This is a genomic window from Mycobacterium bulgaricum, from assembly GCF_041287165.2.
GTDB classification, from domain to species: Bacteria; Actinomycetota; Actinomycetes; order Mycobacteriales; family Mycobacteriaceae; genus Mycobacterium; species Mycobacterium bulgaricum.
The window spans coordinates 395,726-509,245 of sequence record NZ_JBGGKV020000001.1; the positions used below are offsets into that span (position 1 = coordinate 395,726).

Consider the following 113,520-nt stretch of genomic DNA (forward strand, 5'->3'; position numbering starts at 1 on the left):
GGCGATGACGGCGGGCCCGAGCCGGGGCAGCACCTCGCGGGAGAGCAGCAGCCAGCAGACCGCGGCGCAGATCAGGTCGGGCAGCCGAATCCAGATGCTGGCGGTGCTCACCTGGCTCATCAGCGCCAGCAGGTTGTAGTACCAGCCGAACGGGTCCTCCGGGCTGCCGAACCAGCGGAAGTAGTTCGACATGTAGCCCGCATGGTCGGCGACCCGCGCCATCTGCAGGATGTAGCCGTCGTCGGAGGAGTTGGCGCCGATCACGTACCAGATCGCGAACCCGCCGAGCACCGTCACGTCGACAGCGGTGAGGGTGCGCCAGCGGGTCGGGATCAGCCGGTGCATCCGTCTGCCGTCGAGCCGGTCGAGGCGCCACAGCGCGAGCAGCGCGATGACGGTGCACACGATCGAGAGCAGGATCGCGGCGAGCTTGAGCGGCGTCGGATGCGTGGTGAAGCGGGTGTCGATGTCGGCGGAGAACGTCAGGCCCGGCGGGGCGGGGCCGGTGAGGTCGGTGAAGACGCCGACGATCGCGGGCCGCAGGTTCGGGTCGGCATAGCCGGTGCGCTGCGGTGACCCGTCGTCCTGGGTCAGCCCGACGAACTCGGCGTACGTGCCGTCGTGGTTCGACGTGATGTCGATCCGTTCGCAACCGGCGGCCCGGTCGCGCTCGACGCTGGCGACCACGACATTGCGCACGATGACGTCGACCCGCTCGTCCGAGACGGTCACCAGCATCGCGTTGAGCGCGGCATCGCGGCCCTGCTCGGGGGCGGTCCCCAGGATCAGTCCGCCGTCTGCGGGCATGTCGCGGACCACGCTGCACGGGATCGATGCCTCGAGGCTGACCGGGGCCTGCGAGATCAGCGGCGCGGTGACATTCGCGAACTGCCCGTTCTGCGGCCAGTTGAGTGTCGCGGTGGTCTGGGTGACCGGCAGCAGCGGGACGGCGACCGCGGCCACGAAGCCGAGCAGGCCCGCGATCATGGCGACCAGACGCGCAACCTTCACGTCGTTCACGGCTCCGGCCGTCTTGCCGTTCACGGCTCCGGCCGTCTTGCCGTTCACGGCTCCGGCCGTCTTGCCGTTCACGGCAGCGCCCTGATCGGTCCGCCGCGACTCCAGCCGAACACTCGTGTCGACCCTTCCTCGATCACCGCGTCGGGTGCCTCGTCAGCGGGCACGACGCGCAGATAGCGCTCCAGAGATCCCCAGTCCCGGTACCAGTCGCCGTCCAGGTAGGTGGGGATGGACTCGGTGCGCAGCAGCGACTGGATGAACAGGAACGGCCCGCCGTCCTCGGCGGCCTGCCACTGGTTCGACGACACGACGATCTGCTTGAAGTTCGGCATGATCCGGTAGCGCGGAAGTTCGGCCACCCCGAGGTGTTCGCGGAAGGGGCGCTGGCACGGGAAGTTCGCAGCGGTCGCGATGTCCATCAGCACCGGGGTCTCACGGCCGAGGTACTCGCTGGCTGTCTGCAGCACGGGGACCCGCGGCGGGGTGAACCCGAACCACTGGTCCTCGGACAAATTGGGGTCGTCGGCGACGATGCGGGCCACGTTGGCCTCCGGCGGCGCGGTGGACAGCGGGAAGCGCAGATTGCGCCAGGCTTTCTGGTTGAAGATGTCGATCGGGTCGACCTCGTTGAGCTCCTGATACGACCCGTCGGGTCGGTGCACGCCCCACTGCAGTTTCAGCGACTGGCCGTAGTTGAACGAGCCGTCCTCGTTGTACCACCAGATCGCGCCTGCCGCGGCGACGCTGACGAGCGGGCGGTCGGGGGTCCGGGGCGGCAGTTGGTACCAGGCCGACGTCGCCTTCGCGGCGATGGTGTTCTCGTCCCAGCTGCCCATCACGGGGGTGGTCTTCGGGTCGAGGCCGAAGGGCAGGAACACCCGTGACCCGTTGACCCCTTCGGGTCCGTAGCCGCCGCCGGTGCCCGCCGCGTAGCCGACGCCGATGTTCGGTTTGTCGACCGGACCGTCGGAGTTCACGGTGCCCGGATTGGCGGCGACCGGTTCGGCGGGCTCGAGGGTGTCGCTGACGCCGTTGGGGGTGAAGCCGACGGGGTCCTCACCGCCGAGCGGTCCGTACTCGCCGAACCGCTGCCCCGGGACGGGTTGCAGCATGCCGGCGTTGGTGTCGGCCTCGACCAGCACGTCGTCGGCCATGGCGCAACTGTCACCCGAAAAACCGGAGCGCAGCGCGGCGATGTTGCCGGAGCCGGTGGTGTAGACGGGATAGCGCCCGGCGGTGGCCTTGAGCATCGACCCCAGCTCGAGCACGACCATGATGACCGCGACGACGAGCAGCGGGGTGGACGCCAGTGCCCGGTGGCGGCCGGTGTCGGCGACCTGCGTGTGTCCGGCGTAGTCCATGCGGAAGTGCAGCCAGCCGGCCAGCAGGCCGCACGCGATGGCCAGCACCAGGAAGATCGTCGTGACGGGATAGCCGACGAGCACGGGCTGCTTGTCGAACCAGGGCACGCCGTAGTTGCCGGTGTAGAACCAGCCGTTGATCCCCGAGGTCGCCCATGCCAGCACGAACAGCAGCGCCGTCACGTACAGGGCGAGGTTGCGCCTGCTGTGCAGGCCGACGCGCGCGAACGCGAACGCGGTGACCGCGCCGAGCGCTCCGGCCAGGCCCGCGAACGCGCCGAATTGCACCGCCCATTTGGTCGGGGTGAGCGTCAGCAGCAGCAGGCCGATCGCGGTGGCGCCGACGAGACGCCACACCGGCCCGTTGACGGCACCCGGAACACTGCCGCGGCGCAGCAGCACCGCGATCACGCCGAACAGGCAGAGCATCAGGATCAGGACGGAGAAGCGCCGGGTGAGGGAGCCGTCGACGCTGTCTTCGACGGTGAGGTAGTAGTACCTCAGGAACTCCTGATACCAGGGCACGGTCGGGCCGACGACGTACTTGATGCGGACCGACTCGGCGACGGTGGCCAGGGTCTGGTCGCGGAACACGACGACGAAGATCAGCGACGCGGCTGCCGCGAACGGTGCGAGCGCCGACAGCAGTCCGTCGGCGGCACGCCGGACGGAGACGATGTGGGTGACCCCGCGCGCCCCGACGAGCAGCGGTGCCACGGCGACCAGTCCCTGCGGGGCCAGCGTCACGGAGAAGACGGCGACGACGATCGCCACCGCGTACGGCCACAACCGGCGCGTCGCCAGCGTCCGTTCGGTGAGCATCCACACCGCGACCACGCCGAACGCGATCAACGGCTCGGGCCGCAGCCCGTTGTTGAACGGCAGCCACGCGGCGAGGAACACCGCGCCCGCGGTCAGCACGGTGACACGGTTGACCGACAGCCGCCTGCCGAGCCGGGGCAGCATGCAGCGGGACAAAATCAGCCAGGTCGCGATCGCGGCGGCCGTGGCAGGCAGCCGCAACCACGCGCTCGCGGTGCTGATCGACGCCAGGTGCGCGAGCACGCTCTGGTACCAGTCGAACGGCGCCTCGGAGGCCCCGAAATACCGGTAGTAGTTGGTGATGTAGCCCGCCTCGCCGGAGACGCGGGCGATCGTGGTGTTGTAGCCGTCGTCGGACGACTGCGCGCCGACGATGTGCCAGACGAGCAGGCTGCCGACCACGGCGGCGTCGGTGAGCCAGGTCCACAGTCCGACCCGGCGGCGGCCCCGACGTTCGCGCGGGACGCGCCGTCCGGAGACGCGGTCGAGCATCGCGAGCGCGACGAGGGACGCGACGACGCAGAGCACGCCGAGCACCATCACCGCCGTCTTCAGCAGGGTCGGCGTCGTGATGAACCGGGTGTCGATGTCGATGCGGGCGTTCAGCCCGGCGCCTGGTGGGACCTCGAGCTCGGTGAACACGCCGGACACCTGAGGGCGTTTGTCGGGCGGGAGGGTGCCGGTGGCGCCGGGGATGCCGACGAAGTCGGCACCGACCGCGCCGACGTTGGCCCAGACCCGCAGTTCGGAGCAGGCGCCGGAGGCCACCGCCTCGCGAGGTGCGACCGCGGCGACGGTGTCGCGGAACGCGACGTAGACGACGTCGGCGTTGGCACGCACGAAGAGCCCGTTGCGTCCGACGTCGATGCCGCCGGGCGGGTTGGTGGAGAACACCAGGCCGCCGTCCTCAGGCAGCGTCGCGATGGCCGAGCACGGGATCGTGACGTCGAGGGAACGCGGTGCGCCCGAGACCAGAGGGGCGGTGATGTCGCTGACGAATCCGTCGGCGTCGGCCGATTGTGGCCACATGATCGCCGCGGTGGACTGCTTCACCGGCAGCAGCGGTGCGAGCCCGCACAGCACCAGCCCGGCGAGCCCCGCGATGACGGCGACGAGGCGGGCGGACGGGGCAGGCACGAGGCTCGATGGTAGGCGACGTTCCTATGGCGCCGGTTCCGGCGTGCCGCGCTCAGCTCAAGCGAAGTGGCGCAGGACTCCACAGCCCGCTGCGCTCTGCCGTCCCGAGATCCAGCCGCGCAGGCTCGGCGTTCGAATAGAACGGCACGAGCTGTTGCAGCGCACCCCAGTCGCGGAACCAGTCGTCCTTGAGATAGGTGGGGACGGTGACCGCGCGCAGCAGCAGCTCGGTGATGCCGAGCGGGCCGCCGCCCAGGTAGTCCATGACCGGCGAGTTGGCCTCGGCGCCGAAGCGGTCGGGCAGGATCCGCCACTTCGGCACCTCGATGACGCCGTTCTGGTGGTTGAACGGACGCTGGCACGGGAAGGCCAGGCCGACGAGCCAGTCCAACAGCACCGGGTCGGTCGAGCCGACGACGTCCTGGAGCGTGCGCAGTTCGGGGATGCGCGGCGGTGTGACGGCGATCCAGTGGTCGGGGCTGAGGTCGTCGTCGCTGGCGACGAGCCGGATCTGGGTGGCGTCGGACGGGATCGAGGACAGCGGCGCGCGCAGGTTGCGCCACGCGGGTGCGGCGCCGACGTCGCCGAATCCGATGCTGCCCGCGGGTTCTCCGTCGGCGCCGGCCCACTGCACGACGACCTCACCCGCGTCGAACCGTCCGGCGGCCGCGACGACTAGCAGCGAGTCCGACCGGTCCTGCTCACTCCAGCCCGCGGGCAGCTGGTACCAGGCCGAGCGCAGAGACGCGGGTTGTTGCGTGCCGCTGCGCCAGCTGCCCATCACGGGCGTGCGGGCCGGGTCGAGGCCGTACGGGAGACGGGCGCGGGAACCGTTGACGCCCGCCGCGGACGTCGTTCCGCCCTCGGTGCCCGCCTCGGTGCCGGTGACGACGCCGCTGTCGCTGTCGGCGAAGTTGCCCGCCCCGGGCTCTTCGCTGACCGGGTCGGGCGACACGTCCGAGGGAATCCCGTTGGGGCTGAACCCTTCTGCGGTGACGTCGCCGAGAGCGTCGCCGACGGGGACGCTGCCCGCGGGGGACAGCAGCCCGGCGTTGACGTCCTGTTCGACCAGGACGTCCTCGGCCATCCCGCACGTCTTGCCGGTGAGTGCCTGCAGGTTGGACCGGCCGACGGTCCACGCCGGGTACTGGCCGACCATCGCCGCGGTCAGCGATACGACTTCGAACATCACCAGGGCCCAGGTCGCAATGGCCAACGGCGCCTGGGTGATTCGCTTCCACCGCGGTGGGTTCCCCGGCGGCGGCGGCTTGTCGCGCCCGGTGAAGTGGAGCCAGGCGGCCACCAGCAGCGCGACCATCGACAGCCCGAGCAGCACAGTGGTGAAACCGAACTTCCACTCCGGGAATGCATTCGACCACGGGACACCGAAGTTGGAGACGTACCACCATCCGTTGACGGTGGCGAACGACAGCGCCGTCACGAACAGGACGGCGGCGGCGAACACCGACCGATTTCGGGGTGAGCGCATCGCGGCCGCCGAGATCGCGACTGCCGCCAGCGCGCCGATCGAGCCCGCCAGGCCGGCGAACACACCGAAGTGGTGCGTCCACTTGGTGGGCGTGAACATCATGGCAAGGAACGAGATGACCGTGATGCCGATGATGCGCAGGCCGGGGCCGGCCGCGGTGCCGGGAATCCGCCCCTTGCGCAACGTCATCGCGATGGCGGCCGCCAGCGAGAGCAGGACGGCGAGCACGGCGAAACGGCGCGCCACCGACCCGTCGGGGCTGGTCGTGAACAGCCGCGAGTAGCGGATGTGCTCGTCGAACCACGCCAGGCTCGGGCCGACGGCCGACTTGAAGCTGCTGGCCTGCAGCTCGGCGGCCAGGGTTTGGTCGCGGAAGATCAGGAAGATCGTCACTGTGCCCGCCGCGGCGATGGGGGCCAGCAGCGCGAGGTATCCGAATCGCGAAGTATGAGCGGCGACAATGGTTTTCAGCGGGCCGATGGCCACCAGCAGGGCGCCGACCGCGGCGATGCCCGTCGGGCCGGAGAACAGCGTCAGCGCGCCGATGATGATCGCGACGGCGACGGGGAGCAGGCGGCTGGTCGCGACGCCCCGCTCGACCGAGCACCACGTCAGCAGGATGCCGAGGGCGATGATCGGCTCGGGGCGCAGACCGTTGTTGAGCGGCAGCCAGAACGCCAGGAAAAGGCCGGCGGCCGTCCAGGCCGCGGCGCGGCTTCGTTTGACGGCGGTGCCCAGCCGTGGAATCACCTCGCGGCTGATGACCCACCAGCACGCAAGCGCCATCAGCAGCGTCGGCAGGCGCATCCACACGCTCGTCGTGCTGACGTTGGCCCACAGCGCGAGCAGGTCGTAGTACCAGCCGAACGGCGCCTCGGGGGTGCCGAACCAGCGGTAGTAGTTGGCCATGTAGCCGGCGCTCTCGGAGACGCGGGCCATCGTCAGGATGTAGCCGTCGTCGGCGGTGTTCGCGCCGACGAAGTGCCACCACACCAGCACGGCCGCGACGAGGCCGTCCAGCGGGGACATCGACCACCAGCGGGGCGGCAGGAAGCGCTTGTGGCGTCGGCCGTCGGCACGGTCGAGCACGTGCAGCGCACCCAGCGACACGATCGTCATCGCCACGCCGACGATCATCGCGAGCAGCTTCAGCAGTGTGGGCGAGCTGCTGTAGCGGGTGTCGATGGTCGCGGAGAACTCCAGGCCGGGGGGTGCGCGGCCCGACAGGTCGGTGAAGACGCCGACGATCTGCGGACGGAAATCGTAGCCGCCGCGTTCGCCCCGCAGCGGCTCGCGCGGCTGAGCCGGGTTGCCTCGATCGCCGACGTCGGGTTCGGCCTGCAGGCCGACGAACTCGCCGGTCACCTTGTCGGCGTGCGCGGTGAAGCGCAATTCCTGGCACTCGGGGCTGAGCACCTGGTCCAGCGGCGCGCTGACGACCGGGGTGTTGCGCACGATGACGAGCAGGTCGTTGTTGACGCGCTCGATGAGCAGACCTCGGTCGACGGCCTTGGGGGCCTGCTTGGGCACTGTGGACAGCAGCACGGTGCGGCCGGGACGGTCCAGGCCTGCCGCCGCGCTGCACGGGATCGTGATGTCGAGGTCGGTGGCGACGTAGCCGATCAGCGGCGCGTCGACGCTCTGCAGCACACCGTTCTGCGGCCAGTTGAGTTGTGCCGTCGTCTGGTTGACGGGAAGCAGGGGGGTCGCAACAGCGAGGACCGTGCCGAGCAGCCCCGCGATGATCGCGATGAGTCGCGCGGTGCGGTGATTGGCACCCGTCTCTCGGATCACGGGGCTAGATGGTAATTGGCTTGCGGATGGCCAGCACGAACGGTCCGACGGTGGACACGTCGAAGCGCGGATCGTCGAACAGCGCATCGTCGAGTGCCACGTGGTATCGCCGCACGTTGGGCTGGTTCGGATACACGTCCTCGGCCAGACGCAGCGTGTAGGTGTCGTTCGCGCCGCGGCGCATCAGGAACACCGACGGCGGCTCCCACGGCATCGTGTCGAGCGCCTCGATGAACTGGTCGGCGTCGGTCAGCATGCGCCAGCCCTCGATGGCGCCCGCGCGCTGGTCGAACTGCGCGAGCGGGTTGGCGTAGTGCGACGTCAGGCCCTGGAAGCCGTAGTAGGGGTAGTAGGACAGGAAGCTGTAGTCGGCGGTCAGGACGACTGTCTCGTTGCGCGGCCGGCCGGTGATCTCCTGGATGCGGGCGTCGACCTCGCGGTAGTACTGCTCGGCGCCGGGCGGGCGGCGGTCGGCGCGTTCCCCGTAGCCGTCGGTGTCGGTGTAGGCGACGACGATGTCGGAGCGCAGCACGTCGGGAATGTCCTGGGCGAAGGTGATGGCCCCGACGGAGCCGACGGCGGTGGCCACAGCGACGACGCGGCGGGCGTTGGGCTGGGTGACCCGGGCCGCGATCATCCGTGTGGCCTCGATGAAACCGAACGCACCCGCGGCGGCGAGCAGGATCGTCAAGGTGGGCTGAAGCCGGAACGACAGCAGTGTCGTGCCGACGAGGGTGGTCAGCATCGACAGCAGCGACCACGCGTAGACGGCCAGCACGGCGACGGCCAAGGCGCCTGCCCGGGTGGAGCTGCGCGCCCGGACCACCAACCACACCGTTCCCAGCATGCAGAGCGCGCCGAGGAGGGTGAAGTCGAGCATCGGGAATGTCAGTTCGGCGCCGTCCTTGGGCAGGTAGTGCTGCGCCGTGCCCGACTCGGCCGGCGTCCCACGGAGCGCGGCGAGCAGGTACGGGGCCCACGTGATGAGCATGATCAGCCCGGAGATGACGGCGATGACACCGACCCGCAGCAGCGGATCCCACTGCCTGCGCGCGGCAGCCAGCACCACCGCCATGATCGCCAGCGTGAACGCGGCGTAGCCGAACAGCAGTGTGTAGAACAGGCCCGCGACGCCGAGGAAGACGCCGGTGCCGATCACGGCGGCCCATCCGCCGCCGCGTGTGCGTCCGCGCAGTCCGGACCAGGCGAGCACGAACACCGGCGGCAGCAGCACGGCGATGATGGCCGCGTAGGGCTCGGCGGGGGAGTACGCGAGCGCGGTCGCTGCGGTGGCCGTGGACACGACGAGTGCGTATTCGAAGCGAATCATGCAGGCCCACAACACGAATGCGAGCGCGATCGCGATGGTGATCGAGATGATCGACCACGGCTTGAACATCTCCCACGCGGGCGTGCCGGTGAGCGCGGCGAGCCTTCCGCCGAGCCAGAACCATCCCGCGGGGTAGTAGGGCGGCAGGCCGATGTAGGTCATGTCGTGCAGGCCGGGCTGGTCGGTGAGGCGCGTCAGGTATTCGGTGCGGAACTGCTGGTCGACTGAGATGCCGAACAGGTAGAGCCTGGTGGCGCCCAACGGCATCGCGAGGGTGACGACCGAGAACGCGGACAGGAACACCACCGCGCCGATGCGGGCGATCAGCTGCCTACCCCTGCGCCACACGAGCCCCGCCGCGAGCAGGCCGACCAGGCAGACCACCTGGCCGACGGTGGTCAGCGCGTGCAGCTGATTGGACGAGTTGTAGGCGGGCCAGTCGACCCGGGCGATCGCGAACAGGCTGACGGCCGCGACGAGAGCGGCGACGGCCGCGGCTGCGGCCATCTGGCCGGTGACGGCCAGCGCGGTGCGCATCAGATAGGCAGCTTGCGGAAGATCGGGCGCGGGATGTGGCGCAGCACCATCATCACGAACCGGAAGGGTCCGGGCGCCCAGATCAGATCCTTGCCCTTGTTCGACGCCGTCACCGCGAGCTCGGCGACATCTTCCTTGTCGACGGTGAACGGGGCCTCCTTGGCGCCGGTCGCCTTCCAATGCTCGATCGTCGTCGTCGTGCGCACCTGACCGGGCCGGATCACCAGCACCCGAACGCCGAACTCCCGCAATGCTTCTCCGAGGCCGAGGTAGAAGCCGTCGAGGCCGGCCTTGGTGGAGCCGTAGACGAAGTTCGAGCGCCGGACGCGTTCGCCGGCGGCAGAGCTCATCGCGATGATGCGGCCGGAGCCCTGTGCACGCATCTTTTCGCTGAGCAGGACACCGACGGAAACCGCTGCGGTGTAGTTGATCCCAGCGATCTGCACGGCCTTGCGCTGGTTCTGCCAGAGTTCCTCGGCGTTGCCGAGGAGGCCGAACGCGACAACGGCGACGTCCACATCGCCGCTCTCCCACGCCTTGGCGATGACGGCGGGATGGCTGTCGGTGTCGAGCGCATCGAAGTCGAGCCAGTCGACAGCCTTGGCGCCCGCGCCCTGAAGCTGCGCGATGGCGGCGTCCTTGCGGGGGTGGCCCGGCAGGTCGGCCAGGATCACGCGGGCACGGGCGTTACGCAGGTAGCGCTCGGCGATCGCCAGGGCGATCTCTGAGGTGCCGCCGAGGAGAAGAATCGTCTGGGGATTGCCGGTGGCATCGAAAACCATCTAGAGGAGCTCCAGTCGTCGGGCCATGTCGGAGGCGAAGACGCCGTCGGGATCCACCTTGCGGCGCAGGGCGATCCACTCGTCGATGCGCGGATACATGGCGTGGAAGGTCTCGGCGGTGGTGCGGGAATCCTTGGCCGTGTACAGGCGCCCGCCGAACTCGAGGACCCGCTTGTCGAGTCCGTTGAGGAACTCGTTGAGGCCCGCGGTGATCGGGAAGTCGACGCACACGTTCCAACCGGGGATCGGGAAGCTCAGCGGCGCTTCATTTCCCGGTCCGAAGAGCTTGAACACGTTGAGGAACGAATAGAAGCCGGAGCGCTGGATGTCGACGATGATTGCCTTGAATTCGTCAACAGCGCTGGTGGGCACCACGAACTGGTACTGGCCGAATCCGGCGGAGCCGTACGCGCGGTTCCACTCTCCGAACATGTCGAGAGGGTGGTAGAACTGCGTCAGGTTCTGCACTTTGCCGCGGTAGGTGCCCGACTTGCGGTACCAGAGTTCGCCGATCGGCCCGAAGGTGTATTTGTTCGCCAAACCGTTGGGGAACAGGTCGGGAAACGTGAGCAGTTGCGGCGCATCGAATTTCAGCGGGTTTTTCTGCAGCTTCTTGGGAAGCTGGTCGAGCGTGGCCAGAGACCCGCGGGAGATGGCGGCGCGGCCGAGCTTCGGCGGTGGGCTGATGGCGTCGAACCACGCGCTGGAATAGGTGTAGTTGTCCTCGGTGCCGTCGCTGTGGAACGCGATGGTCTCGTCGAGGCTCGAGGTGACGTCGCCGTCGGCGACGAAGTACGCCGTCTCGGTGGGCGTCATCTCGATGGTGGCCCGCAGGATGATGCCGGTGAGCCCGTTGCCGCCGACGGTGGCCCAGAACAGGTCGCGATCGGGTCCGTCCGGGGTGATGGTGCGGATCTCGCCGTTGGCCAGCAGAAGGTCCACGGAGCGCACGTGGTTGCCGAAGCTGCCGGCGCTGTGGTGGTTCTTGCCGTGGATGTCGCACGCGATCGCGCCGCCGATGGTCACCTGGCGGGTGCCGGGCAGGACCGGAACCCAGAGGCCCAGCGGCAGGGCGGCCCGCATCAGCTGGTCGAGGTTGACGCCGCCGTCGACGTCGACGAGGTGGGTGTCGGCGTCCATGGAGTGGATCCGGTTGAGCGCGTTCATGTCGATGACGAGGCCGCCGCCGTTCTGGGCGTTGTCGCCGTAGGAACGGCCCAGCCCGCGGGCGAGAATCCCCCTGCCGGGGTTCTCCGCGGCCTGCGCGACGGCTTTGGCGATCACCTCGGGATCCGGCGTCGACAGCACCTGCGCGACGGACGGAGCGGTGCGGCCCCAGCCGGTCAGCCGCTTCGCGGTGGTCGAAAACTCCGTGCTCAACATCGTCACAGAGGGTACCGGGTTCAGCGCAGCGCGAATATTTCCCCGGGTCGCTACGCTCCTGCCCACCGGAAGATCACCGCGCGCTGAACGATGAAGTTGATCACCGTCGCGGTGCCCTGCGCGATGACGAATGCGACGACCACACCGGTCGCGGAGTAGTCGAACGCGCGCAGGAGCAGGTGGTTGAGGCCGACCTGCACGACGAACGTGGTGATGTACAGCGCCCAGACCGCGATCAACCGGCGGGTGCTGGGCGCGGCCTGGAACGTCCATCGGCGGTTGAGCAGGTAGGCCGTCGTCGTGCCGGCGATCCAGCCGAGGACTTTGGCGAGGTCGGGCTGCAGGTCCACGACTTTGTACAGCAGCACGTAGAGGCCGAAGTCGACGATTGCGGAGAACCCGCCCGTCACGAGGAAGCGCCAGATCTGCGTCCGCAGGCTCAGTTGCGGTGACATCGGGGGCTCGGCCACCCGCGCAGCTTACTGTGACCCTCTCGTCAGAGCGGTGGTGGTTTGTTGCGATCAGCGACGAGGGGGTCGTTGAGTGTCCGCTCCGCGGTGACCGCGCGACGGCGGTTGTAGGCGCGGGTGTTTCGCCGTCGGGGCATCTGCTTGCCGCGCCGGTCGCTGGGCTCCGTGCGGGGTGAGTCGCCGGTCCAGAGGGTGGCGGTGGGTCTACACAGGGTGGGGTGGAGCAGTCGGCTGCCGGGTTGGGTCGTGTATGTGTGCCCGGTGGGCGCCGTCCAGACGATGGTCCCGTCGGGGTATTGGCGGTCTCGCCATCCGGTGGCGCCGACCCAGAACGTTTTCAACAGATGGTGAAAACGGCACAGGCATTTCAGGTTGGAGGGGTGTGTGGGTCCGACCGGGTGCGGGACGGTGTGGTCGATGTCGGCGTCGGTGGCGGGCTTGTCGCAGCCGGGGAAGCGGCAGGTCAGGTCGCGGCAGCGGATGAAATCGGCCAGGGCGCGGGACGGGAAGCGGCCGGGTTCGGCTCCGGCCTGGCCGGGGTGGATGATCTCGCGGTACTTCGCGCCGTCGAGCAGGCCCTGCAGTAAAGGCGCTGGCATGATTCCGGCGCCGAAGACGTAGCCCGACCGCGTCTCGGCCAGCACTGGGGTACGCCGTCGACGCTTGGGTTCCGGTGCGGCCGCAGCGTCCGCCGTCTCCTCAGTGGGTGTGGTGGCGTCGGTGAGGACGTAGATGGTCGTATCGCGTAGAGGCGTGGGACGCGCCGCGGCCTCGCAGTCGTCGGCGCCGCACCGGCAGGCCAGGGCGGTCAGGCCGGCCTGGATGGCGGCGAAGGCGTCGTTGCGGCGCTCTTCGATTGTGCGCGGGTCGCTGTCGCAGACGCTGTAGACCATCTGGGTCAGATTGCGCTCGGCGGTGGCGGCGTCGCAGTTGAACATCACGGCGTTGACGCTGGTGAATCCGGGGGCGTCCGTGGGGTTGCCGAACGACACACTGCGTTGGTTCTCGCCGGCGCGGGCTTTGCGCAGAGCTCCGGGGTCGTGGCGTTCGACAAGGTCGTCGATGCGAGTTCGGGTCTTCTTCACCGAGAGGGGTCCCCAGCCGAGGATCTCGGCAGCGAGATCGGCATCGAGTGCAGCCATCAGGGCGGGCCGGTCGACCAGATAGGTGCGGGAGACGATTTCGCGCACCAGCAGGTCGGTGATCAGTCCGGCGAAGAACAGGGCGGCGACCTTGGGAAGGCGCTCGCGCAGGGCGACCCCGCGGTGGGTTTGGTGCAGGGCGAGACCGGAGGTGATGTTGTGTGCGGCCGCGATCTCGGCGCTGACGGCGGCTTCGGGGTCAACCCACCACAGTTCACGTTCATCGGGTGGTAGGCCGGTGCGACGAATGAACAGTTCGGCCATGATGGCCAGCTTGCGGGCACATGCGGCGTTCTCGGCGCGGGTCGTGACCGCGGCAGCGTCGATGAGTTCGGCGTCGGAAAGGCCGGCCAGCTGACTGGGCTCCGGCACGGAACTGTCGAACATGTGTTCGATTCTACCGACCGCCGCCGACAGTTCGTTGCACCAATTTCCGCACGCTCAGCGCACCAGCCGGATCACCGGAATCGTCCGGTGCGACGCCCTGACCTCGTAGTCCCCGTATCCGGAGTAGACGTCGAGGGCTCTGTCCCAGGCCGCTGCGCGCTCGGCGGGATCGGTGATCTCGACGGCCGTGTAGGTGTCGGAGTGCCGTCCGGCGAGCACGTCGACCGTCGGGTTCGCGATCAGGTTCCGATACCACGCAGGGTGTCCGGGGCCGCCGTAGTTCGACGCGATCACGATCAGCGAATCCCCGTCAGTCGCGTAGCCGAGAGGAAGTTCGCGCCGCAGGCCTGTTTTCGCACCGATGGTGGACAACAGCATCACCGGTACCGGATAGACGCTGCAACCCGCTTGCTCGCAACACCTCGCATAGCGCGGAAACCGCTGCAGGAAAGGCATGTTCGGCGGGAGCGGCGAAACCTACGACCAAACCGTCCCGATCGGGAACCTCGGATCCGGCCTGCGGGTGCCGCATGATGGACAATCCCGACAGTGCGATGCCGGCCTCAGCGGCTCGCCGCAGACTCTGGGTTCGGCGCCGTCGGGAAGCGTGACAAGGGCGTTCACGCCGGCGGCGACTCCGCCGACCCGCACGTCGAAGTGCGCCAAAGCGGGGACCAGGGCGTCGCGGCGACGGCGATACCGCATCCGCATCCGGCGGATGTGCCGGTCGTACAAACCCGATGCGATGAACTCAGCCAGCGTGAGCTGGGAGATCACGTCGACGTAGAACGGGTGCCCACCCGCCGTCGCGATCACGGGATCCACAAGGCCTTCCGGCAACACCATCCACCCGAGGCGGAGCACCTGCGACAGGCTCTTGCTCGTCGATCCGAGGTAGGCGACGCGATCGGGCCGCAACGCCTGCAACGCTCCCACCGGCTGACGGTCGTAACGAAATTCGCCGTCATAATCGTCGTCGAGGACGAAACCGCCGGTGCGAGAGGCCCATTCGACCACCGCCGTGCGCCGCGACGAGTGCAGCGGCATACCCAAAGGGTTGTGATGGGCCGGTGTCAACAGCACGGAAGTGGCGTCGACGTCGTCGAGTTCCGCGATCACCGCGCCCTTGTCGTCGACCCCGATCGCAACAGTGGGAACCCCACACTGGTCGATCGCATCCCGGAACAGGAACAGCCCGTACGCCTCGACCGCGACGGGTCCCCCGAGCGTCCGGACGAGCAACTGCACTGCCTGGCGGACCCCGGCGCAGATCACGACGGACTCCGGTGACACCCGCACCCCCCGGGCACGGGCGAGGTATTCGGCCAGCGCAGAACGTAATTCGGGTCGGCCGCGCGGATCACCCATGCGCAGCGCCTCGGTGGGCACATTCATCAGCGCCTTGCGCATGCACGCTGCCCACCGGGCTCGCGGAAACTCCGCGACGTCGGGAGACCCCGGCATCAGGTTGTGCACCGGGGTGACGCGAGCTCCGTACGGACGCGACGGCAGCGACGCTTGCGGAGCAGACGACGTGCCCGCGACCCACGTTCCCGCTCCCTGCCGCGACGCCAACCAGCCCTCGGCCACCAGCTCGGCGTAGGCGTCGGTCACGGTGTTGCGCGCCAATCCGAGATCGGAGGCCAACGTCCGCGATGGCGGCAGCACGGTGCCGCGCGACAGGCGGCCGGATCGCACAGAGTCGCGCAGAGCGGCGATCAGGGCGTCCTTCGTTCCGCGTGCCCCCGGCGTCACCGCTTCGCGCAGATCCAGGTGGAGGTCCCGCGTCCCGGAATTGGCCCATGATTGCACGACAAAATTGAACCACCCGGGCGAGACAGTCCCGCGTTAGCGTCGAAGACATGACCCAGACACACACCACCCAGAGCCGCATCACGATCTACAAGACATCCCCCGAGTTGTTCGACGCGATGATGACCCTGTCGACAGCCTCGGCCAAGGACGTCGACCCCGAGCTCGGCGAGCTCATCAAAATCCGCGCATCCCAGATCAATCGATGCGCTTTCTGCCTCGACATGCACACTCGCGACGCACGGACGATGGGTGTCAGTGAGCAGAAGCTGGACCTACTCTCCGCGTGGACCGAGGCCGGTGACCTGTTCGACGAGACCGAGCGCGCCGCACTGGCATTGACCGAAGCCATCACCGTCCTCGGTGCCGACGGTGTGCCCGACGACGTCTACGAGGACGCGGCGGGCGTCTTCTCCGACCGGGAGCTCGGACAGGTCATCGCACTGGCGGTCACCATCAACGCCTGGAATCGCATCAACGTCGCGGTCCACGCCGAGATCCCGCGCCGCTGACGGCAACACGGGGAAAGTGCCATTGGACTCTAGAAGCGGCGCCCGTCCATGGCGACCATCAAAGGCATGGACGCGACAACGACATCGAACGCACCGGTCACCGAGCTCACCGAGGCCGAGAGCTGGAACCAACTGGGCGCGGTCGCGCTCGGTCGGCTCGTGACGACCGTCAACGGCTGGACCGAGATCTTCCCGGTGAATTTCGTCGTGCAGAACAGGACCGTGCTGTTCCGGACGGCCGAAGGCACCAAACTGCTGACCGCTGCGCTGAACGAATACGTGGTCTTCGAAGCCGACGACCACGACGCGGTCGAAGGCTGGAGCGTGATCGTGCGGGGCAAGGCGAAGCTCCTCGCCACCGCGAACGAGCTCGCCGACGCCAGGCGTGCAGGTCTTTATCCCTGGATCGCCACGCAGAAGGAGCGGTTCGTGCGGATCACGCCGCAGTCGGTGACGGGGCGCCGCTTCGTCTTCGGGCCCGAGCCGGACGTCACGGGGCTCAGCAGCTGACGGGTCACACCCAGTACGGCACGCGGGCCCGATACTGACGCATCGCCAGCGCCGCGAACGTCCATCCGACGATCGTCAGCACGATCACCACGACCCAGTGTCGGATTTCCTGATCGGCCCCCAGTAGCGGAGCGCGCACGATGTCCAGGTAGTGCAGCAGCGGGTTGAGCTCGACGATCTTGGCCCAGCCGCCGGCGCCCTGAGCCTGCAGCGTCGACTCGTTCCAGATGATCGGGGTCATGAAGAACAGCAGCTGCACCAGGCTGCCCAGCAACGGGCTGATGTCGCGGTAGCGGGTGGCCAGAATGCCGAAACACAGTGCGACCCAGACGCAGTTGAGTGCGATCAACCCCAGTGCGGGGATCACCGCAAGATCTGTCCAGTGCCACGGTTTCGGATAGACGATCGCAATGATCACGAAAATGATGATGTTGTGGGCGAACAGGATCATCTGCCGCCACACCAGGCGGTAGACGTGCACCGACAACGGTGTCGGGAGTTGCTTGATCAACCCCTCGTTGGCGATGAACACTTCGGCGCCTTCGAGAATCGACGCGTTGATCAGGTTCCAGACGATCAGGCCGAGCGTGACGTACGGAAGGTGCTCGGACAGTTCGAGTTTGAACAGCATCGAGTACAGGCCGCCCATCGCCACGGCGGTGGTGCCGGTGGCGATGGTGATCCAGAACGGTCCCAGCACCGATCGTCGGTAGCGCTGCTTGATGTCCTGCCAGCCGAGATGCAGCCAGAGTTCACGCTTGCCGAAACCCGAGACCAGATCGCCCCACGCGCGTGAGAACGTCTTGGACTGCGCCGCGGCGTCCATGATCGTCACAGTTCTTCAACCCTCACCGTCGTGAAAACCTCTCGCGTCGGCCCAAGCGGCGCAGGCGAACCCACTCGCGGAAACCCGCGGGATCGCGCTTGGACACCAGAAAGTACCAGCCGAACCTCAACCATTCCTGCGGGACGAGCTTGCGCATCCCGGGCTGGGACTGCAGATAACCGCGATTGCGGTAGGTGTAGTAGCGCTTGACCTCGTTCTCGGGGTACTGGGTGTGCATGCGGCCGCGCAGAATCGGCTTGAACTCGTCGCTGCCCTGCGGGTGAAGGTAGACGGCTTGCAGGCACGTGCCGAACGGCAGACCCGATCGCAGGAGCCTGCGGTGAACCTCGGTCTCGTCGCCCCGGAAGAAGAGTCGGAGATCCGGGACGCCGACCGCTTCGACCGTCGAGGCGCGAAACAGCGCACCGTTGAACAGGTGCGAGATGCCGGGCATCAGATCGGGAAGCTCGGCCTCGGTGCGAAGCTCGCTGACCCAACGGCGCCACACGAGACCACGCCGCAACGGGAAGGCCAGCTTGTCGGGATTGTCGAGATCGCAGATCATCGGCGAGACCTGGGCGAGGCCGTGCCGTTCGGCACACGCCAAGAGGGTGGGCAGGACCTCGGAATCCTGCGGGCGGCCGTCGTCGTCGGCAAGCCAGATCCAGTCCGCTCCCAGGCTGAGCGCGTAGAGCATCCCCAGCGCGAAACCGCCTGCGCCGCCCAGGTTTCGGCGTGAGCCCAGGTAAGTCGTCGGAACAGGCTGGGCGGCAACCAGATCCCGGACGACGGGGTCGTCGTCGTTGTCGACGACGATCAGATGGTCGGGTTCGCGGCTCTGGGACGAGACCGCATCCAGAGACTTCGCGAGAACGTCGGGCCTGCGGTGGGTCACGACGACAGCAACTATCCGGTCCGTCATGCAGACCGGTTCTCCCGAGCGTTCTCTTCGAGCACCTCGCGCACATGTCGCGCGGCGTCCTCGCCCTCGTAGGCCCGCACGACGTCTTCGATGCCGCCCTCCATCTTGATGGTGCCGTGATCGATCCACATCGCGGTGTTGCACAGGCGGGCGAGGAACTCGTTGGAGTGGCTGGCGAACACCAGGATCCCGGAGCGCGACACCAGATCGGCGAGGCGGGACTGCGCCTTCTTCAGGAAGTCCGCATCGACCGCGCCGATGCCTTCGTCGAGCAGCAGGATCTCCGGGTCGATGCTGGTGACGACGCCCATGGCCAGGCGCACCCGCATACCCGTCGAGTAGGTGCGCAAGGGCATCTGCAGGTAGTCGCCGAGCTCGGTGAACTCGGCGATCTCGTCGACCTTGGCCAACATCTGCTTCCGCGTCTGCCCGAGGAACAGGCCGCGGATGATGATGTTCTCGAAGCCGGAGATCTCGGGATCCATGCCGACGCCCAGATCGAACACCGGGGCAACACGTCCGCGCACCGAGGCGACGCCTCTGGTGGGCTCGTAGATGCCCGACAGCAGCCGAAGCAGCGTCGACTTGCCCGCACCGTTGTGGCCGACCAGTCCGACGCGGTCGCCCATCTTCAACGACAACGTGATGTCACGCAGCGCCTCGATGACGACGACGTTGGACTCGTTGCGACCGATCGCACCGCCGGCCTTGCCGAGGAACGCCTTCTTCAGCGACCGCGTCTTGGCGTCGAAGATGGGGAACTCCACCCACGCGTCGCGCGTCTCGATGAACGGTTCGTCAGGAGCGGTCACGCGGCTCTCACAGGTACTGACCGGTGCCGGGATGTCCCGGTCCGCCGCGCTGTCCGGGGACGCTCATACCGGGAGGCAGCGCGCCCTGACGCATCTGTTCCAGCTGCTGGCGGGCGGCCATCTGCTGGGCGAACAACGCGGTCTGGATGCCGTGGAAGAGGCCTTCCAGCCAGCCGACCAGCTGGGCCTGGGCGATGCGCAGCTCGGCGTCGGACGGCACACCCTCTTCGGTGAACGGCAGCGTGAGCCGCTCCAGCTCGTCGCGCAGTTCGGGGGCGAGCCCGTCTTCGAGCTCGCTGATGCTGGTGCGGTGGATGTCGCGGAGCCGACCGCGGCTCGCCTCGTCCAGGGGTGCGGCGCGCACCTCCTCCAACAGCTGCTTGATCATGGTGCCGATCCGCATCACCTTGGCGGGCTGTTCGACGAGATCGGTCAGCGACTTGCCGTCACCGCGGTCGATGTCGGCTTCGCCAGCCGCCTCGCCGCTGCCGATGATCTCGATCTGGTCGTCGTCGGAATTGGTAGCCATGTCTCTAAGAGTGCCCCAGCTTTTCTCGCCTGATGCGTTCGGGCTCCGCGACGTGCGCGAGGCGGTTTCGCCGTCGTCGTAGATCTTCTCCCACGAGCGCGATTTGTCCAGCGAAGGCGTGCCGTCTCTCGGTCCGCAAACCCGCCTTACCGCCACCTGCTGCGCCACGGCCACGGCCGGCAGTCCGAGACACAGCAGGTGGACGGAAGGACCCCCGCTGGCCAGCGAATTCGTCCGCCGGCGCCCGGCAACGGCGGCGCCAGTGGCGCTCCGTGACACAGTGTGCCTCGACTAGTATGGCTGCCCAGATGACTCGTGCCCGATCGGGTACGGGCGGTAAACAGCGAGGTCGGGCAGCCGCCGCACCGTCCGATAAAACGGGTGGTAAGGCGGATTTCCACGACGCACTAAGGTGGGCTGACATGGCATATGACGTCGCCCGGGTGCGTGGTTTGCACCCGTCACTGGGCGATGGCTGGGTGCACATGGACGCCCAGAACGGCATGCTGCTACCCGATTCGGTGGGCCGCGCGGTGTCGACCGCCTTCCGCGGTTCGATGCCGACCACAGCCAGCGCGCACCCCGCCGCCAGGCGCAGTGCCGCGGTGCTCGCAGCCGCCAGGCAGGCTGTGGCCGACCTCGTGGGCGCCGATCCCTCCGGCGTCGTTCTCGGCGCCGATCGCTCCGTGTTGTTGACCTCGCTGGCCGACGCCGCGTCGGTGCGTCTGGGGCTCGGCTACGAAGTGGTGGTGACGCGTCTGGACGACGAGGCGAACATCGCGCCGTGGTTGCGCGCCGCGAACCGGTTCGGCGCGAAGGTGAAGTGGGCCGAAGTCGACATCGAGACCGGTGAGCTCCCCACGTGGCAGTGGGAGGGCCTGGTGACCCGGCCCACCCGGCTGGTCGCGATCACGTCCGCCTCTTCGACCCTGGGCACGGTGACCGAACTCCGCGAGGTGACCAAGCTGTCGCACGAGGTGGGCGGCCTGGTGGTGGTCGACCACTCGGCGGCCGCTCCGTATCGCCTCATCGACATCAACGAGACCGACGCCGACGTCGTCGCGCTCAACGCGCTCTCATGGGGCGGGCCGCCGATCGGTGCGCTGGTGTTCCGGGACCCGACGATCATCGACGCGTTCGGTTCGGTGTCGCTGAATCCGGAGGCCGCCGGCGCCGAGCGCCTGGAGCTCGGATCGCATCAGTTCGGCATGCTCGCCGGAGTGGTGGCCAGCATCGAATACCTTGCCGGACTCGATGATTCGGCCCAGGGCACGCGCAGGGAGCGGCTGTCGGTGTCGATGCAGTCCGCGGCGGCGTACCTGGACGGACTCTTCGAGTACCTTCTGACGTCGCTGCGGTCGCTGCCGACGGTCACCGTGATCGGCGCCCCTGAGATGCGGATCCCGGTGCTGACGTTCGCGATCGACAACGTGCCCGCCGAACACGTCGTCCAGCGTCTGGCCGACAACGGAATTCTGGCGATCGCCAACGCGAGTTCTCAGGTCCTGGACGTCATCGGCGTCAACGATATCGGCGGAGCGGTGACCATCGGCCTCGCGCATTACAGCACGTCCGCCGAGGTCGACCAGTTGGTCCGTGCGCTCGCCTCGCTCGGCTAGCCGCTAAACATCAACGCGCAGAATCACTTTCCCCGACACATCGCCGGAAGCGAGCAGTTCGTGGGCGGCTTTGGCTTCCGTGATGGGGAACTCCGCGCCGATGATCGGGCGCACGAGGCCGTCGGCGACCAGTGGCCACACTTCTTCGGTGACGGCCGCGACGATGTCACTCTTTCCCCCGCGCCCGGCGACCGGCCGTGCCCGTAGCGCGGTCGCGATCACGCTGCCGCGTTTGGCGAGCAGCTTGCCGATGTTGAGTTCTCCCTTGGCGCCGCCCTGCATGCCGATGATCACGAGCCGGCCGTCGCTGGCAAGCGATTCGATGTTGCGGTCGAGGTAGGCCGCACCCATGATGTCGAGGATCACGTCGGCGCCTCCGGCGTCGCGGATGACGGTCACGAAGTCTTCGTTGCGGTAGTCGATGGTGATGTCGGCGCCCAGTTCGGCACACAGATCGAGCTTGTTGCGGGACCCGGCGGTGACCGCGACCCGACAGTTGAGCGCCTTCGCGACCTGGATCGCATGGGTGCCGATACCGCTGGCCCCACCGTGGACGAGGAAAAGCTGCGGCGCGGTCAGCCCTGCGGTCATCACGACGTTCGACCACACGGTGCAGGCGACCTCAGGAAGGCCCGCGGCGTGGGGCAGTGGGATACCGTCGGGAACGGGTAGGACCTGGCCTGCCGGAACACTGACGAACTCGGCGTAGCCCCCACCCGCCAGAAGGGCGCATACGGGCTGGCCCGCCGACCACTGCGACACTCCCTCGCCGACGGCGGCGATCGTGCCCGACACCTCGAGCCCGAGGGTGTCAGACGCGCCCGGGGGAGGTGGATAGTTGCCCGCCGCCTGCAGGAGATCGGCGCGGTTCACGCCTGCAGCGACGATCTTGATCAGGACTTCGCCGGCCCCCGGCTGGGGGTCGGGCACCGACTGCCACGTCAGCTCGCCGGCGGGGTTCGCCACAATCGCTTGCATCCACGCAACGCTACTACGCTGCGGAAACACGGACAGATTTCCCCAACGGCGACACCGCCGCGGACCTACTATGGGCGGATGGAGGGGATCATCGGGGGACGCACGGCGAGCGATACGCCGGGTCTAGACATTGCTGAGCAAAGGGCGTGGCAGAACTTTCTGGATGCTGCTTTGCGGTTGTACGCGACCATGAACCGGTCGCTTTCGGATGAGCACGGGCTGACGTTGAACGACGTCCGGCTGCTCGACTTATTGGCCAAGTCGCCGACGGGGGCGGCCCGAATGGGAGATGTCGCGGAATCGCTGATGTCGTTGCCGAGTCGGGTGACGCGCCAGATCCATCGGCTGGAAGTGCAGGGGCTCGTCGGCCGGGGTGCAAGCCCGGACGACGGGCGCGGAGTGCTCGCCAGCATCACGCCGGAGGGGAGAACGGCGCTGGCTTCGGCGATGGAGACCTACGGTGGCGCGGTCCGCGCGCACTTCCTCGACCGGTTGAGCAGGCCACAGGTGACGGCGATGGGGGAGAACTGCCGCCGAATCAGCGCAGGCCTGAAAGCCGGCGGGACGTCAGCCAAAATCGGTCGCGTTTAGACTGTCCCGCGGTGGCGTGGCAGAGCGGCCTAATGCACTCGCCTTGAAAGCGAGAGACGGCTAACACCGTCCGGGGGTTCAAATCCCTCCGCCACCGCCAAACCGGGCTGACGGCTCGACGATGTAGCGCACACTGGCGGAAACATCGTCTGAAGGGGCATCGGGTTGGACGGCATCGTGGCCCGCTGGTGGCGGCAGTCCGACCAATTCGAATGGCTGAGCCGCTACCTGTATGCGCGCGGACTTGCCGTCCCCACGCGCCGGTTGATGGTGTTGTTCTGCGCGGCACTGGTGCCCATGCCACTGGGGCTGGTCGGTCCGCCGGATCCGTCGAACATGATGAGCATCGTGCTGCTGATCGCCTCTGCCGCAGTGGGCGTCGGCTTCGGAGCGCTGTATGTGCGGGGGTGGCCCACCCGGGTCCAGTCGCTGGCGCTCGTCGTGAGCGGCGGGCTCATCTCCGTCGCCTGCATCCTGGTCGCCGACCCCGTCAAGGCGCTTGTCAGCTGCACCGGTCTCGTGGTGCTGGGCGTATATCTGGCGTTCTTCCACAGCTCCAAAGCCGTGGTCTGCAGTACCAGTGTTTCGGTCGTCCTGGCGGCGGTGTGCGCGGTGCGGGTGGTCGAAGCCGGTGTCAGCAGCCAGATCGCGGTCTCGGGTTTCTGGGTGATCGTCGAGGTCAGTGCCGGTGTGCCGCTGGCGGTTCAGGCACTGGTGCGCACCCTCGGCGCCGACGTCGTGCGCTCGGATCACGACGCACTGACAGGCGTTCTCAACCGGCGCGCGTTCTACGAGCGCGCCAGGATCTTGCTCGCGGCACCGGGTGGCGATCGGCATCTGATCGTGATCATGATCGACCTCGACAAGTTCAAACTGCTCAACGACACCTTCGGTCACGCCGCGGGAGACCAGGTGCTCACCGCTGTGGGATGGCAACTGCGCCAATCCAATTCGGCAACCGCCATCATCGGGCGCGCGGGCGGCGAGGAATTCCTCGTCACCGACTCGGTGCAGTCCGCCGAAGCAGAGCGGCTGCCGGCACGGTTGTGCGAAGCGATCTCGGCGCTGCCCCATTCGATCACCGCCAGTGTCGGTGCGGCGGTGGTGCCGCACGAGGCTGTGCCCGCCCGGGGGTTGACCATCGACAAGCTGGTGCACATCGCAGATGCGGCCATGTACACCGCGAAGCGCAGCGGCGGAAACCGCGCGGTCATCGAGACGATCTCGCGCAGACCGATCGCTGTCCCCCGATCGGCGGACCACGATCGGCACCGTAGCTGAGCGAATAATGACGTCCATGAAAGCGAACACCTCGACCACCGAGGGTCCAGGCCGCAGCAACACGCGAGACCTGCGGCGGATTTCGATGGCTGGCTATGTCGGTTCGGCCATCGAGTTCTACGACTTCTTCATCTACGGCACGGCCGCCGCGCTGGTCTTCCCGACGGTGTTCTTCCCCGAGCTGAGCCACGTCATGGCGACGACGGCTTCACTGGGCACGTTCGCCGCGGCATTCATCGCACGACCTGTCGGCGCCGCGGTGTTCGGACACTTCGGAGATCGGCTCGGTCGCAAGCGAACCCTTGTCGCGACACTCATGCTGATGGGTGTCGCGACCGTCGGTGTCGGCCTCATCCCGAGTACCGCCACGATCGGGGTGGCCGCCCCGCTTCTGCTGATCACCCTGCGCCTGATGCAGGGTTTCGCGGTGGGCGGGGAGTGGGCCGGTTCGGTTCTGATGAGTGCCGAGAGCGCGCCCGCGGAACGACGCGGTTTCTACGGCATGTTCACCCAACTCGGCTTGGGCACCGCGTTGGTGTTGTCCAACTTCGTGTTCCTGGCGGTCCACTTCTTCTTCGGTGAAGACAACCCGGCGTTCATGCAGTGGGGCTGGCGCATTCCGTTCTTGTTGAGCGCGGTACTCATCGTCGCGGCATTGATCATCCGGCTCGCCGCGGACGAGACGCCGGTCTTCGCCGAAACCGACTCGACGACAACGCATCAAGGTATGCCGCTGGTCACCTTGCTGCGGACGCAGGGCCGCTCGGTACTGCTGGCCGGTGGGGTGGCGATCTGCGCGGCAATGCTGGTCTTCCAGGCGGGGACCTACATCACGCACTACGCGGCAGAGCATCTCGATTACTCGACCAACATGGTGCTGCTCGCCAACGTCGTCGGCGGCCTGTGTGCGGTGGGTTGCGCGGCCGTGACGGCGATTCTGAGTGATTCGCGGGGACGGCGACGGGTCACGTTGTGTGCCTTCATGCTTGCCGCACCGTGGGCGTTCGCGGTGTTCCCTCTCGTCGCGACCGAGAGCCACGTGGTGTTCGGCGTGGCCATCGTCGTCACCTACGCATTCGTCGGGCTGTGCATGGGACCGCTTGCTGCGTTCTTACCGGAGACGTTCGCGCCGGAGCACCGCTATACCGCGGCGGCGCTGTCGCACACCATGGGCGCGGTCGTGGGCGGCGCGTTGCCACCGGTGCTGTCGCCGGTGCTGGCCGGCCACTTCGGCGGATGGGGTGTGGCGCTGATGATGGGTGGTCTTGCGATGGTCAGCCTGCTGTGTGTCGCGGCACTGCCCGAGACACGGCCGCGACGCTGACTACTCCCCGGCGAAGTTGGGTGGGCGCTTCTCGAACATCGCCTTGATGCCTTCGGCCAAGTCCCGCGAGGGAAGGAACGCCGAGTTCCACGCCGCCACGTAGCGCAGGCTCGCGGCGACCTGTGCGGTGCGCTGTTCGTCGAGAACGTCCTTGATGCCGTGGACGACGAGCGGCGGGTTGGCGGCGATCTCGGCTGCGGTGGCACGTGCGGCCGCCAGCGAGGCATCGGCATCGGGATAGACGTCGTTGACGAGACCGATCTTCTCCGCGCGGGCCGCGTCGATGTCCTTGCCGGTCAACGCGAGTTCCCTGAGGTGCCCGTCCGAAAGGATCAGCGGAAGCCGCGCCAGCGAGCCGACATCCGCCACGATAGCGAGCTTCACCTCGCGCACCGAGAACTTCGCGTCCGCACTCGCGTAGCGGATGTCGACGGCAGAGATCAGGTCGACACCACCGCCGATGCACCAGCCGTGCACCGACGCGATGGTCGGTGTGCGGCAGTCGGCGACGGCGGTGATGGACTGCTGCATGGTCCTCAGGTGGGCGTGGAACTCTGCGCGCGGCTTCGCGTAGGACCCGTCGGTCATCACGGCGGACAAGGTGCCGCCCATGGCCATGAGGTCCAGGCCGTAGCTGAAGTTTCTGCCCGATCCGGTCAGGACGATCGCCCGCACGTCCGGGTCGGCGTCGAGTTCGCCGAACACCACGGGAAGCTCGGACCAGAATGCCGGGCCCATCGCATTTCCCTTACCGGGACCGATCAGCGTCACCTGCGCGATGTGATCGGCGATGTCCACGGTGAGGGCTTCGTAGGTGCTCATGGGAACAGAGGCTAGCTCCCGACGGCCGGCCGTCAATCAGGGCTAGGGCGGCGAGCCGCCCATCAGGACCTCACTGACCGTCGCGCTCGGCAGGAACTGGCAGGCGGCGTCGGCGAGAATCTGGCCGACGAACTCGCCGTCGGGTCCGAGTGGATTGCCCTCCTGGGAGAGGATCTCGCGCACCACCGCCACGCGGGTCGCCTCGTCGAGTGCGTTGTACTCGTCGCACGTCATCTCCAGCGAGTTCGCGGGGGCCGGTACCTCGGGGACATCGGTGTTGCGGGTCGGCAGCGGCAGGTTCGGGATCTCGATATCGGGCAAGCCGGGCAAGCCGGGGATGCTCGGCTCGTCGGTCGGGGTGTCGTCCGCCGACGGCAGCGGCGGGCCGGGTTCGGTGGTCTGCGCGACGACACCTTCAGTGGTCTGCGTGCACGCCGCCGTGCCCAACACGGCCGCCAGCCCGATCATTGCGGCGGTCACCCGCACGTGCATCCTCATCCCGGCCACGATATGCGGCTACACCCGTTCGAGGTAGAAATACAGGTGACGCGGGGTGCCGGAAGTGGTGTCCAGTGCGCCCTTGCCGTTCATGATGCCGATGACCGCGTTGTCGTCGACGACCTTGAAGTGGTCGTGCACGGGCTTGCCGTCGTAGACCATCGACGCGACGACCTCACCGCGGAATTCCTCCATCCACAGGCTGGCCTCGCCGCTCATGGCCTCGGTGTTGGAGAACTTGTTGCCGTCGGCGTCGAGGCAGACCAGCGGTTTGGCGTCGCTCGCGGAGTGGAACGTCTTGCCGAACCAGTTCAGCCGCTTCATGAAGCCGTTGGCCTTGTGGCCGGTCTGAAACTCGCCGCCCTTCCACTCGCCGATCATGAACTCGATGGTGGCGGGCTCCAGGGTGGCCCAGAAGCCGTCGAGCTCGGCGTCGGTGATCGTGTCGGTGCGCTGAGTGAGCGCGGTGAACGTCTCGCGCGCGGTTGTGGTCGAGGTCATGAGTTGTCTCCAATCCAGCGGCCGGCGAATTCCACGAACATGCCGTTCTCGTCGGGGGAGGCGACGGTGACCCGGACGCCGTCCTCACCGTAGGGGCGCACGATGATGCGGTTGTTGGCGGCATCGGCGGCGAACTGCTGGGCGCGGCCGACCAGCGGCAGCCACACGAAGTTGGCCTGCGACGGCGGCAGCTCGTATCCGGCGTCGAGCAGCGCCTTGGACACCCGGGCACGTTCGGCGACGACGGCGTCGGTGCGCTCCAGGAGCTCGTCTGCGGCGTCCAGGCACGCGACCGCCGCGGCCTGCGAGACGCTGGTCGCGGTGAACGGGACGTAGACCTTGGACAGGGCCGCCACGATGTCGGGGTCGGCGACGGCGTAACCGATGCGCAGGCCTGCCAATCCGTAAGCCTTCGAAAAGGTACGCAGCACAACGACATTGCTGTGGGCGCGCACCAGGCCGAAACTGTCGGGCACCAGGCCGTCGCGGATGTACTCGATGTAGGCCTCGTCGAGGACGACCAGGATGTGCGGCGGCACCGCATCGACGAATCGGGCCAGCGCCTCGGGGTCGACGACCGTGCTGGTCGGGTTGTTCGGGTTGCACACGAAGATCAGCCGGGTGCGGTCGGTGATGGCCGCCAGCATCGCGTCCAGGTCGAAGGTGTGGTCGGTGAGCGGGACCTGCACCGGCGTCGCGCCCGCGGTACGCACCTGCAGCGGGTAGATCTCGAAGCTGCGCCACCCGAAGAGCACCTCGTCGCCGACCGTCGAGGTGATCTGGATCAACTGCTGGCACAGGCTCACCGAGCCGCAGCCGACCGAGATGTGCTCCGGCGCGAAGTTGACGTGCTTGGCGAGGCGCTCCTTGAGCTCGACGTAGCCGTTGTCGGGATAGCGGTTGATCCCGTCGGCGGCCTTGGCTATCGCGGTCCGCACGCTGGGCAGGGGTCCATGGACGGTCTCGTTGCTGGCGATCTTGATGGCGCCGGGCACCGTCCTGCCCGGCGTGTAGGCGGGCAGATCAGCGAGTTCGGGGCGCAGACGGGCGGGCACCGGGACAGTTTATGGCCCGTGCCGATCTGCTTTGCTTCGCACGGTAGGGCCTGTGTACTCTCATCCATCGGCGGTAAACGTCGGGAGGCGTGCCAGAGCGGCCGAATGGGACTCACTGCTAATGAGTTGCCCGCCTTAAAGCGGGCCGGAGGTTCAAATCCTCTCGCCTCCGCCATATAACTGAATGCACGACCCAGCGCCCGTAGCTCAACGGATAGAGCATCTGACTACGGATCAGAAGGTTAGGGGTTCGAATCCCTTCGGGCGCACTCTGTACCGGCGACAACGGCTTTCAGGGCACACACCGTCTGCCGATAGCACGACCGCCTTACTGCACGTTCCTGACCATCGTCTCGATGCGGTCGGTAGCAGGCCGCCCCTCATCGGAGGGAGTGGGCCAACACTCCAACGTGAAGATCAAAGCACCCTTGAGGGTGCTCAGATAATCCGTCGCATCCGAATCGGAATATGACCCGATACGTTCAGCCGTTCCCGGCAGAACATCGCCGATCGCGGCCGCAATGGCTGTCCGCATCCCACCCTCAGCCGTGGTGGTCGAAGCCAGAGTCGACAAGACCTGCTCGATCTGTTCGCGCGTCAAGTCCGGGTAAGTGCCGAGGTAGTCCTCCAGGACGTCATCAGTAACGCTCATTTGCAGGATTCCTCTCATCAGCGGGCGCAGACCAATACCAACTTATCGGGCGGCCGAAACCGACAGCGTGGGTCGCATATTGCTGGCAGGGGTGCTCGCCATGCCATTGCGCACTCTAGGTTTGGCCCATGGCCGACACCGACACCCCCTGGGAACCGCCCCTCGCGGGCAGCGAGATCGACCATCTCGTCGGCGCTCTCGAACGCCTCCGCGCCACGTTCCTCTGGAAGGCCGACGGCCTCGACGCGGTCGGCCTGCAGACCACGATCGGCGCCTCGGCGTTGACACTCGGCTGGCTGCTCAAGCACCTGGCCTTCAATGAGGACTATCTCTTCACGACCAAGCTCACCGGTGAGCCGGTCGGCTGGGAGTTCACCTCGGCCGCCGCGGACAGCCCCGAGGACCTCTACGCCTTCTGGCACGACGCTGTCGCCAGATCCCGGGCGCGCCTGGCGCACGCGCTGGAGCGTGGCGGGCTCGCTCAGCTCGCCGCGATCCACGATGACGACGGCAATCACGCCAGCCTGCGCCGTCTGCTGTGCGACCTCATCGAGGAGTACGGTCGCCACACCGGCCATGCGGACCTGCTCCGGGAAGCCGTCGACGGCCGCGTCGGAGAAGATCCCCCGCCCGGCTGGAAACCCGTTTCGGTAAAGATGAACCCATGACCGGCATCCGCGCATTCACATTCGGCCCCGAACAGGGGGTGCCGCCTGGGGTCGCACCGTTCTCGCACGCCACGGCGGCTGGTGAAACCCTTTATGTGACAGGGCAGATGCCCACGGATGTGAAGGGGACGGTGGTGGGTGAGGACGTGGCTACCCAGACCGCCCAGGTGATGCGCAATCTGTCGCGCGTCGTCGAACTGTGCCGCGGCGGGTTCGACGACGTCGTGTCCGTGCGCGCCTATCTGATGGATTGGGCGGACTATGACGCGTTCAACCGGGAGTACGCCACGTGGTTTCCGCACCGGCTGCCGTCTCGGACGTGTGTGGGCGTCACCGGTCTGGCCGTGGGAGCCTTGGTCGAGATCGACATGGTCTGCTGGCGCGCCGGCGGGTGGCTCTAAATTGGACACGTGCGCCTGCTTCTGATCGCCGACACGCACCTGCGCAAGCGGGCCAAGGACCTGCCCGCCGAGGTGTGGGACGCCGTCGACGACGCCGACGTCGTGGTTCACGCCGGCGACTGGGTCGAGCCCGATCTGCTCGACGCGCTGGAGGCGCGGTCGAAGAGAGTGGTGGCCTGCTGGGGCAACAACGACGGCGCCGAATTGCGGCACAGGCTCCCCGAACGCGCCGACGTCGAGCTCGGCGGCCTGCGCTTCACCGTCACCCACGAGACGGGCGGTTCGGCCGGCCGGGACGAGCGGATGGCCAAGCTCTACCCCGACACCGACGTGCTGGTGTTCGGTCACAGTCACATCCCGTGGGACGCTACCGCGAAAAGTGGCCTGCGACTGCTGAATCCGGGTTCCCCGACGGACCGCCGCCGCCAGCCGCACTGCACGTACATGACGGCGACGGTCGCCGACGGCGTGCTCAGTGACGTCACCCTGCACAAGCTGCAGCGGCGCGATGCGTGACCGTCCCGCCACCGTCGACGACGTCCATAACATCGCGACGTCGATGCCGCACGTCACCCGGGTCGAGGGGCCCAAGGCAGGGAACCCGATCTACCAGGTGGGCGGTAAGTCCTTCGTGTTCTTCCGCACGCCGCGGCCCGACGCGTTAGACCCCGACACCGGCGAACGCTACGGCGACGTCATCGTGATCTGGGTTGAGTCCGAGGACGACAAGCAGGCGCTCACCCAGGATCCGGATTCGCCGTTCTTCACCACCGACCACTTCAACGGTCATCTATCAGTTCTGGTGCGCGCCAGCCGACTTGGCGAGGTGAGTGTCAACGAACTGCGCGAACTGATCCAGGACGCCTGGCTGTCGCGGGCGTCGAAGAGGCGCGCGCAGACGTGGTTGGACGAGCAGGGAAGCTAGCCGGCGTCGGCAGCGCAGATGACCCCGATGTGCTTCTCGGCCCAATTGCCCATCGGCTCAAGCGCTTCGAGGAGTTCACGCCCCGCAGGTGTCATCGAGTACTCCACCCGCGGCGGCACCTCGTGATAGCTCTCGCGATGCACGACCCCGTAGGCCTGAAGGTCCTTGAGGTGTTGGGTCAGCATCTTCTGCGAGATGCCCGCGAGGTTGCGATGCAGCGTGTTGAAGCGCACCGGACCCTCGCTGAGCTCCCACAGGATCAGCGGAACCCACTTGCCGGACACGACGGCCATCGCCGCGTCGAGGCCACACGTGTACTTCCCCAGCGCCGTCATGTCGGACCTCTCGCATGTCAGAACCAATAGTTCCCTTTTGGTAAGTACGGCACTATTAAGTGGGTACTTGTCAAAAAGTTTGCGCCCTGACCACGATGGTGCCATGACGCACGTGACTTTCCTAGGGACCGGAGAGATGGGTTCGGCGCTGGCCGAAGCCGCTGCGCACGCGGGGTATCAGACCACGGTGTGGAACCGCTCCGCCGTCAAGGCTCAACCGCTCAAGGCTGCCGGGGCGACGGTGGCGGACACGGTCGCCGACGCCGTCGCCTCCGCCGACCTCATCGTCGTGTGCTTGTTCGACCACGCCTCGGTGCATGACGTCCTCGATCCCGTCGCCCGAATCCTCAAGGGGCGAAACGTGATCAATCTGACCACGACATCGCCCGACGGGGCCCGCGAACTGGCGCAGTGGGCGGCGGACGCAGTTATCTCCTACCTCGACGGCGGCATCATGGCCACCCCGGAGATGATCGGCACACCCGCGTCGACGGTTCTCTACAGCGGAGCCCGTGCCGTCTTCGACGCCCATCGGAGCCTGCTCGAAAAATGGGGAACTGCAGACTACTTCGGCCCCGATGCCGGGATGGCGTCGCTGTACGACCTCGCGCTGCTGGCGGGGATGTACGCCATGTTCGCCGGGTTCTTCCAGGGTGCGGCGATGGTCGCCCCCGCGGGAATCTCGGCCACCGAGTTCGCCGATCGGGCGGTGCCGTGGCTGCAGGCCGTCGCCCCGTCGGTCGCCGAGTACGCCGCGGTGATCGACGGCGGGGACTTCTCGGTGCCGGGCCAGCAGAGCCTGGTGTTCAGCGATCTGACCGACATCGTCGACGCGGGCCGTGCTCAGGGCGTCAACACCGAGGTCGTCGACGCGGTGCAGCGCCTCATCCAGCGTCAGATCGACGCCGGCTTCGGAGCACACGGCTTCGCCCGCATCTTCGAGAGCATCAGGGCAGCATGACCGTCACCGTCATCGGGCTTGGGCCGATGGGCCAGGCACTTGCGGGCGCGCTACTGAAAGCCGGACATGACGTCACGGTGTGGAACCGCACGGAGTCCAAAGCGGCCGAACTCCTTTCGAGAGGTGCCCAGTGGGCGCCGAACCCCGCCGATGCCGTCGCGGCCAGCGACGTCACGCTCGTCAACGTCGTCGACCACGATGCCGTCGACGCCGTGGCCGCCGCGGCGGGTGATCTCGCAGGCAGGGTTCTCGTCGGGCTGAGCTCCGACACCCCCGAACGCGCCCGATCCACCGCGAAGCTCGTCGCCGACGCAGGCGGTCGCTACCTCGACGGGGCCATCATGACCCCCACCGAAGTCATGGGAACGCCTGACGCCAGCGTGCTCTACGCCGGGCCCCAGGATCTCTTCGACAGTCATCGCGGGCTCTTCGACGTTCTCGGGCAGGTTACGTGGCTCGGCGAGGACCTCGGCCGCGCTGCCGCATACGACATGGCGCTTCTCGATGTGTTCTGGACAGCGACGGGCGGATTCCTGCACGCCGTGGAAATCGCACGAGCACAGGGCATCACGCCGGGTCAGCTGCTGCGGCACGCGCTGGGGATCGCCGCGATTCTGCCGCCGATCTTCACCGAGATCACCGAACGCGTCGAGGCGGACCGACACGACGAGGCCAGCGCGTCGGTGTCCTCGGCCGCCGCGTCGCTGAGCCATCTGATCGCGACATCGGAGAGCAGCGGCGTGGATGCGGGCGCGCTGAAGGCGATGAAGCGCTACGCCGACGCCGCCGTCGTCGCGGGCCACGGCGACGCGGAGATCAGCCGACTCGGAGTGGCTATGCGCAGGTGACGGATGACAAGTGGTGTGAAGAGCCCCCCGCGCCCGCCGATAAAATTCTCCGGTGACGTCCGACGTTGCCGCGATGACGGCTTCCGCGCAGGCGAGCCTGGGCGCCAAAGACTACGGGGCGGCGGCGTCGGCGGCATGGTCCGTGTTGACGGTCGAGCCTTTCAATGAGCATGCGATGCGGCTCTACGCGCTCGCGTTGCACGGGCAGGGCCGACTCGCTGACGCGCTGTCGATGGCGCGGCGTCTGGTCAGCGAGCATCCGCGGTCGCCGCTGGCGCTGTACACCTATGCCAGCCTGCTGCACGAGTCGCGGCAGGATCAGCAGGCGTTGGCGGTCCTCGACGACGCGTTGCGGCTGGACCCCACCAACCCGGACGCTCTGGTGTTGCGCGGTGACATCTTTCGGACGGTCTGGGGTGCGAAAGCCGCTGAACAGCAGTACCTGGAGGCGCTGCGAATCGCGCCCGATCACCCGGTAGCACACCACAATCTGGCGGCGAGCCGGCTGAGGTGGGGGGCGCTTACTCAGGCGGTGCGGGGGCTACTGACGGCCGATCATGCGAATCCGGCGTTGCGCCCGTTGGTGGTTGACAATGTCGGGCTGGCGTTGGTGCGGGTGCTGAGGATGGCGACGGCGTCGGTGGTGTTCCTGGCGGTGGCGTTGATCGTGGTGATGGCCGCGCACGACGACGGAATGCCGACGGTGTTGCCGCGTATCGCCGCCGGTGTGCTGGGGTTGGCGCTGGTGGTGCCGCTGGTGTGGGTGGTACGTACCGTGCCCGGCGTGGTACTCACTTCTGTTGTGCGGCAACGCTTTCTGTTGGGTCTGCGACTGGCGTTTGTGGCGCTGGCAGTGCTACTCGGCGTGGTGACGGCGGTGGTGGGCGCGAACCCGGTGTCGGACGTGGCGGGGACGCTGCTGTTGTTCGGCGTCTTCGGCCTGACGGTGCTCGGGTTTGTGACGGGTTCCTAGCGGACGTCACCCCGCGAACAGTGGACGCCCCTCGGGGTCTTCGTAGGACGCGATGATGTCGGCTATCGGGGCTGACACGAGGTGAAAGAGTTCCACGAGGTTGGATATGCCGGTAGAGCCAGCTCTGGCGACTGCGATGACGCGTGCCCACGTGCATCGGCTGCCTTAGGTGAAAACGAGCGTCCCCTTCGCACCATCTCGCCGGGGTTGCACTTCTAACGTCGTGGGAACCCCGCTTGTCTTGCCGCGACGTCGAGTGCTTCGTCCGGAAACTGCGAAGTGAGAACGCCTTCGAGTTCAGTGGTCGACAAAATTATGGCGTGTGAGAAAGGGAGGGCGTCGCTTTTGCCCATCCAACCCCTGTCTGTAGGTTCGCGATCAACGGTCAATGAAACGCGGCCGGGGTACTTATTGACATCTGGATAGGTCAATGTGACGTGTGCATTGAGCCCGAGTTGGGTCCATCGCCGCCAAAGCCGATCGGTCTGTCGAATAGATTGGGTGGCATCGCTCAGCGTGCAGTCGATGTACTTGTGCGCGTCTGCGAGGAGTCGAAACATCCAATAGCGTTTCTGCACGCGCCGTTCTTCGACAGCGAGATAATAAGCGTCAGACTCTTCGCTCAGGAAAAACATGAATTCTCCTGACGGGTGCGCGAACGAGAGCGTCGAATCGTTTGCCATCTCTGGCGGGCGCGCGCCCCAGAAAACTTCTGCCTCGGTCTCCCACTTCTTCGGAGCTCGCGTCTCGCTTCCGGGCTGGCGATTGTGCGCCCATAAGTAGATGGCCTGCCAGAAGTACCAACGCGATGCGATGCCCGCATACGGCTCGGGCACATCGATGCTGCTTTCTCTCCCGCCCATGCTGTCTCCCTGACTCATAACCACTCTAGAAATCCAATGTCTAACAGGCGCTGCACGCTCGGTCGGTCGCCCTCTGGTGCAAGCAGCCTGTATTGAACGCCGCCGCCGGGCTGACCGAACCACGGCGCAACCTCGGAAGCTTCGATCGACCATCCATCAGGTAGGGGTACTGAGGTGTTCACCGCGTACCTGTAGTAATCCTTTTCGAGACTGTTCGGCGGTAAGGCACGTTCCTCATAGCTGGTGCCTTCCGGCGATAGCCAGCCGCCACCAGGGTGGCCCAGGCGATCGAGTACCAAGCCGTCGAGTTCAGACCTCAGTTCGTCAAATCCCAGAACTCTGACCGTTCCCGGGATTGCGTAGGGTTTCGCGGGATCCGTGTCATCCGGATAGATGAGCTGACCGCGGTCGTCAGTGAATTGGTCGTTGAACTGATCTTCGCTGAGATCGCCATAAGGCTTCGCATCGGGAAAAACATCGCCGGCAGGTCGAGCTTCCCCGTGGTGCTTTTCGTCGTGCCCATCATGGCGGTCAGGACCGTGCGTCGCCGAATGGTCAGATTGTTGGTCACCGTTATCGCTGTTATGAGGGAGCGAAGAGTCGTGTTGCGACTGGTCGAATGAATCGTTGTCGGATTCGCCCAGATCCGCACCATGACCGGTGCCACTTTCATGCCCCTCGCCCGCCGACGGCAGGGCACCACCCTCGTTCGTGGGGGGCGCTGGTTCCCCCATGCGAGTTCCGCCGGCATCTGCGGAACCGCCACTGTGCGGGCTCGCTTCCGCCCCGCCGCCTCCGCCTGATGCCTCGGGCGACGGCGTATGCGAAGGAGCCGAGTGTGCCGGTGCGTTGTTCGGTGTTTGTGGCGCCTCGCTCGGCGACCCATTCGGTGACGCCGACGGGCCCTGAGACGGGTCGCCATCACCGCCTCCACCCGCATCGAGCGGTGCGCGCGGTCCGGCGCCACCCTCCGCGCCGGCACCGGACGGCCGAGCTGCCGGAGCCGACGGTTCACCAGGACGCGGACCTCCGCCGGACGGACCCCCGCCGGACGGCGTCGCCCCGCTCGGCGCCGCACCCGTCCCCGGTGCACCGGGGCCTGCGCCGCCGGGGATTCCCTCGGGCCGCAGCGGCGGCACACCACCTGCGCTTCCGGAGTTGAATTCCGGAACATGCGGTGCCTCAATGGTATTGGGCGCCCCACGGGTCCAGCTCCCCAGCTCGCCGAGCTTAGGCAGCCTCCCCTCTTCGAGCACGTGTCTGCTGAGGTTCAGGCCTTTGGCGACGCTGCCCGTCTTCGACAGCGCACCGCCGGGCACGAACAGCGAGCCGATGTTGAACGCCGCCTCACCCGCGGCCCGGCCGGGATGATCGCCTGACCATTTGTCCCACGCGACGAACTCCTTGCCCATGTTGGCCAGCACCCCGGGCAGCGTCGACGGGTCCTTGGCCACCGACAGGGCCATCTCGGCCATGCCCTTCCACGTATCCGGGTCGGCCATCGCCACGACCCCGGATACGGTGCCGATCAACCCGGTAACCGTGCCCACCTGGATGTCGGTGTACAGCGTCACCGCGTCGGCGAGTCGGTTGCCCACACCCTCGCCGAAGTTCTCCACCAGGATCGGGCGGATCCACTTCTGGAAGGCGGTCGCCGCGTCGCCGATCAGGCCGGTGAGTTCGTCGAGCAAGCCGACGATGCCCTTCACCTGCTGCTGGAAGTTGTTCAACACCGCGCTGACGTCGTGGGCGACTTCGCGCAGGATGTCGTCGGCTTCACCGGTGAAGATTCCCTTGACGGTGTCCCACAGGCCGTCGAGCGAGAGCCGGTCGAGTATCCGTCGGATCGCGTCCTGAGTCGCCTGCACGCCTGAGGCGAAGTCCGTAATCGACTGTGCGACAGAGTTCGACACCTCGGCCAGCGACGAGATCGCCGTGCCCAGGCTTTCCAGCGCGGTCTTCATCGCCGCGCCCTCGGGGATCTGCTGGGCACCGACGACGCTCGTGATCCCGCTCATCTGCGGCTCGATCAGCGCGAACCCGGTGGCGAAGTTGCGCCACTGCGCCGCGGTCACGCCCATGATCGAGGCGTTGCCCGACGGCCAGGTCATCGCAGTCCCGGAGAAGAAGCCGATGCCCGGCAACACCTGCAAAAACGGTTGGATGAGATACCACTTGTCCGGCGGCGGGACGGTGACGCCGTTGGGGCCGGCGGGCACGTGCGCGGGCAAGGCCTTGCGAGGCTCGGCACCGACGCCGCCCGAGGGACCCGGACCGCCGATCGTCGCTGCGGCATCCGCGTAGCGGTAGTTGTAGCCGGTGGCCTGCAACAGCATGCCCACCGACGCGAAGGCGTTGGCCGCGTCGGCCACCGCCGAGGTGAACTCGCCGGCCTGGTGGCCGTACTTCAAGCCGAAGTTCATCCCCGCCGGATCCATCCCCGAGGAGATGCCGCCGCCGAGCGCCGCGCCCAGCGCATCGGAGAGCTGAGCCAGTTGCGCGCCGATCGCACCCGTCTGCTGACCCGCGGCGATCAGCGCCTCCGGGTCAACCTCGATCCGCACCCCGAAGCCCCCCGATGGTCATGCCTGCCACATCTGACCGTTCTTGGCGGCGGCGTCGGTGTAGTTCCTGTGCGCCGTCTCGGCGACCTTCTGCAGGGCGGTGAGCGCTTCCTTCATCTGCTCGGCGCCGGTCTCCCACTGCTTCTGGGCCTGCGTCTGCGCATCCGACGCGGCGCCCTCCCACGAGCCGCGCAGCATCGTCATCGTGTGCTCGATGTCGTCAAGGCATTCGGTGACCTCGCGGCCGAACTCCTCCATGTGCGTGATCGCGGCGCGCAGCCCATCGAAGTCGACCACCAGGCCGCTCATCGCTCATCCTTCTGCTTCGCATCGCGATCCATTTCGGACTGCGGTTCGCTGGTCGGAGCCTCCTCGACCATCGACGACACCTGCTCGACGAGGCTGCCCAGCTGCTCGAGGTTCATCATCTGGGCCAACCCCGCCAGCGGCTCGGAGGTCGGCGCAGCCGCACCACCCGCGGCCGGACTTCCGCCACCACCTCCGGCGGGTGCGCCTCTACCGCCGGTCTGCATCGTCGCGTTGAGCGCGTCACCGGACTGCTGGTCGGTCTTGGCGTACTCCTTGCCCGCAATGTTCAGCAGGTCCGCCATGGTCTGCAGGCCGCGAACGACCTGGCCGGCTCCGGTGTGCCACTGGTCCCACGCGGGCGCGTACGCCGAGGCCGCGCCACCTTTCCAACCCGAACCGAGAAGCTGGCGCGTCTCCAAGTCCACACTGGACAGCCCGTCTTGAAGCCGCTGTCCGGCGTCGCGGAGTCGCTCGGCTGCCGCGTGCAGTTCCGACACCACGACCTCGACCGAACCCTCCACGGCAAGCAGCCTATGGGCGGTCGGGAGGGGGGCCGCACGCCAATTTCAGCCCGCCGCGCGCAGCAGTGGCTCAGCCCGGACGGGTGACCTTGTCGTGCTCGGCGCCGCACACGAACAGTGCGAGCCGCGCCGGGACGTCGCCGGGGTTGCGCCACCGGTGCCGAGTTCCGTTCTGCACCACGGTGTCCCCGGCGTGCAGCGTCACCTCGGCACCGTCGTCGAGTTCGAGAATCACGGTGCCGTCCAGGACTACCTCGAAATCGATCGTGTCGGTGGTGTGCATACCAGGATCGTCGAGCTCCATGTAACCCAGCAGCCCCGGCAGCTTCTCCTCGCCGTCGGCGATCGCCTCCTCGGTGGTGAGGTCGTCCGTGCGTGCGGTCGCCGTGCCCGGCGGCAACGTGAACGTCGAGAACCGGAACCCGCCGACCGGCGGAAAGTAGGTGCGCCAGTTCGGCATCGAGCCGTCGTCGGGAAAGTGCGGCGTCTCGTCGCCGCCCCACAGCAGTGTGAACTCCGATCCGGGTAGCAGCACCGGTTTACGCGATTCGACCGTCTCGTCGCTGGCGAACACGGATTTTCCGGACGCATCGTGGCCGGTGACGACTCGTCGAGTACCCATTGCGCCAGTCAACACCGCAGCGCCCTCCGGCGTGGCAGGCTTCGCGATATGGACAGCAAGCCGCCCACGCCGACCATCGCAGCCGCCCACCGCGATCATCTCGGCACTCTGCCGTTCGATGACACCAGAGATTTCGCCGACGCCGACCGCGGGTTCATCGCCAAGCAGACCCCGTGTGTCATCAAAGCCGCCGACGGTCGCGTCGTGTGGGACAACGACGTCTACGCGTTCCTCGACGGCGACGCCCCGACGACGGTGCACCCGAGCCTGTGGCGGCAGTCGACGCTGGCCGCCAAGCAGGGCCTCTACGAAGTCGTCGAAGGTATCTACCAGGTGCGTGGCTTCGACCTGTCCAACATCACGTTCATCGAGGGCGACACCGGCATCATCGTCATCGACCCGCTCGTGTCGACGGAGACAGCCGCCGCCGCCCTTGCGCTGTACCGCGAACACCGCGGCGACCGGGCCGTCAAAGCTGTCATCTATACCCACAGCCACGTCGACCACTTCGGTGGCGTCCTCGGTGTGACCTCGCAGGCCGACGTCGACGCGGGCAAGGTCGCCGTGCTCGCACCGGAGGGCTTCACCGCGCACGCCGTGCAGGAGAACGTCTATGCGGGAACGGCGATGACGCGCCGCGCCGCGTACATGTACGGCGCCGTGCTCGAACGCGGCCCGCAGGGCCAGATCGGCTGCGCGCTCGGGCAGACGCCGTCGCTGGGCGAGGTCGCGATCATCGTGCCGACCGTGGATATCCGCGAGACGGGCGAGACGCACACCATCGACGGTGTCGAGATCGAGTTCCAGATGGCGCCGGGCACCGAGGCCCCGGCCGAGATGCATTTCTACTTCCCGAAGTTCCGGGCGCTGTGCATGGCCGAGAACGCCACCCACAATCTGCACAACCTGCTGACACTGCGCGGGGCGCTGGTGCGCGACCCCCACGGGTGGGCGGGCTATCTCACCGAGGCGATCGACACGTTCGCCGACCGTGCCGACGTGGTCTTCGCATCGCACCACTGGCCGACGTGGGGCAAGGAGCAGATCGTCGAATTCCTGTCTCTGCAAAGGGATTTGTACGCCTACCTGCACGATCAGACGTTGCGTCAGCTGAACCAGGGCTTCACCGGAATCGAGATCGCCGAGACGTTCGCGATGCCGCCGGCGCTGGAGAACGCCTGGCATGCACGGGGTTACTACGGCTCGGTGAGCCACAACGTCAAGGCCGTTTACCAGCGCTACATGGGGTGGTTCGACGGCAACCCGGCGCGTCTGTGGCAGCACCCGCCCGAGGCGATCGGGCCGCGCTACGTCGCCGCGATGGGCGGGCTCGACCGTGTCGTCGAGCTGGCGCAGGCCGCTTTCGACGAGGGTGACTTTCGCTGGGCAGCAACACTTCTCGACCACGCCATCTTCACCGACGAGAACCACGCCGCAGCCAAGGCACTCTACGGCGACACGCTGGAGCAGCTGGCCTACGGAGCCGAGACGGCGACATGGCGCAACTTCTATCTTGCGGGCGCCACCGAACTGCGGGAGGGCAATTTCGGCACGCCGACGCAGACGACATCCCCGTCGATGGTGTCGCAGCTGTCCCCGGAGCAGATGTTCGACGTGCTGGCGATCAGCGTGAACGGCCCGCGCGCTTGGGATCTCGACCTCGCCTTTGACGTGACGTTCCTCGACTCCGCGACGAACTACCGGCTGACGCTCCGCAACGGCGTGCTGGTGTACCGCAAGGTGGAGGCTGACGCGGCGACCGCGCAGGCGACGGTCAGGTTGGCATCCAAGCTTCGCCTGCTCACGCTGGCGGCCGGCGACAACGCCTCACCCGGGCTCGAGATTGCCGGTGATGCAGATGTTTTGGCATCCCTGGTGTCGGTGCTCGACAAACCGGACCCGGGCTTCAACATCATCACGCCCTAGCGGTAGGCGTCCAAATTTGTCGGTGCCCGAGGGCATGATGGAGTCATGTCGTCGGGCGTTCCGTCTTACCAACCGAGCCCTCCGCGAATGGCGCGGCTGGAGGCGCTGTTCGACGAGATGTCTGAACTCACGGGGCAGCGCAATGCGATCGACGGTCGGATTGTGGAGATCGTCGCCGAGATCGATCGGGCCGAGTTGTGGTCGTCGACGGGGTGCCGATCGTTGGGTGAGTTGATTGCGTGGAAGACGGGGGTGTCGCCCCACAACGCGAAGACTGTCGCGGCGATCGCGGACCGAGCTGACGAGCTGCCGCGCTGCACTGCTGCGCTACGCGAGGGCCGATTGTCGTTGGATCAGGTCGGGGTGATCGCTGAGCGGTCGGGCCCGGGTTCGGACAGTCACTACGTGCACATGGCGGAGAGCATGACCGTGGCGCAGCTGCGCATGGCGGTGGCCTCGGAGCCGCGGCCAGATCCGGTACCGCGGCCGGAGCCGGGCCGCTCGATCACCAAAACGGTCAAGGGTGAGTACACGACGTATCGGATCCGGGTGCACAACCTTGAAGCGGCCAAAGTCGATGCGGCGTTGGCGTCGCATCGGGATGGGTTGATCGCGGACTGGAAGTCCGACCGCGATCCCGTCGCCGTCGATCCGGCCGGCGACGATGCCGTCGTTGACGAGGGCGCGCAGATACCGCCGATGCCGACCACCACGGACGCGTTCATTAGCCTGGTCGAGACGGGCTGGGATGCCGACGTCGCCCGGCGTCCGCACGGGCAGCACACCACCGTCGTGGTGCACCTCGATATCGAAAAGTCGTCCGCCAGTCTGCATTTGGGCCCGGTGCTCACCGACGCCGACCGTCAGTACCTGTTATGCGATTCCACCTGTGAGGTGTGGTTCGAACGTTGCGGGCAGCCGATCGGTTCGGGCCGGTCCACGCGCACGATCAGCCGCAGGCTGCGTCGGGCGCTGGAGCATCGTGATCACGGCACGTGTGTCGTCCCTGGGTGCGGGGCCACCCGCGGACTTCACGCACATCACCTCGTCCACTGGGAAGACGGCGGGCAGACCGAACTCGACAACCTCGCTCTGGTGTGCGCATATCATCATCGGGCCCACCACCGCGGAGGTATCACGATCACCGGTCCCGCAACGCGCCTCATCGTCACCGACGGCGACGGGGACGTGATGCGCCGCGGATCGTTGGCGCGGCCACCGACCACCGCTGCGCCTGATGTTCCCGCGTACCAGGGGCCGACCGGCGAACGCGCCCAATGGAAGTGGTACACCCCCTACGAACCACCTCCACCGACGTCGAATTAGCTCTTCCTAGGAAACCCCGCCGTCGGCGCGCAGAATCGAGCCCGTCGTGAAACTCGACGCGTCCGACATCAGAAACAGTGCGGCGCCGACGATCTCGGCAGGGTCACCTGCGCGCTGCAACGGTAGGTGACAGAAAGGGTTGTTCTGCTCGCTGAGATTCCAGGCCTTGCTGATGTCGGTGAGGTACGGGCCTGCCATCAATGTGTTGACGCGCACCGTGGGCCCGAAGGCCTTCGCCAGCCCCTCGGTCATGGCGTTCAGTCCGGCCTTCGCGGCAGCGTAGGGCAGCATGTCGGGTGCGGGACGGATTGATCCGCTAGAGCTGACGTTGACGATCGAGCCGCCACCGTCGGTGGCCATGCGTTCCCCGATCAGGGCCGACAACCGGAAGGGCCCTTTGAGATTCAGGTTCACCACGGAATCGAACAGCTTCTCGGTAACCGAGGACAACGAGTCGTACAGCGGTGACATTCCCGCGTTGTTGACCAGCACGTCGACCCGGCCGAACCTCTCGTAAACCGCAGAGACCAGCCCGTCGAGCTCGTCCCACCGCCCGACGTGCACCTGGTAGGGAAACGCGGCTCGGCCAGTTTCGGTGGCAATCTCCTCCGCCACAGCCAGGCACGTGTCGAAGTTGCGGCTCGCGATCACCACATCGGCCCCGCATCTCGCCGCCGCGAACGCCATCTCGCGGCCCAGCCCACGGCTGCCGCCGGTGATGAGCACCACGCGGTCCGTCAGGTCGAACAGCTGATCCGCGTAACCACCCACGGGCCATATGGTGTCACGGTGCAATTGCTTCTGGTCCGACATGCATTACCCTTGCGCAGCGAGCCCGGGCAGGGGTCTGACCCGAGCCTGTCCGAGGAAGGCATCGAACAAGCCAAACGCCTGCCCGACGCGCTGGCTCGCTTCCCGATCACCCGTCTGGTCAGCAGCCCGCAGGTGCGGGCGATCGAAACCGGCCAGCCGGTCGCCGACAAGCTGGGCCTGCCCATCGAGATCGACGAGCGCCTCGCCGAGTACGACCGCGACCTGCCGCATTACATCCCCATCGAACAGATCGCCAAGGAGCATCCCGAGGAGCTGCAGAGGCTCATCGACGGGCACCTGCCGAGCAGCGTGGACGAGAAGGCCTTCCTGGAGCGCATCTCCGCGGGCATCGACGACCTTGTCGCAGGCGCCGATCACGACGACACCGTCGCGGTGTTCAGCCACGGCGGCGTCATCAACGTGCTGCTGCACAAGATCCTCGGCACCGAACGGCTGCTGTCGTTCCACGTCGACTACGCCTCGGTGACGCGGCTGCTCTCGTCGCGCAACGGCCGGCTGGCGGTGGCCAGCGTCAACGGCACCGAACACGTATGGGACCTACTGCCGAGAAATCACCGATGGTAGACAGAACGCCGTGACTGAGCTCGAAGGCCTCGACCTTGCCGCCCTGGATCGACACCTGCGCGATGTCGGGGTGCCGCGCAGCGGCGATCTGCGCGCCGAGCTCATCTCCGGCGGCCGGTCCAACCTGACCTTCCTGGTCGGCGACGACGCCTCGGAATGGGTGCTGCGCAGGCCGCCCCTGCACGGCCTGACCCCGTCGGCCCACGATATGGCGCGCGAGTACAAGGTGGTGGCCGCGCTGGCCGACACCGCGGTTCCCGTCGCCCGTGCGATAACGATGAGCAACGACGATTCGGTGCTGGGCGCGCCGTTCCAGATGGTGGAGCGCGTCGCGGGCCGGGTCATCCGTCACACGCCGCAGCTGGCGGCCCTCGGCGACGAATCCGTCATCAGCGCATGCGTCGACTCGCTGATCCAGGTGCTCGCCGACCTGCACGAGGTCGACGCCGAGACAGTCGGGCTCGGCGACTTCGGCAAGGCCAACGGTTACCTCGAGCGCCAGGTCCGGCGGTGGGGTTCACAGTGGGATCTCGTCAAGCGCGATGACGACCCCTCTGACGCCGACGTGAAGAAGCTGCACGAGCGGCTGGCCGAGTCCGTGCCCGAGCAGACGCGGAGCTCGATCGTGCACGGCGACTACCGCATCGACAACACGATCCTCGACGATGACGACCCGACGAAGGTCGCCGCCGTTCTCGACTGGGAGATGTCGACGCTCGGCGACCCGCTCAGCGATGCGGCGCTGATGTGCGTGTACCGGCTGCCGACGTTCAACGTCGTCCACGACGACGCGGCATGGGCGTGCGACCTGATGCCGCCGACCGACGACCTCGCGCAGCGCTACGCGCTGGCCAGCGGAAAGCCCCTCGATCACTGGGACTTCTACATGGCGCTGGGTTACTTTAAGGTCGCCATCATCGCCGCTGGCATCGCCTACCGGGCGAGGGTCGGCGGCGGGGTCGCCGAAGGCACCGACAAGGTCGACGAAGCCGTGCGGCCGTTCATCGCTGCGGGGCTTTCGGCGCTGACCTGAGATTCAGGTTTCACCGCTGGTCGCCGGTGGGTAGAGAAGCGCGTGCTCACGAAGCGGAAGAAGCGGCCTGCAGTGACAACCATGAAACGCGACGTCGGCGCGGAACTGAATATCGAGATCACCGACGAGACGACGCTGGAGTTCCAGATCGCCGTCGCGCCCCAGCCCGGGGCGCAAGTGACAGAGTCGTTGTCGTTCACGTTGAACGGCAGAGAAATTCCGCTCAGCGAGATTCATGAGATCAGCGGGGAGCACGGCAACCGGATCCACACGTTCGAGGCGCCGGTCGGCAACCTCGAAGTGAAGTACTCGGCCACGGTGATCGGCCACGCCGATCCGCCACCGGTGCGCGACCTCGACCTGTCGACGTATCTGCGCCCGAGCCGGTACGCGGAGGCCGACAAGTTCTTCGGATTCGCGGCCACCGAGTTCGGTGACATCGCGGACTCCGTCGAGCTGCTGGAAAAGGTGCCCGCGTGGGTGGGTGCCCGGCTGAGCTACGTTCCCGGCTCCAGCGATCCGATCGACGGGGCCGCCGACACACTGCTGGCGGGTTCCGGCGTGTGCCGCGACTACGCGCATCTGGTCATCGCCCTGCTGCGCGCCGTCAACGTTCCCGCCCGGCTTGTGTCGGTGTACGCGCCGGGATGCCAGCCCATGGACTTCCACGCCGTGGCGGAGGCATTCGTCGACGGACAGTGGCGGGTGGTGGATGCGACGTGCCTGGCTCCCCGTCAGTCGATGGTCCGGATCGCGACCGGACGCGATGCTGCCGACACCGCGTGGCTGGACAACCACAAGGGTTCGATCACGGTGAACAACATGGTCGTCACGGCGACCGTCGACGGCGACCTACCCAGGGATGCGATCGAGCAGCTGGTCTCGATTCGGTGAGCCGCTACAGGCCGGCCTTGAGATTCTTCTTCGCCGCACGCCGCAGCTGGAAGATCCGGACCGCGCCCACCGCGAACGTCAGCAGACCGCCTGCGACGGCCGCGAACAGGATGCTGACCCCCAGCGGCAGGGACCATTCCCAGCCGAGGAACTGCATCGGTGTCGACTCGGTGTTCTGCGCGATGAAGATCAGCAGCACGATCAGGATCAGGAAACCGACGGCCAGCGACGCCCACAGCGCCGCAGCCCTGGTGCGGTGCACCGCGGATTTCGGCGGTGGCGGCGGGTTCCCCGACACGGGTGTGCCGGGCGCGTCGAAAGCCGGCTGGTCGGGTGACGCGAACGGATCGCTGGTCATGGCTCCATCTTTGCCCTTTAACTCTTCGAATGAAACCACCACGTCGTTGACGTATGGTCGGCCAAGCCCAACTCGCCGGCTCGGTGAGATTGAAAGGACGTTCAGATGAACCGGTCCCGACAGCCCAAGCGTGCAGCCCTCACGGCGGTTCTCACTCTCCTCACACTGATTCTGGCAGCGTGTGGCAGTTCGAACCCGCTCGGCGGCGGTGAGATCTCGGGGGATCTGAAGACGATCACAGTGGGGTCGGCGGACTTCACCGAATCGAAGATCATCGCCGAGATCTACGCGCAGGCCCTCGAAGCCAACGGCTTCTCGATCACGCGACAGTTCGGCATCGGCAGCCGCGAGACGTACATCCCGGCGGTGCAGGATCATTCGATCGACCTGATCCCGGAGTACACCGGCAACCTGCTGCAGTACTTCGACGCCGAGAGCACCGCCACCACACCGGACACGGTGCTGCTGGCCCTTTTCAAGGCGCTGCCCGGCGACCTGTCGATCCTCTACCCGTCACCTGCCGAGGACAAGGACACCCTGGCGGTGACCGAGGAGACCGCGCAGCGCTGGAACCTGACATCGATCGCCGACCTCGCGACACGCTCGCCGGAGGTGAAAGTCGGTGGGCCGTCGGAGTTTCAGACAAGGCAGACCGGTCTGGTCGGTCTGAAGCAGAAGTACGGGCTCGACATCGCCCCCGCGAACTTCATCGCGATCAGCGACGGCGGCGGACCGGCGACGGTGCAGGCGCTGACGGGCGGAACCGTCACCGCAGCCAACATCTTCAGCACGTCGCCGGCGATCGAGCAGAGCAAGTTGGTGGTGCTCGAGGATCCGGAGAACGTCTTCCTGGCGGCGAACGTGGTGCCGCTGGTCGCTTCGCAGAAGATGTCGAACGAACTGAAGACCGTGCTGGACGCGGTCAGCGCGAAGCTCACCACCGAGGCCTTGATCGAACTGAACACCTCGGTGGAGGGCAATCAGGGCATCGACCCCGACGAGGCCGCCGAGAAATGGATCGCCGACAACGGCTTCAACGAACCGATCGGGAAGTAGGGGACGAACTCCAGTGATCATCTTCGAGAACGTCACCAAGAAGTATCCCGACGGCACCGTCGCGGTCGACGACCTGACGCTGGAGGTACCGGAAGGCACCCTCACGGTTTTCGTGGGTCCGTCGGGCTGCGGCAAGACCACCTCGATGCGCATGATCAACCGGATGATCGAACCGACCTCGGGGACGTTGACCGTAGACGGTGAGGACGTCACCAAGGTCGACGCGGTGAAGCTACGACTCGGGATCGGGTACGTGATCCAGAGTGCCGGTCTGATGCCGCACCTGCGGGTCATCGACAACGTCGCCACCGTGCCGGTACTGCGCGGCGAATCGCGGCGCAGCGCACGAAAATCCGCGCTCGGAGTGCTCGAGCGGGTGGGTCTGGATCCGAAGCTGGCCGACCGGTATCCGGCGCAGCTCTCCGGTGGTCAGCAGCAGCGCGTGGGGGTGGCCAGGGCGCTGGCCGCCGACCCGCCGATCCTGTTGATGGACGAGCCGTTCAGCGCCGTGGACCCCGTGGTCCGCGAAGATCTGCAGACCGAAATCCTGCGGCTGCAAAGCGAATTGCGCAAGACGATCGTGTTCGTCACCCACGACATCGACGAGGCGGTCAAGCTCGGGGACAAGGTCGCCGTGTTCGGCCGGGGCGGGGTGCTCCAGCAGTACGCCGACCCGCAGTTCGTGTTGTCCAACCCGGCCAACGAACTCGTGTCCTCCTTCGTCGGCGCCGACCGCGGCTACCGCGGTCTCCAGTTCTTCCACGCCACCGGACTGCCCCTGCACGACGTGCCGAACGCGCCCGAGTCCGACATCGACGGCCTCGATCTCGGCCCTGACGACTGGGTGCTGGTCACCAGAGCCGACAAGACTCCGTACGCATGGATGAACGCCGAAGGTGTTGCGCTGCACCGCAAAGGCAATTCGCTGTACGACTGCACCATCGGCGGTGGTTCGTTCTTCCGCCCCGACGGCACCCTGCGGCAGGCACTCGACGCCGCACTGTCCTCGCCGACGGGGCTCGGGGTCGCCGTCGACGAACAGGGTCACCTGATCGGCGGGGTGCGAGCGCCCGACGTGCTGGACCTGTTGCAGAAGCAGCGCGAGATTCCGGAACTCGGGTAGTACGCATGCGTTATCTGTTCACGCACCTCGACGATCTGTGGACCCTGACGCTGATCCACCTGCGGCTGTCGCTGATCCCGATCGTCCTGGGCCTGTTGATCGCAGTCCCGCTGGGCGCGTTCGTCCAACGCACGACCGTGCTGCGACGTCTGACGACGGTGACGGCCAGCATCATCTTCACGATTCCGTCGCTGGCGCTGTTCGTGGTGCTACCGCTGATCATCCCGACTCGCATCCTCGACGAGGCCAACGTGATCGTGGCGCTCACGCTCTACACGGTGGCGCTGCTGGTCCGCGCGGTCCCCGAGGCGCTGGACGCGGTCTCACCCGCAGTGCTCGACGCCGCCACCGCCGTGGGATACAAGCCGCTCACCAGGATGCTGAAAATTGAACTGCCGCTAGCCCTTCCGGTGCTGATCGCCAGCCTGCGCGTCGTCGCGGTGACGAACATCTCGATGGTCGCCGTCGGTTCGGTCATCGGTATCGGCGGCCTCGGCACCTGGTTCACCGAGGGCTATCAGGCGAACAAGAGTGACCAGATCATCGCCGGCATCATCGCGATCTTCGTGCTGGCCATCGTGATCGACACGCTGATCATGCTGGCGGGCAAGGCGCTGACGCCTTGGGAACGGGCGACGAGGGCCTCGAAAACCTCCTCCGTGAAGGCGGGGGCGCGGACATGAACTTTCTGCAAGAGGCGCTGTCCTTCATCTTCACTGCGGCCAACTGGGGTGGCCCTGCCGGTCTGACGGCCCGCATCCTGGAGCATCTTCAGTACACGGCCATCGCGGTGGTCTTCTCGGCGCTGATCGCGGTGCCGCTCGGTATGCTCATCGGCCACACCGGCCGGGGGACCTTTCTGGTCGTCACCGGTGTCAATGCACTGCGGGCGCTGCCCACCCTGGGTGTTCTGCTGCTCGGGGTACTGCTGTGGGGATTGGGTTTGATCCCGCCCACGGTGGCACTCATGCTCCTCGGCATTCCGCCACTGCTGGCGGGCACGTATTCGGGCATCGCGAACGTCGACCGCTCGGTCGTCGACGCCGCGCGGTCGATGGGCATGACGGAGACGCGGATCCTGCTGCGTGTGGAGACGCCCAACGCCCTGCCGCTCATTCTCGGCGGTCTGCGCACCGCGACGCTGCAGATCGTGGCGACGGCGACGGTTGCCGCCTACGCGAGCTTGGGCGGACTCGGCCGCTATCTCATCGACGGCATCAAGGTGAGGGAGTTCTACCTCGCTCTGGTGGGCGCGCTGATGGTCACGGCGCTCGCCCTGATCCTCGACGGTGCACTGGCGTTCGCGGTCTGGGCATCGGTCCCCGGCACCGGCAGACTCCGGCGTTCCGGCGCGATGCCGCAGCCGTTCCTCGACGACGAGGTTGCGCTCGAATCTCGTTCTCGCCCCGATTCCGAAGCCCGCCACGAACGCGGTGACCCGCCGACTACGGTAGAGGCATGAGTGAAGCCGAACGCTCGGGCGGGAGTACCTGGCCTGCTGTACTGACGTGGAGGGCGCACGACGAACTGCAGATGGAGTCGGTTCGGGTGCAGTGCTCGGTGAACCGCATCAAGGCCTACGGGCGGGTGGTGGCGGCCGCCACCACTGCGCATCCGGCGTTCAGCGCGTCGTACGACCTGGTCACCGACGAACACGGTGCGACGAAACGGCTGTCGCTCACGGTGACGATGGCCGAACGTGAGCGTCAACTGTCGATCGCGCGTGACGAAGAGAACATGTGGATGGTGCAGGAGCACTCCGGCCAGACCCGTCGATCGTCGTTCGACGGCGCACTCGACGTGGACATGGTCTTCAGCCCGTTCTTCAACGCGCTGCCGATCCGGCGCCTCGGTGTCTTCCCGGGAAGCGGTGAATCGGTCACCGTGCCCGTCGTCTACGTCCGGGTGCCCGAACTGGCTGTCGACGTCGCAACGATCAGCTACACGGCCACCGCGGACGGCATCAAGCTCAGCTCGCCGGTCGCCGACACCACCATCTCCGTCGACGCCGACGGCTTCATCATCGACTACCCCGGGTTGGCAGCGCGGATCTGACCACCCCGCCCGCGCGGCCTGCCGCGGCGAGCTCGTCGCGCCAGCCGTCCTCGCCGAGGACAGTCGCGACGATCGCGGGACGGCTGAAGCTGTCGTAGCGGATCCGCGCGGCGTGTCCGGCCTCGACGAGTTCCGACACAGGCCGGTGCTTGGCGAGCTGGTTGCGCGCGTCGATCAGCAGATGCAGCGTCCGGTCGAGCGCCGGGAGCAGCTGGGCGGCGTTGGCCTCGCACATCGCTCGGACCAGGTCAGGGGCGGTCGCGGCGACACGGGTGCCGTCCCGGAAGGAGCCCGCCGCCAGCGCGAACGCCAGCGGGACCTCCCCAGCCGTGGTCGCCAGCGCCTCGGCGAGCAGATGCGGCAGGTGCGAGATGGTCGCGGCGGCGGCGTCGTGCTCATCGGATCGGGCGGGGACGACGAACGCGCCACAGTCCAGGGCGAGCTGCATCACCGTGGCCCACACGCCGGGGTCGACGTGGTCGTCGACGCTGATCACCCAGGGAGTGTTCTGGAACAGCCGCTCGTCGCCGGCCGTCCAGCCCGAGTGGGCGGTGCCTGTCATCGGGTGGCCGCCGACGAACCGGTCGAGCAGTCCGGCCTTGTCGACCTCAGCGAGCACGGCGCCCTTGACACTGGTCACGTCGGTCAGCGGACATTCCGGTGCGACTGCGCGGACGTGACGCAGCATCTGCGGAAGCGCCGGCATCGGCACGGCCAGCACGATCAGCGCGTTCGATTGTGCGGCGCGCGTGAGCGCCTCGTCGAGGTCGATGGTGGCGTCGAAACCGTCGAAGCGGGCCGCCTCCACGCCTTCGACCGACCTGTTGTAGCCGAATACCTCGCGGTCTGCCGCCTTTGCCGCCCGCATCAGCGAGCCGCCGATCAAGCCGAGGCCGACCACGCACACCGGTGCCTTCGTCACGTGACCAGCCTACGAGCGTGCTGGTAAAGGCCCAGGTAGGGGACTACCGTTAGCCCCTATGGGAGCGCAGAGTGCACGGAAGCAGGAGCGGGCGACCGACGTTCCGGACGGCTTCGGCGTGGCGGTCGTCCGTGAGGACGGCAAATGGCGATGCACTGCGATGCGGGCCGCTGCGCTGACCAGCCTGACCGCGGCCGAGACTGAGTTGCGCGAGTTGCGAAGTGCCGGAGCGGTTTTCGGCATTCTCGATATCGACGACGAGTTCTTCGTGATCGTGCGGCCTGCCCCGTCGGGGACGCGCTTGCTGTTGTCGGATGCCACCGCGGCACTCGATTACGACATCGCGGCCGAGGTGCTGGAAAAGCTCGACGCCGACATCGACGACGACGAACTGGAGCGGTGCGACCCGTTCGAGGAGGGTGACCTCGGCGTGCTGTCGGACATCGGGCTGCCCGAGGCGGTGCTCGGGGTGATCCTCGACGAGAGCGACGACCTCTACGCCGACGAGCAGGTGGGCCGGATCGCGCGCGAGATGGGTTTCGCCGACGAACTGTCGGCGGTGCTCGAACGCCTGAACCGGTGAACCCGTAACGGGCCGGAGCAGGTGACCGACGAAGACCTGATTCGGTCGGCGCTGGCCGCTGCCCGTCGCGCGGGTCCGCGGGATGTGCCGATCGGCGCGGTGGTCGTCGCCGCGGACGGCACCGAGCTGGCTGCGGCCGCGAATGCCCGTGAAGAGCTGGGCGATCCGACCGCCCACGCGGAAGTTCTGGCGTTGCGGGCTGCGGCGTCGGTGCACGGTGACGGCTGGCGCCTGGAGGGCGCGACCCTGGCGGTGACGGTGGAACCGTGCACGATGTGCGCAGGCGCACTGGTGATGGCCCGGGTGGCGCGGGTGGTGTTCGGCGCGTGGGAGCCGAAGACAGGCGCGGTCGGCTCGCTGTGGGATGTGGTGCGCGACCGCCGGCTCACCCACCGGCCGCAGGTGCGCGGGGGAGTGCTGGAAGCCGAGTGTGCCGCGCCGCTGGAGGAGTTCTTCGCCCGCCAGCGCTGACCGGTCCTTTTGCACCGCGAGCGCGCGGGTCTGCACAGGAACACGCCGGTCGGCGTGGCATTTCATGCGCGCTCGTCGGCGTGGGTCGACGTTTTGGTCGATGACCCGTCGGTCGGTAAGCTGCCACACGGTGGCGTGTCCGAGCGGCCTAAGGAGCACGCCTCGAAAGCGTGTGACGGGTAACCCCCGTCCGAGGGTTCAAATCCCTCCGCCACCGCCATACAGAGAAGCCCCGCAGCCTGCGACGCAGGCGCGGGGCTTCTTCTGTCGACCTAGTTCTTGAAGGCGTCTTTGATCTTCTCGCCGGCGTCCTTGATGCTGGACTTGGCCTGGTCGAACTTGCCTTCGTTCTCGGTGTCCTTGTCGCCGGTGACCTTGCCGAGACCTTCCTTGGCCTTGCCGCCGAGGTCGTCGATCTTGTTGCTTGCCTTGTCGTCGGCACCCATCTTGCGTCCTTCCGCAGAGTTCGGCTCGAAGTCGAGCCACCCGGGATGAGTACCTGAACGTTCCAATTTTGAAACGTCAGGCCCGGCCGAGGTAATCGGCGCCGCCGATGTAGACGGTTCGGCCGTCGATGCCGGGGGCGTCGACCGCGTCGACGATCGCTTTCGCGAATTCCTCGATCGTCGGCAGAGGGCCGGCGGCCCGCCGTTGCGCGACGGCGTCGGGGTTGGAGCGGTCGAGCAGACGGACCACGAAGGTGCCCTCGATCATGTCGCCCGACACCACCACCAGCTCGACGCCCTGCCGTTCGAAGAGCGCCCGCATGTTCTTGAGCGCGCGCTCACCCGCATTCTTGCTCGCCGCCACGGCCTCGTACTCCGCCGGCACCGGTTTGGTGTCGTGGAAATGCGCCTGATGGCTCGTGACGAAGACGATGCGCCCACCGGCAGGCATCACCTCGAGCACTCTGCGCGCCAGCGACGCCTGGGCATCCCGGTTGATCCGCATGGCGTATCCGGCGTCGGCTCCCCGCTCCATGCCGCCGGAAGCGTTGAGCACCAGGGCATCCAGCCGCCCGATCCCGGCAAGCATCGCGTCGACGGCAGAGTCGTCGCACAGATCCGCCTGGACGGCGACCGCTGTGCCTCCCGCGTTCTGGATGCGTTCGACGATCTCGTCGGCGCGGCGGGCCTTTTCGCGGTAGTTCACGACGATGCGGCGACCGGGGCCGGCGAGCCGCACCGCGACCTCGGCGCCGATACCGCGGGAGGCCCCGGTGACGAGGATGGTCCGCTGACTATCCGCCATGGGCAGCGTCGGTGAGGTCGTAATCGACGGCGACGCCACCCCACGCCTCACCCGAACCGTAGGCGACCAGCATCGCCCTGCCCGACAGCGGGATCGAGCCGTCGGCGACACACTCACCGAGCGCCAGCGGGATCGACGCCGACGACGTGTTTCCGAAGTTCTCGACGCGGTCGACGAACACGGCGCCGCCGGTGTCGAGTTCCTTGAGACGCTCCAGTATCCGGGAGTTGGCCTGATGGCCGATCAGGATCGAGGGCTTGATGTCGTTGTCCAGCAGGTGGTTCACGGTCTCGGACATCATCCGCACAGCGCGGTGGTAGACCCGCATGCCGTCGAGCTGGATGCCCTTGCCCAGTTGCCCGCGCATCAGATCGGCGCCCCCACCGTCGCACCCGGCGTGCCACTGATGCTTCCGGAACTCCGGTCGCGGCTCGATGACGACGGCGGCCGCGCCATCGCCGAACAGCGGACCGGTGTTGCGGTCGGATTTGTCGAGCATCCGCGACATCGCTTCCACACAGCACACGATCACCGCACCGCCGTCGCCGGATTCGCACAGCGACAGCGCGTTGATCAGGCCGTAGACGAAACCGCTACAGGCAGCACTCATGTCGAATGCGAGGACATCGGTGGGCAGACCGGACTTCGTCGCAACGCTCTGCGCGATGCCGGGTACCGCCCCGCCCATGGAGCTGCTGACGACGATGAGCGCCGTGAACGTGACACGGCCGCGGTGACGTTCCACCAGCGGCGCGCAGACGCGCGCGGCGACGTCGTCCAGCTCGTCGGCGTCGTGCATCCACCATCGCGCACCGACACCCGTGCGCCTGCGGATCCACTCGTCGGTCAGTCCGATCGAGTCGAAAAAGGTGTTCGGGATGTGCTCTCCGGTTGTCGCCGTGGCGATGTCGACGATCCCTGCGCTCATTCGGTCCCGATCAGTGCCCGGAAGTAGTCCTTGATCTGCGCGGGGCTGGTGCAGTCGTCCACCTTCTCGAGGTCAGCGTCCACACTGAACTCCTGCTCCAGCATCTCGACCATCTCGGCGATGTCGAGGGAGTCGAGGTCCAGATCCCAGATCGCCTTGTCGAAGTCGGCAACCTGGGCATCGGGAACTCGGCGCCGCACGAACTTCAGCACGATCGGGTTCATTCGTTCGTCGATGGATGGCATTGCCTCGCCTTTCAGATCACTGGTCGAGCTTGTACAACACGGAACCCGAGGTCGTGATCGACCGGGCGGCGACCACGATCTCGGCGACCGTGCCCGGCTTCTCGGCCAACAGGTCCACACTGCTCTTGTCGGTCTCGAGTACGGCGACGACGTCGCCGCGCTCGACTTTGTCCCCCACTGCCACAAGCCATTCGACGACGAGTGCCTCGGTGAGTCCATGTCCGAACTCCGGCACCAGGATGTCGATGCTGTCGCTCACCGGCACGTCTCCTCGATCGCGCTCACGATGTCGGTGACATCGAAGAGGTAGTCCTTCTCGAAATGGGCCGGCGGATAGGTTCTGCGTTGGGGCGCCAATCGCCGTGGCGGCGCGCGCAGGGCGTCCCACGCGCGCTCGGTCACGGCAGCCACGAGTTCTGCTCCCACACCGCAGAATTCGACCGCCTCGTGTACGACGAGCAGACGCCCCGTCCGGGCGACGGACTCGGCGACCGTGTCGGTGTCCATCGGTGCGATCCAGCGCAGGTCGACGACTTCGACGTCGATCGAGCCGTCGAGCGCCTGAGCTGCGCGCAGCACGTCGTCGAGCATCGCTCCGTATCCGGCGACGGTGATGTCGGGGTTGCTGCCGCCTCTGCGTACCACCCGCGCACCGTCGGGCGAATCCGCCGGGGCGACCTCGCGCGGTTGCAGACGGCGGTTCCAGTACAGCCGTTTGGGTTCGAAGAACACCACCGGAGTTCCGAGATCGACGGCGTAGGCCAACATGTCGGCCGCGTCGTCGGGATGGGACGGGTAGGCGACGCGCAGGCCCGGTGAGTGTGCGAAGAGTGCTTCGTTGGACTCACTGTGATGTTCGACGGCCCTGATCCCGCCGCCGACCGGAATGCGGATCACCAGGTGCAGGGCCATGTCGTCGTTCCACCGGGCGGGGATTCTCGCCGCCTGGGTGACGATCTGATTCATGGCGGGGTAGACGAATCCCTCGAACTGGATTTCGCAGATCGGCTTGAGTCCGCTCATCGCCATCCCGATGGCCTGGCCGACGATGGACGACTCGGCGAGCACTGCATCGCGAACTCGGTTGCGGCCGAAGCGTTCCTGGAGACCGCGGGTGACGCGGAAGACACCGCCCAGCGCGCCGATGTCCTGCCCGATCAGCACCACGGAGCTGTCGTCGTCCATCAGTCGGTGCAGCGCGCCGTTGAGCGAATCCGCCAGACTGGCGGTGCGGGTACTGGTCATCGGCCGAGGGCCTCGATCAGGCGTTGTCCGGCAGCCGCCGCCTCAATGTCGGCGTGCTGCAACCAGGAATCGTCGACGACCCCCTCACTGCGCAGAAGCTGACGGTAGTCGGCGACCTGATCGTTGGCCGCCGCGGCGGCGATCTCGTCACGGTCGCGATAGAGCGTGTGGGCGTCCGAACTGCTGTGGCCTGCCGTACGGATGGTGCGCAGCTCGATCAGCCCAGGCGACCCCGTGGTCTGGACATGGCGCCACGCCTGGAGACAGTGCAGGTAGGTGCTGTCGGGATCGGTGGCGTCCACCGACCAGGACGTGATGCCGAATCCCTCGGCGCGCGTGGCGATGCCGGTCAGCATCTGGTCTCGGCTCGGTTTGGAGATGGCCCAGCCGTTGTTCTGGCAGAGGAAGAGCACCGGCGCGGATTCGACGGCAGCGAGGTTCATCGCCTCGGACACGTCGCCCTCGCTTGTGGCGCCGTCCCCGAAGTAGACGGCAACGGGTTCGGTTGCGCCTTGAATTCGCTGTCCGAGCGCGTAACCCACGGCGTGCAGGGTCTGCGCGCCGACAACGAGCGTGTAGGGGAAGAAGCGGTGCTCGCGCGGCTTCCATCCGCAGAAGGTACGGCCGGCCCACTGCGCGACGATGTCGACGCCGTCAATACCTCGGGCGATGGCGACGGCATGTTCCCGATAGCTGGGAAAGATGGTGGCGCTGTCCGCGAGGGCCATCGCGGAGCCGACCTGCGCGGCCTCCTGCCCGCGACACGAGAGCCACAGATCGACCGAGCCTTGATTCTGCAGCCGGCTCGCTTCGTCGTCTACGGCGCGGGTGACGATCATGTGGCGGAGCATCAGGCGACGAACGTCAGCGTCAATTCCATTAGCCGGCAGGGGTACCGGAGGCGGGTCGCGGTGCTCGGCGAAGCTGCGCGAGAGTCCGTTCACGCTGTACGTACCTGTCGTTGTCCAGGCGGGGCGCCCCGATCCTGTGGGCAAGGCGAAGCCAGGGTTGTCCCAACCATGGACATGGTCGCCTCCGCAGTTCGGCGGTCAGCCGGCAAGATTCCAGAGTGCGCAATCAATTTGCGTACTCATGGACTCGTAATCTACACCACCGTCGAATTCGCGCACGGTGTATCGGGTGAGATAGTCGCGGCCGCACGCGAATTGCACCGGCCCCGAACGCCGATCCCTTAGCGAACTGTGCAGGAGAGCGCCGGTGCGTCGGCGGTCACGCACTCGCGGGAGTTGCCCGCTTCGCGCTCGGCGAGGGCTGTGGCCGTGTTCGCGGCGTTGACTGCGCGCAGGCCGTTCAGCGTCACCACTACCGCATAGCCGTCGTGGTCTCCGGTCGTCGTGGTGTCGGTGTTGTAGGCGTTGCCGAGCGAGACCATGCCGCCCGAAGTCGCTCGCCCGCTGGCGATCAGCTCTGCGGCAAGCGCGTCGCGGGCGACATTCGAGGAGACGTAACCATGGCGGGGGAGGCCTTGATAGAAGACAAACTCCTCAGTGCTGAACGAGCCGGTCCAGACGTATCCGCTCGCGGTCTCGACGGGGTCGGGCCCGAAGATCCGGCCGTGATTGTTGGGAAGGAGGAAGAAGTCGTCCGAGTAGCCGACCAGCAGTCCCCGAGGCTGTTGGCGATAGCGCTCGCCGTCGATGAGTCCGCGGAAACCGGTGCTGTGGATGAGACGAGGCGGGAAACCGGCCCGACGCATGGCGGCGTTGAGGCGCCAGGTGGCCTCCAGCGATGACCTCGATGTCGGATCGACGATGACGACGTTGATCGCCTCGAGCACAGTCCTGCCCTCGTATGGCAAACCGCCGTAATCGGCGATGTCGCCGCCCGAGTCCAGCATCCACTTGCCGATGTCGCCGTATTCCGTGGCTGTTTCGTCGTCGGGTGAGGGCGCCTGCGGGGCTTCTTCCTCCGCGACGTCAACCTGCGCGGCTTCTTCCTCGGGGACTTCGTCGACGTCGACGCGGGCCTCGGACTCGGCGGCGGTGCGATCGTCGCGATCGCTGCCGCGTACACCGTTGAGCGAGGACGACGGGGGCGAGCCGGGATCGTCTTCGGCGGCGGTGTCGGCCTTGGTCGTGTTCTCCGACGGACGCGTGGACGAGCTCTTGGTGGTGCGGGAATGGTCCGACGACTGCGTGGAGCTCGAATCGGAGTCGGCGCCCGACGACGTGTCGGCACTGGCAATCGCGGTGCCGCCGGCCACCGCGGCACCGATGCCCAGCGCGACGGCCAACAGACCGACGCGCCCCACATATCCCGCAGCTGATCCAGCTGTTGACCCGGTCGTCGAATCGTCCTGCTGTGCCGCGATATACGACAGGCTGTGTCGTCCCATGGCGATGCCCCCCATCTCCGGAGCCGGACTCGTCCACGTGGTGCCCGCAGCCTCCGGCGAGGGGGAGCTTATACCGCGGTGTTCAAAACTGGCAAAGGATCGCCGAAGTCGTCAGACCCCCGCGGGGACCTCTGCCGGGGCGGGCTCCACCGTCACCTTGATCGCCTCGCCCTTCTTGACGATCTGGAAGGCGTCGAGCACGTCGTCGAGGGGGATGTGGCGGGTGATGAGATCCTTCACCGGCACCTGGCCGGTAGAGATGTACTCCAGCGCCCGCTTGTTGTGCTCGGGGGCAGACCCGTTGGCGCCGTGGATGTGCAGCTGCCGGTAGTGCACGACGTTCGAGTCGCACGTGATCGTCGGGTCCGTTTTGGGGAGACCGCCGAAGAACGAGATGCGCCCGTTGCGTGCGGCCATCGAAATCGCCTGCTCCTGAGCGATGTTGGCGGCCGTGGCGGTGATGACGATGTCGGCGCCCCGTCCGCCGGTCAGCTCCATGACCTTCTCGACCACGTCGACCTCGGCGGCATTGATGACGCCATCGGGGTTCACGGCGTCGGCCGACATCTTCAAACGCGCATCGTTGACGTCGACGAGGTAGATGGGCCCGCACTTGTGGACGCCACGGGCGATGCGGATGTGCATGCAGCCGATCGGGCCCGCGCCGAACACCACCACGGTGTCGCCCTCTTCGATACCGAGGAGCTCCTGCGCGTTGATCGCGCAGGCGAACGGCTCCGCCGCCGATGCTTCGTCGAAGCCCACATTGTCCGGAATCCGGTTCAGCCCATCGACTTTGAGCACCTGCCGCGGGACGATCATGAACTCGGCGAAGCCGCCGTCGTACTGGTAGCCCATCGAGGTCTGGTTCTGGCATACGGCCATCCATCCCTTGCGGCACTCGTGGCATTCGCCGCACGGCACCGCGGCGATGACCTGCACGCGATCGCCCACCTGCCAGTTGCTGCCGTACGTCGCGTTGACATCCGCGCCGACCTCCACGATCTCACCGGCGATCTCGTGGCCGATGGTGCGCGGCGGGGTCAGGTTCTGGTGGCCGTTGTAGAAGATCTTGACGTCGGTGCCGCAGGTCGAGCAGTTGCGCACCCGCATTTTCACCTCGTCGGGCGCGCAGGTCGGCTCCGGGACATCTTCGAGGCGGACGTCTTCGGGGGCGTAGAAGCGCAAGGCCTTCATGGGGTGGTCCTCTCGACAGGTGGCGGGCGGGCTGCACCCGGATACCGATGTGCTCTCCACCACTCTAACCGTCAATCGGGCACAAAACCACCGAAAAGTTTGACCGATTTTGACCGAATGCTTGCCATCATGCCCATTTGTGCGGTGTACTGGGCTTCAGAGACGGATGTGACCGCTATCACCCGCCGCCGGAACGAGCAATCGGAGGACGTCAATGTCACAAGCCATCGAGGACGCGCCCGCGCGGACCGGGGTACGCGTGCGGGTGCAGAAGTTCGGCACCGCGCTGTCCAACATGGTCATGCCCAATATCGGCGCGTTCATCGCCTGGGGCCTGATCACCGCGCTGTTCATCGAGCAGGGCTGGCTGCAGGGAATCTTCGCGAGCCTGAAGAACCCCGACGGCTGGGTCGCCCAGATCGGCGGCTGGGGCTCCTACGACGGCGCCGGAATCGTCGGCCCGATGATCACCTACCTGCTGCCGATCCTGATCGGCTACACCGGCGGCCGGATGGTGCACGGCAACCGCGGCGCGGTGGTCGGCGCGATCGCCACGATCGGTGTGGTCACCGGGGCCGACGTACCGATGTTCATGGGCGCGATGATCATGGGCCCACTCGGCGGCTGGGCGATGAAGAAGCTCGACGCCCTCTGGGAAGGCAAAATCCGGCCCGGCTTCGAGATGCTCGTGGACAACTTCTCCGCAGGCATTCTCGGGATGATCCTCGCGATCTTCGGCTTCTTCGCCATCGGGCCGATCGTGTCGGCGTTCACCCGCGGCGCAGGCAATGCCGTCGATTTCCTGGTCGACAACGACCTGCTGCCGCTGACGTCGATCCTGATCGAACCCGCCAAGGTGCTGTTCCTCAACAACGCCATCAACCACGGCGTGCTGACCCCGCTCGGCACCACGCAGGCACTGGAGACCGGGAAGTCGATCCTGTTCCTGCTGGAGACCAACCCCGGCCCGGGCCTCGGAATCCTGTTGGCGTTCATGTTCTTCGGCAAGGGTGCCGCGCGCGCCTCGGCTCCGGGTGCGGCCATCATCCAGTTCTTCGGCGGTATCCACGAGATCTACTTCCCCTACGTGCTGATGAAGCCGAAGCTGATCATCGCCACGATCCTCGGCGGCATGACCGGTGTGTTCATCAACGTGCTGTTCGGCTCGGGCCTGCGCGCCCCTGCCGCGCCCGGTTCGATCATCGCCATCTACGCCCAAACGGCCAGCGGCAGTTTCCTCGGTGTGACACTGTCGGTGGTCGGCGCGACCGCGGTGTCGTTCCTGGTGGCCGCGTTCCTGCTGAAGACCGACAAGGCCACCGAGGAGCCGGATCTGGCCGCGGCCACCGCGTCCATGGAGTCGATGAAGGGCAAGAAGTCCAGCGTCTCCGGGGCACTGCTCGGCTCCTCCGGCGCGGGACCGATCAGAACGATCGTGTTCGCCTGCGACGCCGGCATGGGGTCCTCGGCCATGGGAGCCTCGGTGCTGCGCAGAAAGATCCAGCAGGCAGGGTTCGGTGACGTCACGGTGACCAACTCGGCGATCTCGAATCTCACCGACACCTACGACCTCGTGGTCTCGCATCGAGACCTGACCGCCAGGGCCACGCAGAAGACGGGATCGGCAGTCCACGTCTCGGTCGACGACTTCATGAGCAGTCCGCGCTACGACGAGATCGTCGAGCAGCTCAAGCAGACCAACGGTGGCGGGGGTGTAGCGACGGCCGTGCCCGACGACGAGGTGGCCGACGACGAGGTGACCGAAGCGCCGGACGACGACGTGCTGCCGCTGTCGTCGATCGTCATGAACGGATCGGCGACGTCGACGGCCGATGCGATCAACGAAGCCGGACAACTTCTGGTCGCCGCCGGTGCCGTCGAGCCGGCTTACGTGGACGCGATGCACGAACGAGAGAGCTCGATCTCCACCTATATGGGCAACGGGCTGGCGATCCCGCACGGCACGAACGAGGCCAAGGACGCCATCCGCCGAACCGGTCTGTCGTTCGTGCGCTACGCCGAGCCGGTCGACTGGAACGGCAAGCCGGCGGAGTTCGTGGTCGGCATCGCGGGTGCGGGCAAGGACCACATGGCGCTGCTGACGAAGATCGCCCAGGTGTTCCTCAAAGCCGACGAGGTCGCTCGGCTGCGCCAGGCGCAGACGCCCGAGGATGTCAGGGCGATCTTGATGGGCACGCAAAAGTAGCCTGTTCCGGTGGATTCCGACAGCCGCCAGAGCCGGATCGTCGAGTTCGCCCGCACCCGCGGGCGGGTGGACGTCGCCTCGCTCGCGACCGAACTGGACGTCGCGAGCGAGACGATCCGGCGTGACCTGAAAGTGCTGGCGGGCCGTCGCCTGCTCAAGAGGGTCCACGGCGGCGCGGTGCCGATGGAGACAGCGGCCTTCGAATCCGGCGTCGAATATCGAAGCCAGGTGGATCTAGCGCAGAAACACCGGATCGCGGGCGCGGCCGCCGAGCTGCTGCACGGAGCCGAGACCGTCTATCTGGACGAGGGTTTCACCCCGCGGCTCATCGCCGAGCGTCTTGCCGAAGAGGACCTGACGGTCGTGACGTCGTCGCTACTCGCGGCGGAAGCGCTGGCCCACAGCCGCACGGTGACGGTGCTCCTCCTAGGCGGCCGCATGCGGGGCCGCACGTTGGCGACGGTGGATCACTGGGCGGTGGACATGCTTCGCGGCCTGGTGATCGATGTGGCTTACCTTGGCACCAACGGTATTTCGACGGAGCACGGTCTGACCACCCCGGACCCTGCCGTCGCCGCCGTGAAGAGCACCGCGGTCACGGTGGCGCGCAGACCCGTTCTGGTCGCGGCCCACTCGAAATTCGGGGAAAGCAGCTTCTGCCGCTTCGCCAAGGTTTCGGACTTCGAATCGATCGTCACCGGATCAGAACTGAGCCCCGGCGACGCGAGACGCTATGAGGCGATGGGGCCCGTGGTCGTGCGGGCCTGAAATTGCGCTAGTCCTCGATGATCGCGTCCGCCTCTTCGTCGCCGGGGACACGCTGCCGTTCGTCGTCATCGACCACGGTGAAGAACGAGTCACCGTCTTCGGGGGTGCCGTCGATCTGCCCGAGATTGCGTCGGGTCGGCCGGTCGTCCAACGGCTCCTGGTCGGGCGTGATGTCCGGCACCTCGGCCGCGAGTTGCTCGTCGAGCGTTTGGTGCTCTTCGGCCTCGATCCACCGATCGGGCGGGTCGACGACGATGTCACCGTCGTCGTTGCGGACCTCGTCGGAATCGAGCGACTCGCTCGGGCTGAGGGTGTCGTCGGGTCCGCCATCGCCATAATCACCGTCGTAGTCACCGTCCATGCCCACGAGTGTGCCCCATTGCCGGACTGATCAACCGAGTCGAGTCCGCGCCCCGGCCAGCACCGCCTCGATGTCGTTCCACGTGCGTCGCACGATCTCGGCCGCGGGCTGCAGGTCGGTGATCCGGGACGACACCTGGCCCGTGTTGGCGACGCTGGCATCGAGATCGCCGCCGAAGTACAGGTCGGTGATGCGTCCGAGGAGCTGTGCGGTCGGGTCGTGTTCGCCGATGCGGGCGGCGAGCCCGGTGCGCAACACTCGCATCGTCGGGTTACCCGGAATGTCGAGCAGGATCGTGCCCGCGTCGTCGGCTGCGACGATCGCGTCCTTGAAGTTCGCGTGCACGGCGGCCTCGACGCTGGCCAGCATGCGCGTTCCCATCTGCACCCCCTCCGCGCCAAGGGCCACCGCTGCCGCAGCGGAGCGGGCGTCGCACACGCCACCCGCGCAGATCAGCGGGAGGTCCACCTGTTCGGCCACCAGGGGGAGCAGCACCATCGTGGAGGCGCCGAGGGCGGATTTGAAGCCGCCGCCCTCGACACCTTCGACCACCAGTGCGTCGACACCCGCCTCGGCCGCCTTGAGCGCACCTTTGAGCGACCCGACGACGTGCACCACCGTCATGCCGGCGTCGTGCAGCCGCGACGTGAACAGCGCGGGGTCGCCTGCGGAGGTGAAGACGTGCCGGACTTCCGCCGACGCCAAGACGTCGACGATCGACGGATCTCGCTTCCAGCCCTGGATCATCAGGTTCGCCGCCACCGGACGATCGGTGAGCTCGCGCACCCGTTGCAGGTCCGCCCGGCCCTCGGGGGTCAGCGTCTCGAGCATGCCGAGTCCGCCGCCCTCGGACACCGCGGCGGCGAGTTCGGCGCGCGCGATGTAGGTCATCGGAGCCTGCACGACGGGGAATTCGACACCGAGAAGTTCTTGGATGCGATTGGTCACGGCCGTAACCATAGGCTGCTACGGTCCGGCTGTGTATCGGGTGATTCAGTGGGGCACAGGCGCTGTCGGATCAGAAATGATGAGGGCCGTTCTCGACCACCGTCGCGATCTGGAACTGGTCGGCGCGAGGGTGTACGCCGACGACAAGCACGGTGTCGACGTCGGGGAGATCCTCGGCCGCGACCCGATCGGAGTTTCCGCGACGACCGACGTCGACGACATCCTTGCGACGGATGCCGACTGCGTGCTCTACACACCGCGCACCGCGCGGGTCGACGACATCTGCGCTGTGCTGGCCAGCGGAAAGAACGTCGCCACAACGGCGTTCATGTTCCATCCCTGCCGGATGGCGTCCGTCGACCGCGACAGGGTGCTCGCCGCCTGCGAGCAGGGCGCCAGCTCCGTGCACGGCAGTGGCCTCAATCCGGGCAACCTGTCAGGGGTGCTGCCGCTCGCCTTGTCGGGCATGAGCCGGACCATCGACAAGATCACGCTGCAGGAACGCGCCGACTGGTCGGTGTACGAAAGCACCGGGATCACGTTCGACAACATGGCTTTCGGTGAGCCGGTGGATTCGATCAGCCCGACGGCCACCGAGTTCCTGGCGTTCAACAGCTCGATCTTCTCCGAGCAGGTCTGGTTCATCGGCGACACCTTGAACGCGGATCTCGACGAGGTGACCGCAACCGTCGAAGCCGTTGCCGCACAGCAGGACCACCAGATCTTCGACCACCTGCTGCGCGCGGGCACGACGGCGGGCCAGCGGTGGAACTGGACCGGACTCCGCGACGGCAGACCGCTGGTCGAGATCGAGACGCTGTGGACGGTCGGCAATGAGTACCCCGGCCACTGGCCGAAGCCGCGCCACGGGTGGACGTTGACCATCGAAGGCGACCCGTCGATGCAGACGCACTTCTTCTCACTCGCGAGCTTCAGTCGCGAAGCCAGTATGGAAGAGCACGTGCGGTCGGCGAACGTCGCGACCGCGATGCAGGTGCTCAATGCCGTCCCCGCGGTGTGCGAGGCGCCGCCAGGATTCGCGACATCGGCGACGCTGCCACTCATCTACAGCGGCAGCGGCTTTCGTCAGCCGTAGAACATCGTGTGGTAATCAGCCGACCACGCGCCGCCATCGCACTTGAGCGGAACACCGTCCGGGCTCTGCGCGACGCCGGAGGAATCGCACGGCGAGCGCAGCAGCCGGACGCCCACCAGGGGCGGCGATGAAATCCACGTGCTCTTCGAATTGCACGCCAGCGTGTTCCCGGAGGCGTCGAAACCGTAGTTGTAGCGCGTGTTCTGGGTGCAGTGCTCGCCGATCTGCGCTTCGGTGTTCACATAGGGCACGCAGCCCGCGCCGTCGCAGACGCCGGGAAGCGCCGAAGAAGTGCCCGCGCCGATGAACGGCACCGCGAACAGACCACCGGCGATCGCCGCCACTGCCATCAGCTTCATGGGCTACACACTAAATCGCCCGGCGGTGACCGCGGGCGGGCTTTGCCCGCATTGTCACCACATCGCCGGTCAGGGCGTAGGGTCATGACCCATGAAGTCGCTGGTAGGGCTGCTGTCGGTGGGTCTGTTGTCATCGGGGGCGGTGCTCACGGCGCCGACGTCGAACGCCGACGTCGTCGCCTATCTGGTCAACGTGCACGTCCGTCCGGGCTACAACTTCCCGAACGGGGATGCCGCGATCGCCTACGGGAACTCGATCTGCGCTCGTGTCGCGTCGAAGATGAGCTACGCAGACCTGGTGAACCAGGTGAAAGCCGACTTCCAGACCACCGACTACTACCAGGCGGGATACCTGATCAATCAGGCCGTCAACGAACTCTGTCCCCCGCAGATCTGGCAGCTGCGGCAGTCGGCCGCCGGCTATACACCCTTCTGACCGGCTGCCCTGACTACGGGCAGCTCACCTCGATCTCGAACGGCTTGCTGACCGGCTGCATCGGGTTGGCCATGTCGACGCCCGTCGCGGTGCCCGAGATCTTGTAGGTCTTGTCGTCCTTCTCGACCTTGGCCTCGCCCTGCCCCGAGCCGCTGGCGTAGCCGAGCGTGACACCGTTGACGTTGCCGAGGCCCACCGAGACGACGCTGGGCTCGTCGCCCGTCGTGACGACCGCGCCGACGCCGGTGGACGCATCGCCGATCGCGATGTTGGTGTTGCCACCCATGTCGGAGCACACGACCGTGCCGGTCACTTCCTGGTCGGTCCCGTCGATGGTGACAGTGCTCTTACCTTCGGCTGCGGCCGCCTGGGAGGTCTCCCCCGAGGTCTCCGACTTGTCCGAGCCGCAGCCCGACAGGCCTGCGATGATGATCGCTGCGCCACCCACTACACCGAGGATGTTGCGGTTCATCACGGTTCTCCTTCGTGTTGTGTGATTCGCGGAGACCGCGAATCATCACGAGCAGTATTACCGCAGAATCCGGCTCAGCACGCGATCTTGATCTGAAAGTTGCCTGTTGTTCGAAAGCTCGGGCTGTCCGTTTCGAAACCGTCGGCGGTTCCCCGGATGTCGTAGGTCCGTCCGGTCATCGTCACGGTCGCCTCGCCGCCGAGCCCGTCGTTGAAGCTGCCGGTGAAGCCGCCGAGGTCGAGGATGCCGACCTCGCGGACCACGAGCTGGTCCCGGCTCTCGATCAGCGCCGAGATGCCCGGGGCTTCAGGATTGTCCGGATCGCCGGTCTCCATCATCATCAGCGTCCCCACCGGGTCGCACCGCACCGAGTCAGTGGTGCCGACATCGGCGCCGTTCACGGTCACGTGCGCGGTGCCTGCGACGAGCGTGCCAGGCTGCGGGGTGTACTCGGGAGGCTGCGATGTGCACCCGGCCAGTACCAGCGCGGCTGCCCCGATCGACGCGGCTCGAGTCCACAGTGTGCTCACAGTGCAGAATCTACGACGTGACCGGCCCGTTTTTTACTGTTGACTCAGAACTTCCAGGACAGCTCGGCCGCACCGGAACCATCCACACACCGCACGGCGACATCCAGACCCCGGCCTTCATCGCCGTCGGGACCCAGGCCACCGTCAAAGCAGTCCTGCCGGAGACCATGAAACAGGTTGGCGCACAAGCCGTTCTGGCCAACGCCTACCATCTGTACCTGCAGCCTGGCCCCGATATCGTGGACGAGGCCGGCGGTTTGGGCGCGTTCATGAACTGGCCGGGCCCGACCTTCACCGACAGCGGCGGGTTCCAGGTGATGTCGTTGGGCGTCGGGTTCAAGAAGGTGCTCGCGATGGACGCCGACCGCGTCCAGGCCGACGACGTCATCGCCGAGGGCAAGGAGCGGCTGGCCCACGTCGACGACGACGGCGTGACGTTCCGGTCCCACCTTGACGGGTCGACGCACCGTTTCACCCCCGAAGTGTCGATCGGCATCCAGCATCAGCTCGGCGCCGACATCATCTTCGCGTTCGACGAGCTGACCACACTCGTCAACACCCGTGCCTACCAGGAAAATTCGGTACAGCGCACCCACGAGTGGGCGGTGCGGTGCCTGGCCGAGCACCGCCGGTTGTCCGAAGTGCGGTCACGCAAGCCGCCGCAGGCTCTGTTCGGCGTGGTGCAGGGCGCCCAGTACGAGGACCTGCGCAGGCAGGCGACGCGGGGGCTGCTCGGCATCGTCGACGAGCATGGCAGAGGGTTCGACGGGTACGGCATCGGCGGTGCGCTGGAGAAGCAGAACCTCGCGACCATCGTCGGCTGGGTGACCAGCGAGCTGCCCGCCGACAAACCGCGGCACCTGCTCGGGATCAGCGAGCCCGACGACCTGTTCGCCGCCGTGGAGGCCGGCGCCGACACGTTCGACTGCGTGTCGCCGTCGCGGGTGGCGCGCAACGCCGCCGTGTATTCGGTGCACGGCCGCTACAACATCACCGGCGCGCGCTATCGCCGCGACTTCACCCCGATCGACGCCGAGTGCGACTGCTACACCTGCGCGCACTACACCCGGGCTTATCTGCACCACCTGTTCAAGGCCAAGGAGCTGCTGGCCGCGACGTTGTGCACCATCCACAACGAACGCTTCACCATTCGCCTGCTCGACGACATCCGCGCCGCCATCCCGGCGGGCCGCTTCGACGAACTCCGCGAGCACGTCCTCGGCCGGTATTACGCGGCCAAGGCCTGACCTGCACGTTCTTAGACGCGTGCACAATAAGGTCATGACGACCGCCGCCCAGCCGCAGTCACTGCTGGTGCAGATGCTCGACCCCGCCGTACGGGCCGACCCCTACCCGGTCTACGACCAGATCCGGGCGCAGGGACCGATGCAGCTGCCGGACAGCAACCTGACCGTGTTCTCGACCTTCGCCGATTGCGACGAGGTGCTGCGGCATCCGGACGCGGCGAGCGACCGGCTGAAATCCACCGCGGCGAAGCGTGCGATCGCCGAGGGCGCGCAGCCGCGTCCGTTCGGACCGCCCGGTTTCCTGTTCCTGGATCCGCCGGACCACACCCGGCTGCGGCGGCTGGTCAGCAAGGCGTTCGTTCCGAAGGTCGTCAAGGCGCTCGAACCCGACATCGTCGCAATGGTCGACGGGCTGCTGGACCAGGCGGACCGCACGTGGGACGCGGTCGCCGGACTGGCGCATCCGCTTCCCGTCGCGGTGATCTGCCGCCTGCTCGGCGTGCCACTGGAGGACGAGCCGCAATTCAGCGCCGCTTCGGCGCTTCTCGCGCAGGGGCTGGATCCGTTCGTGACCGTGACCGGCGCGACGGACAGCGGCTTCGACGAGCGGATGCGGGCCGGGCTGTGGCTGCGCGAGTATCTGCGTGACCTGATCGCGCAGCGGCGGCGCGCTCCGGGCGACGATCTGATGTCGGGGCTGATCCATGTCGAGGAGTCCGGCGATCAGCTGACCGAGGACGAGATCGTCGCGACGTGCAACCTGCTCCTCATCGCCGGACATGAGACGACGGTCAACCTGATCGCCAATGCGGCCCTTGCGTTGTTGCGGGACCGCGACCAGTGGACGGCGTTGGCCGCTGATCCGGGCAGAGCTACGGCGGTCGCCGAGGAGACGCTGCGCTATGACCCGCCGGTGCAGCTGGTGGGCCGAATTGCGGCGGAGGACATGGTGATTGGTGGGGTCACCGTTCCGCAGGGTGACAACATGCTGTTGCTGACCGCCGCCGCGAACCGCGACCCCGACGCCGTGGAGCGCCCTGGTGAGTTCGATCCGGACCGGGAGGCGATCCGTCATCTCGGATTCGGCAAGGGTCCGCACTTCTGCCTCGGGGCGCCGCTGGCGCGGCTGGAGGCCGCCGCAGCGCTGACCGCCTTGACGGCACGGTTCCCGAACGCCGAACTCGCCGAGGAACCGGCCTACAAGCAGAACGTCACCCTGCGCGGGATGCAGGAGTTGACGATCACGCTGTAGCGCGGGAGTCGCGCACCGCTGCCCGCACCGCCGACCGCAACCAGCGGTGCCTGCGATCGTCATCGTAGGCGGGATGCCAGATCATCCGGTACGGAAGTCGTCGAAACTCCCTCGGCGCGTTGATAAGTCGTAGGCGGTGCGTGCTGGGCCACAGAGTGGCCAAGCTCGCGGGAATCGTCGCGATCAGGTCGGTGCCGGCCAGGATCAGCGGCACGACGGAGTGGTACGGCACCGTGACGACCCGGATGCGTTGCCTCCCCAGTGCCTGCAGCGGCACGTCGACGTCTGGCTGGATGCCGTCGGCGACATCCACGACGAGATGCCGCATCCGGCAGTACCTGTCGAGGCTGAGCTCGTCGCCGGGCGTCGGATGGTCGGCATCGACGACGCACACAAAGCGTTCCGTCAGCAGCTCGGCCGACGAGAGAGCAGATGCCATGAACCCGCCGAACAGCCCGAGCTCCACACTGCCGCTGTGGATCTGCTCGGCCGCCGTCTCGAAGCGCCAGCTGTGGAAACGAATTTCGGCCCTGGTGACTCGGCCATCAGCCGCGCGCAGATGGCCGCACCGTAGGTGTGCACGGCGAAGTCAGTTCCTGCGATGTCGATCGGTGTGCTCGCCGACGCGGGATCGAACGAGTCGGGGGCGACGAGCGCTTCAAGTGCGGGCAGCACCTCGGCGAGCTGAGCGCGCAGCACCTCTGCACGGGCGGTGAGTCGGTATCCGTCACGGTCCCGGACGAGCAGCTCGTCGCCGAGGAGGTTCCGAAGTCGTTGCAGCGCGCGGCTTGTCGCCGGCTGGCTCAGCCCCAGACGATTCGCCGACCGGGAGATGTGCCGCTCGTCGAGAAGCACGGCCAACGCGGGGACGAGGTTGAGGTCGGCGCGCAGAGTATGCATCACATGCATGGGGATGATCATAGGAATGCATGAGAATAATGGATGCGTTTCTGGCCCCGTCGAGTTGAACCGACAGACCGCACGCATCGAAAGGACCAGACGCATGAAGATCTCCGGAAACACCGTGTTCATCCCGGGTTCGACGAGCGGCATCGGACTCGCTCTGGCGCACGCGCTCGCGGACAAGGGCAACACCGTCATCGTCGGCGGCCGGCGCACCGACCTCCTCGAGAAGATCGCCGCCGAGCGCCCCGAGTTCGGCACCGTACGGATCGACACCACCGACCCGGCAAGCATCCGGGCCGCCGCCGACGAAGTCCTCGCGGCCTACCCCGACCTCGACACCGTCATCGCGATGGCCGGCGTCATGAAAGTGGAGGACTGGCACCGCCCCGAAGGCTTCCTCGAATCCGCCGAAGCTGTCATCACCACCAATGTCCTCGGACCGATCCGGTTGATCGCCGCATTCATCGAACATCTTCAGACCCGCCCGTCGGCCACGGTGGTCACGGTCTCGTCGGGATTGGCTTTCGCGCCCCTGAAGGCGACCCCGAGCTACAACGCGTCCAAAGCGGCGATCCACATGCTCACCGAATCGATCCGGTTGCAGTTCGTCGACACCAACGTCGAGTTCAAGGAACTGATACCACCTTCGGTGGCCACCGATCTGCTACCCGGACAGCGGGACAGCAGTTTCGCCATGCCCTTGGACGACTTCGTCTCGGAGGTCATGACCATCCTGGAGTCGCAGCCGGAAGCCAAAGAGATCCAAGTCGAGCGCGTGAAGTACCTGCGCTACGGCGAAGCGCGCGGCGACTACGACGAGGTCGTCAACACCTTGAACACCGCTGACCCGCACGGTAATTGAGAGCAGGGGACACCACAACCATTTCCCCAACGCGGACGCCCCCGCCGACGCCGCGGTCGCGCAGGCGGCGGTCTAAGCAGTCAAAGCCTCGATGACCTCGCGGGCGGCGCGTTCACCCGCCTCCACGGCACCCTCCATGTAGGCACTCCATTCCGTCGCGGTGTCGGTGGAGGCCCAGTGGATCGGCCCGATCGGCTCGGCCAGAGCGGGGCCGTAGGTGGTCCACACCAGTGGCCCGCAATTGGCGTTGTAGCAACCGCGCGTCCACTGGCGGCTGCCCCATTCACCGTCGAGGTAATGCAATGGTCGGGCGGCCCTGTCACCGAAATGGCGGACCAGTTCGGCGGTCAGCGCCGCGCGCCGGTCTTCTTCGGACCACTGGGTGTGCGTGCGCGCCTGCTCGCCCTCCAGGAACAGCAGGATGACGCCGCGGTCGTCGCCGAGAACGCAGGTGTCGTTGGACATCCGGGCAGGCCCGATATCCGAGATCAGCTGGCCGTTGAGGCCGTCGGAGCGCCAGAACGGCTCGTCGTAGATGAAGAACGCCTTCATGGCCGCAGAGTTCGGCATCCGCTGGGTGAGCTGGTCGCGGTAGCCCGACAGCGGCGGGTCGTACCCGATGCGCCCGGCGAGCATGGGGGACAGCGCGACGATGACCCGCTTCCCCGTGGCGGTGCGTCCCCCGCGGCAGTGCACGACGACGCTGTCGGTGCCGTACTCGATCAGCTGAACCGGGGACTCGAACACGATGTGCTCGGAGATCAGGGCCGCGAGCCGGTTCGGGATCTCCGCGGTGCCCCCGACGAACCGCGTCGTCTGTGCACCGCCCTCGGATTCGGCGAACAGTTCCGAGGTGACGCCACAGGTCTGAATCGTGAAGAGCAGGTGCAGGAATGAGACCTCGACGGTCGGGACGGCGAGGATCCCGACGGTGCAGATCTCCAGCAGTGTGCGTGCCGCCGGCGAGAGTCCCTGGGCGTCGTACCATGCGCCCGCGGTGATGGCGTCCCACTCGGCGGCGTGCGGGGCGGTCCACGGTGTGGCCGGCGACACCTCGGCGGCCAGCTCGTCGAGCCGCCGCAGCACCTTTTCCAGTTCGGCCAGTTCATCACCGAAGCGGGAGTGAAACTCGTTGCCCCGCAGCACTCCTGTGCCGGCGAGCTCGTAGGAGGTCTCGCCGTCGTCGTACTGCGGGTAGGTCTGGACCCCGAGCTCGGCGGCAAGTGCGAACATGCGGTGGTGGGTGTCCCCGATCCACTGCGCCCCGAGTTCCACCGGTAGGCCGCCCAGTTCCTCGGTGAGGATGCGTCCCCCCACCCTGGTGTCGGCCTCCAGGATGAGCGGGGTGAGCCCTGCCGCCAGGACGGTGCGGGCAGCGATCAGTCCCGACAGTCCCGCGCCGACTATGAGAACGTCTGCTTCCTGGGGTGCCATGATCGACACCCTCTCACGGCGACTCCTACAGCGGGTTGAGGATGCGCTGCAAGAACTGGCGCGTCCGCTCCTCCTGCGGGTCGCCGATGACGGCGGCGGGCGGCCCCTGCTCGAGGATGACCCCGCGGTCGGTGAACAGCACCTGGTCGGAAACCTGTCGGGCGAACTGGATCTCGTGGGTCACGACCACCAGGGTCCAACCCTCCAGGGCGAGGTCCCTGATCACCCCGAGGACTTCGCCGACGAGTTCGGGGTCGAGCGCCGAGGTCGGCTCGTCGAACAGCACGACCTTGGGCTTGAGCGCCAGCGCCCTGGCGATGCCGACGCGCTGCTGCTGACCGCCGGAGAGCTGGAAGGGGTACTGGTCGCGTTTGTCCTTCAACCCGACCTGATCCAGAAGTTCGACGGCTTCCGCCTCGACCTCGTCGCGGGAACGGCGCTGCGCGACGACCGGTCCCTCGGTGACGTTCTGCAGGACTGTCTTGTGTGGGAACAGGTTGTGCGACTGGAACACGAAGCCGCTCTGTGCCCGATAGCGGCGCAACTCGTCGTTGCGTACCGGCGTGGAGAAGTCGATCTCCACGTCGCCGACCTGGATGACTCCGGAGTCGGGAACGTCGAGTGCGTTGAGCGCACGCAGCAGCGTCGTCTTGCCCGACCCGGACGGACCGATTATCGCGGTCGCGGTGCCACGCGGCACCGTGAACGAAACCCCCTGCAGGACATGCAGTTCGCCGAACGACTTGCGGACGTCTCGGGCGACTATCCGGTCCTCTGTCATCTGGCCACGTACCTTTCCAGTCGGCGTTCGAATCTGGCTTGGCCGAACGACAGCACAAGGCAGATCACCCAGTAGTAGACGGCGGCCGTGCCATAGAGGGCGAAGAACTCGAAGGTGGGAGCCGCGATGATCTGCGCCTGCCGCAACAGTTCGGTCACCAGGATCGTCGAGGCGAGCGAGGTGTCCTTGACCAACGAGATCAACGTGTTCGACAGCGGCGGCACGGCGACGCGGGTGGCCTGCGGCAGGATGATGCGCCGAAGTGAGCCCACGTAGTTCAGACCGATGGTCTGCGCGGCTTCCCACTGACCCTTCGGAATGCTCTGGATCGCCGACCGGATGATCTCTGCCGCATAGCCGCCGACGTTCAGGCTGAACGCGATGACGGCCGCCGGGAACGGATCGATCTTGACGCCGAACTCCGGCAGTGCGAAGAACACGATGAACAGCTGCACCAGCAGCGGCGTTCCGCGGATCACCGAGATGTAGAAGCGTGCGAGGTTGGAGAGCACCACGTTGGAGGACAGACGTGCCAGCGCCACCGCGAGCGCGATGACGAGACCGATGACGAAGCTGATGATCGTCAAGGGGATGGTCATGGTGAGTGCGGCCTTGGCCAGCGGCCACAGGTTGTCGAGCACCAACTGCCATGCCGACCGCGGCTGGGTCTGCGGGGCGTCCTGACCTCCGGAGGCATTCGTCTTCAGGTACTTCTGCGAGATCTCGGCGAGGGTGCCGTCGGCTTTGAGCTCTTCGATGGCCCCGTTGAGGTCCGGGAGCAGGCCGCTGTTCTTGCGCGCGGCGAATCCCTGCTCGCTCTTCTCGCCGGTATTGCCTGCGATCTTCACCGCGGTGTCATTGGTTTCGGCGAGGTATGCGTAGATCGACAAGCTGTCGTTCACCACGACGTCGACCCGGCCCTGGCTCAGCAGCGCCATCGCCTGGGTGAGTCCCTCCACCGATTCGATCCGCGCCCCCGCGTCGCGGGCGACCTGAGCCCAGTTGCTGGTGGTGTTCTGTGCCGCGAGCTTTCCACCGAGATCGCGCAGAGACGTGATCGAATCGTCGTCGGCGCGCGTGACGATGACGCCTTCACCGATCGAATACGGCTCCGACAGGTCGTACTTCTGTTGTCGCTCGGCCGTGATCGTCACCTGATTGGCGACGACGTCGAAGCGGTTGGCCTCCAGCGCTGCGAAAATCGAATCCCACGGTGTCTCGACGAATTCGACGTTCACCCCGAGCTTCTCACCGACGGCTCGGGCGACGTCGACGTCGTAGCCGGTGAGCTGTCCGGTGGCCGGGTCGTGATAGCTGAACGGGGCGTAGACGCCTTCGGTCCCGACGCGCAGCACGCCGCTGGACTCGACGGGGCTCTCACTGCTGCCTGACGATCCGCAGGACGTGAGCAGTACGGCGAGCACCGCGACCAGCGCCGGCAGAACTCTTCGTGGGTAGTGCATCGGCGGACCGTAGCAAGGTGCGCGGTGTTGCCACAGGGTTCTGCTCACCCGGGCCGGTATACCCACGGTGCGCTCGGTAACCGGGCCGGGTCGAACTCGTCCAGCATCTGCTCCACAGAGCGTGCCCGGTATCCCAGTGAGTCGGCGATCTGAGCCATCGCTTCGGGCACCCCGATCTCGGTGAGGGTGACCGCGCCGTCCCGCTTGGCCAGGCGGGCGCCCTCGTCGTTCAGCACCAGGGGCACGTGGGCGTAGACCGGTTCCGGGTGTCCGAGCAGCTGAGCGAGGTAGGCCTGCCGGGGCGACGACGGCAGCAGGTCGTCGCCGCGCACCACCTGGTCGACCCCCGACGCGGCGTCGTCGACGACCACCGCGAGGTTGTAGGCGACGACACCGTCGCCGCGGCGCACCACGAAGTCGTCGACCAGTCCGGTGTAGTCACCGTGCAGGATGTCGTGAACCGTGTACTTCGTGACATCGGTACGCAGCCGCAGGGCCGGTGGACGCCCCGTCTCCTCCCGCCGGCTCTCCCGTTCGGCGTCGGTCAGATCCCGGCAGGTGCCGGGGTACGCGCCCTCAGGGGCGTGCGGCGCTCGCGGCGCCTGGGCGATATCTCTTCTGGTGCAGAAGCATTCGAAAAGCAGGCCTTGCTCGCGCAGCGTGTCGACGACCGCGTTGTAGCGCTGCGCGTGCTCGGTCTGGCGCGTCGCGGGCCCGTCCCATGTGATGCCGATGGCGGCGAGATCGGCGAGCTGGCGCTCGGCGATATCGGTGAAGGTGCGGTCGTCGAGATCTTCCACGCGCATCAGGAACCGGCGACCGGTGGAACGGGCGAACAACCACGCCAGCACGGCGGTCCGGAGATTGCCGATGTGCAGATCGGCCGACGGACTCGGCGCGAACCTGCCCGCGCCTGTACTCGTCACCCCGCTTGGCTCTGAAGCGCCACCGAGGCCGCGGCGCCGGACGGCTGGGCGCTGACCCCGCGGCCCTGCGCGGTGACGGCCAGACGGGTGCGGTCGCCGCGGAAGAGGTCACGCGAGAACTCGCAGGGGGTGTCGTTCTGGTCGTAGGTGACCCTGGTGATCAGCAGGAGCGCCGACTTCGGTTTGATGCCAAGGATTTTTGCCTCCTCCGGCGTCGCGCTGACGGCCTCGATGTGTTCGTCGGCGCGGGAGGCGACCAACCCGTACCGGGTCTCCAGGATCTCGTACAGGGAGCCACCCAGCTGCTGCTCGAGCAGGCCGGGGAAGGCATCGGCGGGGAACTGCGCCAATTCCAGCGAGATCGGGGAGCCGTCGGCGAGGCGAACGCGCTGGATCTCGATGACGAAGTCGTCGACGGTGATACCCAGTGCCTGCCGGGTCGTGGGGTCGGGTGCGCCGATCTTGGTCGACACGACCCGCGTCCCGGCGACGTAGCCCTGGCTGGCCAGGAATGCCGGGACTCCGACCACGTCGGCGAGGTTGCGCTGCACCTGGGCATGGCTGATGAAGATGCCGCCGGAGCGTCCGATCACGCGGTCGATCAGGCCGGCTTCTTCCAGTGCGGCGAGCACTTGGCGCAGGCTCGACCTGCTGGTTCGGTAGTGCTCGGCGAGCTCCCGTTCGCTGCCGAGCTTGGTTCCGGGAACCCCGGCATTGATCTCGGCCACGATCCGGCGCCGCAGCTCCTCGGTTTGCGTGGGCACGGCACCTCCTGGCCGATCAATTTGGTATGACCAAATCTAGGATATGCCTCTCAGAGATCGGCGAGCGCCTCCGGGGATTCGGGCAGTATCTGACCGCCGTCGACCACCAACGACTGACCTGTGATGTAGGCGGCCTCGTCCGTGGCGAAGAACAGCGCCGCGTTCCCGATGTCGGCGACCGAGCCCAGTCGGCCCTGCGGCACGGCGGCGGCCATCTGATCCATGTAGGTCTGGCCCATCTCGATCAGGCCCTCGGTGATGATGTTGCCCGGCAGCACCGCGTTGACCGTGATCTTCTTGGGCGCCAGCTCGATCGCCGCGGTGCGCAGGAAGCCGAGCTGCGCGGCCTTGCTGGCGCCGTAGTGCGACCAGCCGGGGAAGCCGGTGACCGGACCGGTGATCGACGAGGTGATGATGACCCGGCCGTGCCCGCTCGCGGTCAGCGGCTCCAGCGCCGCTTGCACGATGTAGACGGTGCCCTTGAAGTTCACGCCCATGACCTGCTCGAGGTCTTCGGGCGTGAGGTCAGCCAGACGGCCCGACGGGAAGATGCCCGCGTTGGCGCACACGATGTCCACGCCGCCGTTGCGCTCGACCGCGGCCGCGACGACGCGCCGGCAGTCTTCGGGGCTGGACACGTCGGCGGCGACCCCGGTGACCGAGCCACCGACGTCCGCGAGATCGGCGGCTGTGGCGTCGATGTCGGCCTGGGTGCGGCCGGTGATGACGACATTGACGCCGGCCCTGGCCAACGTTTCGGCGATGCCGCGCCCAATGCCCTTGCTTCCCCCGGTGACGATGGCCGAGCGGCCCTGCAGCGAATTGAACATGTGGGTAGCGCCTTTCAGGTGGACGTCAGGTCAGTCGGTGGCCGTCGGAGGACAGATAGCGTTCGGCGAGCGCGCAGCTACCCGCGGCGTAGGTGACCGAGATGGCCTGGGATTCCTTGGAGTGGCTGTGCGTTCCCATCCAGGCCAGCAGCAGCAGCCGGCGCAGCAGGACGAACGAGGCCAGCATGTCCTCGTCTCGTGCGTCCAGCGGACGTCGACTCCGGTAACCACTCACCCAGGCGTCCTGCCACTCCGGCACCGACGGATGGTCCTCGAAGAACGACACCGCGGTGCCGAAGTCGTAGAAATACCAACCGAATCCGCAGTCGTCGAAGTCGATGACGGTGATCGTGTCCCCGTCGACGAGCAGGTTGGCCAGCCGCAGATCCGCGTGCACCAGCCCGAACGTGTCCGGCCCGGTGCCGTAGTCGGCGAGCCTGTCGTGCAGCAGCTGTTGGGCTCGGTCGAGCACGGCGGCCTCCTGCGCGCCCACACCGACGGCATCGCGCCAGCGTCCCCACCGGGGTTTCTCGCCGAGGCTGTGTTCCCAGTCCCAGGCGAATCGACTGAACTCCGCGGGGCGCCGCCACTGGCGGGCGTGGTCGTGCAGTGCGGCGGTGATACAGCCCAGGGTATGGAAATCGGTTGTGCCGACGCTGTTCTCGTCCGGCTCGGCACCCGGCACCATGGCGAAGTGGACGATGTAGCGCTCCACCCCGTCGTGTTCGACGGTGACGACCCGGCGACCGTCACGGGCCGGAAGGACGGTCGGCACGACGAGGTCGCTGTCGCGACGCAACGCGTCCAGCCAGCTCAGCTCGGATTCGATCTGGTCACGCCGGTGGTAGTCCTTGCGGTGCACCCGCAGGATCGAGCGATGCCCGGTGCCGGGTTCCTCGACGGCGTAGGTGGCGTTCTCGGAAAGGTTCAGCAGCCGGAGTGCCGAGCCGCGCGGCAGGTCGAAAGCCGCCAGCGCCTCCTCGGCGACCGCGACGTCATCACTCACTGCCATCGTCGGAGACTACTTCGCGGCGGGCGCTTCGGCAGCGGCGAGTTCTGCACGCTCCACGGCGAGCTCGACGCGGTCGAGGACGTCGCGGCACAGGTCGAGGCTCAGCAGCAGGCCCGGCTTGAACTGCAGCACACGGGGATCCAGCGTCGAGAAGATCGCCCATACACCGTTCTCGTAGAGCTCGCGCATCACGAACTTGGCGCCTTCGGGATGGTCGAACTCCAAGCCGATGACAACACCGTTCTGCCGGATCCCGACGAACCAGTCGGGGTGGTCGGCCTGGATGCGGGCCAGGCCGGTGGCGAAGAAGTCGGCGATCTGTGCGACCGAGTCCCTGACTTCGGGCCTGCTGGTGATCTCCAGCGTCTTGATGGCGGCGACGCACCCGAGTTCGGCGCCCCCGAACGTCGAGATGTGGCCGAAACCGTCCTGGTAGAGCCACTGAGCTGCGCGATCGCTGAGCAGCGCTGCGGTGATCGGGTACATCCCGCCCGACAGGCCCTTGCCCGTCACCATGATGTCGGGCTCGATGCCGTGTTTGGTGATGCCCCACATCTCGCCGGTGCGCATCAGCCCGGTCTGCACCTCGTCGGCAATGTAGAGCGCGTCGTAGCGCTCGCAGAGATCTTTGACCGCTTCGAGGTATCCGGCGGGCGGCAACGGGAAGCCGTACGTCGCCGGAATGGTCTCCATGATGACGGCGGCAACGTCCTTGCCGCGCAGCGCCTGGTCCATCGCGTCGACGTCGCCGAAGGGAACCTGCACGAACTCGTCGGGGCGGTCGGCGAGGAACAGCTTGGCGAACCGGTCGTCTCCCGTGGCGACCGCCAGCCCGGTGTGACCGTGGTAGGCCTTCACGATCGAGACGATCTTGCGACGCTGCGTCGCATGCCGGGCGCTCTTGAGCGCGATGTCGATGGCCTCGCCGCCGCCGGAACCGAACGCCACCTTGGTCAGCGACGCCGGGGCGGACTCGACGAGACGCTGCGCCAGCGCGGTCCGCGCGACCGACGGGAAGTGGTGATTGCCGACGTCGAAATACTGCATCCCGTTGACGATCGCCTGCATCACTTCGGGATTGCGGTGCCCGAGGTTGTAGGTGCCGCCGTTGAGATGCATGTCGATGAGCCGCCGGCCACTCATGTCCCAGAGGAAGTAGTCCTGCCTGCGATCGATGACGAGGTCGACACCAGAGTCGGTCCAGAACTGCGTCTTGTCGGGGTTCCAGAACTTCTTCGACAGTTCCAGCACCTGGGCCTTGGACTCGAACGAGAACGCGCCGTAGTCGTGCACGGGCCCAACGTAAAAGGTAGGACCATTTGTGTCAACATATCGGCCACAACGCTTGCGCAGCGTAATTGGTAGTGCCAATATGTCTCAGGTCCTCCACTGTGGCCCAGGCCACAGGGTGCCCGATTGCGGGCTGGACCAGCAGTTTCCTGTGCCCTGAAGGGATCCAGTAGATGAGCGAAGACGTCGTTCCCCGCGAAACCGCACCAGCGGATTCGGTCCAACGACTCAAGCGCAACGCCATCGGCACCGTCGCCGTTATCTTCATGGCGGTGGCCACCGCGGCCCCGATCACGGCGATGGTCGGCAACGTCCCGATCGCCGTCGGCTTCGGCAACGGTTCACATGCCCCGGCGGGTTACCTGGTGGCGACGATCGTGCTCGGCCTGTTCGCGATCGGCTACGCCACCATGGCCAAGCACATCACCGCGACAGGCGCGTTCTACGGCTACATCTCCCATGGCCTCGGCCGCGTCATGGGGATGGCGAGCGGCCTGATCATCACGATGGCCTACATCGTGTTCGAGGGCTCGCTGATCGGCATCTTCTCGTACTTCTTCGCCGACTTCGCCTCCTCACAGTTCGGCATCACCGTGCCCTGGCTGGTGCCGGCGCTGCTGATGCTGGTGCTCAACTGTGTGCTGACCTATTTCGACGTCAACCTGACGGCCAAGGTGCTCGGGGTCTTTCTGGTCACCGAGATCTTCATGCTGTCGTTGGGCGCTCTGGCAGTGTTGTTCCGCGGTGGCGGCCCCGAAGGATTCGTGGTGGCCGAAACGCTGAACCCGGTCGGTGCGTTCACTCCGGCGGCGGGGATCGCCGGCGCCAGCGCGGGTCTGGGTCTGTTCTTCGCGTTCTGGTCCTGGGTGGGCTTCGAGTCGACCGCGATGTATGGCGAGGAGTCCAAGGATCCCAAGCGGATCATCCCGCGCGCCACGATGATCGCCGTGCTCGGTGTCGGACTCTTCTACGTCTTCATTTCCTGGATGGCGATCGCGGGCACCGGTCCGCAGAAAGCCGTTGAGCTGGCGCAGGATTCCGCAACCGCAGGCAACATCTTCTTCGACCCGGTCCAGGCCACCTATGGCGACTGGGCGATCACGCTGTTCAAACTGCTCCTGGTGACGGGGTCGTTCGCCTGCGGCATGGCCTTCCACAACTGCGCCTCGCGCTACCTGTACGCCCTTGGCCGCGAGGGCCTTTCGTCGGGACTGCAGAAGACGCTGGGCGCCACGCATGCCAAGCACGGCTCGCCCTACATCGCGTCGTTCGTGCAGAGCGCCATCACCTTGGTGCTGGTGCTGGCGTTCTTCGCAGCAGGCATGGATCCCTACGTCCACCTGTACGGCCTGCTCGCGATCCTGGGCACGATGGCCATCCTGATCGTGCAGTCGCTGTGCGCCTTCGCGGTGATCGCGTTCTTCCACTTCCACAAGAACCACCCGTCCAGTGCGCACTGGTTCAAGACCTTCCTGGCTCCACTACTCGGCGGCATGGGCATGCTCTACGTGGTGTACCTGCTGTGGGTGCACAAGGACACCGCGGCGGGCGCCGCGTCCGGCACGTTGCTGTTCAAGCTGACACCATGGATCGTGGTCGGTCTGTTCGCCCTCGGTGCCGCGATGGCCGTGTACTTCAAGTTCAGGGACCCGCGGCGCTACGAGCTGATCGGCCGGATCGTGTACGAGGACAGCGAGATCCGGGACTAGCGAGTAGGGAGGCCTCCTTGGCAGACGAGTTGGGCAGGTTCCGGGTACTCAACTCGAAGCCGGTCAACCTCGACGGGTTCAGCGTCCCCGACGCCGGACTGGGCCTCGTCGCGATGCGCAGCCCCCACGACCCTTCACCATCGCTGACGATACAGCGGGGTGACGGCGGGCCTCATGTGACAGAGCTCGACGGCAAAGGCGCCGACGAGTTCGACGTCATCGACGAGTTCATCGCGCGCTACGGCATCGACCTCGCGGTCGCCGAGGAGGCGATGTCGCTCGACGACGTGACCCTGGCCCGGATGGCAGTGGATGTGAACGTCCCGCGCGCGGAGGTGGTGCGCCTGATCGGCGGCACCACCCCCGCGAAGCTGGCACGCGTCATCGCGCTGATGTCACCGGTCGAGATGCAGATGGCGATGGCCAAGATGCGGGCGCGGCGCACCCCGAGCAACCAGGCACACGTGACCAACCAGCTCGACGATCCGCTGCTGATCGCCGCCGACGCGGCCTCGGCGGTGGCCTACGGTTTCCGCGAGGTGGAGACGACGGTGCCGGTGCTCGGCGACGCACCGTCCAATGCCGTTGCGCTGCTGATCGGTTCGCAGGTCGGCACCCCGGGTGCGATGGCGCAGTGCTCGATCGAGGAAGCGCTGGAGTTGCGCCTCGGACTTCGAGGACTCACGTCGTATGCGGAGACCATCTCGATCTACGGCACCGAGCAGGTGTTCGTCGACGGCGACGACACCCCGTTCAGCAAGGCGATCCTGACGTCGGCGTACGCGTCGCGCGGCTTGAAGATGCGCGTCACCAGCGGCGGTGGTGCCGAAGTGCTGATGGGTGCGGCCGAGAAGTGCTCGATCCTCTACCTCGAATCACGCTGCGTCTCACTGGCTCGCGCGCTCGGATCGCAAGGTGTGCAGAACGGGGGCATCGACGGGGTCGGGGTGGTGGCCTCGGTGCCAGAAGGCATGAAGGAACTGCTCGCCGAGAACCTGATGGTTATGATGCGCGACCTGGAATCGTGCGCGGGCAACGACAACCTGATCTCCGAGTCGGACATCCGCCGTAGCGCCCACACCCTGCCGGTCCTGCTGGCGGGCGCGGACTTCATCTTCTCCGGGTTCGGATCGATTCCCCGGTACGACAATGCGTTCGCGCTGTCGAACTTCAACTCCGACGACATGGACGATTTTCTGGTGCTGCAGCGGGACTGGGGCGCCGACGGGGGCCTGCGCACGGTGACGCCTGAGCATCTGGAGTCGGTGCGCCGCCGCGCGGCCAAGGCCGTTCAGGCCGTTTACCGCGATCTCGGCCTCGCCGACTACGACGACGCACGAGTCGACGAAGTGGTGGCCGCCAACGGTTCCCGCGACCTGCCCGCCGGTCATCCGAAGATGGTCGCCGAAGCCGCGGCATCGATCGAGGCCAGGCAACTGACGGTGTTCGACGTCATCGCAGCGCTGCACCGCACCGGCTACACCGACGAAGCCGAAGCCATCACCACGCTGACGCGCGAGCGACTCCGTGGTGACCAGCTGCAGACGTCGGCCATCTTCGACGACGAGTTCCGGGTGCTGTCCAAGCTGACCGACCCCAACGACTACACCGGGCCGGCAACGGGTTACGCGCTCAGCGGGCAGCGCCGCGCAGAGATCGATGCCATCCGCCAGGCGCGCAGCGGCGCCGAGCTGACCGCGGACCAGGACGAGCACCGCGGTCACGTCACGGTCACCGACGTCGAGCCGGCGAGGCAGGGTAGCGACCCGCGCGAGGTGTGCATCGGACTGTCGCCCGCCTGGGGTCGCAGCGTGTGGCTGAGCCTGTGCGGGCTGACGATCGGGGAGGTGCTGCGCCAGATCGAGGCAGGCCTGGAGGAGGAGGGCTGCATCGCCAGGACGGTGCGGGTGCGCTCCACCATCGACGTCGGGTTGATCGGCCTGACCGCCGCCCGACTGTCGGGCTCCGGTATCGGAATCGGGTTGCAGGGCAAGGGCACAGCACTCATCCACCGGCGTGACCTGGCCCCGCTGGCCAACCTGGAACTGTTCAGCGTGGCGCCACTGCTGACGGCCAAGATGTACCGGGAGCTCGGCAAGAACGCGGCCCGGCACGCCAAGGGCATGGCACCGGTGCCAATCTTCACCGGAGGCACCGACGAGTCCATCTCGGCGCGCTATCACGCCAGGGCCGTAGCACTCGTCGCACTGGAACGGCAGGCGTCCGAGCCGGGCAAACCACCCGTCACCGTCGCGGTGGTCAGGTCATGAGCGAAATATCGGTCGAGAACGCGGTCGACGGCAAGCTCGGGCTGGGCGATCTGCGAATGGACCCCGACGTGCTCGCGCATCAGGCCGCGGTCGCGAAAGACGGCGGAAACCCGCAGCTCGCCGAGAACTTCCTGCGCGCAGCCGAATTGGCGATGATCGACGACGAGCGGGTGATGGCTCTGTACGAGGCCCTTCGCCCCCACAGGTCGACGGCCGCCGAGCTCGAAGAGCTGCAGGCCTCGCTGCTCGCCACGGGTGCGCCCCGGTGCGCGGCCCTTGTCGAGCAGGCTGCGGTCGTCTACGCCCGTCGCGGTCTTCTGCGTTGATCCGCACGGTCGCCGGTATCGACATCGGTAACCACACCACCGAGATCGTGCTCGCCCGGATCGAGCGCGAGGCCGTCACCACCATCGCGTTCGACCAGGCGCCGACCCGGGGACGTAAGGGGAGCGCCGAGTCGCTGCAGGGCGCGGCGGTCCTCCTGCACCGCATCGAGGTCGACGCGGGGGTGGTCGCCGACGAACTTCTGCTGTCCGCGCTGCGGCCGGTCGACACCGCGACAGCGCCGATACCGCCCGCGTACTCGGCCTTCTCACCGGTGCGTAGCCTGCGCCGACCGGACGCCAGTACGCCGGCGGGCGCCGGACACGGCGTCGGCCACCATGTTCGGATGGCTGACCTGGGGGGTCAGCCGCTCGACGGGCCGGTGGTCATCTCCGTCGACGACACCACCGACTTCGAAGTGGCCGCCCGCGAGATCACGTCAGCGGTCGAACGCGGCTGGCAAGTGGTCGGTGTCGTCGTCGCACAGGACGACGCCGTCCTGATCCGCAACCGCATACCGGTGGACGTGCCCGTGGTCGACGAAGCGGACGTGGCGGATCTGGCGCCCGGCGCACTCGTGGCCGTCGAGGTGGTCGAGGAAGGGCGCGCCTACCGCGCGATGGCGGACCCGATCGCGCTGTCGGCGGCGCTGCGGCTGCCAACCGCCGAACTGCCCGAGGTGGCCGAATTCTGCAGAGAACTGGCTGATTCGGCTGCGATAGCGGTGACCCCGCGTACCGCACCTGCGCCGCCCCCGGCGACCGACGGCGACTGGGTGGAGATCAGAACCGATGACGCCACCGGGGATGCCGCGGTGAGGTATTCACCCTCCGAGGCACACGCGGTCTTGCGACGGTCGGCGCCGGGACAGGTCACAGCAGTGCGCCTGCAGGCGGTACCCACCGCGTGCGACGGGCTCGCGGTCCACGACGCGTTCTTCACCGACCTGGCGTCGATCGACAACGGCGCATGGCTGCGTCGCGGGGTCGCCGACGCGCGGGGCACGGTGGTGGCACTGCTGGCCGCCGAGGAAGCGGCCGACGCCGCGTCCGTGCTTTCCGATCTGACCGGCCGACCGGCGCAGACGCTCGCGACCGAGCCAGAGGCTGCAGCGTGGGGAGCGCGCACCACCCCGGGGCTTCCCGCAGACTCATTCGTGTGCGACATCGGAGGTGGCACAGTCGATCTCATCGGCTCTGCAGCGACGGTCGTCGCCGCGGGTGCGGGGGAGTCGATCACTGTCGCGGTCGCCCGGGTGCTGGGTATCCCACGCGCGTTGGCCGAGACGGTGAAACGCACTCCGGCCGTGCGTGTCGAGGGCCCGCACGTCGCCCACGAGGAGGACGGCCGCCGCGTTTTCCTGGACTCGTCTGCGCCCTCGGACGCCATCGGCCGACTGTGCACGCGGGGAAGCGCTGGTTTGGTGCCGTTCTCGAATCGGCTTGCCGCAGAGGAGTGGCGAAGCCTGCGGTTGGCCATCAAGCAGGAGACGGTGGCGGCCAACATCGCCCGTTGCCTCGGCGCGTTCGACGAGTCGCCCGCCGCGATGGTGCTGGCGGGCGGCGGTGCGCTCGACGACGAGCTGATGCGCACGGTCGGCGAGGCGCTTCGCGGTGTGCCGGTCGTGGTGGGGCGAGCCAACATCGACGGGGTGCACGGGCCGCGGTTCGCGGTGGCCCGCGGTCTGGTCGCTATGTACGCGCGCCGGTAGGAAGGCCTGCGATGGCATGCGCAACGTGGCCGCGCCAGTGGCCCGGGGTGATGCGGGTGACCGCCGAATCGCCCTGGAACGCACTGGAGATCACGTAGTCGGTGTCAGGTCGGCCATTACGCGAAGGCTGGCGGCGATCGTCTCGGCGTCGCTGGGCCGGTGGAAACCCTCGATGTAGCCGGCCCACCACTGCCCTTCGGTGCCGCGGAACATCGTGTCCCCGGTGAAGAGGTATTTGCCGTCGGCACCGGACACCAGGTAGCACACGCTGCCCGGCGAATGTCCCGGCGTGGGGACGATCTCGATGCCGTTGTAGTCGATGTGCCTGCCGCTGACCGGTACGTCGACGTGCGCGTGCCGGCGGATGTCGGGGATGTCGTCTTTGGGTGCGTGCAATGTCGAGCCGAAGCGGGCGGCGATGCTGTTGAGCATCGGGCCCGCTTCGTCGCGGTGCGACAGGTATTGGTCTCTGACGCCACCGAGTTCGGCGAGTTCGTCGAACTGTGCGTCGGTGGCGGGGGAGTAGAACAGCACATTTGCCGGGGTCCACAGGTAGGCGTGGGTGGTCAGGCCGGGAAACGGCGAATCGGTTGCGGTTTCCCAGAGATCGCTCAGTACTTGTTTCATGAACCCAGGCTGCAACCTCAACAATTGTTGAGGTCAAGCCTGGAGCCGCGAGCAGACACAAACTCGCATGGAATCTGCCAAATCCGTGCGAGTTTGCGTCTGCTCGCGGGGCGGCTTCAGCCCAGTTCGGCCAGCTGCTTCACCGTCGGAGCAATGCTGTCGATCCATGCTGCCGGCGAGCCGGTCGGCGGGAAGACGATCACCTCGTCGATGCCGAGCTTCGCGTAATCGCCCATGAGACGGACGAATTCGTCGCGGGTGTCGGGCGCCGGGCTGAGGTCGTTGACCATGATCGTCTTGCGGATGTCGTCGTAGTCCCGGCCGACGCTGTCGCAATGGTCGTGCAGCACCCGCAGTTTGTGGGCGACTTCGTCAGGGGAGGTCCCGAACAGATTGCACGCGTCGCCGTACTGGGCGACGAGCCGCAGCGTCTTGCGCTCGCCGCTTCCGCCGATGAGCACCTTGGGCTTGTTGATCGGCTGCGGATTGCACAGCGTCTCCTGCAGTTGGTAGTGCTTGCCTTCGAAGGGCCCGTTGTTGTCGGGGTCCCACATCTGGTTGCAGATCTGCAGCGCTTCCTCGAGACGTTCGAACCGCTCGGCCAGCGGCGGGTATGGAACGCCCAGGCCGACGTGCTCGCGCTCGAACCATGCCGCGCCGATGCCCAGCACCGCGCGTCCGCCCGACAGTACGTCCACGGTGGTCACCGTCTTGGCGAGCAGGCCGGGGTGTCGATAGGTCACGCCGGTGACGAGGAGGCCGAGGCTGATCCGCGAGGTATGTCCTGCCAGGTAGCCGAGCAGCGTGTAGCCCTCCAGCATGTTGGCCTCCGCAGGCAGGCCCGCCGGCTCGATCTGGAAGAAGTGGTCCATGAACCACAGAGAGTTCGCGCCTGCCGCCTCCGCGGCGGTGCCGACCCTCGCGAGTTCGGGACCGATCGCCGTGGTGCCGCCGTCGATGTCGAGAATGGGAATACTGAGTCCGAGGTCCATGCCAGCTACAAGCCGCTATCCGGAGCGGGCATTCCGCTTTGGCAGCAACTTAGCCTCGTTGTCCGGAACCGCCAAGGCCGGGAACGATGTCGTCGAGGCTGAACGTCAGCGGCTTGTCGAGCTGAGCGTAGGTGCATGTGCGCGGATCGCGGTCGGGTCGCCAGCGGTTGAATTGCGCTGTGTGCCGGAATCTTTGACCTTCCATATGGTCGTAGCGCACCTCGACGACGCGCTCTGGCCGCAACGGCACAAAAGACAGGTCCTTGCCTGCGTTCCACCGCGACCCGCCGCCGTAGCGGCGCACGACGTCAGGGTCGGCATGGGCAGCCCAGTTCCACGGGTGTTCGTCGAACGTCGTCACGAGGGGCTGCAGCTCGGTGAACAGAGATCGTCGCCGCGCCATCGGGAACGCGCCGATCACCCCGACCGACGCCAACGAGCCATCCCCGTCGTAGAGGCCGAGCAACAGGGATCCGACGGTGTCGTCGCCCGATTTGTGCAGCCGGTATCCGGCCACCACACAATCAGCGGTGCGCTGGTGCTTGATCTTGAACATCGTCCGCTTGTCCGGCAGATAGAGGCCGTCGAGCGGTTTGGCGATCACACCGTCGAGCCCCGCCCCCTCGAACTCGTCGAACCAGCGCTGCGCCGTCGCGACATCCGTGGTCGCCGGCGTGACGTGGCACGTGGGCCCGACGCCTGCGAGTGCCTCGACAAGCGCGGCCCGCCGCTCCGAAAACGGGCGCAGCGTGTAGTCGGTATCCCCGAGGGCCAGCAGGTCGAAGGCGATGAACGCCGCGGGCGTCTGCTCGGCCAGCATCCGCACCCGCGACGCGGCCGGGTGCAGGCGCAGCTGCAGTGACTCGAAATCCAGCCCGTGGGCGGTCGCGATGACGATCTCGCCGTCGACAACGCAGCGCGGCGGTAACTCGGCGCGGGCCGCCTCGACAAGTTCCGGGAAATACCGCGTCATGGGCCGCTCGTTGCGGCTGCCCAATTCGACGTCGTCTCCGTCGCGGAACAGGATCGACCGGAAGCCGTCCCACTTCGGCTCGTAGGACGCTCCATCAGGAATATCAGGGACCGACTTGGACAGCATCGGCGAAACCGGGGGCATCACGGGCAACTTCATCGGGCGGGGTCCAGTCGGCGGTGCAGGCGCCACAGCCGGATCATTTGATGAATTGTGCCAGTGCTGAAGCCATTTGAGCTGGCCGGTCCTCCTGGACATAGTGCCCCGCGCCGGCGATGGCGATTTCTGTGACGTTGCGTGCCACCCGCCGGAGACCATCGGTGCTGAGGCCGACTTCGTCGGGTCCGGACACTGCCATGGTCGGCATGTCGAGAAGCCCACCGGCGCCTGCACGGTTGCGGGAAGCGTCCTGCGGAATCGCCCGATACTGGCCCAACGCTGCGGTGAGTCGGCCCGGACGCGCGTAGGACCGCGCATACACATCGATCACCCCCGACCGATGCATGACCTCACTGGTCACGAAGCCACCGAAGTACTCCCGCTCACGGCCACCGATCATCGTCTCCGGAGCCTCCGGCTGCTGGAAAAAGGTGAGATGTGGAAGGTGGCCGGGGCTGTTGACGTCCAGGAGTGCCTCCAGGCCGAAGCCGGGAATCGCCGCGCCTGAGAGCACCAGGTGGCTGACCTCGTCCCGGTACTGGCGCGCATACGAGTACGCCACCCAACCGCCGGTATCGTGGCCCACCATCGCGACCCGACCCAATCCTTCGGCCCGAACGACATCATGGATCGATCGTGCCATGCTGTCGGCGTCGTACCGCGTTGCGAGAGAGGAACATCCGACGCCAGGCAGGTCGGCCGCAATGACCCGGTACGACTTCCTCAACTCCGCCATCACTTCCCGCCAGGTGTACCAGATTTCGGGAAATCCGTGCAGCAACACCACCGCGGGACCCTGGCCGCCGACCACGAAGTGCACGGTGGAGTCGCCGACGTCAACCTCGCGGCTGGTGAACCCCTCTGGAAGCGAGCCACACTCGTCGACTGCAGTGTCATCGGGCGGGGATGAACAACTCGCGGACACGAGCACCGCGAGCAGGAGTGCAGACAGCGTTCTACGCCGTCGTCTGCGCATCCCCGGCCTTCGGCTGTTGACCGCGGCGCCGGTCGATGACGAACGCGACGCTGTAGGCGGCGGCACCGGCGATGAAGAAACCCGCAGTGAGCCAGAGCCATCGCGTCAGGAATGGCTCCTGCGTCTGCCCGGTCGCCGCCAGATAGGCAGGGCCGCCCTGCTCGATGATCCCCGGAAGGAAGAGGAGGAACGTCAGGGCGGCCGCCATCGCAGGCAGTCGAACGTAGTTGAGCACCGGCACCCGCGATGTGTCCCGTCGCCGGAGCCCTCGCTCCATCAGCCGGCCGACGAGGGCATAGAGGGGAAAGGCCAGCAGGTCGTGGGCGATGATCGCGACCACGAACCACACCGCGATCGACTGCCACCAGGAGGCGGGGTTCCACAGCGATGCGGGTTTCATCGTCGCCACCACGGCGATGACCACCGCGAATCCAGCCGTCATCAGTAACAGATGGAAGGGGTGCGACCCGTAGACCTTGGCGAACCCGGCAGGGGCGGAGCTCATGTCGCGGCCTCGAATTCGATGGAAGCGACCCACTTCGTGTTGTGCACTCCGGGCAGCGCCGGAACGATGATGCGAGCGGGGAATCCGTGGTCGAGCGACAGATCGGCGCCGTTGACCCGAAGCGCCAGCAGGGCATCGGGATTGGTGACCTGATTCGCCTGCAACGTCGCTCGGCTGAACGCGCCGCCGCGCTCCAGTGAGGAGACCCGGGCCAGCCGCGGCGTCGGCACCCCGGCCGTGCGGGCCAGATCACGCAGTCGCACACCCGTCCACGTCTCGGTCGTCGACCAACCCTCCACACAGGCAATGGGCAGCTCTGCGGTGTGCTGCGGCATCGCCGCGAGCATCGCGCGGTCGAGCACAACAGGCGCTGGACCTCCGCCCAGGGTCACCCGCCACTGCTCGCCCGTGGACGCCGGATCGATGCCGGCCGCTGTGGCGGTTCTGTTGATGGGGAAGTCGTTCGGGCCCGACCCGCTGTCGCGGCCGCGCGGCAGCAGCAGCGCGAACTGCCGGGTGAATCCGCCCAGCGTCTGACCCGCGGTCAGGATGGCCACCAGCATTGCGCCGCCACCGACGACGGCCAATGCGCCGCGGCGACTGATGGTCGCCGGTGCAGGGTCGACGGCCACCAACCCGTCGATGTCGGTCGGCTCCACCTCCGTGTCAGCTCTGTTCGTCCGCAACACCGTGCGGAACGACATCGTCTTGAGGGACGCGGCCATGCGGGGGATCTTGAGCGAGATGTGGACGACGAAACCCACGATGAACACCCAGGCACCCCAGTAGTGGGCGGTGTAGAAACTGAACCCGAAGATGTAGTCGTACTGGATGTTGAGGACTCCGGTGACGATCTCGAACAGGATTCCGCCGACGAGCATCAGCAAGGAGATGCGTTCGAGCACCTGAGCGAACGACCGGGCCGGCGGCCACGCGAACAGCCGGGGAATCACCGACCACAGTTTTGCCAGCACCACAGGGACGAGGATGAGACCAAGCCCGACGTGCAGGCCCTGGGTGAGCCGGTACAGCCAGGACGGATTGGACGGCCAGTCGAAGGTGGGCAACTTGAACCAGCCGACATCTGCGGGGATGGCCTGCCCGAACTGCGGTCCGTAGGCGATATAGGACAGCAGACCCGTCAGGGTCACGACGGGCAGCGTCACGAGCAGAACGAGCCCGAGCACGGACGTGAGCCAAGGTCCTCGCAGTGGACTTCGCCACCTCAGGTTCTTGGCCCCCGGCGGCGGGTGAGCCTCAAGCCAGCGCCACAGTCGAGCCGGAAAGCCGTACTCGCCCTCGCGAGGATCCTCGGTACCCGGCGTGCGAGGCCGCTTCCCGGCGGTCTGTCGGTCGCTACCAGGGTCGGTCACCGCACTGGGTCCTTCGTTCGGGTGGCACTCACAAGATTAGACGCGTCCCAAGCTCGCCAGGGCGCGGTCGCCGATCACCTGGACGTCCTTGAGTCGCAGCCCCGCGCGCTCGGCCAGCTCGTCGGCACAGTCGATGCCGACAGTGGACCAATGAAACCACGGCCCGGATTCGGTGTCGGTTTCGAGCCGCACCAGCACGGGTGTCTCACCTGAGTGCTGGACGTCGAACTCCGCGACACAGTGTCCGCCGTCTGCGAGCAAATCGCGCGATCGACGCAGGATCCGCTCCGGATCGCCTTCCAGCCCGACGTTGCCGTCGATCAACAAGACCGTTTGCCAGGAGCCGATGGCCGGAAGGGGGCCGAACACATCGGCGCACATCGCTGGTGCACCGAGGGTGTGCGCCAGCCGGACTGCTTCCGGCGACCGATCGATTCCGAGGGCAGGTATCCCCGCCTTGCGCAGCCGGGCGATGAGCCGGCCCGGTCCGCAGCCCAGTTCGACGGTCGACCCGTCACACATCGCGATGACCGCGTCGTCGAAGGGCTGGTCTTCACTGCAGTGGCCGAGCCAGCGCTGTACAGGTAGTTCGGTTCTGCCGCCGGATCGGTATCGGATGAAACATCGTTCGCCTGCCAACGCGCGCTCGTACAACTGGCCGAACATGGCATCCTCTCACTGTGTAAGACCACAGGACCGCGCTTCGCGTCGGCAGCGTTGCCGAAAACCGGCCAATTTGTCGCGTTCTTACCCGCCACTCATTCGGGCAAACATATCGGCGGGGCGTGGCAGCACCCGCGTCGCAGTAATGTCACCGATGGACACGGCCGCGATGACATTGTCGATGCACCTGGGTCTACGTGACTATGGGAGACATGGACCTGCCCGTGAAGCCGCCGCTGGAACCGATGCTGGCGAAAGCGCAGACCACGGTCCCCGACGACGCGGGGGTGTGGTCCTATGAGCCCAAATGGGACGGCTTCCGGGCGCTCGTGTTCCGCGACGGCGATGACGTCGTCCTGCTGTCGCGCAGCGGCAAGGACCTGGCCCGCTACTTTCCCGAGGTGCTCGACTCCGTGCGCGACGAACTCGCGCCGCGGTGCGTCCTCGACGGCGAGATCGTCGTCCCCCGCGAGATCGGTGGACGTACCCGGCTCGACTGGGAATCGCTGAGCCAGCGCATTCATCCCGCCGAGTCCCGGGTGCGGAAGCTGTCGACGGAGACGCCTGCGCACTTCATCGGATTCGACGCGCTCGCCCTCGGGGACACCTCGCTGATGAAGGAGTCGTTCCGCACGCGCCGCGAGGCGCTGACCGAGGCTGTCAACGAAAAGCAGTGGTGTCACGTCACGCGGACCACCGAAGATCCTGAACTCGGCACGCAGTGGCTGGAGGAGTTCGAGGGCGCAGGCCTCGACGGTGTGATCGCCAAGCGTCTCGACGGTCCGTACCTGCCGGGCAAGCGGGAGATGGTCAAGGTGAAGCACCACCGCGACGCGGACTGCGTGGCCATCGGCTACCGCATCCACAAGAGCGGCGAAGGGATCGGGTCGATCCTGCTCGGGCTGCACACCGACGACGGCGAACTCCAGATGGTCGGCGGCGCAGCGTCGTTCACGGCGAAAGCACGGCTGTCATTGCTTGCCGATCTCGAGCCACTGCGCATCGGCGACGACGTCCGCGACGGTGAACCCAGCCGGTGGAATTCCGCTGCCGACAAGCGCTGGATTCCCATCCGGCCGGAGAAGGTCTGCGAGGTGGCCTACGACCAGATGGAAGGCAACCACGAAAACGGTCGGCGCTTCCGGCACGCGGTGAAATTCCTGCGCTGGAGGCCAGACCGCGATCCGGAGAGCTGTCGGTTCGATCAGCTCGACGTGCCGCTCAACTTTGACCTCTACGACGTCCTGGAGAAGTCCTGATGGCAAGTCCTGGAACCGAACTCGACGTCGATGGGGTCAAGGTCCGGTTGACCAACCCCGACAAGCCCTACTTTCCGAAGCTCGGCAAGAACGGCACCAAAGGAACGCTCGTCGACTACTACCTGTCGGTGGCCGATCACATGGTCGCGCTGCTGCGCAACCGCCCCGTCCATCTGCAGCGGTTCCCCGACGGTATCGACGGCGAGGAGATCTATCAGAAGCGGGTTCCGCAGAAGCGTCCCGACTATCTCGAAACCTGCACTGTCACATTCCCTTCCGGTCGCACCGCGGATGCTCTGAAGATCACGCACCCGTCGGCGATTGCGTGGGCGGCGCAGATGGGCGCCGTCACCTTGCACCCGTGGCAGGTGCGCTGCCCGGACACCGAGCACCCCGACGAACTGCGCATCGACCTCGACCCGCAGCCGGGCACCGGTTTCAAGGAGGCGGCCGCCGTAGCCGTCGATGTGCTGAAGCCCTTGCTCGACGAGCTCGGTCTCGTCGGCTACCCGAAGACCTCCGGAGGTCGCGGCGTCCACGTGTTCCTGCGCATCAAACCCGACTGGGACTTCATCGCGGTGCGCCGCGCAGGCATCGCGCTGGCCCGCGAGATCGAGCGGCGTGCCCCCGACGCGGTGACGACCTCGTGGTGGAAGGAAGAGCGGGGCAAGCGGCTCTTCATCGACTACAACCAGAACGCGCGGGATCGCACGTTCGCGTCCGCGTACTCGGCGCGCAAGACCCCGATCGCCACCGTGTCGACGCCGCTGACGTGGGACGAGTTGCGCGACGCCGAACCCGACGACTACACCATCCTGACGGTGCCGGACTTCGTGGCGGGCCGCCCGGATCCGTGGGCGGACATCGACAGCAACGCCCAGTCGATCGAAAAGCTGCTCGACATGGTCAAAGTCGACGAGGAGGAGCGTGGCGAGGGGGATATGCCCTACCCGCACGATTTCTCTGGGAAATGGCTATGTGCGGGCGTGTCGAGGAGGTACAGGTGCGGATCCGGCTTACGGTGTCGGAGTGCTCTCCGCTGCCGCACCAGCAAAGCAATGGACGGTGCTGACGACCGCGGGTCGCGAGGCATGGCCGGTCGGGTACTCGGCCGTACTTGATGGTTGTGACCCACCCACCGATCCGGGCAATGCGCGAGTGGTGGTGAAAGGGACTCCCATCCTCCTATCGTCGAACGGTGAACTCGACGAATGGTTAGTCCTTTACTGCACCTCTTGCCCGGATTTCATCTCGCTCGATGTGTCGTCTCGTCGAGCCTATGCACTCGAGATCGCGATGTGGTGCGGTTTTCTTGGGAAGCTGCCAGAACCGCTCACCTGGTTGGAGGCGACTGAAGAAGATTTCATCGACTACAAGATTCGTCGAACCGACAACTTCAGGTTTGAAGACACCGTTGCTAGCTCGACGTGGAACAAGGCCGTCTTTGCGCTAAGGGGTTTGTACGACTGGGCGATCAGACGCCAGATTCCGATTACTGGACACGGTCCCGCAGTGGAAGTGAATCCAGTGCCCTGTGGACGCGGGGCTTTGCGAGTTCCAGGAGCCAGGCCTGACGCAGCCTTCGTGCGGCAGCAGCGAGACCGGTGGGTCGTGCCGGGAACATACCGTCTATGGCGCGATGTGGGTCTGCAAGGTCGGGCGGTCGAGCGGGCGGGCGCTGGGCACTGGCGCGCTGTTGGCTGGAACGATTCGTGTCGCGTTCGTAATTCTATGCGTAACAGCGCCTTTACTGACTTTCTCTATTCCACCGGTTTGCGCGTACAAGAGGCCGGCTCTTTACTGTTGGCGGAGCTGCCGATTGAAAGTGTGCTGGAAGCAAAGCTGCCGGCGGCCATTGCCAAATATCGAAAGTCCAGAGTCTGGTACTCCGCACCGGCGGTGACTCGAACTATTCTGAGCTACGTCAAGATAACGCGAGCAGCTGCCGTGCGTCGTGCAATCCGCGAGGGACGCTACGACTCAGTCGACGACATCATCTGGATAACTGAAGTCCGCCGGACCCGAAGAGGCGCGCTGGAAGCGATCCGAGACGATGGCACCACGATGTCCTTGAACACAATGGAACCGGAGATGCGCCGACGCTTGTTCTGGGTCCGTGACGGACGGCCCGAACCAATGGCTTTATGGCTCAGTGAAAGCGGGACCCCATTCCACCCAGAATCTTGGATCGGAGTGTTTGAAGACGCGAACGACCGGCTGTTCGCAGAGATCGAATGCGCTGGTGGCACAGCGAGTGATCAGCTGACTGTCACCCCGCACTCATTAAGATTCAGCTTTGCGCTCGCATTGGCAGTTCGATTGCACCAACGGCTGGATCGTATACACGGGTGGGACGCCAATGTTCCCTACGGAGATGGAACGCGGTATGACGAAGTTTTCCGGACCATCAAAGACATTCTGGGCCACAAATCGGTCGATACTACACGCGAGACATACATGCCTCGCGTGCAGCGGTTGAGATTTGACGAACTATTCGGATCTCCGTATGGACGAATGGCCACGACAGGGGATCTAGTCGCCGAACTGGCAAAGGACCTCGTCGAAGTCCGCGATCTGACCGGGCGGAACGCTTGACGCGGGACAATCGGCATGCCGCGGCCGAAAAAGCTTCACGCCGACGCGAGGACCCATGGATAGTTTTCGCGTCATTACCGGGATCGTACTTTCCTACCGTCGTAGATCTCAGCCAGTGGCCGTGCGATGGAATGCTTAAGGAGCAACTGGCAGATGCCATCGAAGCACTCACCGGTGTAACGGGAAGCTGGAGAACCGCTCGAACAGCCCGCGGGTCCGCCTATATGACCAAGTACTTCGCGAAGTGGTGTAGCGAGAATGAGGTTAAAGAGCTCGTCGCGTTGACGCCGGACCGCTGGAATAGCTACCTACTGTCCGTAGCAAATAGCGGAATGAGCAATACCAGCCAGCGTCGGCAGTTAGGCGCTGTTCGGCAAGTACTGCGGCAGTATCTCAATCGTCTTCACCCAGACTTGCCTAAGCACCTAAACAGACGTTTGCCGACTAAAGACGGCGCCGAGAGTCAACCCTTTTCGATCGACGAGTACGATGCAATCATCAAGGCAGCGACGGCTGCCGTCACTGCCGAGTATCAGCGGATTCATCCAAATGTGGCGCTGCTAGAGCGCCGGGCACACGGGCGCCTCACCGGCAGACAGCTGGCTCTTGTAAACGCTCTTCACGAGATCGCAACTACAGGCGAACCGCAGTCAGAAGAATCCTTTGCCGCATTGGATATGCAAGGTTTGCACGGCACCCACTCGGGCCCTAGCGGTGCAAGGCCAAGGTTATTCGTCAGCCGTGAAGGGGCTGTCGCCATAGCTGTGCTGATCGCTTGCCTAGAAGGAGCCAACTTCACGACCATCAATGAACGCAAAGTGCCGACCGCGGCTCCGGGACTCGGTGTGGCGGAGGATATCTGGACTGTTGAGGATGAAAAGCGACGACGACACGGCCACGCTTACGACGCTCACGCTATCCCAAAGAACGCCCGCCGCTCTATGTCGCGCATCATTGAGATGACGCAACCAGGTCGCGATTACTTGCTGGCCAATAACCTTCCCGGGGCCGATCGACTAATTGTCTACTGGCCGGCGATGGGACGACGGGATCTGATCGCGACGCCCTCAGTTGGTGTGGCCTTCTCCGACGTTCACCGAAAGCACCGGCTAAGTTGGTGGCCCAGCGAGAACATCCCCATCTCGTTCAATCGCATCCGCAAAACGGTTCGGGTTCTCATTGACCGCTCGCCACAGGGACATTCGCGTACCACATGGTCGACGTTGTACGTCGGAGCGTCAGTAGCCGAACGCGAGCGACTTATGACTGAGGCGGTAGAAACAGGCCTATGGTCAGTCATTACTAACGCCGAGTCGTACCTCAGGATGAGGTACGAACGGACCACATCGAGTGCTGATTCAGACACAGTTATCGCTGGTTGTCGCGACTGGGAGCGCCACCCACTGACAGGGCAACCGTGCGGCGACGACTTCTTGCTGTGCCTCCAGTGCACAAACGCCTTCGCCACACCCCGACACCTGCCCCGACTCATCGAGTTGCGCCATCAACTGGAGGCTATCGCCTCGACTGATGGGCCTGACTGGACTGACTTTCGTGCAACGGCCTACGGATGTCTGGTGGCCCTCTTAGACGATCGTTCGCTGATAACACCCGATGAGTACCACGCGGCCAATTGTGCAGTCACAGAGGAAGATAGAGCCGAAGTCCGTCTCCTGCTCAATGGGAGGTACACATGAGTGACGAGGCCCCAACTGCTGTTGCCCAAACTCAGATTGATACCGACGAGGTGCATTGGCCGACAATCGAATCTGGCCCGGTTGTAGTGCATCCGTTGCGGCTGAAGTGTCCCACGGCGGCGATGAGTATGTTCGACGACGACAAATGGTCGCTGCGGCCGATGGACGTTCCTCGCGGAATCGTGCAGAACTTGCACTGGACGCCTGGTCACAGGGAGCAGCGCTATCAGATCCCGCAGAGCCTGCGAGATACGTTCAAGCGAATCATCTGGTTGTCCATCAACCGACCTGCACCATTGTCCTACCAAGCAGGAACTAACAGTTGCGCATGGCTGTCGGCGGCGTCGATCCAAGACCGCTTTGGGTCTTTGCGCCGTTTCGCGCACTTTCTCGGAGAACATGGCATATCCCAACTTCGAGAGATCGACGTAGATCTTCTGGACTCGTACATGAATTCGCCCTCCGTTGGAGGCATAGTTAGCGGCAGAGGATTGGAAGACCAGGAACTGGGACCAGTCGCCGCGATCGCGCACCTAGCTGATCTGCTGCCGGCGACCGATCGAATGGTCGAGCCTTCATGGTCCGACGGGACTCGTGGCTCGCGTTCCCGCTCGCAGGGGTCAGATAACAGCAAGGCCATCATCCATCCAGACACATTCGCCCCACTGCTTTGGTGGTCTCAACAGATAGTCGGCTGTGCCCCCGATATCGCAGCAGCCGTGAAGTGGCTTAATCAGATGCAGAGCCGCCCCTGGCCGCCAGAGTGCTCGAGCGCTGGTCTGGATGCGGTCGGTCAGATCGTTACGGCTCGTGACGGAGTGTTGCCTGCGGGGAAGGACTCTCGGGTAGCTGCCCAGTATCTCGCCACCCTGCAGAACGCCAAGGTGCACGAGATGGATTTCAGACACTGGCGCAGGCTACGAAATGGTTCCTTCGCAACTGATTCCACTCTGCCTCAACCGATTCCGGTGCCAGTAGGATGCACAATTGAGGGCCGTCCGTGGCTCTCGCACATGGACTTCCGGGATGTGCGAGAGGGTAAGCTGCAGCGGGTACTCCAGGCGGCCGCAGTGGTGCTTGTCTGCGCATGCACGGGTATGCGTGGTGAGGAATGCAGAAGGTTAGAACGTGGGGCACTGCGCACTGTGCCGCGGCCTGACGGTGCGACGTCATACCGCGTGGTTGGGCGAATCTTCAAAGGCGTCCGTGACGCCGAGGACCAACAACTCCGCGACGGCAAGCCATGGGTTTGGGCCACGATCAAGCCTGGAGCGGAAGCGATTCTGGCACTTGAACTCCTTGCGGAGGCTTCTGGTTCCGCTGGGCTGATCGCTCACCCCGAGGTAGTCGGACGCAGGCGTTCGAAAGCAAGTGGGGCACTACCCGGCACGCGAGAGGTGACGGCGCAGAATGTAGTGCTGTGGATCCTGGAACTTATCGAGTTCGCGAACGGATTGGTCGGCGAGCACGAGCTCGGATGCGCCCACAAGATTGATGTGGACCCTGCTGGGAACGTTACTCTGGACCGCTTCCGTCGAAGTATTGCGTGGCACATCGTCAATCAACCGGAGGGCCTCCTTGCGGCGGGCGTCCAGTTCGGCCATATGAAATCGACGACCACTGACGGGTACGGCTCGACAATCAGCTCAGGGATGGCCGCGACTATGGATCACGAGCGGACAAGGGCGCTATACAGCACCCTTCAAGACCACGCGAATGCTGCGAGAACTGGGTTGAGTGTCTCCGGCCCGGCCGCTAAGCGATTGGGCAATGCGTTGAATCGATTCGAAGCCAATCGTTTTCCCGGTACCTATGCGGATCTGACAAAGAAGGAGGAGCGCAGGCTGCGGAGTGATCCGGACTTGGCGGTCCGCGATAATCCTGGCCACACCTGCCTGTGTGTCGCTGACCCGATGAAACCGGAAACGATGGCGTGCGCACGTGAGGACGATGAGCCCAATCGGAACGACTGCAGAACGTACTGTGGAGGGCGGGTCTACACGGACGCCACGATCGCCGAAGATAGGAAGGAGGCGGCCCGGCTGCGAAGAAGTTTAGAATCCGCAAATCCAATCATGGCTGCCCGAATCAATAAGCGAATAAAGCACATTGAGCAGCACGTTGCAGAGCATGAGGCAGTGGCGAAACCTTTGCTTCAGATCATGGCGCAGGAGCGGGACAAGGTCGACCCGACATCCACGGCGCGGTTATCTGAGATAGCGAGGCGTACAGACGAATCGGACTCTTCGGCTGAGAAGGATGTCTGATGTCTGAAGCGGACATTCCCATAGCCAATAGAAACTGGCCACCGACTGACAGTGAGATTGCAGCCGAGCGCAACCCCACTCGTAAGGCCGTAATGATTGCGATGCGTGGCCTGTTGACCGGTGATCCCGCCCCAAAGGCAATCAATCGGGGCAAGCGCAGCGTTGTCGCTCTCGCTAATGAAGCAGGTGTCGGGCGTACCCGCCTAGTTCGAGGTGCACTCAGCGACTTAGGCGATTGGATGGACCGGGCGGTTGCGAAGCAGGATGAAATAGTCACGCCGCAGGAGGCGGAATGGAACAAGAAGCTCCAGACGTTGCGTGAGCGTGCCCTCGACGCTGAGCGCAAGTACGCAGAAGCGCGCGACAAGCGGAGGGATCTGGAAGCCGTGGTCCAGGCATTAGCCGAGCAACTCCAGATGAGCATCCGCGACCGGGCGAGGCTGCAGGGAAAACTGGACAGGATGGCTCGAAGGACAACCAATCCGGCGCCACTCCATGGTGCTCAGTGAGTGACACCTGGCCCCCTAACGATAAGCCTGGGCCGGACTATCTTTGGATAGCTAGAAATCGAAACAAAGATCGAAAGGAAGGAGACCGGTCAGCCAGCTCAAGAGGTCACACGACGCGGTCTCTGACGACTCGCGGGCATTGAGACGAATCTGTCACATGTGCTGGTTAGGGTATGTTCCGTGGTCGACGCAGGCGAACGAGCAACTGGACAGGCCGGCTCTTCGGCGCCGTCGATCTTCGACGTTCTCCAGGTAGGCGCGTCGATCGCTGGCCTGGCCGGACCCCAGCCAGTGAAGGTTCTGGCCGTAGAGCGGTTGACCGACGACTCCGCAAATGTGCTGTATCGGACTGATGCGGGGCCTGCGGAGCGAATCGTTTTCGCAAGTCAGCTAGAGCACCTCCGCGCTGTTCAACCCGGCCTGGCCTTCAGCTTCGACGCAAGCCCCACCGCATTCTTACTCGCCGCAGAGGCCCGACGGATGCGCCTCGCATATCTCTTCGACTCCCAGGCAGCGCTGGGCACGAGCGCCGTCGACCCACTACCTCACCAGCTCCGTGCCGTTTACGAGATCATGCTGCAGAAGCAGCCACTCCGATACGTCCTGGCAGACGACCCCGGGGCCGGCAAGACGGTGATGGCTGGTCTCTTGATCAAGGAACTGCTCCTGCGCGGCGACGCCGCGAACGTCATGGTCGTGTCGCCCGGTTCCCTCGTCGACCAATGGGACGAGGAGATGCGCGAGAAGTTTGAGCTCGAATTCGAGATGCTCACACGCGACAGGATGCTCAACGAGGGAAATCCGTTTGCCAGAGGTGGCCTGTGGCTTGCACGGCTTGATGTCCTCGCTCGCAACAGCGAGGGCATTCTCGACAAAGCCTGCGAGGTCGACTGGGACCTGATCATTTTCGACGAGGCGCACAAAATGTCCGCCACGGTCTGGGGCAGCGAGGTCAAGAAGACCAAGCGCTACCAGATGGCTGAAGAGATCGGGAAGCACACCCGCAACCTGCTGATGATGACCGCGACACCGCACTCAGGAAAGGAGGAGCAGTTCCAGCTCTTCATGGCGCTGCTGGACTCCGATCGATTCGAAGGAGTCGCCCGGGAGGGCAGCCGCAAGGTTGACGTCGACGACCTTATGCGCCGGTTGGTCAAGGAACAGCTGAGGACATTCGAGGGAACACGGCTGTTCCCCGAGCGGTTCGCGTTTACCGTTAATTATGAGCTGTCGCAGCCGGAGAAAGATCTCTACGTTGCGGTCACCGATTACGTGCGTGAGGAGATGAATCGCGCCGATGCGATGGAGGGCGACCGGCGTCGACGTACCGCGGTGGGGTTTGCGCTAACCACACTTCAACGCCGTCTCGCTTCGTCCCCGGCGGCAATCAATAGGTCGTTGGAGCGTCGAAAGAACCGCCTCGAATCCGAGTTTCGGGAGGCTCGTCTGTACGCGTCGGTCAAGAGCGATGAGGTCGGTGTTCCGGAAGATTGGGACGATCTGGACGATCTCACCGACGAAGAGCGCGAGGCCCTGGAGGACCGGGCAATCGCCGGCGCGACGAGCGCTCGAACGCCAGAAGAGCTTGAGACCGAGATCGCCGTTCTCGACCGGCTACTCATCAAGTCCGCCGCGGTGAAATCTTCGCCAACGTACGCAAAGTGGGATGCGCTGCGCGACACCCTCGACGACAACGATGAGATGCGGGACGACACAGGCGCCCGGCGCAAGGTCATTATCTTCACTGAGCACAAGGACACCCTGGATGATCTCGTCACACGGCTGACCCAGCACCTGGGCCGTGACGATGCCGTCATCACCATCCACGGCGGTACCAAACGGGAAGACCGCAAGAAGGCCAAGGAGACCTTCGAACAAAACGAACGCTGCATCTTCCTCATCGCCACCGACGCTGCAGGTGAAGGTGTGAACCTGCATAAGAACGCCCATCTGTTGATCAATTACGACTTGCCGTGGAATCCCAACCGAATTGAGCAACGCTTCGGCCGAGTTCACCGCATCGGTCAACCCAACACGTGCTTCATGTGGTCACTAGTGGCTGACGACACTCGAGAAGGCGACGTCTACACGCGGCTGCTGGAGAAACTCGAAGAGCAGCGGGCCACACTCGGGGGACGCGTGTATGACGTGCTGGGGCAGCTCTTCCAGGGCAACGCGCTTCGCGATCTAATGATCGCGGCGATAAAAGAGGCCAACAAGCCAGAGCGTCAGCGCTACCTGACCGAGGTGGTAGAGCCCACAATCGCGGAGGGTATTCCTGAACTACTTAGCGCAAACCAGCTCGTACCATCAGCGATGGACGACTCCGAAATCGATGAGATGCGGCGCGAAATGGAGCGGGCCGAAGCTGCCCGTCTCCAACCACACCACGTTGAAGCGTTCTTTCACCGCGCCTTTGCGGATGTTGGCGGGTCGCTGCGGATGCGCGAGAGCCATCGGTTCGAAATCAAACGTGTCCCTGGTGAGATCAAAGAACGTGACCGAGTGACGGGTTATGGACAGCCTGTCGTTGATACCTACCACCGGGTGACTTTCGATCCCAAATGCGTTCGTGTCGAGGGTAACAACCATCTCGCGACGCTCCTGCACCCTGGCCATCCACTGGTCGCGGCGACTATTGGGGTCGTTTCTGAGCGCCACCACGACGCGTTGCGCCGCGGTGCAATTCTGGTCGATCGTTCAGATCTGTCCACTCAGCCCTACGTGGTGAGCCTATTGGAACATGATGTCATCGATGGCCGCGTCGGTCGCGATGGACAGCCGTTGGTCATCTCCCGCCGCGCGCAGTACGTACGCACCGACCCCGGCGGTGCGATGACACCACTCACTGGCTCTCCGATGCCGAACTACGAGGTGCTTAGCGATGACGAACTCGTACTCGCCGGCAATGTTCTGACAGAACCTTGGGCGCAGGCCTCGGACCTTGACCAGCGCGTCATCCGCGAGGCCTCGGTCACTATCGCGCGGCAGCACGCCGATGAAGTGACCAATAGAACGATCGAACGCGTCGACAAGACTGAACGCCTTGTGCGTCAACGACTGACCCGCGAGGTCAATTACTGGGACCAGCGAGCATTTGAACTTAGCGAACAAGAGCGTGCCGGCAAGAAGACCCGACTTCCCGCCTCGCAGATGCGTGAACGAGCAGAAGCCCTGGTGCGTCGCCTCGACAGACGCCTCAAGGATCTGGAGCAAGAACGCGACATCTCAGTGCGCCCACCGCGAGTAACCGGCGCCTGCCTAGTCGTCACACAAGGCTGGTTGGACGCCCAACACGATCCCGATGGCGCAGACGCTCGCGCCAAGGAGACGACCAGGGTTGAACGGCTCGCTGTCGACGCGGTACTGCGGGTCGAGCATGCACTTGGTCACCGGCCGACCGAGATGCACCACAACAACCCCGGCTACGACATCGAGTCCGACACGGGCAAAAAGGTTGACTTCATTGAAGTTAAAGGACGTGTAGCTGGTGGCAAGAGTTTTGTACTTACTCGCCAGGAGGCGGTGACGGCGCTCAATAAGGCTGACCACTCGGTGCTCGCTCTTGTCCGGGTTGCTGATGACGACTCAACGACCGTGCGCTACTTGCGGCACCCGATAACACAACCGATCGATCCTCGCGCAGCGCGAGTTGAGTACGACTGGGAACCGTTCTGGAACGACGCAACAGAAATGAGCCAAGAGTGAGCGAGACGACCTACAAGAAAAAGCTGATCGAGGTCGCGCTCCCACTTGACGAAATCAACGCAGCGTGTAAGGCAGATAAAGACCGGAAAACCGGAACGCTCCGGAACATCCACAAGTGGTTCGCTCCGATGCCATTGCCCGCGTGGCGCGCGTTGCTTTTCGCTGCGCTAGTCGATGACCCCGAAGATGACAAGCAGAGGGTCTATCTCCTCGACTTGATAAAGCGACTGGTAGCCCACGGTGCCGATCTCCCGGACCCGCTCGACCTAAGCGAAGCACAGTCTCTCCTGAGTCGCCAATTTCCAGAAGGACTTCCGCCAGTGCTGGATCCGTTTTGTGGAGGCGGATCGACGCTGGTCGAGGCCCAACGTCTCGGGTTGTCCTCAAAAGGCTCGGACTTGAACCCTGTGCCTGTCCTAATAACGCGTACGGTTACCGATCTACTTCCGCGGATTCACGGTCGGGACGCGCTCAAACCAACCGAGTCGGCTTCAAATGACGAATTGTTCGAGACCTTCGCAGCGGGACGTTCGACGGGATATGAAGGAATCACGAAAGACGTCGTTCGCTTCGCCGACCGTGTTCGCGCTGCTGTCGCCGAGGAGATCGGAGCACATTTTCCCCGTGGTGCAGACGGAGTACCCAGTTTCTGGTTGTGGGGAAGAACCGCGATATGTCCGAATCCGACTTGCGGCGCGGAATCAGTACTCACCACAACATGGTGGTTATCGAAGCGCAAGGGCGCTATGTCTTGGATCGAGCCGCGGGCCGTCGGCCGTCAGATTGAGCTGGACGTCGTTTGCGGCAGGCAAACTGGGGGCCCTCCCGACGCGCCCAAGGTCGGACGTGGTGCGTCCTTTACATGCATCTCGTGTCTCCAGACGATCGACGAATCCGAGATTCGGCGCCAAGGTCAGGCTGGAACATTGGGGCAGAGGATGTTGGCAGTTCAGGTTCTCGCACCGGACAAATCCAGATTCTTCCGAGCGCCCACAAGCGCCGATCTGCAGGCGGCGAGTTCAGTCGCACGTCCAGACGACCTGCCAGACATTTCCCTTGGTGAACCAAACCAGTACATCGCGCCACCACGCTATGGAATCAGCTCCCAGCTAGATCTCTACACGAATCGCCAGCTCCTTGTCCTGGCGACCTTCGCGTCAAAGATTCGCGAGGTCTACGACTGGGTGTTGGCCTCGGGAGGAGACGATGACTGGGCACGCTGCGTAACGACATTGCTGGGGCTCGCGTTAGGCAAACTTGCGCAGGGGGGATCGACGCAAACTCGTTGGAAGTTCGATTCGCGTAGCGGATCTGCGAAGCCCGAGGGCATCTTCGGCCGCGCAGACCTGCCGATGACCTGGGATTTCGTAGAGATAGACGCGCTGAGCGAGGGTGCCCAGAGCTGGCTTCAGCACGTCAAGACGCTACTGGACGCTTTGCCATATGCGCCGCACGGGCGAGGAACGGCCGTACGCAGTGACGCGCGGACAAGCTCGCTTAGTCCGCCGGGGTTGGTTGCAACTGACCCACCGTACTTCGACGCAATCGGCTATGCCGACCTGTCCGACTTTTTCTACATTTGGCACCGGCGAGCACTTCGGGAAATCCATCCCGATCTCTACAGCACGATCGCTTCTCCGAAGAAGGGAGAACTTACCGCCTTTCCTTGGCACCACGGCGGTTCCCGCGAGGTGGCCCAGAGGAATTTCATCGATGGGTTCATCGAGACGTTTCACAACCTTCGGGCGTCGATACGCGCTGATCTCCCGATGCTTGTCGTCTATGCATCGAAGGAGCAGAAGTCGGTCGCTGATGAACAGTCACGTTGGGCATCGATTCTGACTGCGATCATCGACGCGGACCTAGAGATCACAGGGACATGGCCCGTCCACGGCACAGGTTCCACACGGATGCGCGGCCAGGGGTCAAACGCGGTCGCGACCTACATCGTGATGGTTTGTCGTCCACGCCCTGCGGGAGCGCCTACCTCGTCTGTCTCAGATTTCACGAGGGCGCTTCGCCGAGAACTCGGTCCAGCAGTGCGGGACCTCCAAGCAGCATCAATTCTCCCTGTCGACCTAGACCAGGCCGCGCTCGGTCCCGGTATGCAGATATTCTCGCGCTATCGCGCAGTGGTCGATCAGGCAGGTGAACGAGTCACCGTTGGACGTGCCCTCGATCTAATCAATTCTGCACTTGGTGAGGTTCGCGACGAGCAGATCGGCGAACTCGACCCTGTTTCGCGTTTTGCTGCCAGATGGTGGGAGACGCACGGCTGGAACACAGGTCCGTTTGCGGACGCCGACAAGGCCGCTCGCCCCCTGGGGATCAGCGTCGATGACGTAAAGCGCGCGCAGGTTGTCACGAGCGAGGGCACACGGATCAAACTGCTTGGCGGTGGCGAATTGGACCGTGCGTGGGCGCCCTCAAATGACGTCCGCCCAACTGCATGGGAAGCCGTTCACCACCTTGTTGATCGTCTCGTTCGAGGAGGCGGCGAGTTGGAAGCGGCTCAGCTGATGGCAGTGCTCGGGCCACTTCAGGATCCCGCCATGGCCCTCACGTACCGGCTCCATGACATCGCGGCAGCCAAGGGGTGGGCGGCTGACCAGGAGCGATACAACGCGCTCATCAATTCATGGACCGAACTCGTCAAACTAAGTTCGAGCGGACCAGCCGCGACTGGAAGGTTGTTCTGACATGGCATCCTTGACCAACAAAGAGCGAGTAGGTCGTGTTCTTGATCTCGTCGCGCAAGGGCTCGGTCCATGGATGGTCACTCAGCTTCATGCGAAGTACGGTGACACCTGGGCGACAGAGGTGGGGCGCACCGCTGGTCTCACAGGCCGCGATACGTCACCAAATCAGTCTGACCCGGCCTACCTTTTCTGGGTGTTCGACAAGCAATGGCACGCGATCTTCAAAACCCAACTCTCGTTCGAGGACAAGCGTGCCGTGAGCACGCTTTGGGACGCCCGTAAGGAGTGGGCTCATGGCGAACGGATTTCGTCGGAGCGCACGGAGCGGGTTCTGATGGATGGTGAACACATCCTTCGGGCGGTCGGTGCGGTGCAGCAGGCGGACAGAGCCGATGAGATGCGGCGGGAATTCCGGCGGCTCATGTTCGAAGAAGACCAGAAACGTCTCCAACGGGCACAGGAGAAGGCGCTATCAGTTCAGGTCGAATCGACGGGGCTTCCTGCGTGGCGTGACGTTGTGGAGCCGCACGATGACGTGGCGCGGGGCACTTTCGAACTGGCGCAGTTCGCCGCCGATTTGCGACAGGTGCATCAAGGCATTGCTGGCCCTGAATATGGTGACCCGGCCGAGTTCTTCGGCCGCACGTATCTGACCCGTGGTCTCCGCTACCTGCTGGAACAGGCCATCAAGAGACTCACCGGCGGTGGCGGCGAGCCGGTAGTCGATCTCATGACCACTTTCGGTGGCGGTAAAACTCACTCGCTTCTCGCTGTGTACCACGCTGCCGCCGGCAACCCCGCCGAAAAGCTGCCAGGCATGCGCGAACTGCTCGACGGTATCGGCGTAGCTGAGTTGCCAGCGATGGTCCATCGGGCCGTACTTGTCGGCAACGATCTGTCCATCCTCGGGATGCCCAAGCCTGATGGCGTCACCGTGAATACCCTATGGGGCGAGCTTGCCTACCAACTCGGCGGTAAGAGTGGCTACGAATTGGTTGCGAGGTACGACGAGCAGTCAGTACCCCCGACTACAACGGCGATAGCAGACCTCCTAACGAAATATAGCCCGTGCATCGTGTTAATCGACGAATGGGTTGCTTACTTGCGACAACTGTGGTCGAGGGAAAGTCCGGCGCCTGCAGGCACTTTCGACGGACACATGACGTTCGTGCAGTCACTGACCGAGGCGGTAAAGTCTGTGCCGACTGCCCTGCTGGTCGTCTCACTGCCAGCGTCGGATGTTGTACGTGATATTCCTGGCGACGACGACGGGCCGATCGAAAACGAGCATGAAGTCGGTGGAACTGCTGGACTTGAGGCGCTCCGGCACCTTCGATCGGTGATCCACCGTGTGGAATCAGCTTGGCAGCCGGCGACAATTGAGGAGTCGTTCGAGATTGTCCGGCGGCGCATCTTCAAACCCTTCGGACGGGAGCAGGACGCCGCTCGCGATTTAGTGGTACAAAAGTTCACTGACCACTACCTTCGGTATTCAGGAGACGTTCCCAGCGAGGTCATGCAACCCGGCTACCGGACATCGATGCGCACCGCGTACCCGATCCATCCTGAGTTGTTCGACCGGCTTTATAAGGACTGGTCAACCTTGGAGCGTTTTCAACGCACCCGCGGCGTTCTGCGTCTCATGGCGACTGTTGTGTACGCATTGTGGATCAGCGGTGACAGGTCGCCGATGATCCTTCCTGCGTCCATCCCACTTGATAGCGCCAAGGTCTTCGACGAACTCGCGAACCACCTTGATGATTCGTGGAAGCCCATCGTCGACGCCGACGTAGCTGGCGAGACATCAACGGCAAATATTGTCGACAGCGAGATAAAGATTCTCGGCAAGTCGATGGCAACAAAGCGAGCCGCGCGTTGCGTCTTCCTGGGAACTGCTCCGATGGCGAACTTACGACAGCGTGACGGTAGCGCGGCCACCATCCGCGGTATCGAGCAGAAGCGCGTCGTGCTCGGCTCTACTTACCCGGGTGACAACCCGGCGCACGTGACGGATGGGCTGCGGCGCCTAGGTGACCTCGGCAAGTACATGAACCGAGACCAGGACCGCTACTGGCTATCTTTGCAGCAGACGGTGGCTCAGATAGTGCAAGAGCGCGCAGACTCGTACCACGACGATCAAGTGTTCGACGAGCTGGCGGGGGTGGTCCGCCAGGAGACTGACAAAGGACTCTTCGAGAGAGTCCACCGTTTTCCGCACGGCAGCATCGACGTCGAAGACGACCCGGGAATTGGCCTCGTTATCTTCGGACCTGACCGGTCATTCTCCAAACGCGGCCGATCGGTCGCCGAAGACGCCGCCCTCGAGTTTTTGAGTAAACGAGGCACTAACGCCCGCATACACAAGAACAGCCTGGTATTTCTGGCTCCCGAGGTCGACCGTATCGACGTGCTGCTCAACGCAGTTCGGCAACGTATGGCTTGGGAATACATCTTGGAGAGCAAGGACTCGCTCAATCTCGACCAGCACAACGTCAAGGTCGCAGAGTCCCGCGTCGCTCAGGCAAAGCAGACGGTGTCGGATTCCATTCGGGAGGCGTACCGATGGATCCTTGTGCCGACCCAGGAACCAGGCTCGTCCAGTATCGAGCTGGAATCAATCCTGATGAGCGGTGACGGCACGCTGGCTGAACGGGTGACCAAGAAAGCGGATGCGGGCGAGTTCGTCGTCCGGTCTTTCTCGCCATCGCTTCTGCGTATGCAAATCAACCGCCTCAACCTCTGGAAGGACAAGCCCTACGTCCCACTCGACACGCTCGTGGGGTACTTCAGCCAATACGTCTACATGCCAAAGGTCGTGCGGCCCAAGGTGGTAATGGACGTAGCGTGGCATCTGGATGAGGTCTTGAGCATTGAACTCGATGGGTTCGCCTACGCTGATTCATTCGACGACGACCGCTTCGTCGGCCTGACGGTCACAAAGCCTGGGGCCGTACGTCAGGGCGGCCTCCTCGTCGAACCGACGGTCGCGCTTGAGCAGATCGAAAAAGACAAAATGCCGGACGGGGGAGGTGCCGGTCGCACCGGAACGGCGACCGTAGCGGTCGGTCCAACGGGCGGTGCCGGTGAAACCGGGACGAGCGTTGGAGTCGACGCCGCGACGGCCACGACCGTCCCCACACGATTCCATGCGACAAAAGAACTGACGAACAGTCGCGTTGTCCGCGACGTCGGCCATATCTACGAAGAGATCGTCTCTCACTTCGTTGATGGCGGGCTCTCGGTCCAGGTCTCGATCGACATCGAATCCAGCCAACTCGACAAGCTCACCGACGACCAGCGTGCCGCGATCCGCGAAAATTTGAAAACTTTAGGATTTGGTCCCGATGACTGGTCGATGGACTGATGTGCCACCGGTCGGTGGGCTACCGCGATTACCTGTGAAGGGCGAGGAACCATGCGCACGAGACTCGGTAGTAATCAGCTACCCGAATCGGTCTAGTCCTCGTTCCAGTTTGCCGCGACCTTTCGACTTGGCTGCACGCGCGGTGGCTCACCCGGCATCTTGGGATAGTCAGGGGGGAAGTTCTTTTCGACCGGATCCGACTCCCACAGCCTCAGTAGTGGATCAAGCGAGAACTGCTTATCGTCGATACCTACCCACGGATCACCTCTCTCACTGAAACGTTCCGGCACGGTCGCAACGTTGAAAACGCTGGGATCCTCAGTCTTTTCCAGATCTGTCCATGCCACCGGCGTGGATACAGGCGCCCCGGGGCGTGCTCGCGGCGACCAAGCCGAAGCGATCGTCCTATCGCGACAATTCTGGTTGTAGTCAACGAAGACTCTGTCGCCGCGAAGTTCCTTCCACCACTCGGTGGTCACTCCCGTATCGCGCCGCTCCAACTCCCGGCCAAAGGCGATGGCCGCATGACGTACTTCGTCGAATCCCCAATCAGGCCTGATCCGCACATAGACATGGACACCTCGGCCGCCTGAAGTCTTGCAGTAACCAGTCATCTCGAATTCGTTCAACAAGTCACGAGCGGCCAGCGCCACCCGGACTACCTCTGTGAACGGGATTCCGGGCTGGGGGTCGAGATCGATCCGCAACTCGTCCGGCCTATCAACAGAACCGGGGTCATCTGTCCGTCGAACTGGCCACGGATGAAACGTGATTGTTCCCATTTGCGCGCACCAGGCAAGCACCGCAGGTTCCGTCGGACAGATCTCTGTCGCGGTTCTGCCGGAAGGGAAAGTTATCTCGACCCCGTCGACATACTCGGGAGCGTGCCGGATCATGCGCTTTTGGTAGAAGCCACCGTCGTCTGCTCCACGCCCTAATTTCATACCCGGATGTACACCGTTCGGCCAGCGTTCCAAAGTCGTTGGGCGCTGCTGCAATACGCGTAGCAGCGGTTCGGCCACCGCGACCATGTACTTGATTAGATCGATCTTGGTTACGTCTGGCGTGATGTCCGTTGCGGGAAAGATGACGCGGTTGGCGCTCGACACTCGCAAGACTCGCGTCGGCGCGGTCGGCGACTTAATCTCCAGTTCAACGTCGTCGCGCTTTGCCATCTCCTGATCCCCTCGTTATCGATCGAACGGTCGGAACGCGAGTAAGTGGGTAGAGATGGCCATGACCCGGCTCACGGCTCTAACGCGTCAGTGAGTAAGCGGGTCCAGCGTGCCATCGGCGATTCCACGAGCGGTCTCGTACGCACGCTGGAAGCCCGAGGCGATGCGGTCTTGGGTGCGCTGATCGATATCGCTGAGATCCCGCGTGGATCGGGTCAGGGCCTCCCTGTCCTCGGGAGTGAGCGCGGCGAACGGTGTACTCATTGGTATTCCTCCTTCAGGCCGTTCACGGCAGCGCGCTCCTTGTCTGCACGATCCTCATCATCGCGTAGTGGCCCAAGCAGCGGCTGTGTGACTCTCCGGTCGTATGGATCGAATATGCCAGGAGGCACTGACACGGGGGCGGGCCGATCGTCGAAGATCCGCATGAAGAGACGCGGAGCAACACCCGCGAAGGGCACCAGCTTGTCCTCGGCTCCCTTGTCGAACATCTCCACTGCGCGGCTCTTGGGATAGGGCTCGATGTACTCGATGCGGTCGAGACGGACGGATAGGGCGTGCTTGTAGCAAAGGTGACAGGGATAGGTCGTGACATAGAGAATGCCGCCAGTTGGGGAAATCCCTCGGATGGTGGCGTCATCAATTGCGCGAGCCTCGGCATGCACGGCGCGCTGGTATTCGATGACGCTCATGAGAACGCCCTTCTTGAGTGCCTCAGCGGCTCTGGTGACTCCTTCGTCGTCTGCGTCAACTGTGTTAGCGAGCATGCCGGCCTCTTTGAGCCGATGCAATGTGTCGCGAAGGTTGTCGCGTTTGAATTGTTCACTCGTGTCGACGCCTTTATGGACATCAGTGGTCTGGCCCTCGGGCACATCGTTATAACCGGTGGAAACCACTGAGCCGTCGACAACGATTGCCGCCCCCACTTTGCGGCTGGCGGCCAACGATCGAGCGCGACTTGCCCGGGCTACGTACATGGCGTACTCGCCGACGGTTGGTGGTTCGGGTTTACCGAAGAGCAGTGTGATGGCTCGATCTATTTCTTCGGGATCGTTGTTGACGATGAAGAAATCCGCCTGCGGGTAAGTGTCGATGACATTCTGGCCGAACTGTTCGGAGTCGTCGGCATCGATGCGGAACAGTTCGCTGACTATGGACACCTTGCCGGCTTCGTCTGAAGCTGAAAGATCCCGCTGCAATAGATTGGCTGTTCGCTGGGCGACGCTGCCTTGGCTACCGATCAATATGAACTGTTCGCCGTAGATGGAACGCAAGAGCTGTACTTCTTCGAGTCGTTTGAGCGACTGCACGATGTAGGCAGTGCGAGGCCGCGCCGCAACGAGGTCGTCGGCGCGAGTGGTGTTCCCATCTTTCCGAAACAGGGTGAGGCGTGTTGCCCGAATCGCAGCTACTGCGAGACGTGCGATAGCCGCTGGATCATTGTTGTCTTTGCAGAACTTGTTTCCCGCACCCATTAACCTGCGAATACGCTGGTCATCAGTTTCGCCTGGTGGTCGGTCGTCGGCCGCGGGAAGCAAGGAAGAGAGCTTGATGACTTCTGCGAGGTATCCGCAATCAGACAGTGACCGTTGGACCAGGTTGCCTAGGTCTGTGGTGTTCATCCCGAGGGGAGAGACGAGGCCGATAACTAGCTCAGGGCCGTCAAGGGTCGAGGCAACGTCATCCACGGGGCGCAGCTTAATGGCTCAGCCACCAGCAGGTTGACAAGTTCGCTGCTGTCTCGCTTTCTGGGCATCACGGTGACCAAGACCTTCGAGCAAGCAATACCAATGTGGTGGCGTCGATACGGGTGCGTAGGATTGCTCACACGATTCGAAGCTTCATGGAGGTGCAGGTATGGAACCCCGAACTCCAAAGAAAGTGATTGTGTCGAAGGCTGCCCTGAAACAGTCCGGGATGCGCGCCACGAAGGCATCGGCCAAGCTAGAGGGCCGGATCGTACCCGTCAGCCACCATTGGTCCGCGGAGGTCGAGGCGTACCTGGCAAAGCAGCGGTCGGCAGAACACTGAGCTCTGGTACTTCGTCAATGGGGATCCCGATTCCAAATTCGTTGTCTCGCCCGATTGCTGAAGTCGCGACGGTGCAATCATCAGACGCGCGCTAGTCCTGCAGCAAACGCATTCCACACGTCGGGCACCAACGAACGCGGGACCCGAGAATATCGCTGATTTGCGCTAATTCGTCTGAATGGTGTGCGCAGACCTTCCTCCGAAGGTGGTCGCGGATGATCTTGACGATGAAGTAGGCGCGCTCGGCGGGGTTGGTGCCGTAGCCGTCGGTGTAGAGGGTGCCGGAGGCGATGATGTCTCCGCGTTCCAGGTCCAGCTGTCGGTAGCGGGTGGTGCCATCGTCATTCTGGCCGTCGACGACTCGCATGGTTTGACCGGTGGGGCGGAGGTCGATTTCGAGATCCCAGTCTCCGCCGCGTTCGCGAAAGTAGAAGCTGTGTTCGTCGACCTCGCCGCGCCACTGTTCAGGCGCCCAGCCGCCGTGGCTATGGACGACGACTCCTGGGTGGTGGGCGAGCCAGGTTTGAAGGTCTTGCTCGGCAGCCTCGTCGGCGGCACGAATCTGGAGGGCTTCCGGAGATTGCCAATAGTCGTCAATCCCGTTGAGCAACTGCTGAAATGACTCGCGCCGTTGGCCGCGCGTGCGGGTGCAATTGCAGCCGAAGCCGAAATCATGAAGGCCGCTACTAGGCAACTGCGGGTGACACGAGCAGCGGCACAGCTCTCCGGTCTCAAT

At 65.6% G+C, this 113,520-nt stretch carries 108 protein-coding genes, 4 tRNA genes and 2 pseudogenes (2 of these 114 only partly in view); 49 read left to right on the forward strand and 65 right to left on the reverse strand.

All coding sequences use genetic code 11. The features are described from left to right. The 10 genes and pseudogenes from ACAG24_RS01940 to pdxR form a co-directional block, all read right to left on the reverse strand. On the reverse strand, nt 1-987 hold the 5' portion of the coding sequence (locus ACAG24_RS01940) for an arabinosyltransferase domain-containing protein (protein WP_370471751.1). It extends 2,142 nt beyond the left edge of the window; only the first 987 of its 3,129 coding nucleotides appear in the window; its start codon is at nt 985-987; its stop codon lies beyond the left edge, outside the window. 101 nt (nt 988-1,088) lie between these two features. Beyond that, nucleotides 1,089-4,340, reverse strand: coding sequence for an arabinosyltransferase domain-containing protein (locus tag ACAG24_RS01945; protein WP_370471016.1), 3,252 nt, complete (start codon nt 4,338-4,340; stop codon nt 1,089-1,091). 52 nt (nt 4,341-4,392) lie between these two features. Further along, nucleotides 4,393-7,710 (reverse strand): arabinosyltransferase domain-containing protein, encoded by a 3,318-nt coding sequence (locus ACAG24_RS01950; protein WP_370471017.1) that lies wholly within the window; start codon nt 7,708-7,710, stop codon nt 4,393-4,395. Next, nucleotides 7,628-9,490, reverse strand: coding sequence for a galactan 5-O-arabinofuranosyltransferase (locus ACAG24_RS01955; protein WP_370471018.1), 1,863 nt, complete (start codon nt 9,488-9,490; stop codon nt 7,628-7,630). Before ACAG24_RS01955 ends, ACAG24_RS01950 begins: the two co-directional genes overlap by 83 nt. Continuing rightward, on the reverse strand, nt 9,490-10,272 hold the full coding sequence (dprE2, locus tag ACAG24_RS01960; protein WP_370471019.1) for a decaprenylphospho-beta-D-erythro-pentofuranosid-2-ulose 2-reductase: 783 nt from the start codon (nt 10,270-10,272) through the stop codon (nt 9,490-9,492). The genes ACAG24_RS01955 and dprE2 overlap by 1 nt, the downstream gene beginning before the upstream one ends. Further along, nucleotides 10,273-11,655, reverse strand: a complete 1,383-nt coding sequence (gene dprE1 / locus ACAG24_RS01965) for a decaprenylphosphoryl-beta-D-ribose oxidase (RefSeq protein ID WP_370471020.1) — start codon at nt 11,653-11,655, stop codon at nt 10,273-10,275. A 50-nt stretch (nt 11,656-11,705) separates the two neighbouring features. After that, nucleotides 11,706-12,110, reverse strand: a complete 405-nt coding sequence (locus ACAG24_RS01970) for a GtrA family protein (RefSeq protein ID WP_370471752.1) — start codon at nt 12,108-12,110, stop codon at nt 11,706-11,708. 41 nt (nt 12,111-12,151) lie between these two features. After that, on the reverse strand, nt 12,152-13,654 hold the full coding sequence (locus tag ACAG24_RS01975; RefSeq protein ID WP_370471021.1) for an HNH endonuclease signature motif containing protein: 1,503 nt from the start codon (nt 13,652-13,654) through the stop codon (nt 12,152-12,154). A gap of 54 nt (nt 13,655-13,708) precedes the next feature. Continuing rightward, nucleotides 13,709-14,032: a nitroreductase family deazaflavin-dependent oxidoreductase gene (locus ACAG24_RS01980; protein ID WP_370471022.1), complete on the reverse strand. Its 324-nt coding sequence runs from the start codon at nt 14,030-14,032 to the stop codon at nt 13,709-13,711. 22 nt (nt 14,033-14,054) lie between these two features. Beyond that, nucleotides 14,055-15,466 (reverse strand): annotated as a pseudogene (pdxR, locus tag ACAG24_RS01985) (MocR-like pyridoxine biosynthesis transcription factor PdxR); the annotation flags it as partial. Between the two features lie 50 nt (nt 15,467-15,516). Here pdxR and ACAG24_RS01990 point away from each other — a divergent pair. Next, complete coding sequence (locus tag ACAG24_RS01990; protein ID WP_370471023.1) at nt 15,517-15,978, forward strand: carboxymuconolactone decarboxylase family protein; 462 nt, start codon at nt 15,517-15,519, stop codon at nt 15,976-15,978. A gap of 66 nt (nt 15,979-16,044) precedes the next feature. Beyond that, nucleotides 16,045-16,488: a pyridoxamine 5'-phosphate oxidase family protein gene (locus ACAG24_RS01995; RefSeq protein WP_370471753.1), complete on the forward strand. Its 444-nt coding sequence runs from the start codon at nt 16,045-16,047 to the stop codon at nt 16,486-16,488. 4 nt (nt 16,489-16,492) lie between these two features. Here ACAG24_RS01995 and wzm read toward each other — a convergent pair whose 3' ends face one another. The 4 genes from wzm to ACAG24_RS02015 are packed head-to-tail and all read right to left on the reverse strand — an operon-like array spanning nt 16,493 to nt 19,577. After that, nucleotides 16,493-17,323 (reverse strand): galactan export ABC transporter permease subunit Wzm/RfbD, encoded by an 831-nt coding sequence (wzm, locus tag ACAG24_RS02000; RefSeq protein ID WP_370471024.1) that lies wholly within the window; start codon nt 17,321-17,323, stop codon nt 16,493-16,495. 13 nt (nt 17,324-17,336) lie between these two features. Then, a complete protein-coding gene (gene glfT1 / locus ACAG24_RS02005; RefSeq protein WP_370471025.1) occupies nt 17,337-18,236 on the reverse strand; it encodes a galactofuranosyltransferase GlfT1 in 900 nt (299 codons plus the stop codon). Then, entirely contained in the window at nt 18,233-19,048 is an 816-nt protein-coding gene (wzt, locus tag ACAG24_RS02010; RefSeq protein WP_370471026.1) for a galactan export ABC transporter ATP-binding subunit Wzt/RfbE, read from the reverse strand. Before wzt ends, glfT1 begins: the two co-directional genes overlap by 4 nt. A gap of 7 nt (nt 19,049-19,055) precedes the next feature. Continuing rightward, nucleotides 19,056-19,577 carry a bacterial proteasome activator family protein gene (locus ACAG24_RS02015; RefSeq protein ID WP_370471027.1) on the reverse strand — a complete coding sequence of 174 codons (522 nt, stop codon included), beginning with the start codon at nt 19,575-19,577 and terminating at the stop codon, nt 19,056-19,058. A gap of 422 nt (nt 19,578-19,999) precedes the next feature. Here ACAG24_RS02015 and ACAG24_RS02020 point away from each other — a divergent pair, with 422 nt between their 5' ends. Then, nucleotides 20,000-21,196 (forward strand): cysteine desulfurase-like protein, encoded by a 1,197-nt coding sequence (locus ACAG24_RS02020; RefSeq protein WP_370471028.1) that lies wholly within the window; start codon nt 20,000-20,002, stop codon nt 21,194-21,196. Between the two features lie 3 nt (nt 21,197-21,199). On the opposite strand, the gene ACAG24_RS02025 is transcribed toward ACAG24_RS02020, so the two are convergent. Continuing rightward, complete coding sequence (locus tag ACAG24_RS02025; RefSeq protein ID WP_370471029.1) at nt 21,200-22,174, reverse strand: NAD(P)H-quinone oxidoreductase; 975 nt, start codon at nt 22,172-22,174, stop codon at nt 21,200-21,202. A 78-nt stretch (nt 22,175-22,252) separates the two neighbouring features. On the opposite strand from ACAG24_RS02025, the gene ACAG24_RS02030 reads away from it, so the two are divergent. From ACAG24_RS02030 to ACAG24_RS02045, 4 genes are all read left to right on the forward strand, one after another. Then, nucleotides 22,253-22,765: a MarR family winged helix-turn-helix transcriptional regulator gene (locus ACAG24_RS02030; protein WP_370471030.1), complete on the forward strand. Its 513-nt coding sequence runs from the start codon at nt 22,253-22,255 to the stop codon at nt 22,763-22,765. Nucleotides 22,766-22,775: 10 nt separating this feature from the next. Then, nucleotides 22,776-22,865 (forward strand) — tRNA-Ser (locus tag ACAG24_RS02035). A gap of 65 nt (nt 22,866-22,930) precedes the next feature. Further along, nucleotides 22,931-24,046 (forward strand): GGDEF domain-containing protein, encoded by a 1,116-nt coding sequence (locus ACAG24_RS02040; protein WP_370471031.1) that lies wholly within the window; start codon nt 22,931-22,933, stop codon nt 24,044-24,046. A gap of 70 nt (nt 24,047-24,116) precedes the next feature. After that, entirely contained in the window at nt 24,117-25,370 is a 1,254-nt protein-coding gene (locus ACAG24_RS02045) for an MFS transporter (protein ID WP_370471754.1), read from the forward strand. On the opposite strand, the gene ACAG24_RS02050 is transcribed toward ACAG24_RS02045, so the two are convergent. The 4 genes from ACAG24_RS02050 to hisC are packed head-to-tail and all read right to left on the reverse strand — an operon-like array spanning nt 25,371 to nt 28,246. Next, nucleotides 25,371-26,192, reverse strand: coding sequence for a crotonase/enoyl-CoA hydratase family protein (locus tag ACAG24_RS02050; RefSeq protein ID WP_370471032.1), 822 nt, complete (start codon nt 26,190-26,192; stop codon nt 25,371-25,373). A 42-nt stretch (nt 26,193-26,234) separates the two neighbouring features. Beyond that, a complete protein-coding gene (locus tag ACAG24_RS02055) occupies nt 26,235-26,690 on the reverse strand; it encodes a hypothetical protein (protein ID WP_370471033.1) in 456 nt (151 codons plus the stop codon). 18 nt (nt 26,691-26,708) lie between these two features. Continuing rightward, nucleotides 26,709-27,191 carry a DUF4334 domain-containing protein gene (locus ACAG24_RS02060; protein WP_370471034.1) on the reverse strand — a complete coding sequence of 161 codons (483 nt, stop codon included), beginning with the start codon at nt 27,189-27,191 and terminating at the stop codon, nt 26,709-26,711. After that, the gene (gene hisC, locus ACAG24_RS02065; protein WP_370471035.1) at nt 27,188-28,246 is read right to left on the reverse strand and encodes a histidinol-phosphate transaminase; all 1,059 of its coding nucleotides are present in this window, start codon (nt 28,244-28,246) and stop codon (nt 27,188-27,190) included. The genes ACAG24_RS02060 and hisC overlap by 4 nt, the downstream gene beginning before the upstream one ends. A gap of 83 nt (nt 28,247-28,329) precedes the next feature. On the opposite strand from hisC, the gene ACAG24_RS02070 reads away from it, so the two are divergent. Both ACAG24_RS02070 and ACAG24_RS02075 read left to right on the forward strand, forming a co-directional pair. Beyond that, nucleotides 28,330-28,421: transfer RNA gene (locus ACAG24_RS02070), tRNA-Ser, on the forward strand. 21 nt (nt 28,422-28,442) lie between these two features. Continuing rightward, nucleotides 28,443-28,515, forward strand: a tRNA-Arg gene (locus tag ACAG24_RS02075). A 59-nt stretch (nt 28,516-28,574) separates the two neighbouring features. On the opposite strand, the gene ACAG24_RS02080 is transcribed toward ACAG24_RS02075, so the two are convergent. Next, nucleotides 28,575-28,898 carry a hypothetical protein gene (locus ACAG24_RS02080; RefSeq protein ID WP_370471036.1) on the reverse strand — a complete coding sequence of 108 codons (324 nt, stop codon included), beginning with the start codon at nt 28,896-28,898 and terminating at the stop codon, nt 28,575-28,577. Nucleotides 28,899-29,026: 128 nt separating this feature from the next. Between ACAG24_RS02080 and ACAG24_RS02085 the strand changes: the two genes are divergently transcribed. The 4 genes from ACAG24_RS02085 to ACAG24_RS02100 are packed head-to-tail and all read left to right on the forward strand — an operon-like array spanning nt 29,027 to nt 30,892. Beyond that, entirely contained in the window at nt 29,027-29,566 is a 540-nt protein-coding gene (locus ACAG24_RS02085) for a mycothiol transferase (protein WP_370471037.1), read from the forward strand. Further along, the gene (locus ACAG24_RS02090; protein ID WP_370471038.1) at nt 29,563-29,967 is read left to right on the forward strand and encodes a RidA family protein; all 405 of its coding nucleotides are present in this window, start codon (nt 29,563-29,565) and stop codon (nt 29,965-29,967) included. Before ACAG24_RS02085 ends, ACAG24_RS02090 begins: the two co-directional genes overlap by 4 nt. A 9-nt stretch (nt 29,968-29,976) precedes the next feature. Next, entirely contained in the window at nt 29,977-30,483 is a 507-nt protein-coding gene (locus ACAG24_RS02095) for a metallophosphoesterase family protein (RefSeq protein ID WP_370471039.1), read from the forward strand. Beyond that, nucleotides 30,476-30,892 (forward strand): MmcQ/YjbR family DNA-binding protein, encoded by a 417-nt coding sequence (locus ACAG24_RS02100; RefSeq protein WP_370471040.1) that lies wholly within the window; start codon nt 30,476-30,478, stop codon nt 30,890-30,892. Before ACAG24_RS02095 ends, ACAG24_RS02100 begins: the two co-directional genes overlap by 8 nt. Here ACAG24_RS02100 and ACAG24_RS02105 read toward each other — a convergent pair. Next, entirely contained in the window at nt 30,889-31,227 is a 339-nt protein-coding gene (locus ACAG24_RS02105; protein ID WP_370471041.1) for a winged helix-turn-helix transcriptional regulator, read from the reverse strand. The genes ACAG24_RS02100 and ACAG24_RS02105 overlap by 4 nt on opposite strands. A gap of 103 nt (nt 31,228-31,330) precedes the next feature. Here ACAG24_RS02105 and ACAG24_RS02110 point away from each other — a divergent pair, with 103 nt between their 5' ends. The 3 genes from ACAG24_RS02110 to ACAG24_RS02120 are packed head-to-tail and all read left to right on the forward strand — an operon-like array spanning nt 31,331 to nt 34,009. After that, nucleotides 31,331-32,188 carry an NAD(P)-dependent oxidoreductase gene (locus ACAG24_RS02110; RefSeq protein WP_370471042.1) on the forward strand — a complete coding sequence of 286 codons (858 nt, stop codon included), beginning with the start codon at nt 31,331-31,333 and terminating at the stop codon, nt 32,186-32,188. Further along, complete coding sequence (locus tag ACAG24_RS02115; RefSeq protein ID WP_370471043.1) at nt 32,185-33,036, forward strand: NAD(P)-dependent oxidoreductase; 852 nt, start codon at nt 32,185-32,187, stop codon at nt 33,034-33,036. Before ACAG24_RS02110 ends, ACAG24_RS02115 begins: the two co-directional genes overlap by 4 nt. Before the next feature lie 52 nt (nt 33,037-33,088). Continuing rightward, entirely contained in the window at nt 33,089-34,009 is a 921-nt protein-coding gene (locus tag ACAG24_RS02120; RefSeq protein WP_370471044.1) for a tetratricopeptide repeat protein, read from the forward strand. 6 nt (nt 34,010-34,015) lie between these two features. Here ACAG24_RS02120 and ACAG24_RS02125 read toward each other — a convergent pair whose 3' ends face one another. The 6 genes from ACAG24_RS02125 to ACAG24_RS02150 form a co-directional block, all read right to left on the reverse strand. Then, the gene (locus ACAG24_RS02125; protein ID WP_370471755.1) at nt 34,016-34,147 is read right to left on the reverse strand and encodes an Imm61 family immunity protein; all 132 of its coding nucleotides are present in this window, start codon (nt 34,145-34,147) and stop codon (nt 34,016-34,018) included. A gap of 77 nt (nt 34,148-34,224) precedes the next feature. Further along, on the reverse strand, nt 34,225-34,872 hold the full coding sequence (locus ACAG24_RS02130; protein ID WP_370471045.1) for a hypothetical protein: 648 nt from the start codon (nt 34,870-34,872) through the stop codon (nt 34,225-34,227). 14 nt (nt 34,873-34,886) lie between these two features. Further along, nucleotides 34,887-37,436 carry a TNT domain-containing protein gene (locus tag ACAG24_RS02135; protein ID WP_370471046.1) on the reverse strand — a complete coding sequence of 850 codons (2,550 nt, stop codon included), beginning with the start codon at nt 37,434-37,436 and terminating at the stop codon, nt 34,887-34,889. Nucleotides 37,437-37,454: 18 nt separating this feature from the next. Then, nucleotides 37,455-37,745 carry a WXG100 family type VII secretion target gene (locus ACAG24_RS02140; RefSeq protein WP_370471047.1) on the reverse strand — a complete coding sequence of 97 codons (291 nt, stop codon included), beginning with the start codon at nt 37,743-37,745 and terminating at the stop codon, nt 37,455-37,457. Next, the gene (locus ACAG24_RS02145; RefSeq protein ID WP_370471048.1) at nt 37,742-38,266 is read right to left on the reverse strand and encodes a WXG100 family type VII secretion target; all 525 of its coding nucleotides are present in this window, start codon (nt 38,264-38,266) and stop codon (nt 37,742-37,744) included. The genes ACAG24_RS02140 and ACAG24_RS02145 overlap by 4 nt, the downstream gene beginning before the upstream one ends. Nucleotides 38,267-38,336: 70 nt before the next feature. Then, entirely contained in the window at nt 38,337-38,888 is a 552-nt protein-coding gene (locus tag ACAG24_RS02150; protein ID WP_370471049.1) for a cupin domain-containing protein, read from the reverse strand. A 48-nt stretch (nt 38,889-38,936) separates the two neighbouring features. Here ACAG24_RS02150 and ACAG24_RS02155 point away from each other — a divergent pair, with 48 nt between their 5' ends. Both ACAG24_RS02155 and ACAG24_RS02160 read left to right on the forward strand, forming a co-directional pair. After that, nucleotides 38,937-40,814 (forward strand): alkyl/aryl-sulfatase, encoded by a 1,878-nt coding sequence (locus ACAG24_RS02155; RefSeq protein ID WP_370471050.1) that lies wholly within the window; start codon nt 38,937-38,939, stop codon nt 40,812-40,814. Between the two features lie 45 nt (nt 40,815-40,859). After that, the gene (locus ACAG24_RS02160) at nt 40,860-42,140 is read left to right on the forward strand and encodes an HNH endonuclease signature motif containing protein (RefSeq protein WP_370471051.1); all 1,281 of its coding nucleotides are present in this window, start codon (nt 40,860-40,862) and stop codon (nt 42,138-42,140) included. A gap of 6 nt (nt 42,141-42,146) precedes the next feature. Here the strand turns inward: ACAG24_RS02160 and ACAG24_RS02165 are convergent, their stop codons facing one another. Further along, nucleotides 42,147-42,953 (reverse strand): SDR family NAD(P)-dependent oxidoreductase, encoded by an 807-nt coding sequence (locus tag ACAG24_RS02165; RefSeq protein ID WP_370471052.1) that lies wholly within the window; start codon nt 42,951-42,953, stop codon nt 42,147-42,149. Between ACAG24_RS02165 and ACAG24_RS02170 the strand changes: the two genes are divergently transcribed. From ACAG24_RS02170 to ACAG24_RS02180, 3 genes are all read left to right on the forward strand, one after another. Beyond that, complete coding sequence (locus ACAG24_RS02170) at nt 42,930-43,538, forward strand: histidine phosphatase family protein (RefSeq protein ID WP_370471053.1); 609 nt, start codon at nt 42,930-42,932, stop codon at nt 43,536-43,538. The two genes, ACAG24_RS02165 and ACAG24_RS02170, sit on opposite strands and share 24 nt — an antisense overlap. A gap of 10 nt (nt 43,539-43,548) precedes the next feature. Continuing rightward, nucleotides 43,549-44,571 (forward strand): phosphotransferase family protein, encoded by a 1,023-nt coding sequence (locus tag ACAG24_RS02175; RefSeq protein WP_370471054.1) that lies wholly within the window; start codon nt 43,549-43,551, stop codon nt 44,569-44,571. Between the two features lie 81 nt (nt 44,572-44,652). After that, nucleotides 44,653-45,465 (forward strand): transglutaminase-like domain-containing protein, encoded by an 813-nt coding sequence (locus ACAG24_RS02180; RefSeq protein ID WP_370471055.1) that lies wholly within the window; start codon nt 44,653-44,655, stop codon nt 45,463-45,465. A gap of 4 nt (nt 45,466-45,469) precedes the next feature. Here ACAG24_RS02180 and ACAG24_RS02185 read toward each other — a convergent pair whose 3' ends face one another. Further along, nucleotides 45,470-45,823, reverse strand: coding sequence for a LapA family protein (locus tag ACAG24_RS02185; protein WP_370471056.1), 354 nt, complete (start codon nt 45,821-45,823; stop codon nt 45,470-45,472). 105 nt (nt 45,824-45,928) lie between these two features. Between ACAG24_RS02185 and ACAG24_RS02190 the strand changes: the two genes are divergently transcribed. From ACAG24_RS02190 to ACAG24_RS02210, 5 genes are read left to right on the forward strand one after another with little or no spacing between them, the layout of a single operon-like run. After that, nucleotides 45,929-46,879 (forward strand): ABC transporter substrate-binding protein, encoded by a 951-nt coding sequence (locus ACAG24_RS02190; RefSeq protein WP_370471057.1) that lies wholly within the window; start codon nt 45,929-45,931, stop codon nt 46,877-46,879. 13 nt (nt 46,880-46,892) lie between these two features. Further along, entirely contained in the window at nt 46,893-48,002 is a 1,110-nt protein-coding gene (locus ACAG24_RS02195) for an ABC transporter ATP-binding protein (protein WP_370471058.1), read from the forward strand. Between the two features lie 5 nt (nt 48,003-48,007). Then, nucleotides 48,008-48,685, forward strand: a complete 678-nt coding sequence (locus ACAG24_RS02200) for an ABC transporter permease (protein ID WP_370471059.1) — start codon at nt 48,008-48,010, stop codon at nt 48,683-48,685. Next, a complete protein-coding gene (locus tag ACAG24_RS02205) occupies nt 48,682-49,464 on the forward strand; it encodes an ABC transporter permease (protein WP_370471060.1) in 783 nt (260 codons plus the stop codon). Before ACAG24_RS02200 ends, ACAG24_RS02205 begins: the two co-directional genes overlap by 4 nt. After that, entirely contained in the window at nt 49,461-50,057 is a 597-nt protein-coding gene (locus ACAG24_RS02210) for a putative glycolipid-binding domain-containing protein (protein WP_370471061.1), read from the forward strand. The genes ACAG24_RS02205 and ACAG24_RS02210 overlap by 4 nt, the downstream gene beginning before the upstream one ends. Here the strand turns inward: ACAG24_RS02210 and ACAG24_RS02215 are convergent. Beyond that, a complete protein-coding gene (locus ACAG24_RS02215; protein ID WP_370471756.1) occupies nt 50,023-50,964 on the reverse strand; it encodes a prephenate dehydrogenase in 942 nt (313 codons plus the stop codon). The two genes, ACAG24_RS02210 and ACAG24_RS02215, sit on opposite strands and share 35 nt — an antisense overlap. Nucleotides 50,965-51,037: 73 nt before the next feature. On the opposite strand from ACAG24_RS02215, the gene ACAG24_RS02220 reads away from it, so the two are divergent. From ACAG24_RS02220 to ACAG24_RS02230, 3 genes are all read left to right on the forward strand, one after another. Continuing rightward, nucleotides 51,038-51,562: a tRNA adenosine deaminase-associated protein gene (locus ACAG24_RS02220; protein WP_370471062.1), complete on the forward strand. Its 525-nt coding sequence runs from the start codon at nt 51,038-51,040 to the stop codon at nt 51,560-51,562. A gap of 21 nt (nt 51,563-51,583) precedes the next feature. Next, nucleotides 51,584-52,033, forward strand: coding sequence for a nucleoside deaminase (locus ACAG24_RS02225; RefSeq protein ID WP_370471063.1), 450 nt, complete (start codon nt 51,584-51,586; stop codon nt 52,031-52,033). Nucleotides 52,034-52,162: 129 nt separating this feature from the next. Then, nucleotides 52,163-52,253 (forward strand) — tRNA-Ser (locus tag ACAG24_RS02230). A gap of 52 nt (nt 52,254-52,305) precedes the next feature. Here the strand turns inward: ACAG24_RS02230 and ACAG24_RS02235 are convergent. The 9 genes from ACAG24_RS02235 to ACAG24_RS02275 all read right to left on the reverse strand — a co-directional run bounded on the left by ACAG24_RS02235 (nt 52,306) and on the right by ACAG24_RS02275 (nt 59,255). Next, nucleotides 52,306-52,479 (reverse strand): CsbD family protein, encoded by a 174-nt coding sequence (locus ACAG24_RS02235; RefSeq protein ID WP_370471064.1) that lies wholly within the window; start codon nt 52,477-52,479, stop codon nt 52,306-52,308. A 76-nt stretch (nt 52,480-52,555) separates the two neighbouring features. Beyond that, nucleotides 52,556-53,284 carry an SDR family oxidoreductase gene (locus ACAG24_RS02240; RefSeq protein WP_370471065.1) on the reverse strand — a complete coding sequence of 243 codons (729 nt, stop codon included), beginning with the start codon at nt 53,282-53,284 and terminating at the stop codon, nt 52,556-52,558. Next, entirely contained in the window at nt 53,274-54,212 is a 939-nt protein-coding gene (locus ACAG24_RS02245) for a 3-oxoacyl-[acyl-carrier-protein] synthase III C-terminal domain-containing protein (protein ID WP_370471066.1), read from the reverse strand. Before ACAG24_RS02245 ends, ACAG24_RS02240 begins: the two co-directional genes overlap by 11 nt. Next, entirely contained in the window at nt 54,209-54,457 is a 249-nt protein-coding gene (locus ACAG24_RS02250; RefSeq protein WP_370471067.1) for an acyl carrier protein, read from the reverse strand. The genes ACAG24_RS02245 and ACAG24_RS02250 overlap by 4 nt, the downstream gene beginning before the upstream one ends. 16 nt (nt 54,458-54,473) lie before the next feature. Then, nucleotides 54,474-54,716 carry a lipoyl domain-containing protein gene (locus ACAG24_RS02255; RefSeq protein ID WP_370471068.1) on the reverse strand — a complete coding sequence of 81 codons (243 nt, stop codon included), beginning with the start codon at nt 54,714-54,716 and terminating at the stop codon, nt 54,474-54,476. Next, on the reverse strand, nt 54,713-55,702 hold the full coding sequence (locus ACAG24_RS02260) for an alpha-ketoacid dehydrogenase subunit beta (protein ID WP_370471069.1): 990 nt from the start codon (nt 55,700-55,702) through the stop codon (nt 54,713-54,715). Before ACAG24_RS02260 ends, ACAG24_RS02255 begins: the two co-directional genes overlap by 4 nt. Then, complete coding sequence (locus ACAG24_RS02265) at nt 55,699-56,541, reverse strand: thiamine pyrophosphate-dependent dehydrogenase E1 component subunit alpha (protein WP_370471070.1); 843 nt, start codon at nt 56,539-56,541, stop codon at nt 55,699-55,701. Before ACAG24_RS02265 ends, ACAG24_RS02260 begins: the two co-directional genes overlap by 4 nt. Nucleotides 56,542-56,894: 353 nt before the next feature. Further along, entirely contained in the window at nt 56,895-58,058 is a 1,164-nt protein-coding gene (locus ACAG24_RS02270) for a hypothetical protein (RefSeq protein WP_370471071.1), read from the reverse strand. A 111-nt stretch (nt 58,059-58,169) separates the two neighbouring features. After that, entirely contained in the window at nt 58,170-59,255 is a 1,086-nt protein-coding gene (locus ACAG24_RS02275) for a zinc-dependent dehydrogenase (RefSeq protein ID WP_370471072.1), read from the reverse strand. A 214-nt stretch (nt 59,256-59,469) separates the two neighbouring features. Here ACAG24_RS02275 and ACAG24_RS02280 point away from each other — a divergent pair, with 214 nt between their 5' ends. Continuing rightward, on the forward strand, nt 59,470-61,461 hold the full coding sequence (locus ACAG24_RS02280; protein ID WP_370471073.1) for a PTS mannitol transporter subunit IICBA: 1,992 nt from the start codon (nt 59,470-59,472) through the stop codon (nt 61,459-61,461). Between the two features lie 9 nt (nt 61,462-61,470). After that, a complete protein-coding gene (locus ACAG24_RS02285) occupies nt 61,471-62,229 on the forward strand; it encodes a DeoR/GlpR family DNA-binding transcription regulator (RefSeq protein ID WP_370471074.1) in 759 nt (252 codons plus the stop codon). Between the two features lie 7 nt (nt 62,230-62,236). Here the strand turns inward: ACAG24_RS02285 and ACAG24_RS02290 are convergent, their stop codons facing one another. Continuing rightward, nucleotides 62,237-62,590, reverse strand: coding sequence for a hypothetical protein (locus tag ACAG24_RS02290; RefSeq protein WP_370471075.1), 354 nt, complete (start codon nt 62,588-62,590; stop codon nt 62,237-62,239). A gap of 30 nt (nt 62,591-62,620) precedes the next feature. After that, the gene (locus tag ACAG24_RS02295; RefSeq protein ID WP_370471076.1) at nt 62,621-63,538 is read right to left on the reverse strand and encodes an NAD(P)H-dependent flavin oxidoreductase; all 918 of its coding nucleotides are present in this window, start codon (nt 63,536-63,538) and stop codon (nt 62,621-62,623) included. Between the two features lie 76 nt (nt 63,539-63,614). Here ACAG24_RS02295 and ACAG24_RS02300 point away from each other — a divergent pair, with 76 nt between their 5' ends. After that, nucleotides 63,615-64,634: an NAD(P)H-dependent amine dehydrogenase family protein gene (locus ACAG24_RS02300; RefSeq protein ID WP_370471077.1), complete on the forward strand. Its 1,020-nt coding sequence runs from the start codon at nt 63,615-63,617 to the stop codon at nt 64,632-64,634. On the opposite strand, the gene ACAG24_RS02305 is transcribed toward ACAG24_RS02300, so the two are convergent. Next, nucleotides 64,625-64,993 (reverse strand): hypothetical protein, encoded by a 369-nt coding sequence (locus ACAG24_RS02305; protein ID WP_370471078.1) that lies wholly within the window; start codon nt 64,991-64,993, stop codon nt 64,625-64,627. The two genes, ACAG24_RS02300 and ACAG24_RS02305, sit on opposite strands and share 10 nt — an antisense overlap. 91 nt (nt 64,994-65,084) lie before the next feature. On the opposite strand from ACAG24_RS02305, the gene ACAG24_RS02310 reads away from it, so the two are divergent. Then, nucleotides 65,085-65,429 (forward strand): DUF732 domain-containing protein, encoded by a 345-nt coding sequence (locus ACAG24_RS02310; protein ID WP_370471079.1) that lies wholly within the window; start codon nt 65,085-65,087, stop codon nt 65,427-65,429. 13 nt (nt 65,430-65,442) lie between these two features. On the opposite strand, the gene ACAG24_RS02315 is transcribed toward ACAG24_RS02310, so the two are convergent. Continuing rightward, nucleotides 65,443-65,901, reverse strand: coding sequence for a lipoprotein LpqH (locus tag ACAG24_RS02315; protein ID WP_370471080.1), 459 nt, complete (start codon nt 65,899-65,901; stop codon nt 65,443-65,445). 74 nt (nt 65,902-65,975) lie between these two features. Next, nucleotides 65,976-66,431 (reverse strand): lipoprotein LpqH, encoded by a 456-nt coding sequence (locus ACAG24_RS02320; RefSeq protein ID WP_370471081.1) that lies wholly within the window; start codon nt 66,429-66,431, stop codon nt 65,976-65,978. Nucleotides 66,432-66,448: 17 nt separating this feature from the next. On the opposite strand from ACAG24_RS02320, the gene tgt reads away from it, so the two are divergent. Continuing rightward, nucleotides 66,449-67,678, forward strand: coding sequence for a tRNA guanosine(34) transglycosylase Tgt (gene tgt / locus ACAG24_RS02325; protein WP_370471082.1), 1,230 nt, complete (start codon nt 66,449-66,451; stop codon nt 67,676-67,678). A gap of 34 nt (nt 67,679-67,712) precedes the next feature. Next, nucleotides 67,713-68,930 carry a cytochrome P450 gene (locus tag ACAG24_RS02330; protein ID WP_370471083.1) on the forward strand — a complete coding sequence of 406 codons (1,218 nt, stop codon included), beginning with the start codon at nt 67,713-67,715 and terminating at the stop codon, nt 68,928-68,930. Here ACAG24_RS02330 and ACAG24_RS02335 read toward each other — a convergent pair. Together ACAG24_RS02335 and ACAG24_RS02340 are read right to left on the reverse strand one after the other, a co-directional pair. Continuing rightward, nucleotides 68,920-69,396, reverse strand: coding sequence for a LysR substrate-binding domain-containing protein (locus tag ACAG24_RS02335; protein ID WP_370471084.1), 477 nt, complete (start codon nt 69,394-69,396; stop codon nt 68,920-68,922). The genes ACAG24_RS02330 and ACAG24_RS02335 overlap by 11 nt on opposite strands. Beyond that, entirely contained in the window at nt 69,336-69,839 is a 504-nt protein-coding gene (locus ACAG24_RS02340) for a LysR family transcriptional regulator (protein WP_370471085.1), read from the reverse strand. Before ACAG24_RS02340 ends, ACAG24_RS02335 begins: the two co-directional genes overlap by 61 nt. A gap of 94 nt (nt 69,840-69,933) precedes the next feature. Between ACAG24_RS02340 and ACAG24_RS02345 the strand changes: the two genes are divergently transcribed. Then, nucleotides 69,934-70,698: an SDR family oxidoreductase gene (locus tag ACAG24_RS02345; protein WP_370471086.1), complete on the forward strand. Its 765-nt coding sequence runs from the start codon at nt 69,934-69,936 to the stop codon at nt 70,696-70,698. Nucleotides 70,699-70,770: 72 nt separating this feature from the next. Here the strand turns inward: ACAG24_RS02345 and ACAG24_RS02350 are convergent, their stop codons facing one another. The 8 genes from ACAG24_RS02350 to ACAG24_RS02385 are packed head-to-tail and all read right to left on the reverse strand — an operon-like array spanning nt 70,771 to nt 79,201. Continuing rightward, nucleotides 70,771-72,132 carry a flavin monoamine oxidase family protein gene (locus ACAG24_RS02350; protein ID WP_370471087.1) on the reverse strand — a complete coding sequence of 454 codons (1,362 nt, stop codon included), beginning with the start codon at nt 72,130-72,132 and terminating at the stop codon, nt 70,771-70,773. A 25-nt stretch (nt 72,133-72,157) separates the two neighbouring features. Beyond that, nucleotides 72,158-72,913, reverse strand: a complete 756-nt coding sequence (locus ACAG24_RS02355) for an amino acid ABC transporter ATP-binding protein (protein ID WP_370471088.1) — start codon at nt 72,911-72,913, stop codon at nt 72,158-72,160. Beyond that, nucleotides 72,910-74,376, reverse strand: coding sequence for an ABC transporter permease subunit (locus ACAG24_RS02360; protein ID WP_370471089.1), 1,467 nt, complete (start codon nt 74,374-74,376; stop codon nt 72,910-72,912). Before ACAG24_RS02360 ends, ACAG24_RS02355 begins: the two co-directional genes overlap by 4 nt. A 44-nt stretch (nt 74,377-74,420) precedes the next feature. After that, on the reverse strand, nt 74,421-75,302 hold the full coding sequence (gluQRS, locus tag ACAG24_RS02365) for a tRNA glutamyl-Q(34) synthetase GluQRS (protein ID WP_370471090.1): 882 nt from the start codon (nt 75,300-75,302) through the stop codon (nt 74,421-74,423). Further along, a complete protein-coding gene (locus tag ACAG24_RS02370) occupies nt 75,299-76,066 on the reverse strand; it encodes a GntR family transcriptional regulator (protein WP_370471091.1) in 768 nt (255 codons plus the stop codon). Before ACAG24_RS02370 ends, gluQRS begins: the two co-directional genes overlap by 4 nt. Nucleotides 76,067-76,116: 50 nt before the next feature. After that, nucleotides 76,117-76,896, reverse strand: coding sequence for a 3-oxoacyl-ACP reductase FabG (gene fabG / locus ACAG24_RS02375; RefSeq protein ID WP_370471092.1), 780 nt, complete (start codon nt 76,894-76,896; stop codon nt 76,117-76,119). 25 nt (nt 76,897-76,921) lie between these two features. Then, nucleotides 76,922-77,908: a phosphotransferase enzyme family protein gene (locus tag ACAG24_RS02380; protein ID WP_370471093.1), complete on the reverse strand. Its 987-nt coding sequence runs from the start codon at nt 77,906-77,908 to the stop codon at nt 76,922-76,924. A 9-nt stretch (nt 77,909-77,917) separates the two neighbouring features. Next, nucleotides 77,918-79,201, reverse strand: a complete 1,284-nt coding sequence (locus tag ACAG24_RS02385) for a class-III pyridoxal-phosphate-dependent aminotransferase (RefSeq protein WP_370471094.1) — start codon at nt 79,199-79,201, stop codon at nt 77,918-77,920. Nucleotides 79,202-79,371: 170 nt separating this feature from the next. On the opposite strand from ACAG24_RS02385, the gene ACAG24_RS02390 reads away from it, so the two are divergent. The 4 genes from ACAG24_RS02390 to ACAG24_RS02405 are packed head-to-tail and all read left to right on the forward strand — an operon-like array spanning nt 79,372 to nt 85,212. Next, entirely contained in the window at nt 79,372-80,907 is a 1,536-nt protein-coding gene (locus ACAG24_RS02390; protein WP_370471095.1) for an APC family permease, read from the forward strand. Between the two features lie 17 nt (nt 80,908-80,924). After that, nucleotides 80,925-83,177, forward strand: coding sequence for a propanediol/glycerol family dehydratase large subunit (locus tag ACAG24_RS02395; protein ID WP_370471096.1), 2,253 nt, complete (start codon nt 80,925-80,927; stop codon nt 83,175-83,177). Beyond that, on the forward strand, nt 83,174-83,503 hold the full coding sequence (locus ACAG24_RS02400) for a diol dehydratase small subunit (protein WP_370471097.1): 330 nt from the start codon (nt 83,174-83,176) through the stop codon (nt 83,501-83,503). Before ACAG24_RS02395 ends, ACAG24_RS02400 begins: the two co-directional genes overlap by 4 nt. Beyond that, a complete protein-coding gene (locus ACAG24_RS02405; protein WP_370471098.1) occupies nt 83,500-85,212 on the forward strand; it encodes a diol dehydratase reactivase ATPase-like domain-containing protein in 1,713 nt (570 codons plus the stop codon). The genes ACAG24_RS02400 and ACAG24_RS02405 overlap by 4 nt, the downstream gene beginning before the upstream one ends. On the opposite strand, the pseudogene ACAG24_RS02410 reads toward ACAG24_RS02405, so the two are convergent. The 7 genes and pseudogenes from ACAG24_RS02410 to ACAG24_RS02440 form a co-directional block, all read right to left on the reverse strand. Continuing rightward, nucleotides 85,193-85,839, reverse strand: a pseudogene (locus ACAG24_RS02410) (MBL fold metallo-hydrolase). The gene ACAG24_RS02405 and the pseudogene ACAG24_RS02410 sit on opposite strands and share 20 nt — an antisense overlap. Nucleotides 85,840-85,955: 116 nt before the next feature. Beyond that, nucleotides 85,956-86,831 (reverse strand): LLM class F420-dependent oxidoreductase, encoded by an 876-nt coding sequence (locus tag ACAG24_RS02415; RefSeq protein WP_370471099.1) that lies wholly within the window; start codon nt 86,829-86,831, stop codon nt 85,956-85,958. A 49-nt stretch (nt 86,832-86,880) separates the two neighbouring features. Further along, nucleotides 86,881-87,963, reverse strand: a complete 1,083-nt coding sequence (locus tag ACAG24_RS02420; RefSeq protein ID WP_370471100.1) for an ATP-dependent DNA ligase — start codon at nt 87,961-87,963, stop codon at nt 86,881-86,883. A gap of 40 nt (nt 87,964-88,003) precedes the next feature. After that, nucleotides 88,004-88,774, reverse strand: coding sequence for an alpha/beta fold hydrolase (locus ACAG24_RS02425; protein WP_370471101.1), 771 nt, complete (start codon nt 88,772-88,774; stop codon nt 88,004-88,006). 145 nt (nt 88,775-88,919) lie between these two features. Beyond that, the gene (locus ACAG24_RS02430; protein ID WP_370471102.1) at nt 88,920-89,444 is read right to left on the reverse strand and encodes a hypothetical protein; all 525 of its coding nucleotides are present in this window, start codon (nt 89,442-89,444) and stop codon (nt 88,920-88,922) included. Further along, nucleotides 89,441-90,718 carry a molybdopterin-dependent oxidoreductase gene (locus tag ACAG24_RS02435; RefSeq protein ID WP_370471757.1) on the reverse strand — a complete coding sequence of 426 codons (1,278 nt, stop codon included), beginning with the start codon at nt 90,716-90,718 and terminating at the stop codon, nt 89,441-89,443. Before ACAG24_RS02435 ends, ACAG24_RS02430 begins: the two co-directional genes overlap by 4 nt. A 135-nt stretch (nt 90,719-90,853) precedes the next feature. Then, the gene (locus ACAG24_RS02440; protein WP_370471103.1) at nt 90,854-91,483 is read right to left on the reverse strand and encodes a methyltransferase domain-containing protein; all 630 of its coding nucleotides are present in this window, start codon (nt 91,481-91,483) and stop codon (nt 90,854-90,856) included. Nucleotides 91,484-91,683: 200 nt separating this feature from the next. Here ACAG24_RS02440 and ACAG24_RS02445 point away from each other — a divergent pair, with 200 nt between their 5' ends. From ACAG24_RS02445 to ACAG24_RS02485, 9 genes are all read left to right on the forward strand, one after another. Continuing rightward, a complete protein-coding gene (locus ACAG24_RS02445; RefSeq protein WP_370471758.1) occupies nt 91,684-92,739 on the forward strand; it encodes an ATP-dependent DNA ligase in 1,056 nt (351 codons plus the stop codon). Beyond that, nucleotides 92,739-93,860, forward strand: a complete 1,122-nt coding sequence (gene ligD, locus ACAG24_RS02450; protein ID WP_370471104.1) for a non-homologous end-joining DNA ligase — start codon at nt 92,739-92,741, stop codon at nt 93,858-93,860. The genes ACAG24_RS02445 and ligD overlap by 1 nt, the downstream gene beginning before the upstream one ends. Next, a complete protein-coding gene (locus tag ACAG24_RS02455) occupies nt 93,769-95,334 on the forward strand; it encodes a site-specific integrase (RefSeq protein ID WP_370471105.1) in 1,566 nt (521 codons plus the stop codon). The genes ligD and ACAG24_RS02455 overlap by 92 nt, the downstream gene beginning before the upstream one ends. Before the next feature lie 224 nt (nt 95,335-95,558). Continuing rightward, nucleotides 95,559-97,031 (forward strand): site-specific integrase, encoded by a 1,473-nt coding sequence (locus tag ACAG24_RS02460; RefSeq protein WP_370471106.1) that lies wholly within the window; start codon nt 95,559-95,561, stop codon nt 97,029-97,031. Further along, a complete protein-coding gene (locus ACAG24_RS02465; protein WP_370471107.1) occupies nt 97,028-99,298 on the forward strand; it encodes a hypothetical protein in 2,271 nt (756 codons plus the stop codon). The genes ACAG24_RS02460 and ACAG24_RS02465 overlap by 4 nt, the downstream gene beginning before the upstream one ends. Then, the gene (locus tag ACAG24_RS02470) at nt 99,298-99,807 is read left to right on the forward strand and encodes a hypothetical protein (RefSeq protein ID WP_370471108.1); all 510 of its coding nucleotides are present in this window, start codon (nt 99,298-99,300) and stop codon (nt 99,805-99,807) included. The genes ACAG24_RS02465 and ACAG24_RS02470 overlap by 1 nt, the downstream gene beginning before the upstream one ends. Before the next feature lie 180 nt (nt 99,808-99,987). Further along, a complete protein-coding gene (locus tag ACAG24_RS02475; protein WP_370471109.1) occupies nt 99,988-103,515 on the forward strand; it encodes a helicase-related protein in 3,528 nt (1,175 codons plus the stop codon). Next, nucleotides 103,512-106,214: a DUF1156 domain-containing protein gene (locus ACAG24_RS02480; protein WP_370471110.1), complete on the forward strand. Its 2,703-nt coding sequence runs from the start codon at nt 103,512-103,514 to the stop codon at nt 106,212-106,214. The genes ACAG24_RS02475 and ACAG24_RS02480 overlap by 4 nt, the downstream gene beginning before the upstream one ends. A gap of 1 nt (nt 106,215) precedes the next feature. Beyond that, nucleotides 106,216-109,578 (forward strand): DUF499 family protein, encoded by a 3,363-nt coding sequence (locus ACAG24_RS02485; protein WP_370471111.1) that lies wholly within the window; start codon nt 106,216-106,218, stop codon nt 109,576-109,578. A gap of 92 nt (nt 109,579-109,670) precedes the next feature. On the opposite strand, the gene ACAG24_RS02490 is transcribed toward ACAG24_RS02485, so the two are convergent. The 4 genes from ACAG24_RS02490 to ACAG24_RS02505 form a co-directional block, all read right to left on the reverse strand. Continuing rightward, entirely contained in the window at nt 109,671-110,753 is a 1,083-nt protein-coding gene (locus ACAG24_RS02490; RefSeq protein ID WP_370471112.1) for a DNA polymerase domain-containing protein, read from the reverse strand. Between the two features lie 87 nt (nt 110,754-110,840). Next, nucleotides 110,841-111,017, reverse strand: a complete 177-nt coding sequence (locus tag ACAG24_RS02495) for a hypothetical protein (RefSeq protein WP_214399021.1) — start codon at nt 111,015-111,017, stop codon at nt 110,841-110,843. After that, nucleotides 111,014-112,441 carry a hypothetical protein gene (locus ACAG24_RS02500; RefSeq protein ID WP_370471113.1) on the reverse strand — a complete coding sequence of 476 codons (1,428 nt, stop codon included), beginning with the start codon at nt 112,439-112,441 and terminating at the stop codon, nt 111,014-111,016. Before ACAG24_RS02500 ends, ACAG24_RS02495 begins: the two co-directional genes overlap by 4 nt. A gap of 434 nt (nt 112,442-112,875) precedes the next feature. Next, nucleotides 112,876-113,520: the 3' portion of a hypothetical protein gene (locus tag ACAG24_RS02505; protein ID WP_370471114.1), read on the reverse strand. It continues 180 nt past the right edge of the window; 645 of the gene's 825 nt are visible here — the last part of the coding sequence; the start codon falls outside the window, past its right edge; the stop codon is at nt 112,876-112,878.

What these genes read in the sequence shown, in the direction of transcription:
- ACAG24_RS02415 (WP_370471099.1), bottom strand. Translation starts at nt 86,831, where the DNA reads ATGGACCTCGGACTCAGTATTCCCATTCTCGACATCGACGGCGGCACC.
- ACAG24_RS02275 (WP_370471072.1), bottom strand. Translation starts at nt 59,255, where the DNA reads ATGAAGGCCTTGCGCTTCTACGCCCCCGAAGACGTCCGCCTCGAAGAT.
- ACAG24_RS02340 (WP_370471085.1), bottom strand. Translation starts at nt 69,839, where the DNA reads ATGCATGTGATGCATACTCTGCGCGCCGACCTCAACCTCGTCCCCGCG.
- ACAG24_RS02110 (WP_370471042.1), top strand. Translation starts at nt 31,331, where the DNA reads ATGACGCACGTGACTTTCCTAGGGACCGGAGAGATGGGTTCGGCGCTG.
- ACAG24_RS01995 (WP_370471753.1), top strand. Translation starts at nt 16,045, where the DNA reads ATGGACGCGACAACGACATCGAACGCACCGGTCACCGAGCTCACCGAG.
- ACAG24_RS01955 (WP_370471018.1), bottom strand. Translation starts at nt 9,490, where the DNA reads ATGCGCACCGCGCTGGCCGTCACCGGCCAGATGGCCGCAGCCGCGGCC.
- ACAG24_RS02345 (WP_370471086.1), top strand. Translation starts at nt 69,934, where the DNA reads ATGAAGATCTCCGGAAACACCGTGTTCATCCCGGGTTCGACGAGCGGC.
- ACAG24_RS01970 (WP_370471752.1), bottom strand. Translation starts at nt 12,110, where the DNA reads ATGTCACCGCAACTGAGCCTGCGGACGCAGATCTGGCGCTTCCTCGTG.
- ACAG24_RS02015 (WP_370471027.1), bottom strand. Translation starts at nt 19,577, where the DNA reads ATGGCTACCAATTCCGACGACGACCAGATCGAGATCATCGGCAGCGGC.
- ACAG24_RS02355 (WP_370471088.1), bottom strand. Translation starts at nt 72,913, where the DNA reads ATGACAGAGGACCGGATAGTCGCCCGAGACGTCCGCAAGTCGTTCGGC.
- ACAG24_RS02445 (WP_370471758.1), top strand. Translation starts at nt 91,684, where the DNA reads ATGGGAGACATGGACCTGCCCGTGAAGCCGCCGCTGGAACCGATGCTG.
- ACAG24_RS02310 (WP_370471079.1), top strand. Translation starts at nt 65,085, where the DNA reads ATGAAGTCGCTGGTAGGGCTGCTGTCGGTGGGTCTGTTGTCATCGGGG.
- glfT1 (WP_370471025.1), bottom strand. Translation starts at nt 18,236, where the DNA reads ATGACGGACCGGATAGTTGCTGTCGTCGTGACCCACCGCAGGCCCGAC.
- ACAG24_RS02030 (WP_370471030.1), top strand. Translation starts at nt 22,253, where the DNA reads ATGGAGGGGATCATCGGGGGACGCACGGCGAGCGATACGCCGGGTCTA.
- ACAG24_RS02165 (WP_370471052.1), bottom strand. Translation starts at nt 42,953, where the DNA reads ATGTCGGACCAGAAGCAATTGCACCGTGACACCATATGGCCCGTGGGT.
- ACAG24_RS02240 (WP_370471065.1), bottom strand. Translation starts at nt 53,284, where the DNA reads ATGGCGGATAGTCAGCGGACCATCCTCGTCACCGGGGCCTCCCGCGGT.
- ACAG24_RS01975 (WP_370471021.1), bottom strand. Translation starts at nt 13,654, where the DNA reads ATGTTCGACAGTTCCGTGCCGGAGCCCAGTCAGCTGGCCGGCCTTTCC.
- ACAG24_RS02300 (WP_370471077.1), top strand. Translation starts at nt 63,615, where the DNA reads ATGATGAGGGCCGTTCTCGACCACCGTCGCGATCTGGAACTGGTCGGC.
- ACAG24_RS02055 (WP_370471033.1), bottom strand. Translation starts at nt 26,690, where the DNA reads ATGAGGATGCACGTGCGGGTGACCGCCGCAATGATCGGGCTGGCGGCC.
- ligD (WP_370471104.1), top strand. Translation starts at nt 92,739, where the DNA reads ATGGCAAGTCCTGGAACCGAACTCGACGTCGATGGGGTCAAGGTCCGG.
- ACAG24_RS02390 (WP_370471095.1), top strand. Translation starts at nt 79,372, where the DNA reads ATGAGCGAAGACGTCGTTCCCCGCGAAACCGCACCAGCGGATTCGGTC.
- ACAG24_RS02020 (WP_370471028.1), top strand. Translation starts at nt 20,000, where the DNA reads ATGGCATATGACGTCGCCCGGGTGCGTGGTTTGCACCCGTCACTGGGC.
- ACAG24_RS02155 (WP_370471050.1), top strand. Translation starts at nt 38,937, where the DNA reads ATGGACAGCAAGCCGCCCACGCCGACCATCGCAGCCGCCCACCGCGAT.
- dprE2 (WP_370471019.1), bottom strand. Translation starts at nt 10,272, where the DNA reads ATGGTTTTCGATGCCACCGGCAATCCCCAGACGATTCTTCTCCTCGGC.
- ACAG24_RS02420 (WP_370471100.1), bottom strand. Translation starts at nt 87,963, where the DNA reads ATGAAGTTGCCCGTGATGCCCCCGGTTTCGCCGATGCTGTCCAAGTCG.
- ACAG24_RS01950 (WP_370471017.1), bottom strand. Translation starts at nt 7,710, where the DNA reads ATGCGCTGTTCGACGATCCGCGCTTCGACGTGTCCACCGTCGGACCGT.
- ACAG24_RS02460 (WP_370471106.1), top strand. Translation starts at nt 95,559, where the DNA reads ATGACCAAGTACTTCGCGAAGTGGTGTAGCGAGAATGAGGTTAAAGAG.
- ACAG24_RS02085 (WP_370471037.1), top strand. Translation starts at nt 29,027, where the DNA reads ATGGCCGACACCGACACCCCCTGGGAACCGCCCCTCGCGGGCAGCGAG.
- ACAG24_RS02025 (WP_370471029.1), bottom strand. Translation starts at nt 22,174, where the DNA reads ATGCAAGCGATTGTGGCGAACCCCGCCGGCGAGCTGACGTGGCAGTCG.
- ACAG24_RS02185 (WP_370471056.1), bottom strand. Translation starts at nt 45,823, where the DNA reads ATGACCAGCGATCCGTTCGCGTCACCCGACCAGCCGGCTTTCGACGCG.
- ACAG24_RS02210 (WP_370471061.1), top strand. Translation starts at nt 49,461, where the DNA reads ATGAGTGAAGCCGAACGCTCGGGCGGGAGTACCTGGCCTGCTGTACTG.
- ACAG24_RS02235 (WP_370471064.1), bottom strand. Translation starts at nt 52,479, where the DNA reads ATGGGTGCCGACGACAAGGCAAGCAACAAGATCGACGACCTCGGCGGC.
- ACAG24_RS02380 (WP_370471093.1), bottom strand. Translation starts at nt 77,908, where the DNA reads ATGGCAGTGAGTGATGACGTCGCGGTCGCCGAGGAGGCGCTGGCGGCT.
- ACAG24_RS02430 (WP_370471102.1), bottom strand. Translation starts at nt 89,444, where the DNA reads ATGAGCTCCGCCCCTGCCGGGTTCGCCAAGGTCTACGGGTCGCACCCC.
- ACAG24_RS02305 (WP_370471078.1), bottom strand. Translation starts at nt 64,993, where the DNA reads ATGAAGCTGATGGCAGTGGCGGCGATCGCCGGTGGTCTGTTCGCGGTG.
- ACAG24_RS02400 (WP_370471097.1), top strand. Translation starts at nt 83,174, where the DNA reads ATGAGCGAAATATCGGTCGAGAACGCGGTCGACGGCAAGCTCGGGCTG.
- ACAG24_RS02200 (WP_370471059.1), top strand. Translation starts at nt 48,008, where the DNA reads ATGCGTTATCTGTTCACGCACCTCGACGATCTGTGGACCCTGACGCTG.
- ACAG24_RS02495 (WP_214399021.1), bottom strand. Translation starts at nt 111,017, where the DNA reads ATGAGTACACCGTTCGCCGCGCTCACTCCCGAGGACAGGGAGGCCCTG.
- ACAG24_RS02260 (WP_370471069.1), bottom strand. Translation starts at nt 55,702, where the DNA reads ATGACCAGTACCCGCACCGCCAGTCTGGCGGATTCGCTCAACGGCGCG.
- ACAG24_RS02050 (WP_370471032.1), bottom strand. Translation starts at nt 26,192, where the DNA reads ATGAGCACCTACGAAGCCCTCACCGTGGACATCGCCGATCACATCGCG.
- ACAG24_RS02150 (WP_370471049.1), bottom strand. Translation starts at nt 38,888, where the DNA reads ATGGGTACTCGACGAGTCGTCACCGGCCACGATGCGTCCGGAAAATCC.
- ACAG24_RS02245 (WP_370471066.1), bottom strand. Translation starts at nt 54,212, where the DNA reads ATGAGCGCAGGGATCGTCGACATCGCCACGGCGACAACCGGAGAGCAC.
- ACAG24_RS02360 (WP_370471089.1), bottom strand. Translation starts at nt 74,376, where the DNA reads ATGCACTACCCACGAAGAGTTCTGCCGGCGCTGGTCGCGGTGCTCGCC.
- ACAG24_RS02220 (WP_370471062.1), top strand. Translation starts at nt 51,038, where the DNA reads ATGGGAGCGCAGAGTGCACGGAAGCAGGAGCGGGCGACCGACGTTCCG.
- ACAG24_RS02130 (WP_370471045.1), bottom strand. Translation starts at nt 34,872, where the DNA reads ATGGGCGGGAGAGAAAGCAGCATCGATGTGCCCGAGCCGTATGCGGGC.
- ACAG24_RS02090 (WP_370471038.1), top strand. Translation starts at nt 29,563, where the DNA reads ATGACCGGCATCCGCGCATTCACATTCGGCCCCGAACAGGGGGTGCCG.
- ACAG24_RS02100 (WP_370471040.1), top strand. Translation starts at nt 30,476, where the DNA reads ATGCGTGACCGTCCCGCCACCGTCGACGACGTCCATAACATCGCGACG.
- ACAG24_RS02290 (WP_370471075.1), bottom strand. Translation starts at nt 62,590, where the DNA reads ATGGACGGTGACTACGACGGTGATTATGGCGATGGCGGACCCGACGAC.
- ACAG24_RS01990 (WP_370471023.1), top strand. Translation starts at nt 15,517, where the DNA reads ATGACCCAGACACACACCACCCAGAGCCGCATCACGATCTACAAGACA.
- ACAG24_RS02465 (WP_370471107.1), top strand. Translation starts at nt 97,028, where the DNA reads ATGAGTGACGAGGCCCCAACTGCTGTTGCCCAAACTCAGATTGATACC.
- ACAG24_RS02330 (WP_370471083.1), top strand. Translation starts at nt 67,713, where the DNA reads ATGACGACCGCCGCCCAGCCGCAGTCACTGCTGGTGCAGATGCTCGAC.
- dprE1 (WP_370471020.1), bottom strand. Translation starts at nt 11,655, where the DNA reads ATGTTGAGCACGGAGTTTTCGACCACCGCGAAGCGGCTGACCGGCTGG.
- ACAG24_RS02265 (WP_370471070.1), bottom strand. Translation starts at nt 56,541, where the DNA reads ATGATCGTCACCCGCGCCGTAGACGACGAAGCGAGCCGGCTGCAGAAT.
- ACAG24_RS02315 (WP_370471080.1), bottom strand. Translation starts at nt 65,901, where the DNA reads ATGAACCGCAACATCCTCGGTGTAGTGGGTGGCGCAGCGATCATCATC.
- ACAG24_RS02080 (WP_370471036.1), bottom strand. Translation starts at nt 28,898, where the DNA reads ATGAGCGTTACTGATGACGTCCTGGAGGACTACCTCGGCACTTACCCG.
- ACAG24_RS02190 (WP_370471057.1), top strand. Translation starts at nt 45,929, where the DNA reads ATGAACCGGTCCCGACAGCCCAAGCGTGCAGCCCTCACGGCGGTTCTC.
- ACAG24_RS02440 (WP_370471103.1), bottom strand. Translation starts at nt 91,483, where the DNA reads ATGTTCGGCCAGTTGTACGAGCGCGCGTTGGCAGGCGAACGATGTTTC.
- ACAG24_RS02180 (WP_370471055.1), top strand. Translation starts at nt 44,653, where the DNA reads ATGAAACGCGACGTCGGCGCGGAACTGAATATCGAGATCACCGACGAG.
- ACAG24_RS02270 (WP_370471071.1), bottom strand. Translation starts at nt 58,058, where the DNA reads ATGGGACGACACAGCCTGTCGTATATCGCGGCACAGCAGGACGATTCG.
- ACAG24_RS02105 (WP_370471041.1), bottom strand. Translation starts at nt 31,227, where the DNA reads ATGACGGCGCTGGGGAAGTACACGTGTGGCCTCGACGCGGCGATGGCC.
- ACAG24_RS02280 (WP_370471073.1), top strand. Translation starts at nt 59,470, where the DNA reads ATGTCACAAGCCATCGAGGACGCGCCCGCGCGGACCGGGGTACGCGTG.
- ACAG24_RS02485 (WP_370471111.1), top strand. Translation starts at nt 106,216, where the DNA reads ATGGCATCCTTGACCAACAAAGAGCGAGTAGGTCGTGTTCTTGATCTC.
- ACAG24_RS01980 (WP_370471022.1), bottom strand. Translation starts at nt 14,032, where the DNA reads ATGCTGTTGTCCACCATCGGTGCGAAAACAGGCCTGCGGCGCGAACTT.
- ACAG24_RS02470 (WP_370471108.1), top strand. Translation starts at nt 99,298, where the DNA reads ATGTCTGAAGCGGACATTCCCATAGCCAATAGAAACTGGCCACCGACT.
- ACAG24_RS02115 (WP_370471043.1), top strand. Translation starts at nt 32,185, where the DNA reads ATGACCGTCACCGTCATCGGGCTTGGGCCGATGGGCCAGGCACTTGCG.
- ACAG24_RS02250 (WP_370471067.1), bottom strand. Translation starts at nt 54,457, where the DNA reads ATGCCATCCATCGACGAACGAATGAACCCGATCGTGCTGAAGTTCGTG.
- fabG (WP_370471092.1), bottom strand. Translation starts at nt 76,896, where the DNA reads ATGTTCAATTCGCTGCAGGGCCGCTCGGCCATCGTCACCGGGGGAAGC.
- ACAG24_RS02350 (WP_370471087.1), bottom strand. Translation starts at nt 72,132, where the DNA reads ATGGCACCCCAGGAAGCAGACGTTCTCATAGTCGGCGCGGGACTGTCG.
- ACAG24_RS02060 (WP_370471034.1), bottom strand. Translation starts at nt 27,191, where the DNA reads ATGACCTCGACCACAACCGCGCGCGAGACGTTCACCGCGCTCACTCAG.
- ACAG24_RS02140 (WP_370471047.1), bottom strand. Translation starts at nt 37,745, where the DNA reads ATGAGCGGCCTGGTGGTCGACTTCGATGGGCTGCGCGCCGCGATCACG.
- ACAG24_RS02160 (WP_370471051.1), top strand. Translation starts at nt 40,860, where the DNA reads ATGTCGTCGGGCGTTCCGTCTTACCAACCGAGCCCTCCGCGAATGGCG.
- ACAG24_RS02490 (WP_370471112.1), bottom strand. Translation starts at nt 110,753, where the DNA reads ATGGCAAAGCGCGACGACGTTGAACTGGAGATTAAGTCGCCGACCGCG.
- ACAG24_RS02205 (WP_370471060.1), top strand. Translation starts at nt 48,682, where the DNA reads ATGAACTTTCTGCAAGAGGCGCTGTCCTTCATCTTCACTGCGGCCAAC.